Source organism: Gottfriedia endophytica (assembly GCF_017814275.1).
GTDB lineage: Bacteria > Bacillota > Bacilli > Bacillales > Bacillaceae_G > Gottfriedia > Gottfriedia endophytica.
Window position 1 is genome coordinate 1 of the sequence record NZ_JAGIYQ010000015.1, and the last position, 91,264, is coordinate 91,264.

74 protein-coding genes, 1 tRNA gene and 1 riboswitch are annotated in these 91,264 nt (G+C 33.6%); of the genes, 13 read left to right on the forward strand and 62 right to left on the reverse strand.

Annotation, left to right across the window (positions count from 1 at the left end; all coding sequences use genetic code 11):
* Positions 1-212 precede the first annotated feature (212 nt).
* The 13 genes from eno to J5Y03_RS16735 all read right to left on the reverse strand — a co-directional run bounded on the left by eno (position 213) and on the right by J5Y03_RS16735 (position 13,571).
* On the reverse strand, positions 213-1,508 hold the full coding sequence (gene eno / locus J5Y03_RS16675) for a phosphopyruvate hydratase (protein WP_209407138.1): 1,296 nt from the start codon (positions 1,506-1,508) through the stop codon (positions 213-215).
* A 48-nt stretch (positions 1,509-1,556) separates the two neighbouring features.
* Positions 1,557-3,089, reverse strand: a complete 1,533-nt coding sequence (gene gpmI, locus J5Y03_RS16680) for a 2,3-bisphosphoglycerate-independent phosphoglycerate mutase (RefSeq protein ID WP_209407139.1) — start codon at positions 3,087-3,089, stop codon at positions 1,557-1,559.
* Positions 3,089-3,844, reverse strand: coding sequence for a triose-phosphate isomerase (gene tpiA / locus J5Y03_RS16685; protein WP_209407140.1), 756 nt, complete (start codon positions 3,842-3,844; stop codon positions 3,089-3,091). The genes gpmI and tpiA overlap by 1 nt, the downstream gene beginning before the upstream one ends.
* A gap of 47 nt (positions 3,845-3,891) precedes the next feature.
* Positions 3,892-5,076 (reverse strand): phosphoglycerate kinase, encoded by a 1,185-nt coding sequence (locus J5Y03_RS16690; RefSeq protein ID WP_209407141.1) that lies wholly within the window; start codon positions 5,074-5,076, stop codon positions 3,892-3,894.
* Positions 5,077-5,192: 116 nt separating this feature from the next.
* On the reverse strand, positions 5,193-6,200 hold the full coding sequence (gap, locus tag J5Y03_RS16695) for a type I glyceraldehyde-3-phosphate dehydrogenase (RefSeq protein ID WP_209407142.1): 1,008 nt from the start codon (positions 6,198-6,200) through the stop codon (positions 5,193-5,195).
* 70 nt (positions 6,201-6,270) lie between these two features.
* Complete coding sequence (locus tag J5Y03_RS16700; protein ID WP_407648459.1) at positions 6,271-7,293, reverse strand: sugar-binding transcriptional regulator; 1,023 nt, start codon at positions 7,291-7,293, stop codon at positions 6,271-6,273.
* Positions 7,294-7,473: 180 nt separating this feature from the next.
* On the reverse strand, positions 7,474-7,725 hold the full coding sequence (locus J5Y03_RS16705; protein WP_209407144.1) for a glutaredoxin family protein: 252 nt from the start codon (positions 7,723-7,725) through the stop codon (positions 7,474-7,476).
* A gap of 282 nt (positions 7,726-8,007) precedes the next feature.
* Entirely contained in the window at positions 8,008-9,315 is a 1,308-nt protein-coding gene (rpoN, locus tag J5Y03_RS16710; RefSeq protein WP_209407145.1) for an RNA polymerase factor sigma-54, read from the reverse strand.
* Between the two features lie 472 nt (positions 9,316-9,787).
* Complete coding sequence (gene chbG / locus J5Y03_RS16715; RefSeq protein ID WP_209407146.1) at positions 9,788-10,507, reverse strand: chitin disaccharide deacetylase; 720 nt, start codon at positions 10,505-10,507, stop codon at positions 9,788-9,790.
* 47 nt (positions 10,508-10,554) lie between these two features.
* Positions 10,555-11,889 carry a 6-phospho-beta-glucosidase gene (locus tag J5Y03_RS16720; protein ID WP_209407147.1) on the reverse strand — a complete coding sequence of 445 codons (1,335 nt, stop codon included), beginning with the start codon at positions 11,887-11,889 and terminating at the stop codon, positions 10,555-10,557.
* Between the two features lie 207 nt (positions 11,890-12,096).
* Entirely contained in the window at positions 12,097-12,420 is a 324-nt protein-coding gene (locus J5Y03_RS16725; RefSeq protein WP_407648461.1) for a PTS lactose/cellobiose transporter subunit IIA, read from the reverse strand.
* A gap of 473 nt (positions 12,421-12,893) precedes the next feature.
* The gene (locus tag J5Y03_RS16730) at positions 12,894-13,190 is read right to left on the reverse strand and encodes a DUF6509 family protein (protein ID WP_209407149.1); all 297 of its coding nucleotides are present in this window, start codon (positions 13,188-13,190) and stop codon (positions 12,894-12,896) included.
* A 308-nt stretch (positions 13,191-13,498) separates the two neighbouring features.
* Positions 13,499-13,571: transfer RNA gene (locus J5Y03_RS16735), tRNA-Arg, on the reverse strand.
* Positions 13,572-14,161: 590 nt separating this feature from the next.
* Between J5Y03_RS16735 and clpP the strand changes: the two genes are divergently transcribed.
* A complete protein-coding gene (gene clpP / locus J5Y03_RS16740) occupies positions 14,162-14,773 on the forward strand; it encodes an ATP-dependent Clp endopeptidase proteolytic subunit ClpP (protein ID WP_322099598.1) in 612 nt (203 codons plus the stop codon).
* 51 nt (positions 14,774-14,824) lie between these two features.
* On the opposite strand, the gene J5Y03_RS16745 is transcribed toward clpP, so the two are convergent.
* The 12 genes from J5Y03_RS16745 to hprK form a co-directional block, all read right to left on the reverse strand.
* On the reverse strand, positions 14,825-15,082 hold the full coding sequence (locus tag J5Y03_RS16745) for an HPr family phosphocarrier protein (protein WP_209407151.1): 258 nt from the start codon (positions 15,080-15,082) through the stop codon (positions 14,825-14,827).
* A 24-nt stretch (positions 15,083-15,106) separates the two neighbouring features.
* On the reverse strand, positions 15,107-16,057 hold the full coding sequence (gene whiA / locus J5Y03_RS16750; protein WP_209407152.1) for a DNA-binding protein WhiA: 951 nt from the start codon (positions 16,055-16,057) through the stop codon (positions 15,107-15,109).
* Positions 16,058-16,099: 42 nt separating this feature from the next.
* On the reverse strand, positions 16,100-17,074 hold the full coding sequence (locus J5Y03_RS16755) for a gluconeogenesis factor YvcK family protein (RefSeq protein ID WP_209407153.1): 975 nt from the start codon (positions 17,072-17,074) through the stop codon (positions 16,100-16,102).
* Positions 17,074-17,958, reverse strand: coding sequence for an RNase adapter RapZ (gene rapZ, locus J5Y03_RS16760; RefSeq protein WP_209407154.1), 885 nt, complete (start codon positions 17,956-17,958; stop codon positions 17,074-17,076). The genes J5Y03_RS16755 and rapZ overlap by 1 nt, the downstream gene beginning before the upstream one ends.
* 26 nt (positions 17,959-17,984) lie before the next feature.
* Positions 17,985-18,443, reverse strand: a complete 459-nt coding sequence (locus tag J5Y03_RS16765) for an NUDIX hydrolase (protein ID WP_209407155.1) — start codon at positions 18,441-18,443, stop codon at positions 17,985-17,987.
* Between the two features lie 635 nt (positions 18,444-19,078).
* The gene (trxB, locus tag J5Y03_RS16770; protein WP_209407156.1) at positions 19,079-20,026 is read right to left on the reverse strand and encodes a thioredoxin-disulfide reductase; all 948 of its coding nucleotides are present in this window, start codon (positions 20,024-20,026) and stop codon (positions 19,079-19,081) included.
* 151 nt (positions 20,027-20,177) lie between these two features.
* Positions 20,178-21,674: a tetratricopeptide repeat protein gene (locus J5Y03_RS16775; protein WP_209407157.1), complete on the reverse strand. Its 1,497-nt coding sequence runs from the start codon at positions 21,672-21,674 to the stop codon at positions 20,178-20,180.
* Positions 21,675-22,162: 488 nt separating this feature from the next.
* Positions 22,163-22,672 (reverse strand): acyltransferase, encoded by a 510-nt coding sequence (locus J5Y03_RS16780; RefSeq protein WP_209407158.1) that lies wholly within the window; start codon positions 22,670-22,672, stop codon positions 22,163-22,165.
* Positions 22,669-23,316 (reverse strand): pyrophosphatase PpaX, encoded by a 648-nt coding sequence (ppaX, locus tag J5Y03_RS16785; RefSeq protein ID WP_209407159.1) that lies wholly within the window; start codon positions 23,314-23,316, stop codon positions 22,669-22,671. The genes J5Y03_RS16780 and ppaX overlap by 4 nt, the downstream gene beginning before the upstream one ends.
* A gap of 24 nt (positions 23,317-23,340) precedes the next feature.
* Entirely contained in the window at positions 23,341-24,285 is a 945-nt protein-coding gene (locus J5Y03_RS16790; protein ID WP_209407160.1) for a nucleoside recognition domain-containing protein, read from the reverse strand.
* Positions 24,286-24,346: 61 nt separating this feature from the next.
* Positions 24,347-25,159: a prolipoprotein diacylglyceryl transferase gene (gene lgt / locus J5Y03_RS16795; protein ID WP_245208937.1), complete on the reverse strand. Its 813-nt coding sequence runs from the start codon at positions 25,157-25,159 to the stop codon at positions 24,347-24,349.
* A 28-nt stretch (positions 25,160-25,187) separates the two neighbouring features.
* Positions 25,188-26,123: an HPr(Ser) kinase/phosphatase gene (hprK, locus tag J5Y03_RS16800; protein WP_209407161.1), complete on the reverse strand. Its 936-nt coding sequence runs from the start codon at positions 26,121-26,123 to the stop codon at positions 25,188-25,190.
* A gap of 284 nt (positions 26,124-26,407) precedes the next feature.
* Here hprK and J5Y03_RS16805 point away from each other — a divergent pair, with 284 nt between their 5' ends.
* A complete protein-coding gene (locus J5Y03_RS16805; protein WP_209407162.1) occupies positions 26,408-27,520 on the forward strand; it encodes an Ig-like domain-containing protein in 1,113 nt (370 codons plus the stop codon).
* A 50-nt stretch (positions 27,521-27,570) separates the two neighbouring features.
* Here J5Y03_RS16805 and J5Y03_RS16810 read toward each other — a convergent pair whose 3' ends face one another.
* The 13 genes from J5Y03_RS16810 to J5Y03_RS16870 all read right to left on the reverse strand — a co-directional run bounded on the left by J5Y03_RS16810 (position 27,571) and on the right by J5Y03_RS16870 (position 42,784).
* On the reverse strand, positions 27,571-27,942 hold the full coding sequence (locus J5Y03_RS16810) for a phage holin family protein (RefSeq protein ID WP_209407163.1): 372 nt from the start codon (positions 27,940-27,942) through the stop codon (positions 27,571-27,573).
* On the reverse strand, positions 27,939-28,139 hold the full coding sequence (locus J5Y03_RS16815; RefSeq protein ID WP_209407164.1) for a PspC domain-containing protein: 201 nt from the start codon (positions 28,137-28,139) through the stop codon (positions 27,939-27,941). The genes J5Y03_RS16810 and J5Y03_RS16815 overlap by 4 nt, the downstream gene beginning before the upstream one ends.
* A gap of 125 nt (positions 28,140-28,264) precedes the next feature.
* Positions 28,265-31,123, reverse strand: coding sequence for an excinuclease ABC subunit UvrA (gene uvrA, locus J5Y03_RS16820; RefSeq protein ID WP_209407206.1), 2,859 nt, complete (start codon positions 31,121-31,123; stop codon positions 28,265-28,267).
* A gap of 14 nt (positions 31,124-31,137) precedes the next feature.
* Positions 31,138-33,123, reverse strand: a complete 1,986-nt coding sequence (gene uvrB, locus J5Y03_RS16825) for an excinuclease ABC subunit UvrB (protein ID WP_209407207.1) — start codon at positions 33,121-33,123, stop codon at positions 31,138-31,140.
* Positions 33,124-33,462: 339 nt separating this feature from the next.
* Entirely contained in the window at positions 33,463-34,062 is a 600-nt protein-coding gene (locus tag J5Y03_RS16830; RefSeq protein WP_245208938.1) for a hypothetical protein, read from the reverse strand.
* A gap of 38 nt (positions 34,063-34,100) precedes the next feature.
* The gene (locus tag J5Y03_RS16835; RefSeq protein ID WP_209407165.1) at positions 34,101-35,333 is read right to left on the reverse strand and encodes a hypothetical protein; all 1,233 of its coding nucleotides are present in this window, start codon (positions 35,331-35,333) and stop codon (positions 34,101-34,103) included.
* Between the two features lie 11 nt (positions 35,334-35,344).
* A complete protein-coding gene (locus J5Y03_RS16840; RefSeq protein ID WP_209407166.1) occupies positions 35,345-36,190 on the reverse strand; it encodes a hypothetical protein in 846 nt (281 codons plus the stop codon).
* On the reverse strand, positions 36,187-36,876 hold the full coding sequence (locus J5Y03_RS16845) for an ATP-binding cassette domain-containing protein (protein WP_209407167.1): 690 nt from the start codon (positions 36,874-36,876) through the stop codon (positions 36,187-36,189). Before J5Y03_RS16845 ends, J5Y03_RS16840 begins: the two co-directional genes overlap by 4 nt.
* Positions 36,877-36,888: 12 nt before the next feature.
* Positions 36,889-37,266, reverse strand: a complete 378-nt coding sequence (locus J5Y03_RS16850; protein WP_209407168.1) for a GntR family transcriptional regulator — start codon at positions 37,264-37,266, stop codon at positions 36,889-36,891.
* A gap of 210 nt (positions 37,267-37,476) precedes the next feature.
* Positions 37,477-38,037 (reverse strand): nitroreductase family protein, encoded by a 561-nt coding sequence (locus tag J5Y03_RS16855; protein ID WP_209407169.1) that lies wholly within the window; start codon positions 38,035-38,037, stop codon positions 37,477-37,479.
* Between the two features lie 102 nt (positions 38,038-38,139).
* Positions 38,140-38,853, reverse strand: a complete 714-nt coding sequence (locus J5Y03_RS19895) for a hypothetical protein (protein ID WP_245208939.1) — start codon at positions 38,851-38,853, stop codon at positions 38,140-38,142.
* A complete protein-coding gene (locus J5Y03_RS16865) occupies positions 38,843-40,348 on the reverse strand; it encodes an FTR1 family iron permease (RefSeq protein ID WP_209407170.1) in 1,506 nt (501 codons plus the stop codon). The genes J5Y03_RS19895 and J5Y03_RS16865 overlap by 11 nt, the downstream gene beginning before the upstream one ends.
* A gap of 291 nt (positions 40,349-40,639) precedes the next feature.
* Positions 40,640-42,784, reverse strand: coding sequence for a HelD family protein (locus tag J5Y03_RS16870; RefSeq protein WP_209407171.1), 2,145 nt, complete (start codon positions 42,782-42,784; stop codon positions 40,640-40,642).
* Between the two features lie 432 nt (positions 42,785-43,216).
* Between J5Y03_RS16870 and J5Y03_RS16875 the strand changes: the two genes are divergently transcribed.
* From J5Y03_RS16875 to J5Y03_RS16890, 4 genes are all read left to right on the forward strand, one after another.
* Positions 43,217-44,137 (forward strand): metal ABC transporter substrate-binding protein, encoded by a 921-nt coding sequence (locus J5Y03_RS16875; RefSeq protein WP_209407172.1) that lies wholly within the window; start codon positions 43,217-43,219, stop codon positions 44,135-44,137.
* Between the two features lie 74 nt (positions 44,138-44,211).
* Positions 44,212-44,919, forward strand: a complete 708-nt coding sequence (locus J5Y03_RS16880) for a metal ABC transporter ATP-binding protein (RefSeq protein WP_209407173.1) — start codon at positions 44,212-44,214, stop codon at positions 44,917-44,919.
* A complete protein-coding gene (locus J5Y03_RS16885; RefSeq protein WP_209407174.1) occupies positions 44,865-45,689 on the forward strand; it encodes a metal ABC transporter permease in 825 nt (274 codons plus the stop codon). Before J5Y03_RS16880 ends, J5Y03_RS16885 begins: the two co-directional genes overlap by 55 nt.
* A 640-nt stretch (positions 45,690-46,329) precedes the next feature.
* Positions 46,330-47,436 carry a glycosyl hydrolase family 18 protein gene (locus J5Y03_RS16890; RefSeq protein ID WP_209407175.1) on the forward strand — a complete coding sequence of 369 codons (1,107 nt, stop codon included), beginning with the start codon at positions 46,330-46,332 and terminating at the stop codon, positions 47,434-47,436.
* 129 nt (positions 47,437-47,565) lie between these two features.
* On the opposite strand, the gene J5Y03_RS16895 is transcribed toward J5Y03_RS16890, so the two are convergent.
* The 8 genes from J5Y03_RS16895 to J5Y03_RS16930 all read right to left on the reverse strand — a co-directional run bounded on the left by J5Y03_RS16895 (position 47,566) and on the right by J5Y03_RS16930 (position 55,313).
* Complete coding sequence (locus tag J5Y03_RS16895; protein ID WP_209407176.1) at positions 47,566-48,090, reverse strand: hypothetical protein; 525 nt, start codon at positions 48,088-48,090, stop codon at positions 47,566-47,568.
* A gap of 365 nt (positions 48,091-48,455) precedes the next feature.
* Entirely contained in the window at positions 48,456-48,962 is a 507-nt protein-coding gene (locus J5Y03_RS16900) for a hypothetical protein (protein WP_209407177.1), read from the reverse strand.
* Between the two features lie 18 nt (positions 48,963-48,980).
* On the reverse strand, positions 48,981-49,238 hold the full coding sequence (locus J5Y03_RS16905; RefSeq protein ID WP_209407178.1) for a lipoprotein: 258 nt from the start codon (positions 49,236-49,238) through the stop codon (positions 48,981-48,983).
* Between the two features lie 89 nt (positions 49,239-49,327).
* Entirely contained in the window at positions 49,328-50,818 is a 1,491-nt protein-coding gene (locus J5Y03_RS16910) for a HAMP domain-containing sensor histidine kinase (RefSeq protein ID WP_209407179.1), read from the reverse strand.
* 1 nt (position 50,819) lies between these two features.
* Positions 50,820-51,503 carry a response regulator transcription factor gene (locus J5Y03_RS20140; RefSeq protein WP_407648462.1) on the reverse strand — a complete coding sequence of 228 codons (684 nt, stop codon included), beginning with the start codon at positions 51,501-51,503 and terminating at the stop codon, positions 50,820-50,822.
* Positions 51,504-51,691: 188 nt separating this feature from the next.
* Positions 51,692-52,807, reverse strand: a complete 1,116-nt coding sequence (locus tag J5Y03_RS16920) for a PepSY-associated TM helix domain-containing protein (protein WP_209407180.1) — start codon at positions 52,805-52,807, stop codon at positions 51,692-51,694.
* Positions 52,808-53,263: 456 nt separating this feature from the next.
* Entirely contained in the window at positions 53,264-54,616 is a 1,353-nt protein-coding gene (locus J5Y03_RS16925; protein WP_209407181.1) for a sensor histidine kinase, read from the reverse strand.
* A gap of 1 nt (position 54,617) precedes the next feature.
* Entirely contained in the window at positions 54,618-55,313 is a 696-nt protein-coding gene (locus tag J5Y03_RS16930; RefSeq protein WP_209407182.1) for a response regulator transcription factor, read from the reverse strand.
* 436 nt (positions 55,314-55,749) lie between these two features.
* On the opposite strand from J5Y03_RS16930, the gene J5Y03_RS16935 reads away from it, so the two are divergent.
* Complete coding sequence (locus tag J5Y03_RS16935; protein ID WP_209407183.1) at positions 55,750-58,866, forward strand: efflux RND transporter permease subunit; 3,117 nt, start codon at positions 55,750-55,752, stop codon at positions 58,864-58,866.
* A 68-nt stretch (positions 58,867-58,934) separates the two neighbouring features.
* On the opposite strand, the gene J5Y03_RS16940 is transcribed toward J5Y03_RS16935, so the two are convergent.
* The gene (locus J5Y03_RS16940) at positions 58,935-60,836 is read right to left on the reverse strand and encodes an APC family permease (RefSeq protein WP_245208940.1); all 1,902 of its coding nucleotides are present in this window, start codon (positions 60,834-60,836) and stop codon (positions 58,935-58,937) included.
* 76 nt (positions 60,837-60,912) lie between these two features.
* A riboswitch (cyclic di-AMP (ydaO/yuaA leader) is annotated at positions 60,913-61,043 on the reverse strand.
* 571 nt (positions 61,044-61,614) lie between these two features.
* Between J5Y03_RS16940 and J5Y03_RS16945 the strand changes: the two genes are divergently transcribed.
* Positions 61,615-62,583: a F510_1955 family glycosylhydrolase gene (locus J5Y03_RS16945; RefSeq protein ID WP_209407184.1), complete on the forward strand. Its 969-nt coding sequence runs from the start codon at positions 61,615-61,617 to the stop codon at positions 62,581-62,583.
* A 105-nt stretch (positions 62,584-62,688) separates the two neighbouring features.
* Here J5Y03_RS16945 and J5Y03_RS16950 read toward each other — a convergent pair whose 3' ends face one another.
* Entirely contained in the window at positions 62,689-62,994 is a 306-nt protein-coding gene (locus J5Y03_RS16950; RefSeq protein WP_209407185.1) for a (2Fe-2S) ferredoxin domain-containing protein, read from the reverse strand.
* A 65-nt stretch (positions 62,995-63,059) separates the two neighbouring features.
* Positions 63,060-64,667 (reverse strand): multicopper oxidase family protein, encoded by a 1,608-nt coding sequence (locus tag J5Y03_RS16955; RefSeq protein ID WP_209407186.1) that lies wholly within the window; start codon positions 64,665-64,667, stop codon positions 63,060-63,062.
* Positions 64,668-64,797: 130 nt separating this feature from the next.
* Between J5Y03_RS16955 and J5Y03_RS16960 the strand changes: the two genes are divergently transcribed.
* Positions 64,798-65,478 (forward strand): response regulator transcription factor, encoded by a 681-nt coding sequence (locus J5Y03_RS16960; protein WP_209407187.1) that lies wholly within the window; start codon positions 64,798-64,800, stop codon positions 65,476-65,478.
* Between the two features lie 7 nt (positions 65,479-65,485).
* Positions 65,486-66,862, forward strand: coding sequence for a sensor histidine kinase (locus J5Y03_RS16965; protein ID WP_209407188.1), 1,377 nt, complete (start codon positions 65,486-65,488; stop codon positions 66,860-66,862).
* Between the two features lie 45 nt (positions 66,863-66,907).
* On the opposite strand, the gene J5Y03_RS16970 is transcribed toward J5Y03_RS16965, so the two are convergent.
* From J5Y03_RS16970 to J5Y03_RS16980, 3 genes are read right to left on the reverse strand one after another with little or no spacing between them, the layout of a single operon-like run.
* Entirely contained in the window at positions 66,908-67,723 is an 816-nt protein-coding gene (locus J5Y03_RS16970) for an MBL fold metallo-hydrolase (protein ID WP_209407189.1), read from the reverse strand.
* Between the two features lie 43 nt (positions 67,724-67,766).
* A complete protein-coding gene (locus J5Y03_RS16975) occupies positions 67,767-68,117 on the reverse strand; it encodes a DUF3147 family protein (protein ID WP_209407190.1) in 351 nt (116 codons plus the stop codon).
* Positions 68,101-68,517 (reverse strand): MarR family winged helix-turn-helix transcriptional regulator, encoded by a 417-nt coding sequence (locus J5Y03_RS16980; RefSeq protein ID WP_209407191.1) that lies wholly within the window; start codon positions 68,515-68,517, stop codon positions 68,101-68,103. Before J5Y03_RS16980 ends, J5Y03_RS16975 begins: the two co-directional genes overlap by 17 nt.
* A gap of 236 nt (positions 68,518-68,753) precedes the next feature.
* Here J5Y03_RS16980 and J5Y03_RS16985 point away from each other — a divergent pair, with 236 nt between their 5' ends.
* Positions 68,754-69,242 carry a DinB family protein gene (locus tag J5Y03_RS16985; protein WP_209407192.1) on the forward strand — a complete coding sequence of 163 codons (489 nt, stop codon included), beginning with the start codon at positions 68,754-68,756 and terminating at the stop codon, positions 69,240-69,242.
* 216 nt (positions 69,243-69,458) lie between these two features.
* Entirely contained in the window at positions 69,459-70,748 is a 1,290-nt protein-coding gene (hcp, locus tag J5Y03_RS16990) for a hydroxylamine reductase (RefSeq protein ID WP_209407193.1), read from the forward strand.
* Positions 70,749-70,864: 116 nt separating this feature from the next.
* Here hcp and J5Y03_RS16995 read toward each other — a convergent pair whose 3' ends face one another.
* The 4 genes from J5Y03_RS16995 to J5Y03_RS17010 all read right to left on the reverse strand — a co-directional run bounded on the left by J5Y03_RS16995 (position 70,865) and on the right by J5Y03_RS17010 (position 81,018).
* Positions 70,865-71,428 carry a hypothetical protein gene (locus tag J5Y03_RS16995; protein ID WP_209407194.1) on the reverse strand — a complete coding sequence of 188 codons (564 nt, stop codon included), beginning with the start codon at positions 71,426-71,428 and terminating at the stop codon, positions 70,865-70,867.
* 1,048 nt (positions 71,429-72,476) lie between these two features.
* Positions 72,477-72,848, reverse strand: a complete 372-nt coding sequence (locus J5Y03_RS17000) for a hypothetical protein (protein ID WP_209407195.1) — start codon at positions 72,846-72,848, stop codon at positions 72,477-72,479.
* Positions 72,849-72,872: 24 nt separating this feature from the next.
* Positions 72,873-78,929, reverse strand: a complete 6,057-nt coding sequence (locus J5Y03_RS17005) for an RHS repeat-associated core domain-containing protein (protein WP_209407196.1) — start codon at positions 78,927-78,929, stop codon at positions 72,873-72,875.
* A gap of 274 nt (positions 78,930-79,203) precedes the next feature.
* Positions 79,204-81,018 (reverse strand): fibronectin type III domain-containing protein, encoded by a 1,815-nt coding sequence (locus tag J5Y03_RS17010; protein ID WP_209407197.1) that lies wholly within the window; start codon positions 81,016-81,018, stop codon positions 79,204-79,206.
* Positions 81,019-81,742: 724 nt separating this feature from the next.
* Between J5Y03_RS17010 and J5Y03_RS17015 the strand changes: the two genes are divergently transcribed.
* On the forward strand, positions 81,743-82,861 hold the full coding sequence (locus J5Y03_RS17015; protein WP_209407198.1) for a beta family protein: 1,119 nt from the start codon (positions 81,743-81,745) through the stop codon (positions 82,859-82,861).
* On the opposite strand, the gene J5Y03_RS17020 is transcribed toward J5Y03_RS17015, so the two are convergent.
* From J5Y03_RS17020 to J5Y03_RS17045, 6 genes are all read right to left on the reverse strand, one after another.
* The gene (locus J5Y03_RS17020; protein ID WP_209407199.1) at positions 82,776-83,387 is read right to left on the reverse strand and encodes a sce7726 family protein; all 612 of its coding nucleotides are present in this window, start codon (positions 83,385-83,387) and stop codon (positions 82,776-82,778) included. The two genes, J5Y03_RS17015 and J5Y03_RS17020, sit on opposite strands and share 86 nt — an antisense overlap.
* A 635-nt stretch (positions 83,388-84,022) precedes the next feature.
* Entirely contained in the window at positions 84,023-84,667 is a 645-nt protein-coding gene (locus J5Y03_RS17025; protein ID WP_209407200.1) for a double-CXXCG motif protein, read from the reverse strand.
* A 13-nt stretch (positions 84,668-84,680) separates the two neighbouring features.
* Entirely contained in the window at positions 84,681-88,307 is a 3,627-nt protein-coding gene (locus tag J5Y03_RS17030; protein ID WP_209407201.1) for a S8 family serine peptidase, read from the reverse strand.
* A 1,020-nt stretch (positions 88,308-89,327) separates the two neighbouring features.
* Positions 89,328-90,140 (reverse strand): hypothetical protein, encoded by an 813-nt coding sequence (locus J5Y03_RS17035; RefSeq protein WP_209407202.1) that lies wholly within the window; start codon positions 90,138-90,140, stop codon positions 89,328-89,330.
* A gap of 2 nt (positions 90,141-90,142) precedes the next feature.
* Positions 90,143-90,511 (reverse strand): hypothetical protein, encoded by a 369-nt coding sequence (locus J5Y03_RS17040; protein ID WP_209407203.1) that lies wholly within the window; start codon positions 90,509-90,511, stop codon positions 90,143-90,145.
* A 17-nt stretch (positions 90,512-90,528) separates the two neighbouring features.
* On the reverse strand, positions 90,529-91,264 hold a 736-nt coding region (locus J5Y03_RS17045), incomplete at its 5' end, for an RHS repeat domain-containing protein (protein ID WP_209407204.1).

Here is a 91,264-nt window from a genome sequence, read left to right on the forward strand (position 1 = left end):
CCGACTTCCTTCAGATTCTGCGTCACCACAGACACCCTTGTCTTAAGCTAACCACTACTACTGCCTTCATGGCTCGGGACTTACACCCTATAGATTATGCACATGCTGGGCGCACATAAAAAAGAGAAGGTTGATGGCCCTTCTCTTTTTCAGTGTCTATAATGTTTTATGTTTCATTGTCTATAATGTTTTATGGTTGATACACTTGTTTATTATTTCTTTAAGTTGTAGAAAGATTTTAATCCTTGGTATACTGCGCTTTCGCCTAACTCGTCTTCAATACGTAGTAATTGGTTGTATTTAGCGATACGGTCTGTACGAGAAGCAGAACCAGTTTTGATTTGACCAGCGTTTGTTGCTACTGCGATGTCAGCGATTGTGCTGTCTTCAGTTTCACCAGAACGGTGAGAAACTACTGCAGTGTAACCAGCGCGTTTAGCCATTTCGATTGCATCAAATGTTTCAGTTAATGTACCGATTTGGTTAACTTTGATAAGGATTGAGTTAGCGATACCTTTTTCGATACCTTCAGCTAACTTTTTAGTGTTTGTAACGAATAAGTCGTCACCTACTAATTGAACTTTTCCGCCTAAGCGTTCAGTTAATAATTTGTGACCATCCCAGTCATTTTCGTCTAAACCATCTTCAATTGAAAGAATTGGGAAATCGTTGCAAAGTTGCTCGTAGAAATCAACCATTTCTTGTGAAGATAAGCCAGTGCGTCCTTCACCTGCAAGATCGTATTTACCAGTTTCTTTGTTGTAGAATTCAGAAGAAGCTACGTCCATACCTAAGAAGATTTCTTCTCCAGCTTTGTAACCAGCTTTTTCAATTGCTTCTAAGATTACTTCTAATGCTTCACGGTTAGAACCAAGGTTTGGAGCGAATCCACCTTCGTCACCTACTGCAGTGTTTAAGCCTTTAGAGTGTAATACTGCTTTTAAGTTATGGAATACTTCAGTACCCATACGGATTGCTTCTTTAAAGTTTGGAGCACCTACTGGTAAGATCATAAACTCTTGGAAGTCTACGTTGTTATCAGCATGAGATCCACCATTGATTATGTTCATCATTGGAACTGGAAGTTGTTTAGAGTTAAATCCACCTAAGTATTGGTATAAAGGTAATCCTAATTCGTCAGCTGCTGCACGAGCTACTGCTAAAGAAACACCAAGGATTGCGTTAGCACCTAATTTACCTTTGTTTTCTGTACCATCTACTTCAATCATACGACGGTCAATTGCAACTTGATCAGTTACTTCATAACCGATGATTTCTTCAGCAAGAACATCGTTTACGTTAGCTACTGCTTTTTCAACACCTTTTCCAAGGTAACGTGATTTGTCACCATCACGTAATTCAACTGCTTCATATTCACCAGTTGAAGCACCAGATGGTACTAATGCGCGACCGAAACCGCCATCTTCTGTATAAACTTCTACTTCTACCGTTGGGTTACCACGAGAATCTAATACTTCGCGAGCATAAATATCAACGATCATTGACATAGGAAATCTCTCCTTTTAACAATAAATTTTAAGTTATAAGAAACCTTATTATTTAATAAGGGTTTTACCAGTCATTTCTTTTGGTTGTTGTACACCAAGAAGATTAAGAATAGTTGGAGAAAGGTCTCCTAGGATTCCATCTTGACGAAGCTGGGCTCCCTCTCTTGTTACAATAACAGGAACTGGGTTAGTCGTATGAGCTGTCATTGGTTGACCTTCTGGAGTAATTTCTTCATCAGCATTCCCATGATCAGCAGTAATAATAACTTCACCATTTTTTGCTAGAATTGCGTCTACTACTTCTCCAAGACACTCATCCACAGCTTCAATCGCTTTAATAGTTGGTTCTAGTTTACCAGAGTGTCCAACCATATCAGGGTTTGCAAAGTTTAAAATAATTACGTCGTGTTTATCAGCAGCAATCTCTTTTACAAGAGCATCTTTTACTTCATAAGCACTCATTTCAGGCTTTAAGTCATAAGTTGCTACTTTTGGTGAGTTAATTAAAATGCGTTCCTCACCAGGGAATTGCGCTTCACGTCCACCACTGAAGAAGAATGTTACGTGTGGATACTTCTCAGTTTCAGCGATACGTAATTGTTTTAAATTGTTTTGAGATAGAACTTCCCCAAGTGTATTATCTAGGTTTGTTGGTTTAAACGCAACATATCCTTTAACTGTTTCACTAAAGTGTGTTAAGCACACAAAGTGAAGATTTTTAGGGAACTCACTACCACGATCAAAATCACGGAAGTCTTCATTTGTGAAAACATTCGAGATTTGGATTGCACGGTCAGGACGGAAGTTGTAGAAAATAACTGTATCGTCTGATTGAACCGTAGCAACTGGTTTGCCATCTTCACCAGTAATTACTGAAGGTAGAACGAACTCATCATGGATTCCATTTGTATAAGAATCTTCTACTACTTCAGTGGCATTTTTATATGTAGGGCCCTCTCCATAAACCATCGCCCGGTAGCATTTTTCAACGCGATCCCAACGTTTGTCACGGTCCATTGAGTAGTAACGTCCAGAAATTGTTGCAAACTTTCCAACGCCATATTCTTTAAATTTCTCTTCCGTTTGATCAATGTATTGTTTAGCAGATGTTGGAGGAACGTCACGTCCATCAAGGAATGAATGAACATAAACTTTCTCAAGTCCCTCTTCTGCTGCTAATTTTAATAGAGCAAACATATGGTTGATGTGACTATGGATTCCACCATCAGATAATAATCCAAAGATGTGAAGTGCTTTTCCTTTTTCTTTTGCACTTCTTATTCCATCAACGATTGTTTCATTCTTTTCAAACTCGCCTTCACGAATTGCTTTGTTTACGCGAGTTAAGCTTTGGTACACAATACGCCCTGCACCAATATTTAAGTGTCCAACCTCTGAATTACCCATCTGACCTTCTGGAAGACCTACAGCCTCACCACTTGCAGTTAAATGAGCATGTGGATACTTGTTCCAATAACGGTCAAAGTTAGGCTTTTTCGCTTGTGCTACTGCATTACCAAACGTTTCTTCACGACAGCCAAAGCCATCAAGGATAATCAAAGCTACTGGTTTTTTACTCATTACTTTACAGCCTCCAATAACGCTAAGAATGAAGCTGGCTCTAAGCTTGCTCCACCAACTAAAGCGCCATCGATATCAGTTTGTGCCATGTATTCTTTAATATTTTCCGGTTTAACACTACCGCCATATTGAATACGAACAGCATTTGCAACATCTTCAGAGAATTGTTCTTTTACAACTGTACGAATGTGTGCACATACTTCGTTTGCATCTGCAGAAGATGATGATTTTCCTGTTCCGATTGCCCAAATTGGCTCATAAGCAATAACAGTTTGTTTTACTTGCTCGTCAGTTAATCCAGCTAATGCTTTTTTCACTTGATTTCCTACAAGCTCGTTTGTTTTTCCACTTTCACGCTCTTCTAATGTTTCACCACAACATACAATTGGAGTTAAACCATTTTCAAAAGCAGCTAACGTTTTTTTGTTAACTGTTTCATCAGTTTCAGCGAACATTTCTCTGCGTTCAGAGTGTCCTAACACTACGTATTTCACTTTTAAGTCAGCAAGTGCTACTGGAGAAATTTCACCAGTGAATGCTCCTTGTTTTTCAAAGTGCATGTTTTGTGCACCAACTTGAAGATCAGTACCTTCTGTAGCTGCAACAAGACGTTCTAAGAATAAAGCAGGAGAAACAACTACTGCATCTACTAAATTGTTTGCAGGAATTTTTCCTTTTACTTCTTCAACGAAAGAAACAGCTTCAGAAAGTGTTTTATGCATTTTCCAGTTACCAGCAATAATCGGCTTACGCATGTAAAGCACCATCCTTTAAAATAATGAAGTGGATATCAAAATCCAGCTTATTTATCGTTTAATACATCTACTCCAGGAAGTACTTTACCTTCCATAAACTCTAATGACGCACCGCCACCAGTAGAAATATGACTCATTTGATCAGCTAAACCAAATTTCTCAGCAGCTGCAGCAGAGTCTCCACCACCGATGATTGAATATGTATCTTTTGAATCAGCTAATGCTTGAGCAACAGCTTTTGTACCATTTGCAAACTTATCAATTTCGAATACACCCATTGGTCCGTTCCAAATAACAAGTTTAGAGTTTTTAATTACATCTGCATAAAGCTCTGCAGTTTTTGGTCCGATATCAAGACCTTCCCAATCAGCAGGAATTGCATCAATATCAACAACTTTACTATTTGCATTTTCACCAAACTCATCTGCAATTACTGCATCAATTGGCATGTAGAATTTAACGCCTTTTTCTTTTGCTTTATCCATGAATGATTTTGCTAAATCAATTTTATCTTCTTCAAGTAAAGATTTACCAATTTCGTGTCCTAATGCTTTAACAAACGTATAAGCAAGACCGCCACCGATAATTAAATTATCTACTTTTTCTAGTAGATTATCAATTACACCGATTTTATCTTTAACTTTCGCTCCACCGATAATAGCAGTGAATGGGCGTTCAGGATTTGATAAAGCTTTTCCTAAAACATCTAATTCTTTTTCCATTAATAATCCTGAAACTGCTGGGATGTATTTTGCAATACCAGCTGTTGAAGCATGTGCACGGTGTGCAGCACCAAAAGCATCATTTACAAAAACATCAGCTAAATCAGCAAATTCTTTCGCTAACTCAGGATCGTTCTTTTCTTCACCAGGATAGAAACGTACGTTTTCAAGAACTAAAACATCGCCTTCGTTCATTTTAGCAACTTCTGATTTTACAGCTTCACCATATGCTTCATCAGTTTTCTTTACGTCTTTACCTAGTAATTCACCAAGACGTGCTGCTACAGCTGTTAAACGCATATCTTCGTTTACTTGGCCTTTTGGACGACCTAAGTGAGAAGCTAAAATAACTTTTGCACCTTTTTCAATTAAATATTGAATTGTTGGTATTGCAGCACGAATTCTAGTTTCGTCAGTAATGCTTCCGTTTTTCATTGGTACGTTAAAGTCAACACGACAAAAAACGCGTTTTCCTTTTACTTCGATATCACGAATACTTTTCTTATTCATTTAAGAAGCCCTCCATTAGTAAAATACACTTGAAAAAGAAGCGGAAACTTTACTGTTTCCGCCATCTTTCATTCGATAGAGATTAATCTACCCAATTTATAATATATTATTTTTGATTACTTTACTAGTTGAGCAAAATGTTTTACTGTTCTGATTAATTGAGCAGTGTAACTCATTTCATTATCATACCAAGAAACAGTTTTCACTAATTGTTTGCCACCAACAGAGATAACTTTTGTTTGAGTAGCATCAAATAATGAACCGTAAGTGATACCAATGATATCAGAAGAAACAAGTTGATCTTCAGTGTATCCGAAAGATTCGTTTGCTGCTTCTTTCATAGCTGCATTGATTTCATCAACAGAAACTTCTTTTTCAAGAACTGTTACAAGTTCAGTTAAAGAACCAGTTGCAACTGGAACACGTTGAGCTGCACCGTCTAATTTACCTTGTAATTCAGGGATAACAAGACCGATTGCTTTAGCAGCACCAGTAGTGTTAGGAACGATGTTTTCAGCAGCTGCACGAGCACGACGGAAATCACCTTTCGCATGCGGAGCATCTAAAGTATTTTGGTCACCTGTGTAAGCGTGGATTGTTGTCATTAAACCTTCAACGATACCAAATTTATCATTTAATACTTTAGCCATTGGTGCTAAACAGTTTGTAGTACAAGAAGCACCAGAGATAACTGTTTCAGTACCATCTAAAATATCATGGTTAGTATTGAATACTACGGTTTTCATTTCGCCAGTAGCTGGTGCTGAAATTACAACTTTTTTAGCTCCTGCTTGTAAGTGTAATTCTGCTTTTTCTTTAGATGTAAAGAAACCAGTACATTCTAAAACGATATCGATACCTAAATCGCCCCATTTAAGATCCCCCGGGTTACGTTCAGCGAAAGTTTTAACTTCTTTACCGTTTACTAAGAAATAACCTTCATGAACTTCAACTTCACCGTTGAAACGTCCTTGAGTTGTATCATATTTTAATAAGTGAGCTAACATTTTAGTATCAGTAAGGTCATTGATTGCTACAACTTCCATACCTTCTACTTCTAACATTCTACGGAACGCTAAACGTCCAATACGACCAAATCCATTAATTGCTACTTTAACTGACATTGTTAATTTCCTCCTTATAAATCGGTAAAGATTTATCATTAAATTTCTATTTTCTATTATTTCTAAAGGTTTATATCCCTTTAATTAACTCTTTTGCTGCACCTTCATCAGTAATTAGAATCGTTGAATGTCCTTCTTTTAAGAAAGATCGAATTGCTTTTGCTTTAGAAGAGCCACCAGCTACGGAAAGAATATAAGGAATACCATTTAACTCTTCTAATTGAAGTCCAATTGTCCTAACACGATGGACAACTTCGCCTTCTTCATCGAAGTAATAACCAAATGCCTCACCTACTGCATTTCCTTCTTTAAGCTTTTCTAAATTACTTTCTGATGTCTTACGTCGCTTAGCCATCGTAAATGCTTCACCAATACCATGAACAACGATTGAAGACGAACGAATTAAGTTTAGAACTTCCTTTACATAAGGTTCTTCCATCATCGTACTGTATGCTTCTTTACTTAATTGATCTGGCATATGAAGTAAACGATAGTTCCCTTTTGCTCTTTCAGCCATTTTTGCACAAATTGTATTAGCTTGGTTCCCTACATCTTCTCCGAGCCCACCTCTTGCAGGAACAAATAATGGCATTAGTTCTTTAGAGTCGGCATTCATCATTTCAGCTACGGCAGCTAACGTCGAACCGCCAGTAACGGCAACAATATTATTTGCTTGCAGCAAGTCATTTATACACGACACTGTTGCACGACCTATTTCTTTCTTCACCCATGAAAACTCATCGGTATCGCCTGAAACAACCACAACCTCTTTCAAGTTGAATTGTTCCTTTAATTGTTCTTCCATCGTTTTGAGACCAAATAGTTCTCTCATTGGTTGCTCTAGTTTCTGAAGTAGGTCTAAGCCTTCATCTGTTAAACTCATCCCAGAAGCATTCACATTGATTAAATGTTGCTCTTTTAGCAAAGATACTTCTGATCGAAGTACTCTTTCAGTTATTCCAACGCTCGTTGACAGGTTTCTTCGTCCGATTGGTTGCATTATTCGTATGTATTGCAGGATACGAAAACGTTTTTGAATAACTGGGATTAAATCAGGTAACAATTTGTGTTGAAGCTTAATCAAGTCGTTCAAATTCAATTCCTCTTTCATGAAGAAATGTCCGGGACACAAAACGTCCCAGTGTGACATATTATGTCCCACTTGTCCTAAAAAAATATACAACTTCATTTAGTTGTGATTTTTTTAAGAATTTTTTACTAGAAAAAAAGAATCCCTAGTACGCAATCATTGTAACAGGGATTTTTAAATCTTTCAATAGTTTAGGTGCCCATTTATCACAGAAATTATGTCCAATTTGGAAATTTTACCAAATCCAACTCGTTCTCTTTCTACATCTATAACTGGAATCATTAATTGATATTCTTCAAGAAGTTCGTCATCTGAGTAGATATCAATTTCGTTTATTTGAATATTATATTCTTTGCTTATTTCTTCTAGCAGCTCTTTTGCTTCTGTACATAGACCACATTTTTCTTTTGTATAAAGTGTAATATTGACTGTCATTTTTCTTTGCCTTTCTAGATCTATATTTTTAAGAATAGTTCTTTTCAAATCCTTTGATGTTATTTAAAAATGCGATAAGTTGATCTCCACTCCAGGATGCTCGCTTTCCTAGGGGCGTGAGCTGAGCCTCCTCGTCGCATACGCTCCTGTGGGGTCTCAGCTTTCACGCATTTCCCACAGAAGCCCGGGCATCCTTCCGTTCCAATCAACTTCTTTCTTTAAAGTTACAAAAACTAATAGCAACAATCTTTAAGTAAGAGCTTTTAATATCTATTTAAAATATTATCCAAATCGTTTTCTTTTGGAAGAACTTGGTATTCTTAAAATATCTCTATATTTAGCAACTGTTCTTCTTGAAATTTCAATTCCGTGTTCTTCTCCAAGTAGTTCTACAATTTTTTGGTCTGAAAGTGGTTTTTCTTTATTTTCTTTATTCACTAATTCACGAATAAATACTTGAACACTTGTTGAGGAAATGTCTTCATCATTTCCAGTTACAACACCTTGACTAAAAAAGTTCTTCATTTCAAATAATCCAAAAGGAGTTTGAACAAATTTATTTTTACAAGTACGACTGACAGTTGATTCATGAATGTCTAATTCTTCAGCTGCCTCTCGAAGTGTTAATGTTCTTAGATGTGCTGACCCTTTTTCAAAAAATGTACGTTGTTTGTTAACAATGAAATTCATCACTTCGATCATTGTTGACTTTCTTTCTTCTAGACTTTTCATTAACCAACCAACTTGTTGATTTTTTTCTTTCAAATAAGAAGATACTTCACTTTTATTTCCTTTGGCCATATAGTCTTCGTAATCATTCAACAGCTTCAAACGAGGTAATATTTTATCATTTAGTGACACAACGAATTCATCACCAATTCGCTCAACATATAAGTCAGGCGCTACATAATTCACTTCGTCTTGCTCATAATTTAGCCCCGGACGAGGTTGTAATGTCAAAATCAAGTCAATTTCGCTTTGCAATTCTGGCAATGAAACCTTTAATTTCTTGGCCATTTCTTTCCAATTTTTATTAACAAATAAATCAAAATAATCTTCTATTATCATTTCGGCAACCTGAGTTGGTTTTGATAATCTTTTCAATTGAATAATTAAGCATTCTTGAACTGTTCTTGCCCCAATTCCATCAGGCTCAAACGATTGCAACAATTGTAATCCATTATTTAAATCCTCTTGAGTGACACTTAGCTCACTGGCTAATTCATCATCTGCTCCAATTAAAAAACCATTTTTATCTAGATTAAGGATTAAGTATTTAACAATACGATGCTCAGACTTATCTAGCTTCATTTCCTGTAATTGACTTAATAGATCATCCTGAAGTGAGATTGCCTTTCTAGAATAAAGATCAATTCCTTGTTTTGTATTTTCATTTTGTATTTTAGTTGTTTTTATTTGATTCCAATCTGTATGAGGAGTTTCGATTTCAACAAGTGGATTTTCTAGAGTTTGCTCGTATAAAAATTCTGTTAATTCTTGAGCGTTAAACTGGAGCATTGTAATCGCTTGTCGCAGCTCCTGTGTCATCGCCAACTTTAATGTTTGTTGTTGTGTCAGTTGTAAATCCATTTTTTTCACTCCCTCACATCTATTTTACTAGATAGTTAACATTAAACCTATTAAATCTATTTTACCAAATGAAAACGATTACAAATTTAGTTATCAAAACTTTTTAACTATATAATACAGGTAATCTAGTACATATAGAAAGAACCAATTTTTTGAAGTTTATTAAAAAAATTCTTATTGTTTTTGAGAAGGCTGTTTTCGTATACTTTGTTTTTACTTAAGAATACGTTAAGTTGATTTCCGCTCCAGGTTGCTCTCTTTCCGTGGGGCGTGCGGTGAGCCTCCTCGTCGCTATCGCTCCTGTGGGGTCTCACCTGTCCCGCTGTTCCCACAGGAGTCTCGCACCTTCCGCTCCAATCAACTTCTTATCAACCGTTTCCTTTATCCGAGCCAATATTTAAAATGGGTAACCCGTACATATCTTCAAGTATTTACTATTCTTTTAAAATAATAAAAAATTAATTACACATTTTTAGGAACCATATTCAACTAAAACAAATCCGTCTGGCAAATCTGAGTTGGTTAGTATATCTAATTCTTTTAATCTCTGTTCACAATATGAAGAACCATTCTTAAGTACCGTATCAACATATGCCGGGTGTACCATTACTTCAACTAAAACATCTCCACTTACTCGATCTGATAGTCTTGTAAAATAATCTATAGGTAAATGTTCACCATAGAAATCGTGTAATAGTATATCTGTAAAAGGAACTACACCTTCAAGCTTTTCGTTTTGAGAAATCCGTACTGGCAAATTGTACTTTTGTGATAGTTTACTAATAATCGGCTGTACGATCGGTAACATATGGATATGATGGTGACTGTCTAAGTGAGTAGGTTTCAGTCCAAAAGATAAAAATCGCTGAATTTGTCTATCCCACTCTCTTTCAACCTCCTCTATATTCACATTCGGTTGATTTAACCAAAATGGAGGTTTATGAAAATCCCCTTCCACATCTACTATTGTAGTTAAGTCACTGCAAAGTGGCCTTCCAGTTGTTAAAACAAGATGGATGCCAACTCCTAATGTAGGGGTATACTTCGCAATTTCTACTGCATGCTCGACACCGTTCATATTCATCATCATAGTTGTAGAATTAACAATACCATTTAAATGAGCCTCTAAAATACCATAATTCACACCTTTTGAATACCCGAAATCATCTGCGTTTACAATTAATTTTACCATTCAGATTCATCCTCCACATTCCACACTTTGCTTGCAATACAATCCTATTAATTTGTAACTGATTCTTTTTTAAAGAATTGTGGTAAATGCTCTCTATGTGCTTCTAGCATTTCATCTAATATTTCTTTCGCTAGTTTATCCGATCCTATTAATGGATTAATGCACATTGCCAACAAAGCAGTGTTGTAATCACCTGTTACACCCGCTTCTGCCGCTACTCTTTCAAATGATTTTATTTGTTGAACTAATCCGCGCACAGCTATTGGTAAATCTCCCATTGTAATTGGTTTCGGACCATCTTTTGTAATGACCGCACTAACTTCAACTGCACTGTCACTCGGAATTGATGCAATTGCACCGGTGTTCATAGTATTTACTGGCTGAATGTCTCCTTTATTGTTATAAAGTGAAGAAATTAAACGACATGCTGCTTCACTATAGTAAGCGCCTCCACGTTTTTCTAATTGTGGTGGTTTAATTGCAAGATTCGGATCTTTGTAAAGCTCGAATAATTCAGTCTCTAATTTTTTAACGACCTCTGCACGAGTTCCTTCTTTCTTAGCTGAAGCTAATTCTTCTTCAAACATTTCTTTTGTTTTGTAATAATATCTATGATAAGGGCACGGTATAATACCTAATGCTTCAATAAATTCTGGACTCCAATCCATTCCTTTAATATTTTTCATTGTCATAGACTTAGTTGGACGAGCAAATTCTTTCACTACTTGATCTGTTACATCAACACCATCAAGTAATACTTTTGTGCCATAAACCATATGATTTAAGCCCATAAAATCAACATGTACACGCTCTGGTTCAACACCTAAGCTTTTTGCAATAATCATATGAATGTGAATAGGGACATTACATAAACCAACTACTTTGCGGAAATTTGTATAGCGGAGAATTGCCTCTGTTAAGATACCTGTTGGGTTTGTGAAGTTTACTAACCAAGCATTTGGGCATAGTTCTTCAATATCTTTTACGATATCTAGAATTACGGGGATCGTACGCAATGCTTTAAATAATCCACCTGGACCATTTGTTTCTTGACCTATCACACCATATTTCAAAGGAATGCGCTCATCCTTCATACGTGCTTCTAATAGGCCAACGCGAAATTGAGTTGTAACGAAGTCTGCTTTTTTTAAAGCTTCACGACGGTCAAACGTTAGGTGAATTTTCATTGGTACACCAGCTTTTTCAACCATCCTCTTTGCCAAATCACCGACAATCTCGAGCTTTTCCCGCCCTTCTTCTATATCTACTAACCACAGCTCACGTACTGGTAACTCTTCGTAACGTTTTATAAAGCCTTCTACTAATTCTGGAGTATAACTGGAACCACCACCAATTGTTGCTATTTTGAGTCCTTTACTCAACTTCCCCAACTCCTTTTTCTTTATTTCTAAACTTTTAATTCATTTTACTTGTGAACTCTGCATTCTATACATGATATTTATAAAGAAAAGTGACTAGGCGCACTAGTCACTTCATTTATAAATGATTCAATTAACAAAAAGAAAAGTTTTGTATACCCACATCATTAATAATTTGTTAAAACGAGGGTATAGCGCCTCTTCAAAGAATTAAGTATTTTTTATTTTCTCATGTAAGAAAATAATCTCTTCAACTAAATCTCTCATTAGCATCGCATTCATTAAATGATCTTGGGAATGAACTAGTAGGATAGATAACGATGACTTTTCGCCTCGAGCTTCACTTTGAATCAGAGATGTTTGAGCAAGATGCGCTTTACTTAATTCACCTTTTGCTACAGCTATTTTTTCACGCGCTTCCTTAAAACTTCCTTCTCTTGCCAAGTACATTGCTTCCATTAACGAACTTTTCGCATTTCCTGCATATAAAATTAATTTAAAAGCAATTTGTTCAATTGATTGATCAGAAGCCATCATTTATTTCTCCCTTCAAATAATGTAGCTTGTACCATTTTTCAATTAGTAGACTTTTTTAGAGCTGAGTACACTACTAAACATATTCAATAAAGAGATTGTCTAGCACTATTTAATAAAATTGATAGATAAAGACTGTTTTCATAAACTTTGTTGTTATTTAAGATTGCGTTAAGTTGATTTTCGCTCCAGGTTGCTCGCTTTCCGCGGGGAGGGCTGTGAGCCTCCTCGTCGCTATCGCTCCTGCTAGGTCTCACCTACCCGCTATTCCTACAGGAGTCTTCGCACCTTCTGCTCCAATCAACTTCATAATCTACAATTTCCTATAATAAAATCTTTAAAAAAACAATCTTTTAGAAAATGGCCAAAATAAAAAAACCTTGCATTGACAAGGTTTTATCGATCGTCTTATTAATTTATAGTCTCAAATAAAAATAGATGAAAAATATTATTCAATACTCTTTAAGTTATAATTACTCTTCATCATTCACTAAATGACTACTACAAAAATCACTAACTAATTTCTCTTCTTCTTCTTCCAATTCAAAATCAAGATAATTATTCGTTTCACCTTCAAATAAGTCATACTTGATTAGAGAAGACTGATCACCTTTTACTACATATAACGCTTTTATGTATACACCATTTTCGTGGAAAAGCTCATCATCTTCCTCAACATCTAAAAATAGAATAAACTCGTAACGTTCACCTTCTAAAATACCAAATGGATCAATGATTTGTTCAACTGTAAATTCTTTTATCGAAAACATAGTATTACCTTCCTTTTTGTTAAATTTCCCCATTATTATACTGTTTTATTCGAAAAAAAGAAAAGACGCCTACCGCAGTAGACGTCTTGATGCGTTTTGAGGCGAGAGACCGGGCGACCACATTCGCGCGTTTAGCCTTTCCGCTTATCCCTCGACTTACACAAATTAGCTCATCGCAAAATTTATTATATCAATTACATTGTACATATACAATACCAATATTTATTTCGCCATTAATTACCTTTTAGCAGTAAACATAAAAAAATCTCTTTACTTGTACAAATACAAGTAAAGAGATTTTTAATTAGCGCGCTCGAGAGGACTTGAACCCCCGACCTGTGGTACCGGAAACCATCGCTCTATCCGCTGAGCTACGAGCGCATATTATTATTAAATAAAGTTTATTGAGTTTATCACCCTAGCCTCAGGTTGCTTTTTCAAGTAGCTGCTCGGCTAGTGTGCTGATGCTTTGCTTTGAAGCTTATTCGTTCGCGCTCTATCCACTGAGCTACGAGCGCATATTATTAAAAATATAGGATATTGAGTTATCACCCTAGCCTCAGATTGCTCTTTCAAGTAGCAGCTCGGCTAGTGTGCTGATGCTATTTCTTAGTAGCTTATTCGATCGCGCTCTATCCACTGAGCTACGAGCGCATATACTATAGTATTCTTAAACGTATGTAGTTATTATAGCCTTTGTCAGTCAGCACTGCAACGATTTCTAATTGTTCAAATAAAATTCCAACCTTACGCACCATTTTTCAATGAATAAACAAAAATATTTCAGTTTAAAAATAGGAAATTTCGTTAATGATATTGAAGTATTTATAGTATATAATATCGTTACTTTTATAGTCTTTATATAATAGAAGTAGCAACTTTTTAAATGTTTAAGAATACATTGATTTTAGCAATTCTTTTATTTGACCTTTATTGACCTTAAATGTATTATTAGGTTAATCAATCATTTTATTCCTAAGGAGGAGAAAAAAATGAATTTAATTCCTACAGTTATCGAACAAACAAATCGTGGGGAACGCGCTTATGACATCTACTCACGTCTATTAAAAGACCGCATTATCATGTTAGGTAGTGCAATTGATGATAATGTTGCTAACTCTATCGTTTCACAGCTTTTATTCCTAGCTGCTGAAGATCCTGAAAAAGACATTTCAATTTACATAAACAGCCCTGGTGGTAGCATTACTGCAGGTATGGCTATTTATGATACAATGCAATATATTAAGCCACAGGTTTCTACAATCTGTATTGGTATGGCTGCATCAATGGGAGCATTCTTATTAGCAGCTGGTGAAAAAGGAAAACGTTTTGCTCTTCCGAACGCTGAGGTAATGATTCACCAACCTCTTGGTGGAGCTCAAGGTCAAGCAACTGAAATTGAAATTGCTGCTAAACGTATTCTTTTCTTACGTGATAAATTAAATGGCATTCTTTCAGAACGTACTGGCCAACCTTTAGAAACAATCGAACGCGATACAGAGCGTGATAACTTCATGACTGCTGAAAAAGCTCTTGAGTATGGCTTAATCGACAAAGTTATTACTAGTTCAACAGCTAAATAATATAAAAACAAGGTGTTCCTAAGTGCTTAGCACTATTTGGAACACCTCTTTTTATTCTTCACTGCCAATAAATTGTAAAATTTGATCCATCGCTTCTTCTTCATCTGAACCACTTGTCGTAATAGTTACTTCTTCACCAGAAGGCACGGCAAGACTCATGATTCCCATAATGCTTTTCGCATTAACTTCTCTTCCTTTATATTCAAGCAAGACTTCAGATCCAAAACGAGTCGCAATTTGTACAAACTGCGCAGCAGGTCGTGCTTGTATACCTGTTGCTAATTTGACAATCTCTGTTACCTTTTTCATTTTCTTCTCTCCCACATCCATTTATTATTTTACTTTAAACGATTCCCCACCACGAAGCTTATCAGCAATTTCATCTATTTTACGTAAACGATGGTTAATTCCTGATTTACTAATGGCACCACTTGATACCATTTCTCCAAGCTCCTTTAATGTTACATCCTCATACTCTACTCTTAGTTCGGCGATTTCTCTTAATTTTGGAGGAAGAATTTCTAGACCAACTGTACTCTGAATGTAACGAATGTTTTCGATTTGGCGGAATGCAGCGCTTATTGTCTTATTTAAATTTGCCGTTTCACAGTTAACTAATCTGTTCACACTATTTCTCATGTCTCTGACAATTCGTACGTCCTCAAATCGTAGAAGCGCTGAATGAGCACCAATAATATTTAACAGCTCTGTAATCTTTTCGGCTTCCTTTAAATACGTAATATACCCTTTTCGTCTTTCAAGGGTTTTAGCGTTTAAATTAAACGTATTCATTAAGTTACAAATTGATTCTGTATGCTCTTTATAAAATGAAAAGATCTCTAAATGATAGGAAGAGGTTTCTGGGTTATTAACTGAACCACCTGCTAAAAAAGCTCCTCGTAAGTACGAACGTTTACAACATTTTTTTTCAATTAGCTGAGGTGCAATTTCATTTGTAAAAGTAAAGCCTTCACCTGTAATATAAAGGCTTTCTAGAATTTCTTTCGATTGTTCTTTTAATCGTACGATATACACATTATTTTTTTTCAGTCTCATTTTTTTACGGACTAGTAATTCGACATTTACATCAAATACACGTTTAATTAAAACATATATTCTTCTTGCTATTGCTGCATTCTCCGTTACAACATCAATGATTAATTGGCGATTTGAAAATGAAATCGAACCATTCATTCGAATTAGTGCGGATAACTCAGCTCTTGCACAGCAAGGTTTAATGTCAATTGTCGTTAACTCTTTTTTTGTCTCAGATGCAAAGGACATCAAATCCCCCCTTTCATATTCCAAACGGGGGGACCGTAAAATTTAGATCTTTTCCCTCGAATTATCTGGAATTAATTTATAAAGTATTTTTGCTAATTTTCTTGTGTCGTGCCTGATAACATCATTTTCATATAGTACAATTGGTTCACATACTACTTGTAATCCTTTATTTTCTAATTCTTGTTCATCATATTTTACTTGTTGTGCTAATTCTTCACTATATCGCTTTAATATATGATTAGGTATGTTACCTTCATTAATAATAATCGTATTAATAAATTGTGCATTCATATGGGAATATAATGCGTTTATGTGATCAGTTGCAGTATAATCTAACGTTTCACCGGCTTGCGTCATCACATTACAAATGTAAACTTTTTTTGCTCTTGATGATACAATCGCTTGCCCAATTTTTGGAACAAGTAAGTTTGGTAGGATACTTGTATATAAACTTCCCGGTCCAAGTACAATTAAATCAGCACGATCAATTTCTACAAGTGCATCGTTTAACGGTTCTACGTTTTCGGGAGATAAAAAGACTCTCTTAATCTTTTTACCCGAATAAGGTATTTTTGATTCACCTGCAACAATTGTCTCATCCTCTAATTCTGCTTTTAAAACTACACTCTGATTCGCAGCAGGAATTACACGTCCACGGACATTTAAAACTTTACTCATTTCAGTAATTGCATGAAAAAAATCACCAGTTATTGAAGTCATGGCACTTAACATTAAATTACCAAGCGCATGTCCTGATAAGTCTCCTTTTGTCGCAAAGCGATGTTGAAATAATTCTTCTAAGATTGGTTCAACATCCGACAACGCAGCCAATACGTTTCTTACATCACCAGGTGGTGGAATTTTCAACTCATCACGTAGTCTACCTGAGCTTCCCCCATCATCAGCAACTGTTACGATTGCTATTATATCAACAGGATATTTTTTCAATCCTCTAATTAACACCGAAAGGCCAGTTCCTCCTCCAACGATGACGATACGTGGTTTTCTTTTCGTCATTACTTATGGCTCCTCTTCTCAACGTCACGGTGATTTACAATGGTTTCATATTGGTCCTTAAAGTAATTTGCAATATATTCAGCTAAGGTGACAGATCGATGTTGTCCACCAGTACAGCCTATTGCAATGACCAATTGCCGCTTACCTTCTCGCTTATAGTGAGGAAGCATAAAAGCAATTAAATCAATTAACTTTGTTAAAAACTCTGTTGTCTCACTGAATTGGAGTACATATGAAGAAACTTCATTATCCAAGCCCGTTAATGGCCTCATTGTTTCGATATAAAAAGGATTTGGTAAAAAGCGTACATCAAATACTAAGTCAGCATCAATCGGCACTCCATATTTAAATCCAAATGATTCAACATTCACTGTAAACCCTTCATGCTCGTTTTGTCTAAATTGCTTTATTATTTTTTCACGTAAAACTTTAGGTTTTAAATCAGAAGTATCAAAGATTAATTGTGCACGTCCTTTAGCAACTGAAAGAAGTGCGCGTTCTAACTGAATTCCTTTTAAAGGTGAACCACCTGGAGAAAGTGGATGAGAACGACGAGTTTCTTTGTACCTTGTGACAAGTGTTGAATCTTTTGCATCTAAGAATAAAATTTGAGGAGTAATCGATGGCGTCGTCATCAATTGGTCGAGAGATTCACCTAATTGGTCAAAGAACTCTCTTCCCCGTAAATCCATTACTAGGGCAACCTTATCCATTGAATGATGACTTGAATCTTTTAATAGTTCTACAAATTTTGGTAATAATGCTGGTGGAAGATTATCAACACAAAAATAGCCAATATCTTCTAACGCTTGAACAACAACGGTTTTCCCCGCACCAGACATTCCAGTAATAATAACCATGTGTACATTAGTTTTATTTGCCATAGATTCTCAGCCCCTTCATCAAATTCTTAACTTGGAATTAAACGATAACGTATTAGCTTAAATTCAGGAGTATATACAAACGTACCATGGAGTATGTCTTTCCCTTTTAAAACGTAATCAATGATATGATAATCGCCTTCTGCCATTGGTAACGATGTTATCTCATCCTGATTATGCCAACGAATAATTCCTTCCTCACATACATCATTATTCACACCATCAAATTCAGTAGCTAAAAAAGAAAACATCATCCATTCATCTATGATTTTTTCATTTTCTTCTATCATAATCGTAAAAACGCCTTTTAACTTCGGGTTTTTTAAATACACACCTGTTTCTTCTCTATATTCTCTGACAACTGCTTCTCGTATATTTTCACCAGGCTCCATTTTTCCACCTGGGGCAACCCACCAGTTTCTTCGAGGTTTTTGCAAAAGGAGAATTTCGTGATTTCTCACCAATATACAGTTTGTTACTCTTTGCATAAATTTCCTCCTTTTCTTCGTCTAGTTGGAACTACCCATTCTACATTATACAGTTAAACCTATTCTATGGAAAGTGTAAGCGCCTTACCCCTTATCGACAATGGCTGGAAAATATTCTAAAAATAAAGCTGTTTTCTTAAACTTTGTTGCTTTTTAGCAAAGCGACAAGTTGATTTCCGCTCCAGGTTGCTCGCTTTCCGTGGGGCGTGCGGTGAGCCTCCTCGTCGCTATCGCTCCTGCGGGGTCTCGCCTGTCCCGCTGCTCCCACAGGAGTCTCGCACCTTCCGCTCTAATCAACTACTTAATCAACTGTTTGCTTTAATCTTTGTAATAACAACAATCTTTTAGAACAGGGCCAAGAAAAAAAAGGAACAAATTAAATTACCACTTAAAATATTGTCTTAATGTTAAACAATATTGTTGTATTCTCTTTCTACATAAGAATATTATTTGAGAGTCTCAATATAAAAAAAAAGAAGCATGGACAAGCGCATAGTCCATGCTTTCAAATCAATACATTAGGGGGCTCTCTTATTACTTATCATACTGTATGAATGTTTCAAGAGAGTTACGCCTAATTTACAGATAAATTTCTGAATATTACAATTTCATTTAAATTCTAACCAAACTTAGAATTATTTTACGTTTGCAAGCTCTTCTTTAAGTTCCTCAACAAAATGTTGAGCTGCTTGAGCTGCAATACTTCCATCACCTGTTGCTGTTACAACTTGACGTAATGTTTTTTCACGAACGTCACCTGCTGCAAAGATACCAGGCACTTTTGTAGCCATTAAATCATCCGTTTCAATGTATCCTGTAACATTTGTAATACCTAATCCAGCAAAAGGTTTTGTTAAAGGTAACATACCAACGTAAACAAACACGCCATCAGTTGGGTAATTTATTTCTTCTCCTGTTTCTACGTTTGTCAATGTTACACTACTAACTTTTCCGTCAGTACCCTTAATTTCTTTAATCGTTGTATTCCAAATGAATGAAATTTTTTCGTTCGCAAATGCGCGATCTTGTAATATCTTTTGAGCACGTAATTTATCACGACGATGAACGATTGTTACTTTAGAAGCAAAACGCGTTAAGTATACACCTTCTTCTACAGCAGAATCTCCTCCACCAATAACAACTAGTTCTTTATTTTTGAAGAACGCACCGTCACAAACAGCACAATAAGATACGCCTCTTCCACCTAGTTCTTGTTCACCAGGAACTCCAACTTTTTTATACTCAGCACCTGTTGCAATGATAATAGCACGTGCTTTATATTCTTTTTTACCTGCAACAACTGTTTTATACTCACGGCCATCAATGATTTCCTTAATGTCTCCGTATGCATATTCAGCTCCAAATTTCTTCGAGTGTTCGAACATTTTATTTGAAAGATCAGGCCCTAAAATACTTTCATATCCAGGATAGTTTTCAATATCCTCAGTGTTCGCCATCTGGCCACCCGGAACACCACGTTCAATCATAAGTGTTGAAAGATTTGCACGTGAAGTATAAACTGCAGCTGTCATACCAGCTGGTCCTGCACCAATAATAATCACATCATAAATTTTTTCTTCCATCCCTATTCCACTCCTTGCAATTAGGATCGTCATCCATTAGTTCATTTTGATACCCCTATGGTAATACTTTTTATTGTGGAACGTCCATTAGTTTGCTCATTGATTTTACATTTTCTAAACTGAATAGCATTTTTAAAGAATGCTACAACATCTAAAAAATATTTTTAATAAGGTCTATACCCTTTTTTAATAGGTAAGTTGATATTTTATAGTTTGCTGCAATTTCTTTTTGAGATACATTTTGATCTTTTTTTACTGTTAGATAATGAGTAGCAGCTAATAATACTTTTTCATCAATAGGAAGCTCATTGTACTTAACAGTTAACTCACATACAGAATAAAACCATAATTGTAAATGGTCACGTAAGTTAACGTACTCTTCATCCCACATTGCTTGAATCGTTTTTGCTCCATTCAATACAATTTGAATAGAAGGATGTGGCTCCATATAACATACATTTTGAAGAAGTACTTGCTCTAAGTCTGCATCAATACCTATTAGATCAAGTTCAGGTAAATCCTCTAAAACAGATATGAACTTTTGAAGATAGTAGTATTCTTTCATGAAATAAATAAGTCCCCAACGTTCACTATTTGTTTTTGCAAATTGTGATTGAAACTCAGTATCTGTCATCAAATTCTCTATTTCAGAAGTTGTGTGTTTTTTTTCACTCCAAGGATATTGCTCACCATCTTCTACCGAATTTCCTATTTCATAGTTCCAAACTTTTTCAGCATATTCTTGTCTTCCACAACGATAAGCAGCGTCACAATACATATAATAGAACTGCATCTCACGTTGAGGTCTTTCTAAATAAAGTAAATGGAACAAACGAAAGGCTTGTTCATGCTGCTGAAACTGATAGAATAAAACACCAAGTTTATGTCGATGTTCCTCTGAAATCGGAACAATATTCTCAAAAGAGACTAATTGTTCAAATGCTTCTTTCTCTTGACCAATTAATCTTTTAAGCATCGTCAAATGAATTAATGCAGATAAATTACCAGGATTATGCTCTAGAACGTAATATAGTACTCTGATTGCTTCTTCATGGTTATCTAAATGTAATTCAACAAGAGCTAAATTGTTGTATGCTGGCCAAAAATCCTGATAACGGTCTACAATCGTTAAAAGTGTACTTTTCGCAGACTTCCAATCATGATTGGCTAAACAGTTTGTTACTCGCTCTTGAAGGACAAGAAGTTCATCGTTAATACTTAAATCGTCATCCTCTTCACTTTGGATAACATCTAAATAATCCTCAAGTTCTTCTAACTGGTCTTCATCTGTACCAATATCCATATATTTTTGTGCATAGATATTTGCCTTTTGAAATAAACCTAATTCAAAAAATGCGTATGCAAGTAAATAATAAACATCTTCATTCGCAGGTTGCTTATCTAACGTATATTCTAATATTGTAATGCCCATTTGGTATTGATTTAATGCTAAAAGTTTTCTAGCAATCTCAACAAGGACAGTAGGATTTTCTTCATCTTCAGCTGCTTTTTTTAAATAATACACAGCCTGATCTGTTTCATTTTTCTGAAACGCCTTCATCCCTTTTTCAAAGAAATAATCTTTCGGCAACGAAAACGAGACAACATTTTTTAAAGGTTGTTTTTGATTACCCAAATTTTCAGACATTCGCCCCTCCAGTTTGTAGCATAATACAACAGTATAACACAAATAATGAGTAAATGATGTCGTTCAAATTTTAAGAATTTATTAAAACGAAAAGCGGAGTGAACTCGCTTAGCTCTGAAAGGCGTTGGAGCGAAAACCAAAGGAAGGGTGTTCTTTCCCTTCATTTGGTTTTTGCGAAACGACCGAAGAGCTAGTTCATGTAGCTAGACAACTCGAAAAGCGGAAGCAACCTGCTTATCTCCGAAAGGCGTTGGAGCAAATACAAAAGGAAGTGTGCACTTTCACTTCATTTTGTATTTGTGAAACGACCGAGGAGATGGTTGCTGGAGCTAGACATCACGAAAAGCGGAAGCGCCTTGGTTATCTCCGACAGACATTAGAGCATAACACTAACGAGTCCTTTTTCCACCAAAACAAAAGCTCACGAGTACTGTGAGCCTGACATAATTCTATTCTTCAAATGAACAACATTCATTCCTCTAAAATAATTACGAATCTCTCTTTGTAGTTTCTTGTTGTGGTAGGGAGATGACTGTCATCGGATTTCCACCGACAAATGCGCCAGCAGGAACATCCCGGTGAACCAAAGTTGCAGCTGAAACTTTTGCGCCGTCTCCAATGCTTACACCTGGTAGAATTGTCGTATTTGCGCCAATCAGCACATTGTTTCCTAATTTCACTTCTCCTAAACGGTACTCATCAATTAAATATTCATGAGTTAAAATGGTTGTATTATACCCTATAATCGTATTCTCTCCGATTGAGATTAATTCAGGAAACAGAAGATCTGGAGTCACTTTAAAAGCAAAAGCAGTGTAATCTCCTATCTTCATCCCCAAAATTTTCCGATATAACCATAGTTTCCACTGAAAAAAAGGGACATATCTAGCGAGCTCAATGACTACAACATTTCGTAACGCCTTCCAAAACGATATCGTATGGTAGAGCTGCCAAAGAGAATTTGATCCTTCTACATGAAACCGTTTTGTTTTTCTCACAATTCCTTCAATCCTACTATCGGTAATAAATCACTCATTGTTTCCAACATATAATCAGGATTAAACTTAGCGAGGAAATCTCTACCTTTTACTGTCCAAGCAACACCTGCCGTTTTTGTTCCAGCATTTTTACCACCTTCAATATCATGGTGATTATCACCAACCATCAAAGTTTCTTCGGGTGTTGAATGCAATTGTTTTAAAGCAAGTAGTAGAGGTTCTGGATGAGGTTTTGCATTTTGTACATCATCAATTGTAACGACTACATCAAAAAAGGAAGTTAATCTTCCAAATTCAATCCCCATATTTACTACATTCCTTGCTTTTGTTGTTACAATCCCAAGCTTGAATCCTGCTTTTTTCAAAGTTTCGACCGTTTCATAAACAGTTTCAAATTCTTCTACAAATTCATCATGATGAGCAATATTAAACTTTCGATATTCTTCAATTAATTCATTGATCCGCTCTATATCTACTGTTGAAAAAGATTCAGATAGAGGTGGACCCATAAACGGAAGAATATCCTCTCTTTTATATTTTTCAGGATAAAATTTATTTAAGGTGTGTAAAAAAGATTCAATAATTAATTCATTTGTATTAATTAATGTTCCATCTAAATCAAAAAGAACTGTTGTGATTTTCATATTCATTTTCCTTTCGATCTAATCTTACTTTACATCAAAACTAGACGTACTTTCTACCTTCTTACTGCCTATTTTACCCAAGACTCTAGATACAATAACCGTTACAATAAATGCTACGAAAAAACGTATTAAAAATAAATACAAGACAGGAATACCTAAAGGAATAAAAAGAAGTGTATCTTCAACTACTGCGTGACAAGCAACTAAAAACAAAAAGACTAAATACAAATCTTTTTTTGATACACCATCTTCCTTTACCGCTTGAATCATCACTCCAGCACCAAATGCTAATCCAAAAAACAAACCAGCAGCTAGAGTAACACCTGCCTTGGCTTCTACTCCAAGTAACTTTGTAAACGGCGAGAGAACCTTCGTTACATAGTCCATAAAGCCGTAATCTTTTGCATATTGAATAACAATCATTAAAGGGAAAACGATCTTCACTAGTTGTAAGATCCCTTTTAACGATGTCAAAATTGCACTACCAATTAAACCCCAAATGCTTTGATAAGAAGCTACTTCAACATGAATGCCATGATGAACAATCTCATTTCCACCTGTCCATAAATGAGAAATCAAAAAAGCAGATAAGATTGCAAAACCAATACGTACAAATAAAACGAATGACGCACGCACACCAACTGCAGTTGCAACACTTGTTTCGATAAATAGATTATGAGAAAAACTAAGCATTACAGCTAAAATCAAAGCTTCTTTTGTAGTTAAATCCATTGGCAGCATGGCACCTAAAGCGGCATATAAATTTAAAACGTTACCTAACACTAGAGGTAACGCCGCATCACCTTGTAAGCCAATGCCTTTCATGAGTGGTTCGAACAAATTGACAATCCACTGCATAACAACTGTATCTTTTAAAAGTGTTAAAACAAGCGAAATAGGAAAAATAATTTTCCCTAATCGCCATGATGTTTGTAAACCAACACGTAACCCACCTAATAAAGAGTTCAAAGTGATGCTCCCACCCTTTCAACCTGTATATCTAATCCCTTAAGCCTTATCCCTTATGCCTTTATGCATCTAAATACCTTTTATTTGATAAACCCGTTACTCTACGATAAATCAAAATGATAATTGAAGCCATAATGATAAGAATTGAAATAAACTGAGCCATTCGAATCGTAGAAGTTAGCATCAAACTATCTGTACGTAGACCTTCAATAAAGTATCTTCCAATCGAATACCAGATTAAATACGTCAAAAATAATTCCCCACGACGTATATTCACTTTGCGTAAACTTAATAACACAATGATCCCTAATAAACTCCACATCGATTCATATAAAAAAGTTGGGTGGTGATATGCACCATTTATATACATTTGATTAATAATCCAATTTGGTAAATGTAAACTTTCTAAAAAAGAACGGCTAACTACTCCACCATAAGCCTCTTGATTCATGAAATTACCCCAGCGACCAAGCATTTGCCCAACTAAAATACTTGGTGCTACAATATCTGCAAGTTTCCAGAATGATAATCCTTTTTTCCTAGCGTAGATAATTCCTGTAATTGTTCCTCCAATTAACCCACCATGAATGGCTAATCCACCATGCCAGATTTTAGGAATTTCACTCGGATACTTTGTATAGAAGTCTAAATTAAACAACACATAATAGATTCGTGCGCAAATAATCCCAATAGGCACTGCATAAAGAATTAAATCCATGAATATTTCTTCACGAATCCCAAGACGTTTTCCTTCACGTACTGCCATCCATAATCCAATTATAACGCCCATACCAATTAGTACCCCATACCATTTAATTGATATTGGACCTAATTGTAAAAAAACCTTACTCAAAGGATGAATTGTACTTTCCATAATCTGATCTCCTCGCTCATTTCAAAGATTAATCTAGCTGATTATTTCCACCTTGAATGACTTTTTCTAAGCGGTCTGCAAATTGTTGAGCAGCATTCATGCCCATTCGTTTTAATCGGAAATTCATTGCTGCTACTTCAATAATGACGGCTAAGTTTCTACCTGGACGAACAGGTAAAGTAATTTTTGTAATATGTGAATCGAGAATTTTTAATTTTTCTTCATCTAGACCCACGCGATCATATACCTTACCTGCTTCCCAAATTTCAAGGTCAATGTTCAACGTTATATGCTTATATGTTCTGACTGCGCCTGCGCCAAATAATGTCATTACATTTATTATTCCAAGCCCACGTATTTCAAGTAAATGCTCGATTAATTCTGGAGATGATCCAATTAATGTATCCTCATCTGTTTGTCTAATTTCGACAGAATCATCCGCTACTAAACGATGACCTCTTTTTACAAGTTCAAGTGCTGTCTCACTTTTCCCTACTCCACTTTTACCTGTAATTAATACTCCCACTCCATAAACATCTACAAGCACACCGTGAAGAGCAGTTGTAGGGGCTAGCTTTTCTTCTAAATAGTTCGTTAATCTACTATAAATTCTAGTCGTTTTATGAGATGAGTGCAAAATAGGTACATTGGCAGCTTCACCAGCCTCAATCAATTCTTTTGGCACTTCAAGCCCTCTTGTCACAATAATGCATGGCGTTTCTTCCATACATAGCTTTTGCATACGCTCTTTTTTCTCATCATCTTCTAGGCTTTCAAAAAACGATAATTCTGTTTTACCTAAAAGCTGTACTCGATCACTAGGATAATATGTAAAAAAGCCTGCAACTTCAATTCCTGGTCTAGATAAATCAGGTGTTTGAATTGCTCTTGTTAATCCCTCGGCTCCACTTATAACTTCAAAGTTAAAGTGTTTCACTAAATCTTTAGTCCTTACCTTTCCCATTACTGACCTCCTATTTATGTATGAAATCTTTCATCATTGTATCACTTTTTAACAGTGGATAAAAATACAGTATAACCTTAGAAATTATTAATAAAAAAACCATTATTAAACTTAAAAATTATTTATCTTTCCAATTGTCCATATGAAAATATGAACAGGTAGTTAACGAATGATAGTTCCATTTCACTGAGTTTTCTAATGTTTAAAAGAAGACAATATACCCTATGAAATAACAAGCTTCTACAATAAACTAAAGGTGAAAAAATGAATTTGAGGTGAGAAAGATGAAAAAATTGCTATCTGTTTTACTGATTACTTCTTTACTTTTTTCTGTAACACTTTCATTCACACGCACTAAAAATGCATCTGCTGCAGAAACTACCGTTCAACAAATCTCTCAAGGTGTAACGAACACAATTGTAGGAAATCAACTTCAAACAACAGTTGACACTACTCAATTAGTAGATGGCGTCAAAAACTTTAATACTGTTAGTGTAGCAGTATACAATGATGAGCCTCTCATAGCTACAAATGGTATCAGTGATTTTATCAAGGACGGCATAACATACGACAAACCAATTACTACTGACATAACACCTTCTGATGTAAAACATGACGTATACGCTCTAACAATTTTTTATTCAGTGGACAAAACTCCACTAGCCTATCATCTAGAAAAACTTCAATTTGACCCTTCAAGTGCAACACAACCAAGCAATCCAGTTACAACACCAGGTACTAACAATGATTACAAAGAAATTCGTTTTATGATGAAAGATGAAGATATAAAAGTTGGACAAACAAAAGAATTTAAGGTATACGGTATTAAAGATAATGATAAAAAAGAAGATATTACGAAACAAGCAACCGTAAAGTCTTCTAACGAAAATGTTTTAGCAATCGATGGTAATAAATTAATCGCAAAATCAGCAGACAAAGCTGTCATCACGGCGACGTTTGGCGATCTTGTTACGAGTTTAAGAATAAACGTTAAAAAGAATGAACAAGTACTTCATAAACTAATAATTACTCCAGAAAAAGTTAAATTAAATCAAGGCGATAGCGTAAAAATAAAGGTTATTGCAATTTACAAAGGTGATAAAAATCAAGATGTAACCAAAGATGTTAAATGGACTATTCTTGATGACCAGTTAGTTACAATTAAAGATGGAGTCATTACTGCAAATACTAAGAGTGGTTCTACAAAAGCTATAGCTACATTTAATGACAAACAGGTCAAAATAGAAATATCTGTTTCTACGAAAAAGAAACACGAAGAGAAAGACGATGAGAAACACGACGGAAATCATAACGATAAACATGACGGAAATCATGACGATAAACACTCAAAAGAAGATAGATCTGCAAAAGATAAAGATAAAAAGAAACACGAATAAAAATATTGAAAGAAAAAGCTACCGAACCTGGTAGCTTTTTAACTTACTTATTATTTTTCCTTTTTATTTTTAAAAAATGGGTCCACTAAAAAGTGGTGAAGTAACATACTAAATATACTAATTAAAAATGCTGCGATAATTGCAGTACCGAAACCATTAACTTCAAGTGAAGATCCTAGAAGATAATCTGTCATTTCTAATGTTATCGCATTAACGATAAACAGAAACAGTCCTAGGGATAGAATTGTAAATGGTAAAGTAATAAAAATTAAAAATGGGCGTACAATGGTATTTAAGATAGAAAGAACTAACGCCGCAATAATTGCTGTTTTTACATTTGCAACATAAAAATCTGGCTTTAGAAAACCAGCCACTACGATAAAAACTAAACTATTGATAGCTAAAGAAATAAGCCATCTCATAATATATCCACATCACTTTCCTTTGGAACAACGAAAATCCACACTAAATAGACAAGAAACAATGATCCAAAACCAATTATAAATAAAATAACAAATAATAATCGAATTAACGTACTATCCATATTAAAATATTTTCCTAAACCACCACAAACTCCTGCAATCATAGAGTCTTTGGATGAACGGTACAACTTTCTCATTTGGTTCTCCTTTCTACTCTTATTAAACAATAAATAATTTTCTTTTAATCTTTTTATTATAGTATATGTCAACATAAAGAAAAAGAATGTCCAAAAAGCGGAACAATTCTTTTTCAGATTTATTATTATTGCTCTAATAAAGCCATTCTTTTTTCCATTCTTGCTTTATCTCGGTCAAGCACTACTTTTAAATATTTACCTGTATGAGATTCACTTACCTCACACAGATTTTCTGGAGTTCCAGTTGCAAGGATTGTGCCACCTTTATCTCCACCTTCAGGACCAAGATCGATTAAATAATCAGCTGTTTTGATCACATCTAAATTATGCTCGATTACAAGAACAGTATCACCATTCTCAACTAAACGCTGTAGAACAATAAGTAATCTAGAAATATCATCAACGTGTAAGCCTGTTGTAGGTTCGTCTAAAATATATAAAGTTCTTCCACTTGAACGACGGTGCAACTCAGATGCAAGCTTTACACGCTGTGCCTCTCCACCAGAAAGTGTTGTAGCTGGTTGACCTAATGTAATATAACCTAATCCTACATCATAGATTGTTTGAAGCTTACGTTTGATCTTTGGAATATTTTCAAAAAAGACTACTGCATCTTCTACTGTCATATCTAATACTTCAGATATATTTTTATCTTTGTATCTTACTTCTAACGTTTCACGATTGTAACGTTTACCATGACATACTTCACAAGGCACATAGACATCTGGTAAAAAGTGCATTTCGATTTTGATAATGCCATCTCCACGACACGCTTCACATCTTCCGCCTTTTACATTAAAGCTAAAGCGACCTTTTTTGTAACCTCGAACCTTTGATTCATTCGTTGCAGCGAATACATCACGAATATCATCAAATACGCCCGTATAGGTTGCTGGATTCGAACGAGGTGTTCGCCCAATTGGAGATTGATCAATATCAATTACCTTTTCAAGATGTTCAATCCCTTTAATATCACGATGTTCACCTGGACGAACCTTAGATCTATTTAATTGTTGTGCAAGTGATTTGTATAAGATTTCATTAATTAATGTACTCTTTCCTGATCCCGATACACCTGTCACTGCAACAAATGTCCCTAACGGAAAAGAAACTGATACATTTTTGAGATTGTTTTCTTTTGCACCAACAATCTTAATTTCTCGTCCATCACCTTTTCGTCTTTCTAATGGAATTGGAATAAACTTTTCTCCTGATAAATACTTACCAGTTAATGACTTAGAATCATTCATTACTTCTTCCGGTGTACCTTGTGAAATAATCTGTCCTCCGTGAATTCCAGCACCAGGTCCAATATCAATTAAATAATCCGCAGCTAACATTGTATCTTCATCATGTTCAACAACAATTAACGTATTCCCTAAATTACGCATGTCTTGAAGCGTTGAAATCAGTCTGTCATTATCACGTTGATGAAGTCCAATGGACGGCTCATCTAATATATAAAGTACGCCCATTAATCGAGAACCGATTTGCGTTGCAAGACGAATTCGTTGTGCTTCTCCACCCGATAAAGTGCCCGCAGAACGATTTAGTGTTAAATAATCTAATCCTACATTAATTAAGAAACCGATTCTCTCCTTAATCTCACGAAGAATTAAATTCGCAATTTTTTGTTGTTTTGGAGTTAGTGTAAGTGTATCAAAGAAAGTAAATGCTTCTTCTACACTCATTTTTGTTACTTCACCAACATGAAGATCTCCGATAAATACTGCTAAAGCTTCTTTTTTAAGACGATGACCTTTACATGTTGGACAGTTTTGCTGTGCCATGTATTTTTCCATTTGTTCACGAATATAATCTGAGGCTGTTTCTTTGTATCGACGTTCTACATTGTGGACAACGCCTTCAAACTCAATCATTGCTTCACGAACCTGGCCTTGCTCATTTTCATATTTAAAATAAATTTGTTCTCCATCACTACCGTATAAAATCTTATCCATTTGATGTTTCGGGATATCCTTCACTGGTATATCCATATCGACACCATAATGTTTACATACACTTTCTAGTAACTGTGGGTAGTACATTGAACTAATTGATTCCCATGGTGCAATCGCATTTTCCTTTAACGTCAATTCATCATTCGGAATGACAAGGTTTAAATCGACCTCTAGTTTTGAACCTAATCCATCACAGGATGGGCAAGCTCCAAATGGACTATTGAATGAAAACATACGTGGCTCTAATTCACCGATTGAAAAACCACAATGTGGACAAGAATGATGTTCACTGAAGAGTAACTCTTCCTCTCCCATAACATCAATAATCACTCGACCTTCAGCAAGCTTTAATGCTGTTTCTAATGAATCGGCTAAACGAGATGCAATACCATCTTTAATAACAATTCGGTCAATAACGACTTCGATCGAATGTTTTTTATTTTTTTCAAGCTCAATTTCATCCGATATATCAAAAAGTTCTCCGTCAATTCGAACACGAACAAACCCTTGCTTCTTAACTTCTTCTAGTACTTTAACGTGAGTACCTTTTCGTCCAGATACAACTGGTGCAAGCACTTGAATTTTAGTTCTTTCTGGATACTCAAGGACACGGTCGACCATTTGTTCAACAGTCTGTGATGTAATTTCAATATGATGAATTGGACAAATTGGCGTTCCAATACGAGCGTATAATAGACGTAAGTAATCGTATACTTCAGTGACAGTCCCTACTGTCGAACGCGGGTTACGACTTGTTGTTTTTTGATCAATTGAAATAGCTGGAGAAAGCCCTTCAATTGAATCAACATCCGGTTTATCCATTTGTCCTAAAAATTGTCGTGCATATGCAGAAAGAGATTCAACGTAGCGACGTTGTCCTTCCGCATAAATTGTGTCAAAAGCTAATGATGATTTTCCAGATCCTGATAAGCCTGTTACAACAACTAGCTGGTTACGAGGGATAGTTACATCAATATTTTTTAAGTTATGTGCTCTAGCACCTTTAATGACGATTTCATTCATATTTTTCAATAGGTTCACCCCTCTACCTTCAATTCCAAAATCATGTCACGAAGTTCTGCTGCGCGTTCAAAGTCTAACGCTTTCGCAGCATCCTTCATTTCCATCTCTATCGATTGAATAAAATTGAAGCGTTCTTTTTTGTTCATCTTTTTGTATCTAGAATGAATACTAGATTCATACACTTCTTGTTCCTCTGCTGCAGATGTTGCACGAATGACATCACGTACAGCTTTAACAATCGTTTGAGGCGTAATGCCATGCTTCTTATTGTATGTCTCTTGAATTTCACGACGTCTTTTCGTTTCTCGGATAGCAAGTTCCATTGAGTTCGTTATTTTATCTGCATACATAATAACACGACCATTCGCATTACGTGCAGCACGACCAATTGTTTGGATAAGTGATCGTTCAGAGCGTAAAAATCCCTCTTTATCAGCATCTAAAATAGTAACTAGTGAAACTTCTGGAATATCTAATCCCTCACGTAGTAGGTTAATTCCGATTAGTACATCATATTTTCCAAGACGTAGGTCTCTTATGATTTCAATCCGCTCTAACGTTTTAATTTCTGAATGTAAATAATTCACTTTTATCCCAATTTCTTTTAGATAATCAGTTAGATCTTCAGACATTTTTTTCGTTAATGTTGTAATCAATATCCGTTCATTCTTAGCAATGTTTTTTTGAATCTCTTCAATTAAATCATCAATTTGACCTTCACTCGGTCTAACTTCAATCGTAGGATCTAACAGACCTGTTGGACGAATAATTTGTTCAACTGCTTTCGGACAAAGGTCAAGCTCATATGGTCCTGGCGTTGCCGAAACAAAGACCATTTGATGTACTTTGTCTTCAAATTCATTAAAGGTAAGAGGACGATTATCTAATGCAGATGGCAAACGAAAGCCATGGTCCACAAGCACTTGCTTTCTTGCTTGGTCACCATTATACATCGCTCTAATTTGTGGGATTGTTACATGTGATTCATCTATCACAATTAAAAAGTCATCTGGAAAATAATCTAACAATGTATATGGTGTTGATCCTGCAGGACGTAACGTCAAATGACGTGAATAGTTCTCAATTCCTGAGCAAAATCCCATTTCAGCCATCATTTCAAGATCGTACCTTGTGCGTTGCTCTAACCTTTGTGCTTCAAGAAGTTTTCCATTGTCACGCATAACTTTTAATCGTTCTTCAAGCTCTGCTTCAATATTTTTAATCGCAATCTTCATTTTTTCTTCACGCGTAACGAAGTGAGATCTTGGGAAAATAGCGACATGCTCACGTTCACCAATAATTTCTCCTGTTAATGCATCAACCTCACGTATTCGTTCAAGCTCATCCCCAAAGAATTCGACTCGAATACAATGTTCATCTCGTGAAGCTGGAAAAATTTCCACTACATCTCCACGAACTCGGAATGTACCACGCTGAAAATCTATATCGTTTCGTGCATATTGAATATCTACTAATTTATGCAATAATTCATCTCGACCAATTTCCATCCCAACACGTAATGAACAAACAAGCTCACGGTATTCTTCTGGCGAACCGAGACCATATATACACGACACACTCGCAACGATAATGACATCGTTTCGTTCAAATAAAGAAGATGTTGCTGAGTGTCGTAGTTTATCTATTTCATCATTAATCTGTGCATCTTTTTCAATAAAAGTATCCGTTTGGGGAACATACGCTTCTGGTTGGTAATAGTCATAGTAGCTTACAAAATATTCGACAGCGTTATTTGGAAAGAATTCCTTTAGCTCACTGTATAACTGTCCAGCAAGTGTTTTATTATGTGCAAAAACGAGCGTTGGTTTTGTAACCTCTTTAATCACATTCGAAATTGTAAATGTCTTACCAGTACCCGTTGCACCTAATAAAACCTGATGTTTCTTTCCATTATCAATACCTTCAACTAACTCTTTAATTGCACTTGGTTGGTCACCTTGTGGTGAGTATTTAGACACCACTTCAAACTTTTGCTCCAGCATCCCATGCCTCCATTTCCACTTCGTTCCTTTTTATCTATTTTACCACAAAATTTAAGAAAACAATCAAAAACAGAACAAATATTCGCAATTGATTCTTTCGACAATTAAAAAATAGCACAATTGATACGCTTTATTGCGTACAATTGTGCTATTTAACACCGAGAGTTGATTTCCACTCCAGGTTGCTCGCTTTCCGTGGGGCGGGCGTTGAGCCTCCTCGGCGAAATCGCCTGCGGGGTCTCACCTGTCCCGCTACTCCCACAGGAGTCTCGCACCTTCCTCTCCAATCAACTTATTTATCATCTATTTTATTTTGAGTCAAAAACTGTTTTGTTGCTATTCACCAGAAAGATCTACAATTTGAGGTTTCGATTTCACATTCAATAAATACGTAATAATACTCAAGATCATTAGGCAGAAGGTAACATTTTGTGAAATTCCAATCATGTCCTTCCAACTTCCTGTACCGTTTACGACCAACTGTAAGAATAATCCTAAAAGTAAAGATAATAGTGTATAAGGTGTTTTCTTTACGTAAAATCCTACCAATCCACCGAGAATACCACCGACGGCTGATGCTCCGTACCAAGTTGCATATGCGATTATCTGCTCTTTAAATGATATTGTGACTGGTACCTTCTCATAAAAATAGCCAATTAGGAAATAAAACGTAATCGCAATAAGGGTATAGATAGCACCTAATAATACTGCTTTTCTAGTATCGTCAGCAAATTTGTAACCAACAAACATGGCAAGTATAAACCATACTGGTAAGGAATTTATCATTACAGCTAAATATGAAGTAATAAATTTAAAAACTGTTACTCCATCGCTTAAATTCGGTAAGTTATCAGAAACAACTGAAAAGTATCCGACAATTAAACCCATGATTAATGTAAAAGCAATGAAACTACTTGCATTCCCTCTACTATTCAATGAAATCTCTCCCTTAATTACTTTTATTGTAATTGGGCCTAGTTTATATAAATATTATTACTAAATAGTTTAACCATATTATCTTTCATGTCTTTATTGTTGTTATTTTTAATAACAACTCTTCCTTTATAGATTGGTTTATTTGTTTGCAAATCTACAACCATAATACTCGGAAGACTATTATCAATGTTTTTTGTACTTACTACATACAGTTTATCATTTTTAATTTTAAAGTCATTAACGCTATTTGTCCCAAAGGAACTATTCAAAAACCGTTGTTCACTAACTATTTTTTGTAATTTTAAGTTGTATTTAAGTACATCCATTCCTTTATCATCTTGAGTAATAGAGTAAACAATATCGCCTTGTTGAAATAGTCTAGTAGAATGAGCCAATTTATTTATTTTTTCTTGAGACATTTTTGGGGTTTCTATTTGATTTGTTTTTAAATTATATACCATGACGTTACTACTAAGTTCCTTTGAAGATGGTTGGTTTCCATCAACACCTACTGTCTCTTTCGTAACAACTTTTGTGGCAACTTCGTAGTTTTTAGGTTCAGTAACATCAACTTCTTGTGGACCGCTAATATCATTTCTAATTCCATTCACTTCATTTTGACCTTGAACGATTGTAGAATGATTAACAACCTCTTTTTTCACTAAGTTAATACTATATTCTTGAATTGCTGTGAAGCTTTTGTTTGAATAACCACTTGTTATAATCTTTAATTCTTTCCCGATCACTTGTACATCTGTTATGTTAATGTAGGAATAACTTCCATTTAAGGGTGCCGGTATGTCAAAAGATTGTGTTTCATTATTTTTTTTGTCTAATGTGTAGATTTTAAAATGAATACCACTTACTTGATGATTAGAATCATATGAATAATCCATTCTTCCATAAACAATAAAGTTGTTTTCAATATAGAATCCATTTGAATCTTTTTTACCACGCATGAATTGGCGCTCTTCTTTTTGGAGCTTATTTAATTTTTCTAGATTAAAATCAACTGGTTCTAATTGATCAATAAAAGATTTTTGACTACTATAGCTACTACCTTTTTGTGTAATAGATACAGGTTCGCTTCTAGAACCCTTACTATAAATACTAGACAATAAGATAGGAGAAGCTTCATTTTTATCTCCATATTCATTTTTTATATAAATTTCTGGTAGATTACTTGCAGATAATCCTACTCTTACATAAAATGTTCCCAGCGTGATAACGGCAATCACTAGTAATATAATGCTATTCCTATATCGCTTCATAATATCCCCTCCTAAACTCCTACTTTTTTATTTAATAACCACTTACTAATCCAAATAGAAAGGGCACCTATTAATAAACAAATAATAATTTCAATAATCAGTAATTCGGATGGATAAAAATATCCAGATGGAACAACACTTCCGTTTATATAGATAGGGCATATAAAAAGTGTTATCGCAAATACAAAATAAATGATCCCTAATATGATTCCTTTCCATCGAAAGCTTCTTTCTAGTAAAATACCTGTAAAAATAACGAGAAGAGAGATAAAACCTAGACCATAACTTAACAAAAATTGTATGAAATCTTTAGGAATTAATAACGATAAAAATGCATTTCTACTATTAATACTATTAATGTCTAAAATTGAAACTGGAACTTGCAATTCATTGGGCAATATTGAATGGTAAATGAAACCCTCAAGAGGAAGTAACAGCATTTGCAAAGCTATCATACCAAATACCAATAGTAAAATTGTTGTAGCTTTCGCTAGATAAATTGAAATTCGGTTACTTGGTAACATAAACAGTCGATAAGAAAATAGATTTTTCCCGAACCAATCACGATACCAAATCAAGAAAACATAGATTAATAAAGTAGCTACTGCTAATAATATTGGGAATAAAAAGTACGTCGATAATGCTACTGTTTGAAAATCAATAGGGCCATTATTTTTTACATAATCCACTAATGACATTGAACCATTTTGGAGACTATTTTTTACTTTTCCTAAATCCTGATGAAACACATACCATACTCCACCTAGTTGAAGTAACGACACTAAAATAATTAATCCGATATATATTTTGCTAAAACGATTCAGCTCGAAATTGACTAATTTTAAAAATCGATTCACTGTTGATACACCTCTCTCATCACATCCGTTACAGATTTCCCTTCTTCAAGGCGAACGTCCTCTGTGATAAAGTCTCTTATTACTTTTCCGTTATCTAATAAAATGACTTTATCAATTAAATGTTCAATGTCATTAATTTCATGTGTAGTAATGATTACTCCACGGTCTTCAATTAAGTGACTAGTGAATACATTTGCGATTTGTTCTCTACTGAACATATCAATTCCCGAAAATGGTTCATCCATCAATATGTAATCAACATCTAACGCTAATCCAAACATCAAATTGGCTTTTGCAGCATTACCTTTTGACAGTTCACTAAGGCGACTAGATGGATCTAAACGGAAAAACTGACACAACTCATTTGCACGTACTTGATTCCAAGTTGTATAAAAATCACTCATAAACGTCATTCCATCTTGAACAGTCATTTGCGGAAGCATTGTAAGGGTATCCGGAATGAATGTAATTTTTTCGTACATGCTAGGTTGAATTTTCTGTTCATCAATCAGAATTTCACCACCTTGAATTGGTGTTAATCCCATAATGGCTTTTAAAGTTGTTGATTTTCCCACACCGTTAATACCGATTAAACAAGTGATTTCTCCTTTATTAGCCGTAAAGGAAATTTCATCTAATACTTTTTTCCGGCCAAATTTCTTTACGACTTTTTTTACCTCGATCATAATTTTCCCTCCTTACATATTGTCATTTTTCGTTTCGTATTTTTCTTTCACTTTTTTTAGTAATTCATCAACTGGAACATTAATTACCTTTACAGATGAAATAAATGTATCGATTGCTTCTGAAATTAACTCTTCACGTACTGACTGTAAAACAACTTCATCAGTTGTTATTCGACTAGGAAAATTTCGTTCAGTTGTAATCAATCCTTGTTCCTCCATTTCTTTGTACGCCTTTTGAGCAGTATTTGGATTTATTTTTAACAAGCCAGCAAGCTCTCTTCTTGATGGAATTTCTTCTCCAGCTTTTAATTTACCTGTAGCAATCTTCTCTTTAAAATAACGAACAACCTGTAAATACACTGGATCACGACTGTTAATATTCAATTCCATGTACCCACCTCCTAATACATCTCTAAGTACTGTTATGTAGACAATTTCTAGTGTGTGTACTAAGTAGTTCATACACTTTATATGTGTACTATACAGATAATACACCGATGCTGTCAAGTTTATTTTCTGAAATTTTATAAAACATATTTTCACCCAAAAAAGCAAAAAGCCAAGAATATTAATAACATTCTTGGCTTATCTTCTATTTTACTATTTATAAATCGTTAACTTTTCTCTAGCATCTGTACGAGGTTTAGCAGTAGGAGCTTCATCAAAATATCCGATTAATAATAACCCCACTACTCTTTCATCTTCTCTTACACCTGCTTTTTCCTTAAAGAGAGGATTATGCATGAATTTTCCTGTCTTCCAAAGGACACCTAACTCTTTTTCCCAAGCTAGTAGTTGGAAGTTTTGAATCAGTGCCGAAACAGCGCATATGTCTTCAGTAAATTGATGATTATCTTCAGAATCTGGCATCACAACTAATAATGCAGCTGGTACATTTCTAAAATAATTCGCCTTATTTTGAGCACCCGTTGGAATTTCTGCGTCACCGTAAGTACTTAAAAATGCATCCGCTACTTTATTTCTTCCTTCTTCTTGAAATAATAGAAAGCGCCACGGCTCATTCAAATGATGGTTTGGAGCCCAAACTGCATCATTTAAAATCTCTATGATGTCATTTTCATTTACAGTCTTATCATTATATTTTTTAACAGTTCTTCTACTTCTAACGATTTCGGCAACTGTCATTGTTTTTGATTTCATTATTTTCTCCCTTTTATTTTTAATTTACAACTTAAGTTAAATCTTAATTATTTATACGAAAAGGAGCTGATTTATATGTCCAGCTCCTTTTCATTCACATTTTTATTTTAATTTTGCTACGTCTGTTAATACTGCATCTAAATCATTTGATGCTTTTGTTAATGTTGCTTGATCAAGTGATGAAGCTTTTGCTCCAGCTTCAATAATTCCTAGTGGATCTTCTACTTTACCATAAAGCGCTTGGTCTTTTGCTTTTACATTGTCTTCAAATTGTGACCAAGATTTCTCAAGGTTTTCACTGTCTGTTTTTACTTTTTCAGCGTCTTTTGCATTTAAATCAGTATTTAATTGCTTTAGAGTTTCTTTCATTTGAGTTGCTCCATCAGCAATTGATACTACAGTTGACTTTTTAGCATCTAATTTCGCTACGTCTGTTAACACTGCATCTAAATCATTTGATGCTTTTGTTAATGTTGCTTGATCAAGTGATGAAGCTTTTGCTCCAGCTTCAATAATTCCTAGTGGACCTTCCACTTTTCCATATTGGGCTGCATCTTTTTCTTTTACATTGTCTTCAAATTTTGACCAAGATTTCTCAAGATTTTCACTGTCTGTTTTTACTTTAGCAGCGTCTTTTGCATTTAAATCAGTATTTAATTGCTTTAGAGTTTCTTTCATTTGAGTTGCTCCATCAGCAATTGATAACTTAGTTGTCGTAGTTGTTTTTTTAGGCGTATCACTCGTGTTTGTTCCACACGCTGCCAATGATAATGAAATGGCTGCAAATAATACGGCAATATTTTTTTTAGCTAGCATGTTTAGAATCTCCTTGTTTATCTTCTCTAATTTTTTTATCTTTTCGTTTATTTATGATTGCTACAACAATTGCTACTACTAGTAGAAATACTTGAGGAATAAAGCTTTCCCATGTTGGATAAACAGCAAAGAAGTCAATTGTTGGAATTGGTGCCTGTGTTGCTGGAAGTAATCCAGCTAACTGTAATCCGTGTATACCCATTCCAGTAAATTTAATGCATAAATACATCATTAAAATACTTGAAACTAAGAAAAATGGGCGCATAGGAATTTTTAGTCCAACTTTTAAAATTAAATAGCTAAGTATGATCAAAATAATAAACCCTAATGCAATTCCCATTAATAATACAGGAATTTTAATCGATGATGCCATACCAATAAAGAATAGAACAGTCTCAGTTCCTTCTCTAAATACAGCTAGGAATGATAAAATTGCTAATGACCATAGACTTCCAGCATTAATTGCTTTTGTACTTTGAGTTCGAATATATTTATTCCATTCTGAAAGGCTCGATTTACTGTGAAGCCAATAGCTCATGTAAAGCAACATAACTGCTGCAAAAACGCCAGTCCAACCAGATATTAAGAAGTTATTACTTCCAAAAGTCCCCGCTGAGAAAAGGAGATTAACGATAACTCCTAAAATAATACTTACTCCTAATCCAGATCCAACACCGACCCAGATCCATTTACTTTTATCTTCATGTCCAGCTTTCTTCAAAAATCCAAGAAGTGCAACGACAACTAATAACCCCTCTAACCCTTCACGTAATAGAATGGTTGTTGCATCCATCATGTTATAACTTGTTTTCTCAGCTAGTGGTGATAAATAATCACGCATACCTTGAATCGTCTTTTTCGCACCACTTACGTCAGGATTTTGGGATGATAGCATCGCATAAGACATTACCATATCTTTTTCCGCATCTGCGTATATTTTTGATGATTGTGTTATAACAACACCTTCAACATTTAGCCAAGACTCACGAAACTTTTCAATATCTGCCTTGGCACTATTAACATTACCTTCATCTAGTTTCTTTAATGAATCATTTAATAATAGAATTAAATCCGAAACATTACCTTGTTTATTACTTTTTTGACTGCTATTATTTGATGTTTTCGGAAATTTTCCTGAAATAACTTTTTCATTAGTTTGTTCTAGATTTAAGAATGCTTTTAGCACATTCTCTTTATTTACAGGTTGTTGAGCAAAAGCAAACTGTACCTGTCCCATATTATCTTCAATGCCTTTATATGCCTCTGTAGAACCTTGCTTAACACCATCCTCAATCTTAAGCCAAGTTGATTGGAAGGTTTTAAACTCATTAGCCGCTCCTTGAACGTCATTTTTTTGCACAAGTTCCACAGCTTTTTCAATTAATTTATTTGCATTTGTTAAATCATCTGCCGAAGTGGCAGCATAACTGTCTACAGGTATAATAAAAGCGCCAATAAACAGAGAAAGTAAAATTGCTTGTATTACTTTCTTCATCTTATCTCTCCCTAACTACCTTAAATTATAATTATTCTAATTAAAAATGAAAATCATTATCAATTAGTACATTTAAATTATATTTTTTGAGATACTAGATGTCAATACAAAATTTCTTCCAACTATGATAGAAATATATTTATATAATATGTTTATGAGAATTGTGTCCAAATGTTTCAGAGGAAATTTCATTTTTAGTACTATTGAGAATCAAGCTATCACTCAACAAAATAAAAAATCCAGACTAGTAAACTGTATCTTTTTACTTGTCTGGATCTTGAAAAATGATTATTATTCAACTCTCACAAATAATGAATCCTTTATTGATTTAATAAGTGGAGATGGAGCTTGTGAATGGAACACCCATAATTCATGTAGCGATCTGGTACATCCAACGTATAATAGCTTTGCATCTCTTTTTGTATTTACATATTTATCTTCATTTACATCAATTAACAGTACTGCATCAAATTCTAATCCTTTTGATAAGTAAACAGGCACAACTGAAACTCCGCCCTCGTATTTTTGTTGCTTCGCATCGATTAGTGATACAGTCATCCCTTTATCTAAAAGAGCAGAATGTAATGCCGTACATTCTTCCTCAGTACGACCAACAATTGCAATTGTATTCATTTGTTTCATTTGTAATTGTTTGACCGCTTCGATAATTGATTTAATTCGATTTTCATTTGTAACTTCCATCATTTTCACCTTTTCTCCACTACGGAAAACAGGTTCTGCTAAGCCAACTGTCAAATTGGCCTGTGAAATGACTTCATTCGCAAAATGAATAATCTCCATTGTTGAACGATAGCTTTGCTTTAATTCATAATATTTCAATTCGCTCTGATTAAAAATAGAAGCAAAGTCTTCCCACTCATCAATCCCTTGATAAGTATAAATCGATTGAGATAAGTCTCCTAAAATCGTAAAAGAGTTACCTGGATTCATTTCTTTTAATAATGCAATTTGAAAAGGTGAATAATCTTGTGCTTCGTCAATGACAATATGATGATATTTAATGCTGCTATCAATCCCAAATAAGTAATTGTGAATATACATGAGAGGTGCAAGGTCTTCTTGTTCAATTAGCTTTTTCTTTAAATTAGTAGTAGTGACTTGAAAAACAGATTCTGGAATCAATTGAAGTAAATCTTCTGGTAATTGTTTCGTTTTTATAAATAGTTCTTTATAGAAAGAAACAGCAGTATGCTTTGGCCAATTTTTTAAATAAGCATTTAACCGTTGTGTTGCTTTTTTCTTGAGATCTTTTTTTACACTCTGAGAAGCAATGTATTTTAACTCTCCATCAATCCATGACTTGATTCGATTGACAATCCGCTCTCTTCTTTTCGCAAGTGGATAATGTTGATATTCAACTTTAAACCATTGAGAAATTGTACTTTTGTCAATCTTTGCTCCTTCAAAAGCTTCAAAATCCTGTGTAGGGACTGCGTTCTTTTCATAACTTTTAATCGCCTTTTCAAGAAAATGCATAAATTGGAGAGAGCCTTTCCATCTTGTTGCTTCGCCTTTTTGAACCAATGATTCACTTATTTCAGTTCCAAACCACTGATCTAGACTTTCACGCATTTCTTTCACATTCACTTTTTCATCAAGAATTGCAAGTGCCCAATCTTGAAAAGTCATTTGCTGTATATCTCCTACCCCAAGCTCCGGAAGGACATCAGAAATGTAATCTAGGAACATTCGGTTTGGTGCGAAAATAATCATTTTATCAGCACGCAGTTGCTCACGATACTGATAGATAAGGAAGGCAAGTCTATGTAGAGCAACCGTCGTTTTTCCGCTACCTGCAACCCCTTGAATAATTAATGGCGTTGCTCTCGGTGCCCTGATGATATCATTCTGTTCAGATTGAATCGTCGAAACGATGTCTTTTAAACGATTATCCTTATTTTCTTCTAACTTATATAACAAAAATTCATCGGTTACCGAATCTGTTTGACTACCTTTTACATATGCATCTACAACTCTTTGCAGTGTTTCATTCCGTACGACAATGTTTCGTTTTAAAAAGACTGTTCCTTCAATTATACCTTCAGGTGAATCATAGAACGCATTTTCGTCCCCACCTATAAATGAGTAAAACATACTGGCTACTGGCGCTCTCCAGTCTACAACGAGCTGTTCATCTGCCTCTTTTGCAACGCCCGTTTTTCCAATATAGAGTGGAACAATTTTTCCTTCTCCCTCTTCTTGAAAGTCCAAACGTCCAAAATAAGGTTCCTTCATAGCCACTCTAAGACTTTTACGATTTCGATCACGAACTTCTTCTAGTAACTGTTCTGTAAAATCACTTCCAACGTACTCAGGTATTGATTCAAATTTGGCTAGCAGCTTTTTCATCTCTTTAAGCGTTTCACCAAGATATTCTCGTTCTTCCTCAAATAAATTTTGTGCTGGTTGATCCATGTCCAACTTCCCTCCTTATCTCGAAATACAACGAATTTTCAAACGGAAGAATAGTATATCAAAAATTAAAATACAAAGGAACAAGTCTTTTTATATGAAATCAAAAAAGTTTTTCAAGAATTTATATGATAAAGTGAAACTTCCATCAGTGGAGCTGCCCGTTAATGCAGGATAAATCAAATCGTTCCCTATTTAAGCCATTTTTACACTGATTTACTCTATTTCTAATCATTATGAAAAAATTTTTATCCATTTAAAATCGAAATCTATCAAACTTCCAGTATTTTTTTATTGATAAATTTATTTAGATGGATTATGATTATCCAGTATAAAACGGAATTATTACGATTTAATAAAATTAACTTACTTAAATAAAACAAGACTTTTAAATATCTTACAATTTATATAGAAAAAACAAAGGAGAAACTAACAATGCAAAGAAAAAAGGTCGGGATTGTTCTTTCTGCATTAATCCTTCTTGGAGCAATGAGTGGCTGCTCTCAGCAGAACACTAAAAAGAAGAATGATAAAATAAAAATTGTGACAACCTTTTATCCTATGTATGATTTTGCAAAAAACATTGTAGGATCTAACGGGGATGTAGAACTATTAATTCCAGCTGGAACGGAACCACATGATTATGAACCTTCTCCAAAAGATATGGCTAATATTGAAGAGGCAGATGTATTTGTTTATAACAGTGATGCTATGGAGACTTGGGTTCCTAAACTAAAACAAAGTGTAGATAGCCAAAACTTAAAAATTGTGAAAGCTAGTGATGGTATTCAACTCATTAAAGGAATTGCAGAAGAGAATGGTGGCAACGCTTCTCCTGTAGACCCACATGTTTGGTTAGATCCAGTTCTTGCTAAAAAAGAAGTAGAAAATATTAAAAATGGAATAATCGCAGCAGACCCAACTCATAAAAGTGAGTACGAAAAAAATGCTGCTCAATATGAAGCGAAATTAACTGACTTAGATCAGTTATATAAAAACACACTAAAAAATGCAAAATCACGTGTGTTTGTTACACAACATGCTGCCTTTGCTTACCTAGCAAATGAATATCATTTAACTCAAGTACCAATTGCAGGACTTTCACCGGACCAAGAGCCTAGTCCTTCAAAATTAGGTGAACTTCAAAAATACGTGAAAGACCATAACATTAAAACAATCTATTTTGAAGAAGTAGCTTCACCTAAAGTGGCAAAAACTCTTGCTGATGCAACTGGTGCACAAACAGTCCAATTAAGCCCTATTGAAGGGGTAACAAAAGAAGAACAATCTAAAGGTGTAGATTATATAGAGTATATGAAAAAGAACTTAGAAGCACTGCAGTTATCAGTGAAGTAAGTTGTTCTTGGTGCGTTTTACTTTTTTAGTAAAACGTACTTTTTCATTCTTAAAAATAAACTGAGAGGTATACCATGAAACTCATATCAATGGAAAATGTCCAATTTAATTATGGTAATGAAACGGTATTAGACAATATATCGCTAGACGTTTTTAGTGGTGAATTTATTACCTTAAGCGGCCCTAATGGAGCTGCAAAATCTACCTTACTAAAAATATTATTAAAACTATTAAAACCGAAAAAAGGAACAGTTCAGATTAGTAAACAAAATAAAGATGGTAAAAAATTAGTGATTGGTTACGTGCCACAACAAATTGCCTCTTTCAATGCTGGATTTCCAAGTACTGTCCTGGAGCTTGTTCAATCTGGTTGCTATCCACGAGGAAAATGGTTTCGCCCACTTACAAAAAGAGACCATGATATTGTAAAGCAATCTCTTCTTGGCGTCGGTATGTGGGATTTTCGCCATAAAAAAATTGGTGAATTATCAGGAGGACAAAAGCAACGTATTTGTATCGCTAGAGTACTAGCTTCTGAGCCTGATATACTCGTATTAGATGAGCCAACTACTGGAATGGACTTCGAAAATAGAAAAAGTTTTTATCAACTATTAAAGCACCACGTTACGGATCATGGCCGCACTGTAGTAATGGTCACTCATGATTTAGAAGATGCAAAACAATTTGCAGATCGGAATATTTATTTAGAACAAAAGGAGAATACACAATGGAGATGTTTCACTTTGGCTTCATGCAACGAGCATTATTGGGCGGCGGACTAATTGCGCTAGTTGCCCCTGTCTTGGGCATGTATTTAATTTTACGTCGTCAATCATTAATGGCAGATACTTTATCGCATATATCGTTAGCAGGTGTTGCCTTAGGCTTAACGCTCCACGCGAATGTTAATTTAGTGACAATCATCGTCATTGTTATTGGATCTATTGGCATCGAATATATGAGAAATTCTTATAAAACTTATTCTGAACTATCCGTTGCCATTCTAATGGCGGCTGGTTTGTCTCTTGCATTAGTATTAATGAGTTTAAATCAGGGTGGTAGTACGACAAACGTTCAACAGTATTTATTTGGTTCGATTATTACAATTAGTCAACAACAACTAAACTTTTTGATCGTTATTTGTATAATTGTTTTACTATTCTCAGTTATACTACACCGTCCAATGTATGTTTTAACATTTGACGAAGACACAGCCTTTACAAGTGGTCTTTCTACTAAATGGTTGTCATTAGCATTCAGTATTTTAACAGGACTAACAATCAGCATCATGATGCCAATCATTGGCGCATTACTAGTCTCTGCTCTAATGGTTTTACCTGCTGCAATTGCAATGAGGCTGGTAAAAGGATTTAAACTAGCGATCTTCGTTAGTATGATCATAGGGTTAGTAAGTATGTTTTTAGGACTAACTTCTTCCTATAGTTTAGGAACGCCACCAGGCGCAACGATTACGCTAGTACTTATTATCATTATGGCGATTAGTATGTTTTTCAAAACAATTGTTAATAAACTACGTGTTCCAAGAGCATAATGATATAAAAATAGTTAGAGACATTAGGTATTCTTCGCTTCCTATGTTTCTAACTTTTTTTTTGACTCTTTTCTTAAGCTTTGTTGATATTTTAGAATACGTTAGTTGATTACAACTCCAGGTTGCTCCCTTTCCGTGGGGCGTGAGCTGAGCCTCCTCGGCAAGCCTGCGGGGTCTCACCCTTCCCGCTATTCCCACAGGAGTCTCGCACCTTCCGTTGTAATCAACTTCTGTCTTTAAAGTTACACATCTCAAATGCAACAATCTATCTACAATTATGTTGGCTACACATTTAACTACATATACCCAACTATTATGAATTAAGTCTTATTAAACACTCTCTATTTCCTCTATTATTATTTAAACTATTTCCTCTCTTTAATTTAATGTATTATTTCTATTATTTTTTCATAGAATCTACCAATCAACTCTACTTTTATATTTTGGCTATTTTCTAAACTTTGTTGCTATTGATGATTTCCTCTCTAGGTTGACCGCTTTCCGCATGGCGGCCAGTGAGCCTATAACTTGTCCCTTGTTCCCTATTCCCTGCCTTTTATTAAGTAGATAAACTACTATTTTAAATTACGATTGAGGAGGTTCTTAAGTATGGAAAGTCAAAGTCTCCTGGTGAGAAAAAATGAATAAAATTAAACATTATATTTGGATTAACCTTACTGCCGTAACTTTATTTGTTATCCTTGTACCCACTATCATCGTAATGGGGTTTGGACATTCACTGCCTATTTCTTTAGCCAAAAGCAATGTAAAAAATCTAACGAACTCTTCATCTAATTTACAGAATTCCGTACACCGAGATTTAACCTCTAAACCAATCAATCTTGGATGGATAAGTGGTACGAACAATCATTTAAGCCAATACTCATCCTATAATGGGCTCAATGTTCTTTCCCCTGCTTTATTAACAATTAATGATGATTTTGATTTAAACGTAAATAGCGAGAATCTACCATCTACTAACAAACAGGATATTTGGCCAAGAGTCGTCATGAAAACAGATACTAAACTAGCTATTCATACATTTTTGACCAATCAAACTAAAGTTGACCAACTGATTAATGATCTAAGAAAGTCTGCTCTCCTCCACAAATGGAGTGGAATTAACTTAGATTTAGAGAATGTTAGTGCTGAGGATCGTGATAATTTTTCTAATTTTATTCAAAAACTTTCTCATGCTTTACATTATTCCAACATTTTACTTAGTATTGATATTTCACCTGATCATACAGGAACTGAGAACCTCAATACACCTTTTGATCATGAGATATTAGGAATTTTTTGTGATTATGTTATTTTTATGGGATACGATCAACATTGGTCTACCGATCCAATTCCAGGACCAATTACATCATTAGATTGGCTAACGTCTAATCTTCAAGAAATGATTCGAACCGGCATTCCTTCTCAAAAAATTATACTAGGTTTGCCTACATTCACTAGAATTTGGCAGCTTGATAGTAACGGTAAGATCGTAAATGCTCCGGCTTATTCAATTTCTCATGTAGAAAGTCAATTAAAACAAAAACATATACCGACAACTTGGGATTCAAATTTGGGAGAGTATACGTCATCTTTTGTAGAAAATAATAAACGGAATAAAGTTTGGTTAACTACAACAAAATCTCTCAAATTATATTTATCCCTTATTCCACAAATGCATTTAGGAGGTTCCGCTTTTTGGAATCTTAATCTCATATCAAAGAATGATTGGAATCAACTGTTCTAAAACTACCGTGAATTTACTGATTAATCAAACGATCAAATCAAAAAAAGCAGCCTTCTCTTTTGGGGAAGGCTGTTCAATATCCTCTATATTAAACGGGGGTAAGCGTTTTAACTGCTAAAAACTACTAAGCTAGTTTGAAAGCTTTGCTAAAAATTGTTGTTTTAGTGAAATGGCTTCAGTGAGATTGGATTGAATCGTTTGTAATTCTGTAATAGCTACGTCATATTGTCTATCTTTCATGTGGCCTCTAAATGATTCCCATTTGCTTTTACGATCTTCCCAAAGCTTTTTGACTGCACCAGAATAGGCCTTGTAGTCATTCCTAAGAGATGTTACTTTACCTTTTAATTCTGTTAAAGCTGCTTTCTTTTCTTGTTTCGTTTTACCTGTTGCACCTTTAATTTGTTGTTCTTGTTGTTTGAATGAGTCCATTTTAGCTTTGAAAGCACTTTTAATTTGACAATTTAGTTGTTCTTTTTGAACTCTTAGTGCTTTAATTTGAACTTGAAGATCCTTTAATTGTTGTGGTTTTTGAACTTTTACTTGTGTTTGAGTAGGTTGTTTAGTAGGAGTTGTGCTGTTTTCTGCTGCATGGACAGTTGATAAACCTAATGACATTGCGAAAACAAATGGAATAACGATTCTTTTTTTCACTTTAGAACCTCCAGATAGTTGAAATGATCTCTTTCAAATGGTAGCCAACTTATACGAGTAACTTTTTACAATTTGTCTTACAAGATGTGCTACTTAATCTGATTGGTCTGGAGCCTTTATTCGAAAAAGTTTGATGAGGTTCATAGTTGTGATTGTTAACAACATTTGAAAGAGACTAAGAATAAGAAATTCATAGCATGGTTTTTGTAGTAATGAAATGTGTGAGACGGTGACATTTACATTACTTTTTTAATCTTACGTTGTAGTTGTTTGGGAAATATTTCTTATTCTTATAGTCATCATACTTTGTTATTGTCACAATTAAGTAACATCAATCTGAAGTTATTCTTAACGATTCATTTTTACTAGGAAATGATGCCCAGCAAATTTTGCTTCAAGGAAATTGCTTCCACTAGGTTACTTTGAATAAGGAGCAATGTATTATAAACACCATTATTATTATTTTTAGACTGTTGCATTCTATATTTATCCCATAATTTTTTTCGATCATCATTTAACACTTTATCATTCGCAATAGCTGTTTTCATTTGATCAATTTGGCTCTTTATTTCTTCTAATTTTACGGTTCGATCTTTTGTTTGCTTGTTCGATTTCAACTTATTTAATTGGTTAATAAGCTGATTTTTTTTCTTCGGATATAATACGTTTATTTTCTCATCCAAACTATCTTTTTCATCGTTTAAAGATTTCACCTGTCCTTGCAAAATCTTTATTTTATCAGAGATAGTCACATTTTTATCTTTCCCGTTTATCACTTTACTTACATCACTAGCTGCTTTAGTTGGATGTGCATAAACAGTTAAACTACCAATCGCAAAGCAGAATAAAAGTGTCCCTAAAAATTTCTTCATCGTTCCACCCCATTTTATTTACTTTAATTCTTTTGGATAACCATCATCTTCTTTAGCAAGGTCTAAGTTATCAATTTCTTTCAGCATGTCATCAAGCTCTTGTTCAAAAGAGGTTTGATCAGTTGGTTTTTCATTTATAGTATTTTGTTTAACCTCTCTCTGCTCCGTAGATGTGTGTGATGAAGATTTATGAATTTTCTTTACTTCACTAGTTTTAGATAGTGAGCAACCTGACAGAATTAAGAGCAAACATAACAGAAACAGATATTTTTTCATTTTGTTCCTCCGAAGCTTCTTACTCGTATATTCAATTCAATAAATTTCTCATCAATTTACTGTCTCTAGGAAACTATCTAAACGTATGGTCATATTTTCGGTAATTCTACCCAAAATGCGACCCCGCTTTCTTCATTCTTTACACCGACGTTCCCGTTCAATAAATTTGACAGTTCTTTTACAATACTTAACCCTAATCCAACATTCCCTTTTTCCCTATTCCTTGCAAGATCACCTCTATAAAAACTCTCCCAGATCGCTTCCATTTCATTTTCAGGAATTTGTTTCCCACTGTTATAAATGGAGACAATAACGGAATTTTCTTTCTCAATTAGTTTGATTTTAATTATTTTCTGCTCGTTCACATGATAAAGCGCATTGTTCAAGTAATTGGCTAAAATTTGTTGAACCTTTCCTCTATCTGTCATAATTTGTAATTCATTTGAATTCTTTTCAAATTCAAATGAAATTTGGTGTTCAACAAATTGAGGTGAATAAAGTCTAATCATATCGTTTAATAAACAAATGAAATCAACCTGTTCAATAATCAATTCCACTTTACTGTTTTGCATTTTAGAAAGTTTCAATAAATCATGAACCATTCGCTCCATTTTATTTGCTTCATCCATGATGATTGCGAGGTATTCCTGCTTTTCTTCTTCAGTATTATTTACTCCTACTTGCAATCCTTCTGTGTAACTTTGAATAATTGTAATAGGCGTTTTCAATTCGTGTGAAACATTTGAAATAAACAAACGTCTTTTCTTTTCAAACTTTACTTTTTCCTCTAGCTGATTTGTTAGCGTCTCATTCTTACCATTCAGCTCTTTAATAAATCGAGATAAAATACCACTCAATTCATTCATAGAACGGCCTAATTGCCCTAGTTCATCCTGCCTTTTACTATTCCATTTTTTAGAAAATGATAGTTTTGTAATCTCTTTGGCCATTGTATTTAGCCGTAGAATAGGCTTTGTAAATGATCTTGCCATAATCAAAGCAATCACAGTGCCAACACAAAGAAGAGCTAAGCCAATATAAATTAGAAAATAATTATAGATACCTACACTTTCTCTAATAGCCGATATAGGTGTTCGAATAAGTAATAGATTTTGATCATCAAGTTTACTTGCTACTAATAAAAACTCTAAATCGATATTCTTTAGTGTTGTCTCAGTTACATAAAATTGTTCTTTATTCAACTTCTCATTTATATGATCAATCCCATTTGATGGCACCCTTGGTTTGATTGAATGACTTTTCTCACCAAATAAAGATATTATTTTTGCTTTATCATCTGCTTTGGCTTTTAGCGAGCTATACCGAGTTACTCCATCAGTAGAAATCACTTCAATATAAATACCATGCGACTTTTCCAAATTATCAACATAAGAAACTAGATTCTTGTTTTTGTTCTTATATAACAATTTGAATTCTAGGCTACTATTTTTTAAAATGAGTGTTTTTTGATGAACATAAAAAGGTTCTAAAAAGAAGTGATTAATTAATACTCCTATACCAACTAGGCTAATTATTAATGAAATAAATGTAAGTAGAAGTTTAGAACGAATTGATTTCATTCTAAACTTCCTCAAATCGGTAGCCCATTCCATGAATGGTATGAACATATGATGCACATGATCCTAATTTTTTACGTAAACGATTAATATGTGTATCTAATGTTCGATCTTCACCTTCATATTCATATCCCCAAACAGCAGATAGAATTTGTTCACGAGCTAATGCTATTTTAGGATTTTTAATAAAATACGATAACAATTCAAATTCTTTTTGAGTTAAATCCACTTGCTGATTATCTATAAATGCTTTTCTAGCATCAAAATCAACTTCAATATTTTTAGCTTTAAAACAGTTTCGTTCGCTTTGTCCATTGTCAATCGAAACTCGTTTTAATAAAGCTTTTATTCTCGCAATCAAAATTAGAGGCTTAACTGGTTTCGTAATATATTCATCCGCCCCAACTTGAAAACCATATAATTCATCGTATTCTTCGCCTTTTGCTGTAATCATCATGATTGGTACGTTTGAGTCTTTTCTAATCTCCTTACATACTTCCCAACCATCTTTTTTAGGCATCATTACGTCTAGTAGGATTAAGTTGATTTCATTTTTATGTAAATTATAGATTCTTAAAGCTTCTTCGCCATCTTCTGCTTCCAAAACTTCTATCGATTCCCGCTGTAAAAAATCTACCATAATTCTTCGTAAACGCTGCTCATCATCGCAAAGTAATATTTTTACCACAATCGATATCCTCCAAAAAGCTTTCTTTTAATTACTAATAATTATAAGTTGGTTGGGAACTAAAAGAAAGAAAATTCATTTATTTCATTTTACAAAACTCTGTTAAACTATATTGTTTATACTAACAAGAATCAAAACTACTAAAAAAAGGGCCAAGAGATTACCCAGGCCACTAATTATTCATCGCTTTAAGCTATTTGCTGTAATTTTTTCTGCTTTTTAATTTTATTTCTACGTTTTAAAGTCCACATCGTTATACCGGTAATACCTAATCCAAGGGGAGCAATTCCAACTAAAGAATAAATGATTTTTATAAAGACTCCTCCAAAGGTACCTCTATGTAAGCTTTGTCTCCATACTAAAAATTTATCGTAGGTTGTTTCGGTGCTTTTTGAGAATGTTCCTAAATGCTTGCCTGTAAACTGATCAAAAAATTCACTTGTGTTCCCTTTACCCTCTGGATCATAAGTACCATCGTTTAATTGAGCTTCTATAACCCCTTCTTTATCAGTAGGAAATCTTAATTTGTAAAGCTCTCCGTCTGGATGTAATCTTTTAATTTCTGAGTCAATTCGATCTAATCCAATTTGTTGCTTTCCATTAGCAATCGATTTGAGATCTTCAGGATAATTTGATTCAAATTTCAATTTTAAGGATTCCTCAATTTTATCTTGAAACGGAAATAACATTCCTGTAATAGCAACAACAAGTAAAAATGGTAAAGTAATAACTCCAATGAAATTATGTATTGAAAAATTACGTGCCATTTGGCCTTTATTCCATTTAATTTTTAAGCTTTTAAACATTCTTTTAATGCCTGGATACCATAAATAGATCCCAGTAATTAAGATTATAATAAATGCAATTGCCACAATACCAATAATTGTTTCACCAATATCGCCTAATAATAAATGTGTGTGTATTTTCCAAACAAAAGATAAAAATGATGCATCTCTATTGAAATTACCTAATAATTTACCATTGCTAGGATCTAAATAAGCATCAATTTGCTGATTTCCTTTTGACAGATTAGCATGGTATATATCTAATATTTTTGAAGGTACATCCAATCTCGAGATTTGATATCCTTCGTATTTATCAAGAAAAATCTTTTCTGCTTCTTTTAATCCAACATTTCTTTCACTACTTACAGGTTTAAAAGATTGTGGATTAAGTACATGCTCAATTTGATCCGCAAACACTAAAACACTACCCGTTGCACAAACAGTAATAATAAATAGTCCAAAAATTAAACTACATACAAGGTGTAATGTTAAAATAGTTCTCCTTATGCTACTTTTCATTCTCTTCTTCTCCCTTGAAACATTTTATTCCCTCTGTTAAGAGTTGATGATAACCTTTCTCAATTATAATGGTAATGATTATCATTATCAATAACTCGTTTACTTTTTTAGTAAATTTTTACTAAAAGCAGTTTTCGTAAAATTTGTTGTTAAAAAGGAGTTCGTGAGTTTCCGCTCCAGGATGCTCGCTTTCCGTGGGGCGGGCGGTGAGCCTCCTCGTCGCTATCGCTCCTGCGGGGTCTCACCTGTCCCGCTGCTCCCACAGGAGTCGAGCACCTTCCACTCCAACTAACTTCTTTAGTATAAGTTTGCCTTAACAAAACCTTTAAAAAAATTACTAAGTCTCTATTTAGGTAATCAAAATAGAAAAGAATATACAAAAAGGCGACTTCCCGTCTGAACGAAAAATCGCCTTTCACTTTTCTTATTTTACTTTACCTATACTGGATCTACTTTTTAAATTTTTGCTAGAGGAAACGAAATAATAATTTCCGTTCCAACATTTTCTTTACTTTGAATCTTAATTTCTCCGTTATGAAGTTTAACGATGTTTTTCGCAATTGAAAGACCAAGTCCAGTTCCACCTGTTTCACGACTACGCGCCTTATCAACTCGATAAAATCTTTCGAAAATATTCTCAAGTTCTTCTTCGCGTATACCAATTCCATAATCTTTTATTCTCAGAACGGCCATTCCTTGATTACTTTCAACGAAGACATCAATTTTATCAGTACTGTACTTTATTGCATTATCTAAAAAAATGATAATAACTTGTTTAATCTTTAATTCGTTTCCCTTAATGAATGGTGTAGAGCCGTCTTCAACTAAATTAATCTCTCGTTTATAAACCTTTTGAAGCTGATTCAAAATCGTTGTACATAAAGCTACTAAGTTAATAGGCTGCTTTTCAATTCCTTCTAAATGCTCTGATTCAGCTAAATTTAGCAAAGTTTTCGTTAAATCTTGCATCCTATTGGCTTCGGAATAAATTGACTCAATCGCTTCTTTGGCAATTTCTTCATCTTTGATACCACGTCTTCTAAGTAAATTAGCGAAACTGCTAATGACTGTTAAAGGAGTCTTTAATTCATGAGAGGCATCTGAAATAAACTGCCTTTGCTTATCAATATTCTCTTGTAGTTTTTCAATCATACGATTAAATGTGGTTGCCATTTTTTGTAATTCATCTTTTGTTTCATTCTGAATTAAGATTTTTTTAGGGACACCACTTTGTTCGATATCTTCCATTGTTGAAATCATCGATTTAATCGGATTCATAATAAAATTCGATAACCATCTTCCAGCTAAAAGAGAAAGAATAACGGATATTCCAGTAACGGTAGCCATTATCGCTAAAAGCAAATCCTTACGACCCTCTAACCCAGTAAGAAGTTCACCAATCTCAAGTGTTCCAATTACTTGGTGATTTAAATGAATTGGTACACGAACAACTAAATTTTGATGCTCACTAAATGGTAATAATTCCGACTCCTCATGTTTGGTAAACTTAGGCTGAATCCGATCAAGCAACTTATAATTGTTAACCTCAGTGATGATTTTTGAGTCAGGCCCTACAATTCTGATAAAGGAGTGACTAGACATATAAGATTGCAATGTTACTTGATTTAGCGTCAACGATTTAGGAATTTTATTTTTATCTAATAGTTCATGAGCTTTTTGAAAAAGGACATTTTCTTCCATATTAACTGTTGTTTTCATAAAAAAGAAAAATACAATTGCATTCACAAGCAGTAAGATCACTAATAGCCAGCTAGTTATTAAAAGATTAATCTTTGTTGTGATTTTCATCTTATTTAACCCTCATTGTGTAACCCACACCTCGAACTGTTTGAATAATTGATGTTTCAAATCCTTCTTCTATTTTTTTCCGTAAATGTCTGATATACACATCCACGACATTTGTTTCCCCTTCATATTCATAGCCCCAAACTGTCAAAATGATAGCTTCCCGAGTTACAACTTTATTTTGATTCTTTAATAAGTAAACGAGTAAATCAAATTCTTTTGGTGTTAATGTAATATCTATATCTTCCCGTTTCACTTCTCTTGTTTCTTGATTAACAACTAAATCACCGATGGATAATTGAAAATCGTCCATTTGCTTTGATTGTTGAAGGAGACTACTAAAACGTAAGCTAGAACGAACCCTAGCTAATACTTCTTCTATTTCAAACGGTTTTGTAATATAATCGTTTGCTCCGTAATCAAGCCCTGTGATTTTATCAAAAGTCGAACCACGCGCTGTTAAGAGAATGATTGGTAAATGACTATTAGCCTTTCTTATCCTTCTAAGTACTTCAAGTCCACTTAATCCAGGAAGCATAACATCTAAAAGAACTAAATCAATGTTATTGTTTAATGCTACTTCAAGGCCCTCTCTTCCATCATGTTCAACTAATACTTCATACCCTTCGTACTCAATTTCTAATTTCAGTACACGAGCAATTTTAATTTCGTCTTCTATAATAAGAATCCTTTTTTTCATCTATTTCACCTTTTTCATTTCCGAAAATACTTTTACCTTAGTTAAAGCTGTTTTCATAAACTTTGTTGCTAGTTAAGAAGGTGATAAGTTGATTTCCACTCCAGGATACTCGCTTTCCTTGGGGCGGGCGGTGAGCCTCCTCGTCGCTATCGCTCCTGCGGGGTCTCACCTGTCCCGCTGCTCCCACAGGAGTCTCGCACCTTCCGTTCCAATCAACTTCTTAATCAACAGATTGCTTTTAACAACATCTTTTAATAACAATAACTTAGTTAAAAGTATAGACCTTTTCTTCAGATATTTTAGATTTTAATCGTTTTTTAATTGATTGTTCATTGGAGATTCAGTTAGTTTTCCTACACTTATATTGTTCCAAATTTTGACTATCATCAGTAAGGATTTCTTTTTAATAAATAAAATGATAGTAGGAGGATTGTAAATGAAAAAATTGGTTGAAGGTACAATGCAAAGAGCAATCTTAATGATTGTCTGTGTTGTCATTATTTTAGCTTGGGGAGCTATGTCTGCTTTCCAAATGCAGCGAGATTACCTTCCTGGTATTAATAATACTACACTTACAGTTAGTATGCGTTTACCAATGTATCAAGCTAATCAAGTGAAACAAAACATTACGGACAGTCTTGTAAGTGCCGTTAGAACAACAGACGGGTTACAAGATATCGAAACAAGTTCGTATGATGGTGGCGTATTTATGAGTTTGTATTTTCCAATGAATACAGACATGAAGCAGGCAGAGGCAGATGTTAATAAAGCTTTAGACAATGCTGATCTTCCGTCTACAATTACGTCAAAACCTCTTGTAACGAGAATCACAACTAGCTCATTTCCTATTTTAACGTATACCTTAACAAGTGATAAATTAGATGACAACACTTTAAGATCAACAGCACAACAACAGATTGTGAAACAACTGAACTCTGTTCCTGGTGTTGCGAATGTTTCAGTATTTGGTGGAGCAAAAGATGGTTATGTTCTAACAGTTAGAATGAAGGATTTAGTAAAAAATAAACTTACTTTAGATGATCTAAATAAAGCATTAGCTAATTCTGTTCCTTCATTACCAGAAGGAAACATCCAACAAGGCCACCTTTCTATACCTGTTAGCTTTGATGGTTGGACATTAACTCCACAACAAATGAAAGATGTTAAAATTAAAAATGCAGATGGTAATCCTGTACCTCTTTCAGCATTTGCATCTATGACACATGCATTAAATGATGCATCAACAGTTTCAAGAACAGATGGTAAAACAAGTATTCAGTTAAATATCATTAAATCACCAAGTGCAAATATTACAGATGTAGCAAAAAATGTAAAAGATAGAATAAATGGACTTCAACTTGTAAAAAATGGTTCAGTTAAGTTGACACCACAATTAGATCGTGCAAAAGAATTAAACGATTCGTTAAACGGATTAATGCGTGAAGGCTTATTAGGCTGTTTATTCTCAATGGTTTGTGTATTCTTCTTTTTCAGAAACGTTCGCTCAACATTACTTATAGCGATCTCTTTACCGATTTCTTTATTAGCTACTACAGCTATTTTAAAACCAATGGGCATTACGCTTAATATCTTAACAGTCTCAGGACTCATCGTCGCAATGGGACGAATTGTTGATGATTCGATTGTAATCCTTGATAATATGTACCGAAGAAGAGAAGAGTCTAAAGACAAATCATTATTGTCAGTTTTAGGTGCTGCAGTTAATGAAATGATTCCAGCTATACTTGGTTCCACACTTACAACAATCGCTGTTTTCCTTCCAATTGCTTTTGTTGGAGGATATGTAAGTGCTTCTTATAGTGGGTTTGCATGGTCTGTCGTTATTGCGTTAATCATTTCATTTTTCGTTGCGATGCTTGTTATCCCTACTCTTGCATTTTTGGGATGGAAAGGCGCACCATCAAAACAAAAGGCACTTTCTCTTGAACCTGCAATGAAACCTGTACTAAAATCAGCGTTAAAACATAGAAAATTAGTTGTTATCATTTCTGTGTTACTATTTGCGGTTGCAGCTGGATTTGGATCATTGTTACCTGTATCATTATTGCCAAGTGCGAAATCAGGACAAATAGCCGTAAAATTAGAATTACCACAAGGAAGTACATTAGCTCAAGTAGATTCTGAAGTACAAAAAGTTGAAAATAATTTAAAAAACAATTCAAAAGTTAAATCTTATACTTCAACATTTGGTTCTAATAACACCCCTCAAAGTGATGATGTGTTTGACCAAGGTGGTGGTTATATCCAGAAGTCAAATGTAGCGAATCTTTCAGTTGTCTTGAAAAATGATAAAGACGCAGATTCAGTTATTACTGAATTAGGAAAACAACTTCCAAGCCTTTCAAAAAATGTAGCTTATACAGTAACTAGCCAAAACATTTCAGGAGATGACTCTCAAATGAAATTAATATTTGCTGGTTCTGACCAAGCAACATTAGACAAAACTGCTGCAGAAGTAAGAACAAAATTAGCAAAAATTGATGGATTAAGTGTAGATGGAAAAGTCGATTTAACAAATGGCCTTCCAAAATATAAAATAACATTTAATCAAAATGCCATCGCAGAAAAAGGTGTACAACTTTCTGATATCATGAAAGTAATCAATAGATACATGGGACAAACAAAAGATGCAACACTAGTGGTTGACCATAAAAACTTCCCTGTTGATGTATATCCTGATCAAATATCTTCAGGAAGCCCAATGCCGGTACAAATTAAAGTAACACCTAACGATGTTATCCAATCTTTAGAAAATGAGACATTCCAAGGTAAAGGTAATCAACCGGTTAAATTAAGTCAGCTTGTAACAATTACAAAAGACCAAGCTCCATCAACAATCAATGAAAGAAATGGTCTACCTTACTCTGTTGTTACAGCTCAAATTACATCAAATGATATTAGTAAAGTTTCAAATAAAGTTGACCAAGAGTTACAGAAACTAAATTTACCAAGTGGTGTTACTTACTCTATGGGTGGTATTTCTCAACAAGTTCAGGAAATGATCGTTGATATGTCAGTAGCTGTTGCTTTCTCTATCTTGCTAGTGTTATTAATCACATCAACTTTATTTAAAGGGTGGAAAGCTCCACTTTCAGTCTTACTAAGTATTCCTCTTGCTCTAAGTGGTGTGGTCATCGCTCTAGTTATTTTTGGAGGAGAATGGAACCTTGCAGCATTGATTGGTGTTCTGATGTTAACAGGTATTGTTGTAACGAATGGTATCGTGTTAATCGATAAGATTGAAAGAAACCGTCGTAATGGTATGGAATTGGAAGAAGCAGTTATTTCTGGAAGTCTTTCAAGGGTACGTCCAATATTAATTACAGCTGCAACAACAATCTTAACTCTATTACCATTGGCATTTTCTCACCAAGGCGATACTGTTATTTCTCAAACACTAGGAATTGTCGTAATCGGTGGTATGATTACTTCAACATGTAATAGCTTCTTAGTGATTCCAATTATTTATCAATGGTTAAATAAGAAAGATCGAAAAAAAGTAATCGTATCAAATAACGAAACAACTATTTAATCTCATTTATAAGCAAAAGCAGTGCAAACTCGTTAATGAATTTGCACTGCTTTTTCATTTGTTCATCATTATTTTCTTAAATGGTACGGTACTGTTGTAATCACAACATCTTTGTTTCTCAATAACCACATGCGAAGTAAAAGTGCTGTTTGATTGTGAAGCAAATTGTGCCACCATTTTTTAGGTATAAATTGAGGGATGATAACCTGAATATTTGACTTTGGCTGTTTTTCTTCTAGTAAATGAATAAACCTTGTTAGTGGTTCTAAAATAGAACGATATTTACTCTTTAATACAACTAGCCTGCAAGGATTACCCCATTCCTCCCATTTTTCTTCCATTCTATGAATCGATTGATCATCAAATCCTACATAAACGGCAATAAGATCTTCTGAAACCCCTTTTGCAAATGAAAGTGTATTATGTACAACTCGATGAGTTCCTGAAACTAGAACTACTGTTATTACTTTATTTGCTTTTGGACGGAATGTACTTAAGTCAATTCGTAATTCATCTGCTACAGCTCGATAGTGACGATTGATTGCTAATGAGAAAATAATCAAAATTGGAATGACAATTAGAACAACCCACGCACCGCTTGTAAATTTTGTAAACGCAAAGATAACTGCAACAATGGATGTAACAAAAGCACCCACTGTATTGATCGCTAGCTTTACTCTCCAATTTGGGCCTTTTACCCGTTTCCATCGTCTAATTAATCCAAATTGAGCAATTGAAAATGAAAGGAAAACGCCTATCGCATATAAAGGAATCAACGCGTTTGTATGTGCTTGGAACGCAATAATTAGGATACTCGCTGTTGCAGCAAGTGCAATAATCCCGTTTGAATAACCTAAACGATCTCCTCTCATTGTTAACCCTCTCGGTAGAAAACCGTCAGCCGCAACAATAGCTGCAAGCTGTGAAAATCCAGTAAAAGTAGAATTTGCTGCAAGGATTAAGACAACAAATGTAAACCATATAATAATTTGATACAGTATTCCGTGTCCAAAATATGACTCAGTTAATTGAGATAACATTGTATTATGTGGATTTGGAGCAATACCTTTCACATATAAATGATAAGCAAATCCTAATAAAGTAACAGAAGTAATAACACCAAGCGCAATATATGTTTTAATTGCATTTTTTTGTTGCGGTTCTCTAAAAATTGGAACAGCATTTGAAATTGTTTCAATCCCTGTTAAAGCTGAACACGCAGAACTAAATGCTTTTAAGATAAGCAGAACACTCAATCCTTGTGGAACAGTTCCAAACGAAGGTGTCGAATGCTGGACAAAACCATGCTGGAATTCATCAAAGAAACCTGTAAAGATTAAAAGTAACATACATCCCATAAATCCGATTGTTGGCCATGCGAAGATTTTTGCGGATTCAGCTACACCACGCAAATTGACAACAAGTAAGACAAAAACACAAAATATCGCTAATACTGTTTCATACGGAGCAACAGCTGGATAAGCAGATGAAACTGCCTCAAGTGCTGCTGAAACAGAAACGGCAACCGTTAATATATAATCTACAAGAAGGGAACTTGAAGCAACTAAAGAAACCCATCTTGGCTTAAAGTTGTCTTTTGCTATGGCATAAGCCCCTCCCCCATTAGGGTACGCCAAAACTCCCATTATATAGGACACGATTAAAATAAAAAGAAGAACAACAGTTGAAATCGTAATTGGTATGATATACCATTTCGCATCTGGTCCAAGTTTCATTAATTCTGTCATACCTGACTCCGGACCATACGAAACAGATGAATAAAGATCGGCAGACAGGATTGGTAAAGCAATGAACCAAATCAATTTATTGTGCTGAGCATTTAATTCCGCTGTTCTCATCGGTCTTCCAATCAGAACACGTTTAACGCTATTAAAGTTTGATATCGAAAACCAAATAGCAAGCAACGCAACAATAAATAAGATAATTTCTAAAATATCTGATGGATGCAATTTTTTATCCCCTTTCAAAAAACATAAAAAAAACACTAAGTCGTTTACTTAGTGTTTGCAAAACATACTAAAGTAAACCTACTCTCTATATGCTGACGAGGTTAGCTGTCGGATTCGGGATTAAAGAGTACCCCTACCTTCACTAAGAAGGATTCACCCCATAAAAAATGGTTCCCCCGCTCTTTTCAGATTAAGCAATTTAAGGTTTTAAAATGTTTAATATTTATTTTTATAAATGTAAATATATATCTGCTGGTTAAAATTGTAAAGTTAATTTTTCTATTGATTTGTAAATTTTAATGAAGTGAATTTTATTTAGAAAATATCAAAGTGCATTATTGAAAAATGGAAATAAAAAAGCAAAAAGTATAATTACTCTCTGCTCTGCATTTCTATAAATTATTGGATAGTAAAAACTTTCATTCCCTAATTTTTATAAGCTATTTTCTTATTCATTGTAGTTAATTTCAGTATGTGTAAATTGATTGGAACGTAGGAATGCTCGCTTTCCTTGGGACGTGAGCTGAGCCTCCTCGTCGCATACGCTCCTGTGGGGTCTCAGCCTTCCCACATTTCCCACAGGAGCCCTTCATCCTTCCGTTCCAATCAACCTCTGTCTTTAAAGTTATAAAACCTTATAGCAACAAGCTTTAATAAAAGAGACATCCATGCTAATAAAAATTCGCACCATGGTGATAACTAAATTCGAACTACTCTGCACAAAATCTTGATATTTTTTTAGTAAGATAATAAGCAAATAATTTTGGAGGTTATCTATTTGAAAAAGCTATTTTTGGTTTCATCTATTATTTCAATTTCTTTCCTTTTCAGTGCTTGTTCAGCAAATAATCCAAAAGATAGTTTAACAGAAAATAAACAAGTAACAAAAAAGGACAACAATAAAAAAACTATTGTTTCATTAAATAATTCATTTTACATAAAAAACAATCATCTAAAGATTGAGCATATTCATGGAACTGGCTATCCAGGTAACATGAATGGATTTGTCATAGCAACTCATAATGGAATAAAAATCTATAATGGACAAGATTGGTACGAAACAAAAGAAAATAATAATGACTATATGGGATTCCAAGCAACTACTAACGGATTTTTTGCTAGTGGGCATCCCGAATCCAATTCTAATTTAAAAAACCCATTAGGATTAGTTAAAAGTGTAGATGGAGGAAAAACAATTTCGCCAATTAAATTTTATGGTGTAACAGATTTTCATAACATGTCTGTTGGCTATTTTAGTCATGACATTTTTGTATTTAATCAAGAAAAGAACTCAGAATTAGATACTGGATTTTATATAAGTAAAAATGAAGGGGAATCATGGAAACAAATAATCCCTAAAGGATTACCTAATTCTTTAAATTCGTTTAGTTTACATCCTAGTAAGACTAGTCTTATCGCAATGAATTCTAATGAAGGATTATATTTATCAACAGATGAAGGGAAATCATTTTCTTTAATTAGTTCTCCTTCTGAAATAAATACATCAACTTTTTCAGATAAATATTTATACTACATCATATTTCAAAACGGGAAGAAAAATTTACAGCGATACGATTTAGTATCAAATCAAACGTCACCTTTATCGTTACCGGAGCTATCTAAAGATGATATGGTAATGTTTATTTCAATAAATCCTAAAGATGAAAGAAAAATGACCTTCACAACAATGAAAAATAAAATATTTCAATCACTAGATGAAGGGAAAACATGGAAAGAGATTCTATAATAAATATAAATACCTTGATACGTAAAAACCCACAAAGAATAGTAATTTCTTTGCGGGTTTTCTTCATCTATTAGGAACTTTATAGCCTCTATTTTATAGCTTATACTAGCTATTCTTAATAAAATAAAATTGGTTTTTACTCATTATTGTATCTTTAGATAGTTGTTTGATTAATAAATCTCCTATCTCAGCATCTACATTCTCATACCATATTCCATTTGGATACAATACAACTACAGGACCATGTAGGCATTCACCATTACATAATGTTTTTGTTGTATGAACAATATCTTCTAATCTACATTCTTTTATTGTTTCTCTTATGACTTCTGTTACTTTTTCTGCTCCTTTTAGCTTACAACTCTTTCCATTACACAGTAGTACATGATACTTTTTATTTGTAATCCCCATTAATATTCTCCTCTGTATAAACATTTTTAGACAATGTCATTAAGGAACTTATTCTAGAGAGATAGCTATTCTGGCATATTTCCAGCACTAGCATTTGGCTTATAGTCTGTTTTATATCCTTCATACTTGACCTCAGAAACCATACCAGCTGCTGCATGGTGTAAGTCATGACAATGGAACATCCAATTTCCTGGATTGTCTGCCTTAAATGCAACAACGTATTCTTCCCCAGGCTTTAAACTCAATGTATCTTTTATAATTGGTGAACCAGTAACCGGTATACCATTCTTACTTAATATTTGGAAGAAATGACCATGCAAGTGCATTGGATGATTATCCATCATAGAAGTATTTTTTAATGTTACTTTCACTAAATCACCTTTTTTTACAATTAAAGGTGGAATATTAGGGAACGATTTTTTATTAATAGTATATTGCATACTATTCCCCTTCATTGATGTTCCAAGATTCATAACATATTCAAGGTTATATTTAGTATTTAATGTAAATTCACCTAATTTGGGTTGACCATACTTCGTAAGATCTACGACTAGTAATGACTCTTTTTCATTTGGATGGTCAGTCCCTTTCTTTACATCATCATAAACAATCATTGTTTTCATGCCTTTGACTGCTTTTCCTTCCCCATGTTCTTCGATATACCATTTACCTGGATTTTTAACAGTAAACTCTACATCATATCGTTCACCTGGTGAAATAGAAAGTAGCTCATTTTTTATTAGTTGAGGTTTATTTAGTGACTGTCCATCCGTTGCAATGATTTTAAAAGCATGACCATGCAAATGAATGGCATGTGTTAAATATCCTGCATTTATGAAACGCAGACGCACTCTGTCACCCTTTTTCACATGCAATTCTTTTGTCAAACCATTACTTTTCCCATTGATTGTATACACGTCATACATGCTCATATTATGTCCCCTCATATTCATTGAAGAAGACATATGATCCATGTTCATGGAACTATGGTCCATTCCTGACATATTCATATCTTTGTCACTTTTAGCTCCACCACTTACCATTTGATCCAGTTGCTTTTTGATTTCGTCTTTATTGCTAACCCATTCATCCAGCATTAAAGTATAATCACGATCAAATTTTTCATTATCTTCTACAATTAATGCTCCGTATAATCCACGGTCTAATTGGTTAACAGAATCTTGATGAGAATGATACCAATATGTTCCTACTTTATTTGCTGTAAATTCATACGTGAATGATTTTCCAGGTGCAATTGCATCTTGGGTAACACCAGGAATACCATCCATCGAATTGGGAACTGGATAGCCATGCCAATGAATTGAAACTGGTGCTGGTAGTTCATTTTTCAACGTAATTTTGACATGTTCACCTTTTTTCACTCTGATTTCTGGACCCGGTGCCGCTCCATTAAAGGTCCATACTGGTACCACAACACCATTTTTTAAAGTTTGTTTTCCTTCTTTTGCTACTAGTGTCACCTCAGGACCATTCATTATTTGAAGTGGTGTTCCTTCTTTACCTTTTATCTTTAAATTTGATTTGTTTGTATCTTTTTTATTCATGTTCATTGAACCCATGTTAGACATATCGTGATTGCCCATACCATTTGAGCATGCTCCTAAAATAAAAACGCTCGATAAAAGGACGGTTCCGAATACTATCTTTTTCATCTAACTCCTCCTTTCATTGAATCAATTTTACAAAAGAAATTTGCAAAACTCGTGCAGAATGCACACTTATTTCTGCATGATTTCTGCATTTTTCTATGGTACACTTTTTAACAATTAGAGGAGGTATGTAATGATAAAACTATTGTTAGTTGATGACGAACAACGCATGCTTGATCTACTATCACTCTATTTACAACCATATGGGTATCACTGCGAAAAAGTACAATCTGGATTGGAAGCAATTGAAGCTCTTTCACATTCTACCTTTGATTTAGTTCTCTTAGATGTCATGATGCCAGTAATGGATGGCTGGGAAACTTGTCGACGTATAAGAGAGTTTAGTGATATACCCATTATGATGGTGACTGCAAGAGATCAAAGACACGATATGGTTAAAGGACTACATCTCGGTTCTGATGATTACATAACAAAGCCCTTCCATGAAGACTTACTCGTTGCACGAGTAAAAGCCATACTTAGAAGGGCAACAAAAAATACAAGTAAACAGTTTAAAGACCTTGAACTAGACAGAGAAAGACACAAAGTTGTTGTTAACAAAAAAATACTCACATTAACACCAATCGAATTTAAATTACTTGAAATTTTTATTGGAAACATTGACTATGTTTTTAGCCGTGAACACTTGATTGAAAAAGTTTGGGGTTATTCTTCAGGTACCGAAGACCGTACAGTAGACTCACATATTAGAAATCTTCGAGATAAATTAAGAAAAAGTGACTTTCCAGTAGATGACTATTTAAAAACTGTTTATGGGGTTGGATATAAATGGCAAACAAACGACAATGGTTAAATTATTTATGCTAAAAACGAAGCCTATTTCACTTAAACTAGGTATTTCATTCTTATTTTTAACACTTGTTATCGAAACATTATTATTCTTTATTTTATATGTCTCGCTAGTTAATTCACGTGTGAATGAGGAAATTGAATCTTTACTAGCCCGTGGAAATAGTCATAGAGATGTTTTAGAAAAGCACTTTAATGAAGAAGTTATTCATCACGTAGCATTAATGGAATCGGAAAGTAATACGAAGGTTGTTATCCAATCAATAAATGGAAATATATTAGGAAAATCTCACCAATTAGACCCTTTAATGAAAAAGCATCTTAAAATAAATAAGTCAAAGATAAAAGAGTCTGGTTCTGTTATTCACTCGGATTGGAAAGATGCAAACTATATTTCAACTGTCAGCCCGATTATCATTAACAATAAAGTTGAAGGCTATGTCTACATGTTTTTGCAAACTAGTAATATCCAGGATCTAGTCTCCAGATTAAAAATTATCTTTATCGTTACTGGACTATTAACCTTTATTACTACTATTATCACAATTATAATTCTCTCTAAAATACTTACTAGACCTCTTTTACGGATGAAAGAGGAAACTGAAAAAATGGCACAAGGGAATTTATCAGTTGAATTAGATCTTCATACAAATGATGAAATAAATGAATTAGCCACATCAATTCAACGACTTGCAAACGAACTAAATTTTATGAAAAAAGAACGCAATGAGTTCTTAGCCTCTGTAGCACATGAGCTTCGCACACCTTTAACATTTATTAGAGGATATGCTGATATAGCAACTCGAGCATCGATTAGTGAAGAAGAACGAACGAAGTATCTTCATATTATCACCGAAGAAGCTGACCATATAACAAAACTAGTAGAGGAACTAATGCTTCTTGCTCAGATGGAACAGCATAACTTCCATATCCAAAAACAAATAACTAGTATTGAGTCTCTATTATCAAATGTGTACGAAAAGACACTACCTACTTTACTGGAAAAAAATATTAAGTTAACAATAAACTGTGAAGAAGACCTTACTGCAAATATTGATAAGATTCGTATTGAGCAGGTACTATTCAATTTAATTATGAATTCATTCAAATATTCATCTTCGAATTCATTCATTCAGATTACCGTATCAAGCTCAGATCAGAATTTACAGTTAGTCATAAAGGATTATGGTGACGGTATACCACAAGAAGACTTACCTCATATTTTCAAAAGATTTTATCGCGTCGATAAATCTAGAACCAGATCAAAAGGTGGTACAGGATTAGGATTAGCAATCGCTTATGATATTATAAACCTTCATAACGGTACAATTAGCGTGGGGAGTGAAGTTGGGCAGGGAGCAATCTTTACTATAATTATTCCATTATAACAAGTTAAAAGGGAGCAATAATATTCTTTGCTCCCCTTTTTTACTTTAAGTATGAAAAAGTGTTCCCTCTAATGCTTTTATATAACGTTCAGCCGATTTTTGAACAGCCTGATTTGCATCTTCAACTACTACTCTATGAAATGCATTATATAAACGATTAAACTTTAACTCTTTAACCTTTTCTGCCATTTCTTTTACTTTATTAGCAGGTAATGGAATCAAATTTGGATAACTATACATAAAACTTACCCATTTTCGATCGGAAACAACTTGAATAATATCACCAGATAGAAGAATTCCTTTTCCATCATTACAATGTAATACTGCCCCACCTTTGAAATGGCCACCTAAACGATAAATTGTGATTTCATCAGTTAATTCCAAGGATTCTCCCGACCAGAAAATAATTTGTTTACTTGGGCGATTTACCCACTCTTTATCATCTTCGTGAATATAAATTGGAACATTAAATGCTTCTGCCCATTCCACTTGTGTTGAATAATAATGTGGATGCGAAAGCGCAATTGCGTGAATACCACCAAGTTTATGTATTTCTTCTTTCGTACTTTCATCTAAATAAGTGATGCAATCCCACAACATATTAAAATTTTTACTTTGTACTAAATAAGCTGTCTGACCGATTGCAAATTCAGGTTTTGTAGTAATACTGTATAATCCAGTCTCTTCCATTAAAATTTCATTTTTATATAGTCTACTTTTCTGCATTTCTTCAAGAGTTGTCCATGATTGTCCAGATGGATTAATATATTGTCTTTCCTCATTACAAATGACACATTCAGATGGAGCATCTTGAGTTTTTGAATATTGAACCCCACATGTAGTACAAATATGATTTAACATACGTATCCCCCTCATTATAATTTTCACATTACAAAATATTTAATTATTGAAAACGAGAAAATAGACCTGAAAGTAAAAATTTCTGTAAGAATAACAATAGTCCCCATCCACCAACTCCCATGATGATTGATAAAAAGAATGGAGTAGAATGCTTAAGAGCAACAGCTACAATTAAAATTAAAATGATTGTACCTGGTAAACCATATAAAACCCCAAATAAAAACTTACTTAAATTACCTGTTTGCTCCCCTTGTACCTTTAGCCAAAAAAGGCTTAATAGACTAACTAGAGGAAGAGCAGCCACAATTCCTCCGTATTTAGGAGAATGTTTCGCAAGAATAGTAACTAGACCAATAACTAGTGCTGAAACGGTCGTTTTAATTAGAAAAGACATGTTTAGCCTCCTTACTTAATAAAGCAAATGTATCAATAATCCTTTTTTGTTCTTCGGCACTAAAGCGCTCTAAAAGTTTTTGTAACTTCTCCTCATCTAGCTCTGTGTTTCGCTTAAGAACTTCTTCTCCAGGTTTCGTAAGCGTCACATAGACTACCCTTTTGTCTTGAAGCGACCGTTCTTTCTGTACGTAGCCTTTTTGAATCAGCCTCTTAATATGTTCGGATGCTGTATGATGCGTAACATCTAATACTTCAGAAAGGTGTTGTATCGTTACATCATTATTCTTTTTAATAGCTTGCATACATCTAACATTTTGATGGGTTAAAGATTCCTCATGCTTATAATGTAAAAGGTAATACAGATCCGTCCATGCTTCATTAATAAAATTAACGCTCATTTTTTACACCTCTAATATATCGTTCTATACGATATATTATCAAGAGAAAACGAAATTTACAATAGTTCATTAATAAGTTTTCTAAATATTATTAATCCCTTAACTTTTTCCACATTTTATCCACAACTTAAAAAGTGACAGGCATAGGCACTATATTTCCACACACAACTGAATAAAAGGTTTTTTCTCACATATATAGAATAAGTATTATTATTTTTTGAAAGTGGGTGTAATTGATGAATAGAAACGAATATGATTGGGTTCGGCAGACTCGAGGAGTATTGTTAGATTTTTGTAGCGAGCTAGAACCAAATGATTTTACTCGCCAAAATGGATTTGCTTGGCAGAGTGTGCGAGACTCATTAGTACATATAGCAGATTGTTATTATGCATGGCTCGGCTCATTTGTTTTATTAAAGACGACAAAACCCATAACCCCAAAAGAAGAACTAGATCATTTCAATTTGGAAAAAATAAAAATACGATTCGAACAAGTGGATTCCTTTGTAGCTGAAGTATTTGAACGATACGGAAATCAATTAAATGAACAGATTGAGAGAAATATCCCTTGGAGAGCAGCACCAGAAATGATGTCAATCACGCCTGGAAAATTACTAACGCATACTATTACTCATGAATTTCATCACAAGGGGCAAATTGTAGCTATGTTACGCCAGATGGGTTATGAACCACCTAATACAGATGTATTAGGGACAGATGATTAATTTCAGCAAAAGAGTCGAGTTTATCCCCGGCTTTTTCAACATTTTATCCACATTTTAAAAGTGACAGGCACACACAATAAAAGTGACATCACTTTGTTTCACTTAATTTGTCAAAATTTATTCACAATTCCAAAGTAATATGTGATTCAAATCACATTCAAACAAATACATCCAAAAGTATACTAAGGTTATTAAAAATAGCAAGGAGGATGTATGATGTTTTGTAACCAATGTGAACAAACCCCAGAAGGTGGCTGTAAGATTGTAGGTGTATGTGGAAAAGATGAAACAATTGCAAGTTTACAAGATACGATGATTTATGGGTTAAAGGGAATTGCGGCTTATCGTACACATGCAGCTCAATTAGGCTATACAGATCCATTTATTGACCAAGTAACACATGAAGCTTTATATATGACGTTAACAAATTCTAATTTTAACGTACAAGAGCACATTGATATGGCTATGAAAGTAGGAAAAGCAGCCATTCGAGTAATGGAGCTTTTAGATGAAGCTCATACGAAACATTTTGGAATTCCCGAACCTGTACAAGTTTCTTCTAATAAAATCGAAGGAAAATGCATTGTTGTAACTGGTCATAATTTATTTGCATTAGAAGAATTGTTAAAACAAACAGAGGGAAAAGGTATAAATATTTATACCCACTCTGAAATGCTACCAGCTCATGGTTATCCAGCATTGAAAAAATATACACATTTAAAAGGAAACATAGGGAAAGCTTGGTTTGATCAACGTCGTTTATTTGAAAAATTCCCTGGAGCTATTTTAGCAACCACAAACTGTGTGATGCCAATTAAAGGAAGTTATGCAGATCGTTTCTACTCTTATGAAGTAGCAGGATTAGAAGGAGTAACAAAAATTATTGGGGATGATTTTTCACCATTAATTCAACGAGCTTTAGAATTACCAGAAGCAAATATGGAATCAGAAGAAGTAATGACAACTGGTTTCCATCACGAAACAGTTTTGTCTATTGCACCTGAAATTGTAAATGCTGTAAAAGATGGGAAAATTCAACGCTTCTTTGTTGTAGCAGGTTGTGACGCGCCAGGAAAAGGTGGAGAATATTATCGTGAACTTGTAACTTCTTTACCTAATAATACAGTGGTTCTAACAACATCTTGCGGTAAATTCCGCTTTAATGATGTAGACTACGGCAATGTAAATGGAACAAATATTCCTAGATTTATTGATTTAGGGCAATGTAATAATTCTGTTTCAACAATTAAAATTGCGGCTGCATTAGCGGAAGCATTTAATTGTAGTGTCAATGAATTGCCAGTAAGTATTGTACTTTCTTGGTTTGAACAGAAAGCTGTGGCTATATTATTAGGGTTATTCAGTCTTGGAATCCAAGATATTCGTATCGGACCAAAAGCACCTGACTTTATTAATGAAGGAGTATTAAATGTATTAGTTGATACATTTGGCTTAAAATTAATCACAAATGCACAAGACGATATGAAAGCAATGCTACAAGGATAAAATCTAAAATAAATATAAAAATTAGCCAGTATCTTTGATCACAGAGTAATCATAGATACTGGCTTTATATTTTGGTAACCTGTAGAATCATATATATTTAAAATGAATGGTGTTTGTTAATTTGTACTTTCTAATGACCATTTGCCATCCTTATATAGATAATTATAATGTATTGTTAGTTTATCTTCTTTATTTTTTGGAATAACAACGATTTGAAGTTTCCTACCTTCTACAAGACCACTAACTTCAACATCATTCCAACCTTCCATTCTACTTATCTTGTTAATTTCTTTAACTTTTCCTTTAGTATTCATTCTTTCTTCAAAAAGAGTTAGCGAACGTTTTGTTAACATCGTTTTTACATCATTTGTAAAATAAATTTTATTTTCGATTGGTTTATACATTTTAGCTGAACCTATTAAAAACATCACTAACAAAAGTATTGTTCCAAAAGAAGCTAGAAAAGAGTACCAAAATGGTTTTTTAAAGTACTTTCCGAGGTATAAAAAATAAAGCCAGTAAGGTAAACAAAAAGCTAAAATTGGTGCGCCTAACATAAAAATTGAAACAAATAACCAACCTACAACGAATGCTAGTGTTTCAGGTATTCCACAACAGATTGTAATTAGTACACTTAAAAGAAACGGAACTGTGTAAAGTAATATTGTTTTTATTTTCATAACTACTCCTCTTATTTATAAAATATAAACAAAAAACTAAATCTTCAAGATTTTGTACTTTAGTTTCATCAAGGATTTTATCAAGTAATAAGTTTGTAGCATTAATTTGTTTTGATAGATTCTAACTCTTTTTATTTCACTAACCTACCCGGTAGTTTAATAAAAGAAAGGAACATATTCGAAAATTAACGAATATGCTCCTCTCTGATTTGTATGAGTTCATTCCGGATAATCATGAAATTTCACAATCAACTGTGATTTTTCATTATTAGCCGAAATGAGTTATTAATTTATCAACACTGTTATTTAAATTTTTTTCAAAAATAAACGAAATGGGTTCAAAAAATTATCGTCTTTACCTATTTTTGTCATAATTAACCGAAAAAAATTAAAATAAGGATACCATGCAAATACAAATTATGAAAGAAAAAAGAAATGTAACTATTAAAAAAACATTAGGTACATTTCTCACTATCTTACTTTTTCCTATTATTTTTTATTTGATAAGGAAAATAATACTCTAAATGTATCATCATAGTGGCAATCTACTCGGTATTTCGAGATAGTTTTAGTAATTACTTTTCCATATTTAATTGGAATTTGAAGTTTTTGTGTGCCGGATAAATAAAATTGAACATTTCATTACCACTAAGACCAAACACCGCAACTAAGATTCCTTAAGTTTTTGTTTATAAAGTGCGTTAGCTACCTCTCCTTGTATGACATATTGTGAATAGTCATAAAGATAAATTTTTACTTTCTACTTTATAATCAAATCCTTTTCCTTCGTAAAATACTTTCATCTTATCTGCCTTCCACTTTAACTCATGATCATAATGCATTCTCGTTCCTATAAAAAATACACCCCTTATGTAATATAGTTTAACTATACGAAATAAAAGGTGTTTTTTCCTGTTTCCCACTTTAAAGGTTCACTCTAGTTGGCTAATCAATGTTTCTATTTATTATATTGAGAATAGTTGCAATGATTATTAATCATAATTCGAGAAATGACTGAAAATGTCCAATTATGATAGACATCTAATTCTTATAAATCTTTTAATTCATCTACTTCTTTTTTAATTTTTTCAATCATTTTATTCATTTTATTATTGTCAAATACACCTTCCACTTTACCTGCTAAAAAATATAATTTTAACCAATACCCATTATCTTCTGCAAACGATTCAATTGCTTTCCAGATATTTTCTTTAGTTAATGTTCTTACTATAATGTCAGGTGGAGCTGCTGGAATATAATCTAAACCTTCCTTATCCATGTACCAATAGTAATTATTAGGTGTAGTTACTACCATTGTATATGTCATTCCATCAGTCATCTTTACAAATACATCTAGGTTACCATTATTTTTATCTAATGTCTCATAATATGCAGGAAACTCTATATCCTTAATCCTCATAAAGCCCTTTCCTCCTTTGTAAGACTATTTCCCATAAAGTTGTCTTAATACATTAATTACTTGTTTTTGATTATCTTTATTAGATTTTGCTAATATTTCAATTCCACCATTAATATTTCTAAAATAAACCCTAGCTCCATTATCTCCACGAAGTTCATGTATACCACCAAATCCTAGGGAATTATTACCCTTTCCTGGATTAAAATTACCCTGTTTTAGTTTTTCAATTAATTTATCAGCTTCCTTTTGAACTCTTTTATCTTTACCCATTTGTTCTGCAGCCTTAACTAACCTAGGATCATTCTTTATAGATGATATCACTTTAAAAGCAAATAACTGTAAATTCAATTTCAATCCATGTGAAGATTGTACAGCCTTTTCCCCAACTCTAATTCCATGGGCAGCTGAAGAACCAGCTCCTGTTGGATCTAAAAAGAACAAAACATCAGCTGCTATCCATGCAGCATTTCCTATTGTAGGATGTTTAATAAATTGATAAAAATCTACTGTTAGGAAAATGGCATCTATAAACCAATGTCCATTAGGATCATGGTAACGCATAGGATTGTTTGCAGCATAGGAATATAAATCAAGTGTCAAAGGATTTTTAATTTCTCCTTTGTAATTATCCTCAGAAATAAACTTCCCGATAGATGGATCATACCACCTTGCTCGTAAATACTGTAAAGAAGTTGTGTTATCCCAATATTCTCCGGAATATAAAAACGGATTTGATATTGTTTCTTTAGTTCCTTCAGATTGAATATTTCCCCATATATCGTAAGAATATGAGTTTAATAGATTTCCATTTTTATCTCTTAAAGCGATAATATCTCCATGTCCATTCTTTTGGTAGTATGCAATACCACCATAGTCAGCTTTTTCGGCAGGATCTTCACTTATTCGAGCAATTAGACCATCTGCACCTCTTAAATATCGAACGATTGATGTAACTTTTCCATCAGGCTGGACTTTTCCTTCAGCAACGATATCATCACCATCATAATAATAACGAGTGGTTACTCCATTTTCAGTTCTCTCCACCATTAATCCATCGCCGTTATATCGATAATCTACTGTTTTTCCATCTTCTGTAGTAACCTTTGATAAACGATCCCAAATATCATGCTCATATTGAGCCGTTTTAGAATCTGGTAATTTGTTACTTTGGAGTGTTTGTCGGTTCCCTCGATTATCATAGGTATAATCTTCTTGATTGATATCTGAATGAAGTATCCGATTTAGCTCATCGTACGAAAATTTTTGAAGGTTGTTGTCATTTTTGATACTTGTGATATTCTCATTCTTATCGTATCCATATGAAATTGATGAGAATAAATTTCCTCTTGTTGTGCTTTTATCACTTAATGTATCTAATAATAATCCATTATAGACTAGATTTTTTTCCGAATATCCTGAACGTGTGACCCTTTTCAGTAACCCATTATTCTGATAAGCATATGTCTCGTTAATATTTTCTTGCGGTAGACTTGGTATAGATGCATTGACGGATTGCATTCTATCCATCTTGTCATAACCATACTTCATCGACCATTTGGTATCCCCGATTTGAATGTCTACCTGGCTTTGACTTCCACCTTTGTTATATTTATAGGCAAAAGTACTACCATCTGGGATAGTTTTCTTTTTAAGAAGACCTACATATTTATCTATTTCAGGATTGTTTGCTGTATAGTACTCATAGTGGGTTGTTTTCGGACTTAAGCCTGAATATTCCGTCATATCCACGATTCTGCCTGTATTGTCATACTGGTATTCCACTTTGTCTTTTAGGATGGAATCAGTGGAAGCAAGTTTAACAGTTTGGAAATTCCGATAATCATATACATTTGTAAACTCGTTTTGATTTTTATCTTTTCTAGTTATAAGATTATCATTTCCATCGTAATAATACTTCTCGACTTTGCCTTCAGGATCCTTTTCAGAAAGTAATCTTCCCAACCCATCATATGTTTTTGTCAGATTTTTTTGATCTGGATAGGTAATCTGATCCAAGTTTCCCATTAGGTCATAATGATAAGTATACTTTTGATCTTTAGGTATATTCGGTAAACTAGCAGGATAGGTTACCGATGAAAGTTGACCAAGGGCATCATAATCATAGGATGTTTTATACCCTTTCGCATCTTCAATCTGATAATCATCTCCCGTATAAATATACGTTTCAAAGGTCCCACTTTGATTAATGTTATTTAAATCTGTCCATTTCTTTGATTTCCGTAAAATCCTATCATAATCATCATAGGTTTCTTCGAGTATATTCTGATTATTGTCTATGGTAGAAACAATATGACGAATGTCATCATAGGCATTGGTAGTTTTCCCTCCAGTTTCTACCTTTGTAATTGGATCATAAGAATAATCTGCTGCATAATTTATTATCGGTCGATTCCATTCATCAAATAAGGATCTTGTGACATTACCTTTTGCATCTGTCGTTTGATAGACTCTGCCGTAATCGTCGTACTCAATTTGTTCCTTGCTTTGATATTGATTGTCCTGATAAATATATTCCCCACTCTTCCAACCAAGAGGATTCCACGTTTGTTTGCTCTTTTCACCCATTTCATTCGTGGTTACTATTTCATTCAACGAATCATTGTAGTCATTCATTATTGTTGAAAATTTTTCGGGATGTGTCAGATCATTCGGATTCACATATGTTATTTTTTTCACTCGGTCTAATAAATCGTATTCCAAAAGAGTTCTGTTTCCATTTCCGTCCACATAACTTGTAAGATTCCCAGTAGATGGTTCATACACAAACGATTTCTTAATGGTCGTGTTATTTCCATCCGCATTTTTGACATTCATGTTAATTTCAGATACAAATGCATGATTGATAGAATCATAGTTCACATCTTCAATTAATTTTTCATTATCGCTTTCATTTTTATAATTTTTATACTTTACGATATTGGATACATTTCCATATTGGTCTACACTGGACTCATCTTTGCTAAGGAGTTGATTGTTACTTGTTATCGTAACCGAACGTTTTTGGATATTTCCATTTTGATTGAATCCATAACCATAAACCGTATCAATCGTTTGATCTTTTCCTTGATCACTTTGAAAATTAACGAGTGTTTCTTTTTTAGGAAGTAATAGTATAAACTTAGTGGAAGTTGTTGGCTTGTTTGGAATATCTAAGTTAACGTTATTTAATGTGTATTCAGTTGTAACTTGTTGTAATGGATTATTTTCAAAAGTGACTCTTCCGTATTGGTATTGACGAGAAACGATTATTTCTTTTGAAGAAACTTCTTTTCCTGTTCCATCAATTTGAACGTTTTTAGTTTTTATTGTAATTGGAAGAGGATTTTTCTTTTCTTTATCATACGTATAATTCGTTACTTTTGTAATAACGTTTCCTTTGTCCTTTTCCTCATTAATATAATAAGTAGATGGAGTGTTGGCATCTTTATATTCTTTCTCAATTGTATACGTAGTTGTCGTTAAACCTTTCTTGATGGTTTGGAACGTATAGCTTGCGAGTTTTCCTGTATCTCCTAGATAGCTGTAATCTACTTTATTAAATTTTTTAGATTGGTTGTTAGTATAATATACTTCGTCATATCGGCTTTGAACCTTATACATCTGATTAACAGAATCTCCGCCAGTAAAATATGTTACTGGGGTATCCTCATAGGTATAAACTGTCTTAGCTTGTGTTGGATGGGTTACACCTGTAAGTAAGATATATGGGTTGCTCACCTCTGGACTAGGCTGTAATAAATTAAACTTAGCTTGTTTTTCTGAGTAATCAAACGTTTTAGTTCCTGATGTGTTAACTACCTTAGCAAGAACTTCTAGATTATTTATTTTCCCTTTTCGATAAGTAACTTGTTTAGCACCGTTCTTGATAACAACTAAATCCGTGCCATCCTTTGGATCTTTTGTATAATCAATGCTAATCTCATTTCCTATTGAATCCTTAATAGAACGAATAACTGTTCCATATGGATTTTGTGCTTTATAGTAAAAGGTGATTTGGTTTCCATATGAATCAGAAATGACTATGAGATTCCCTTTTTCATTAAAATAATAATTTTTCCCATCAATAGTTGTTACGACATACTTAGATTGATTATCTGAAAGATCATTTGCTTGCGGATCTGTAATCGATATTGATGTATCTGATTGAAACGAATATTGATTCCAAATATCTCCTTTAAGTAAGCTTCCATCCACTTCATAGACAGTACCATCTCCAAGAGAAACAAATTTCTTAGAAGTACCATTAATTACCTTTGTATCTAAGTATGGAATGTTCCAGCTCCAACCAGTTCCGATTGGATTTTTCTTAGATGAAATGGTTGTATTATAATAATAAGGATTTTCTTGAATAGGCCCAACTTTTGATGATGCTCCATTCAATGTTTGGACTTCACGAATTTCTTTACCATCTACATTTCCCCACTCTGTACTATCTAATACATAATTATTTGGATATGTTTTTATTTCATTTAACAGTTGATCAGCTTCTTGCTGAGTATACGGTCCTGCTATGACTGTCTCAGGTTTAGAATCAACCACTTTAGTATCTTCGTATACTGTAACAGGGTCTGCATAATAAGATATTCTCGTTTTCTTTTTTGGATAAGAAACTGTGTTAATAGTTTGATTGGAAAAAGGACACATACCTGGGTTTTTGGAACAATCTACTATGGTAACATCACTTTTTGTTGCTCTTGAACCTTCACCTGCTGAGTTTACTCCGGCTACACCTATGGTATGGGTTTTATAGGAAAGATTATTAATTGAATAACTTGTAGATGAAGTATTTCCTATGCGATTGCCATCTAAATAAACATTATAGGACGAAGCACCTGATACAGAATCCCAATACATTGTAATACTAGTAGCACTAGTGTAATACCAACTAAAATTGGATGGAGCAGCAGGCGGAGATGGTGGTTTTTCTGGCTCTCCTGAGGTAGTTCCGGAAGTACTAGTTTTACCACTCTCACCATTGTCATTATATGCTGCTACACTTAATGCATAAGATGTATTTGCATTAAGTCCGCCTACTGTATAGCTAGTATTTGAAGTACTTTCTACGCGGTCTCCATTCTTATAAATATTATATCCAGTTGCTCCTGAAACAGAATTCCATCTTAGTCCGATACTGTTCTGAGTTCGATTAGTGACTGTTAATCCAGTTGGTGCTCCTAATATAGGAGGCTCAGCAGGATTCGGATCCACACATTGTACCTTGCTCCATGGCGTAATTACATTGTTGAAAGTTTGTTTAGAGGCATCCGTTCTGTTTAAAAATTCTTGTGGTGATATTTCTTCTTTATCAAGGCTACCACCTATGTAGGTACGAGTGTCAGGAGGGTCGCCATCTGCTTTTCTGCACCCAATATCTTCTTCTTGATAGGCTTTCATTATAGTTTTCGCTTTATATATTTTTTGTTCCTTTTTGGTCATAACTGGGATTTGCACATAATAATTAAAATCATAGCTAGCAGCTACATCCATATCGTATTCTTGAGCATTCTGGCTGTTATATGTCCTAGTTAATGAAAAAGAAAGTCCGTTTCTACCTGGCAAGGTAGCGTCAGTTTCTTGATAGGTTAGTCCCCCAGAAACTGTCGAGATTGATTCCTGATTGGAAGATACCCTATAGGGAGCCTCATTTGGTTTGGCTTTCAAAGTCGTTAATAGCTTTGAAGGATCAATTGTTGTAGATCTCGTACCAGGATTTTTGATTTGGAAAGGTAGTTTCGCTGAAATATCTTTAGTAACTTGACTGACTGCCTGATCCGATATATTCATCACATCTGGGTGTAGATTCTCTAATATCGATTGATAGTTTTTACCAGTATCCTTCTGGAGCTTTAATGCGTTTTGTATATCATTTATGCTATAACCTTCTTGTATTTGATGTTCCAATTCAGAAGCATCTATAGAATATGTTTCACTTAACGACTGCAATTGACTTGTAGTACTATCTATATTCAATGTTCCTTGGGCTGTAACAATATTCCCAAAAGGCAATAAGGATATAGATATCAATACTGATAATAATTTGTGCTTAATTTTTTTCCTCATAGATTTAATTCCTTTCATCGATATTCAAACTTTAAGAATTTCCTTTAGGGAACATACCTAAAAAAGAAGAGAAATTAAGTGAATACAATTTTTACAATAAATTCTATTGATTAATGAATAATATTCTATTAGTTTGATATTTTCTTTAAAAATTTCTCTATAAGGGTACTACCAACTATTGTTTCTATCTCTTTTATAAGGTTCATTCCTTATCAGGCATTTTTTTGACTTGAATATTACCTGAAATAATCGGGGAACACCCAAAGAAATTCTATTATTTTTTTGTTTTGTTCTCCTTTTCATGATGCTCTTTTATTATTTGATCTACTTTTTTAGAATCTCCTATTAACTCTATTAACCTTTCTCTTACCCAAGTTTGAATTTTTCCATCCTCACTATCTAAAAGGTCAACCACATAGGAAAAGGATTTATTAGGATTTTGTTTGGAATATTTATAGCCTAGTTTTGCAATTGTCCAATTAATGTATCCTAATTCTGTTTTATCCTTAATAGATTTACTTCTTTTAAGGAGCCATTTAATATCACCGTATTTTCCTACATCTGCAAGTAAATTATATGCTCTTATTTTTCTTTCAAATGAAACCCCGATTTTGGAAAGGTCTTCAAGAATAGCCACTTGTGATTTTGTTAATGCACTAGATTTTATGCTCATTGAAGGTATTTCATTTAAAGGAAGTAAACTGGTGACTGATTTTTCTCCATCATTAGGACAAATTCTCCCTGGATCACACCCTGGATCTGGTCCCGGAACTAAAATATCGTCATAAATATAAGTAAGCTTATACTTATTAATTTTTGAGAAACTACCATTTAAACCAGCAACTTTTATATAAAGATCACTAGCTTTTGCATTATTATACGAAATGGATTTTACATTTCCCAATTGAGTACTTGATTGTTTTAGCAATTTACCATCTTTCGAATAGAGGTAGATATCGTAATCTAGATTACCTTCAACTTCTAAAGTAAATGTTAGGACTCCTGTATCAGGAGACACATGATAGAAATCCACATCAGTTGAACTCCAAATATACGATTCAATCGTACCGGGTTCGATATGATAAGCCGTCGCAATAGAATCATTCGGTTCAAATGTATCTAAATTTTCACTATCTGGCATTGTAATTGTTACTTCGTTACTATTTTGACTGAAATTTCCATTAAAGGCTTTTACGAAGAAAGTATTCGTCGATGAAGGTTCTAAATCTTTTACATCCACGGCTGTGGCTGATGTAGTAGCTATTTGATAAGGCAATGTTGTGCTGGAATCCTTACGATATACATAATAACTATTTGCACCTGTTACAGAATTCCATCTTAAAGTGAGAGAATTAGAGGTTACGTTATTTACTGTTAGTCCAGTTGGAGCTGAAGGTGGGATTGGTAGTGTTTTTATAATTAGCTTGTTACTTTTATCACTTTCATTATTTCCATTTAATGCAGTAACTTCAAATGTATAGTCAGTATTTGGAGAAAGGTTTAATTTTACATTATTTGTTTTGATGAGATTTGATAGCTTCGTTCCATTTTGATAAATGTAGTATCCACTTACCCCTGACACAGGATCCCATGTTAAATCCACACTTTTATCTGTTATAGAAGTATATTTTAAATTCGTTGGTATTTGAACTTTCGATTGAAGAGTAATTTTATTGCTTTTTTCGCTTTCTCCAAACTTGTCATATGCTACTACTTCAAAAGTGTAATTGGTGTTTGACGTGACAGGCAATTTTACTGTGTTTGTCTCTATAGAATTTACTAACTTTTCACCATTCTGATAGATAAAATATCCACTAGCTTCTGAAACCATGTCCCATCTCAATTCAACTGTAGTACTTGAATTAGATGAAATCGTTAAATTTTGAGGAATAAAATTAATTTTTTTAATAAGATTTCCATTTTTGTCATAGATAAACTTTGTAATTACTTTATCATCTTTAACTAAATGAGTTAGTCTATTATTATCGTCGTATATGTACCGATAGGTATTTTGTGCATAGGAGATGCTCATAAATGAAAACACTAGTTGAATACATAATAGAAAAATAAATAAACTTGATTTTTTCACTGAGAATATTCACCCCATTATATAAATTTTTATTATAAAATTCGCGATTCTATCTTCCTCCTTTTTAGTCGTTAATTTCGTGATTTTTAGATTTTTATTTTCAATAATCCCTCCTTTAACAAGAAAAACGACATAACCTTTTGTGTGGTTATGTCGTTTGTTATCATAATTATAACAAATTATTCTGAATTATCAATAAATTTAATTTATTTTCTTAAATACTTTGTTTTGTAAAGCAAACTCATCCAATGTTACCTAGCCATATATGAAGTTTGTGTTCCTTAGGTCGGAAATATGCCGCCGACTTCCTTCAGAATCTGCGTCACCACAAACACCCTCGTATTAAGCTAACCACTACCACTACCACTACTACTTTCCGGCTCAGGACTTACACCCTATTGATTATGCACATTCTGGGCGCACTTTAAAGACTGAATTAAATTTTATAATTTTCAATCAGTCTTATCGCTTCTAAAGATTTATAAAAATAATGTAATAACTTCTGTATTTTTCATATTTTCCCGAAAAAGTCTTTAGGACCAGATTTTTCCTAAAGTCGATTAAGAATGCTAGTTTATATTTAAAACTTTAAGAAATGTTATAGCAGGTAAATTGCACTATTTATGACACTATAATTGAAATATAGTTGAAAAATTCCGGTAAATTTGTCATATTTTTAAGTAACATCAGGATTAAGCAGAAATTTATATAAGGAGGTATTAAAATGTTTGACCACAATCACTATGTTCCTATTTTAAAATGGAAAAGAGGAGAACGTACTGCTTTAGAACACCTTAATCAAACTTATAAAGATAACATGACTCCTCTTATTGAGATCCAACCAGTACCATTTGATCATGAAAACGGGGATTTCAGAAAGTCAATTGATGATCACTTGAAAGATGTTGGGACTCAGGTAAAAACTGTATGGAATCATGCAAAACCAATATTTGTAGATTTAGAAACACTGTATGATAATGAAGATTTTGAGGATGATATTTTACAATCTGGACAACACCCTGTTGAATATGTCATCGATGAAATTGAATCAAATGGTGTACCAGCTATTCCCGTAACGGGACTAATTCGTTCTCAACCATTTCATACCGCTATAAAATCAATTTGTAGTAAATACAATAGAGGTATTTGTTTACGATTAGAAATAGCTGATTTATCAGATATCTTCAACCTGAAAAAGAATATTGATAATTTAAGTAATTTTCTGCATTTGGATAAAAGTATGGTTGACGTAATACTTGATTATAAACAAATTATCCCCGAACAAGAAAAGCAACAGTTATCCAATGTAACGTTGACATTAGTTCAATTACCTTATTTAATGGAATGGCGAACAATTACATTAGCAAGCACTGCCTTTCCAAAGAATTTAAATAAAATTCCTACAGGTACTAGTGGAACATTGCCACGGTCAGAATGGATTATTTATCAATCATTAAGAAATTATGGTTTAGCAAGAATACCTACTTTTGGTGATTATACTATTACACACCCTGATTTTGTAAATATCGATCCTCGTCTTATTAACGTAGCTGCTGGCATAAAATATACTTCGGGGAATAATTTTCACATTTTCCGTGGTACCGGCACCAGAAATAAGGGATTTGGGCAAATGATCCAAATATGTATCAATGTTATAAATCATGTATCATATTGTGGCAATACATTTTCTTATGGTGATCAAAATATTTGGAACTGTGCTCATCAAACAACTACAACGGGAACCATAGAAAAATGGGTTACTGCGGGAGTAAATCACCATTTAACCTTAGTAAGTCATGATCTTTCCAACCTTCACGGTGCTTCAATAGTTGGTTCACTTTGAACTTAAGTTCATCTGTAGTAAACACTTCACAAATTCTTTTGTAAATAATATTACGAGGCTTGCTTAAATAACCTTTATGCAAGTCTTTTTCTTTTAGTATATTTAAAGCCTCTTCTCTCCATAACAAATGTGTCAATGCATACGGATCAATATTCGGATTCAATCTTCCTTTTCTTAATTGTCGTAAATTAAGCTTTCCACCGTTCTTAGTTACAAGTATCACACCCCACCATTTCGGAATAATCTCTTTAGTTTTGTCTAAATAATTCCTTTGCACAACTATTGTCATTCTATCGAATACTTTACAATAATCATTAATTTGGCTAGGTAACCTATTTAATGTGTCGCTTTCACTTTTAATTTCATAACCATGTAAAATACCATTTATTACTGCAACATCAACTCTAGAATGACCATGTAAAACACCCATCTCATTAACTATTTTTGTATTAGTATCGTTTATATATTTACTATATAATTCAGAAATTAAAATTTCTCGAATATCATTGTCCTTTAATTTTGTCATTTAGTTTCATCCTTTTTAATATTTCCGAAAAAAGTAGTATCACAAAAACACTTTTCAAATAAGTTTTCACCAAAAATCAGTTTAATCCTTTATTTGTTTTGATACAAATTTAATAAACTTTGGGTTAAGCCCTGCCTTTTTAGAAGGTGTTTCATAATACTCTTTTTTCTAATTCACAAATTATAACTTCAATGGTACTTATAATTTTTCAAGTTTATTTAATCGACCACTTATAACAAAGTGTTCGAATTATTATTAAATAGTTTATTAAAATCTTTCAAGAAAAATAATAATAAAAATAATATCTTCCCTTCAGTATTTTATGATTAAAATAATAAATCTATTTTCAAGTATTAAGCAATTAATTTATAAAAAAACAAGTTTGATTTAACAAAATTGTTTTCATGACTATATATTCTGTTCTACCCTATTAAATGTTTCAGATCCAATAAGAAGACCCATGTAAACTTGACCATAAAAATACCCCGTAAATGTTAGTTGGTGTCTAACATTTACGGGGCAGTTCAGTCCAAGTAAGCTATTTTAATCCCAAGGGATACTATTGGAATCTTTTAGCACTTTTCTATATTACTTATATTCTTAGAAATAGTATTACCGAAAAATTTTCCAAATAGCTATCGGACTTCAATTTCTTTAAAAATCATGCCTGTAATATTTTCATTTTTACATACTTCAATAAATCTCTCTGTACATATAAAAACTTGAGGAAATCCCTTAACTGTAAAGAAGTCAATTCCATTCCAAGTAGAACGATCTAATATAAAATTTAACAACATAGATTTTTCTTCTTTTAACTCAGTATAACTAAGTCGTCCACAATTTTCACATTTATGAAGTACTATACTCATATCGGAGTGAACAGAAATACCTTCTGGTAAATCAATAGCATAGTATCTAGATGGAATAGAACAAAAATTCTTAACCCTTAAACCATCTAATTTAAACATTTTAATTTGATCTTCATTTAATTCTTCTAAAGTCTTTGTATATATTTCTTCAAAAGCTATCTCTGATAACGAGTAATTTAAAATTACTTCTTTCAATTTTTCCGATACAAAATGCACAGGAAAAATATAAGTATAGTCAGGTAAATTATTGTTAGTTAAAATAATTTCTATTGGCCTATCAAAAGTTCCGTTTACCCAATTTGTGTTACATATTGGACAATTTATATCTTCAATTGTTTTATTAGAAAGTCTACATGCTTCAGCGTATTTTTTTCTTCTTCCTTCATCTAAGTTTACTTCGAAAAATTTCATTTTCCAACCTCACCTAAAAGCGAATTTTCAAATCATACTTATTTGCTAAATACCTACCAAACTCAAAAATATCTGACACAGTAGCAGTTGGTTTACTTTTAAAAAAATCTGTCCATTCTTGATTATAAGCTCTTGCTGCACTTCGGTGTGGACTCTTTTTCCACCAAGAAAGGAATTTAGGATTATGAATCGTGCCAGGGTAATCTTTAAGAATCTCATCAAACTTATCTTTCAAAGATTTTTTTTGTGGAAACATATGGTGAGCATCATAATCTCTTGGACTCTCAGGTGAAGGGTTTGAAACTTCTTCTGAGAATTTTTTTCTATAATTACTACCATTATAGGATGGTTGTTTAACTTTAGTCAATTTAGCATCGTTAGCTTTAATAAGATTTACTGATCTAGTTGCCATATTCCCTGTTACATAAGAAATACCAGCAGATATAGATCCTTTTATCACATTTGATAAAGCCCCAACCTCTACTATACCACCAACTACTACACCACCCGAAGCTGAAATAATTAATCCACTAGTTGCAATAGTACTAGCAGTTAAAAAAGATTTTGCTGATTGAGCAGCCGAGCTATATGAAGTTTTGATATAAAAAGCTAGAATAGCTTCAGAGGTAATTTGATATCCTTCTAAATAATAAAAATCATCTGGATATTTACTCAATCCTTTAAATCTATCAATTAAGCCAAAGAAAACATTGTCATCTATTGCTACGGATATACCTTTTTGAAAATATTCAATTTCAGTTGGATCATTAAAGGCATCACTTGGTAATCCCAAGTAATTCATTAATTTATTGAAAATTGCATCTTTTACCTGTGTCGTAATTTTCTTAATATATTTAAAGTTAAATGACTGGACACTTACTGACGATTGATTTACACTGCCATATTGATTTAATGAGGAATCTTTAATAATTCCCACATATTTCCAGTCACCTTCTTGTAAGACATAACTTGTTTGTAACCCACTTTCTACTGCATACGCTTCTTGTGTTGTACTTGTAGAATAAGTGTTATCCTTAATATAATATTCACTTAATGATGAGTTATCGTCAGTATAATCGGTGTATTCCCAATCAAATGTTTGATTAACTTCAAGTCTACCTAGTGATGCATTATTGTTATAACCTCTAAACTTAATATAATATGTTGTTCCGGCTGTTAATTCATAAAAAATTTCGGAAAAGCTTTGACCATTTGAATCATCATCAAAAGCTAATATATTTGTTAAATTTGAATTGCTATAAAGCTCAAGAAATGTGTCAGAAGATGTATCTCCATCACCGTAAGGAGTTGTATAGAAACGATATTTTCCTGTCTCAGTAGGGGTAAAGCTAAATGTCCGGTACTCATTTGCATTAACATTTACATCAATAGGAGAATCACTATAAATCGGTTGTGTAGGTGGTACGTCAACTTGAACTGTTAATCTTGTATATAAAGAACCCGTACTACTATAGTGTCTTACCTTTAAAAAGTATGTTGTTCCGGCAGTTAAGTAAGTTTTAATCTTTGAAAAAGTATTTCCATTTGAATCGTCATCACTAGCAATCATATTAGTTAAAGATGAATTACTGTATAACTCTAAATAAGTATCATTTGGACCTCCAAATCCACCATATGGTCCAGTGAATAATTGATAATTACCTGAACTTGAAGGAGTAAAAGAATATACTCGATATTCACCTGAACTTAAACTTATATCTACTGGACTATTAAGGTATATTGAAGCAATAGATGGTGTAATATTACTTAATGAAACAGTATATGAACCAGTTGCACCACTATAATAGTACACTTTAACCTTATAACTACTTCCTGCAGTAACGGAAAAACTAACACTCTCACTTTGCCCAGTTCCAGCAGCACTAGTACCTAACACTACATCATTAGAAGTAAGAACTTGTAAATCATAATCTGCATTCGAAGGAACCGAAAGTGAAGCAGTCATAGTTCCCGATGAACTTGCAGTAAAATTATAATAATCAGTGTCGCCTACATTCATATTCATAGATTGTGATCCACCAGGTGAAATAGTAAAGTTATATACACCGGCAACCCCGTTTTCATATGAAGACAACTCTAAAGGTTTGGAATGGTTAAATTCCTCTATCGCTTGGTTATACTCATTAATTAAGCTTAAAAACAGATTATTTTTATCCCGATAATATTCGTTTATTGCTGTATCAAGTGTACTATTTTCTTTCTTATTTAAGAGAGAGTCGGGTAATTGATGAAGTTTACTATTTTTAATAATTAGGTTATTATACTTAGCCTCAATATCTTTTGCTAAGGCTAAGTTACCTAATGATAGAGCATTCTCTTTAAGATTTGCTAATTTCTGACTTAACGAATCTAGCTTACTATCAACAGTTCTTATATCAAAATTATTATCTACTACCTTATTATTTTCGTATGGATTTTGTATAGTATGATCTATAACTCCTAATGCTTTAGCAACATTAATTAAACCTTTGCCATATTCATTAGAATTTCCTAGTGGAGTTGATGTGGAGTATAACTTTTCAACGACTTCTTTATTTGTTAACTTTTTATCACTGGATAATAACAACGCGGCTGATCCCGTTACAAACGGAACTGCCATTGACGTTCCTGATTTAGAAACATAACCCCCATCATTTGTTAAACTATATATATCTGTACCAGGGGCCATAATATCTAATGAACTTCCAGTACTTGAGAAATTAGCTCTTGAAAAATACTTTGAAACTGCACCAACTGAAACAACTTCTGGATATCGAGCAGGATAAAGCTCAGTCTCTTCCCCATAGCCAGAATTCCCTGCTGCAGCAACTATTATTATCCCATGATCATAAGCCTTTTTAATCTCATCGTATAATGATTGGCTAAAAATAGTGCCTCCAAAACTCATTGAAATAATATCAACATTCTTTTCAATTGCCCATTCAATACCATCGATTACTTGACTGTATGACCCTGTTCCTTCTTTATCTAGAACTTTTACAGGATAAATTTCTGCATCTGGTGCGACCCCTACAATTCCTGATTTATCTTTTTGGGCTGAAATTATTCCTGCTACATGTGTACCATGTCCATTATCATCTGAGAATGAATTAACTCCATCCACAAAAGATACGCCTTCTTTTACTTTCAATTCTGGATGTTCAGAAACTCCCGTATCTAATAAAGCTATTTTTACCTTTTTTCCAGAATATTTATTTATATGTGCTAAATCAGCACCTATTGCAGTATTGCCCCACGTTTCTATATCTTCATTCTTATCTTTTTGTTTCACTTTTATATTCGGTTTGTTACTTTCTTCAATACTTACATTTGCATCAACTTCTATATAATTAATATCATCATCTTTTTTAAGAGAATCTATTTCTCCTTGAGACAAATCAGTTACAATTGCATTTTTTCCCTTTATTTTTTTATTGTTCTTTCCTTTTAAATGTTTATTTGCAAATGAATCAGAATCTACATTCGCTTCTAGTCCAATAATATACCTATCCTTTTCATCCTTATGCTTTTCACTCTTAATCTCTGGATTTACTTTCGCTGAAGCATTAATTAGAGTACTTGTTCCAAACATACTTAGAGTGAGTACTAAAACAATAATAATATTTAATAATTTTTTCACTAATTACTACTCCTTTCTCAATTCAAAATAAGGTTAAATTGAACAATATTCTTCAAAAGACACTCCCTTTCCGAAAATTAAAATTTTTTAATAACATTTTAATTTTAAACTATTTTAAAAATTTCAAATAGTAAGTGTTTTCGACAAATATTTCTATTTAGTTTAATCAATTACTTATTTACAATTACAAAAAACTATATCTCGAGTAAAAGTTGAGTAGATATTTGTTGAATTTTTAAAAAGTATTCTGATTAACTTATTAATAGTTTTGATATTTTTTTAATACTTCCCTCCATATATATTTCTATCATCTTATTAATTTTGTTAAAATTAATATAAGAGAATTAACAAAGGAGGAATTTTGTTGAAAGATGTAAAAAAATTATTATTTAGTCCCCTTTATTCAAAGGAAAAACTTAATCCTAATTGTCTAAACATTTTAAAAGAAGAATAACCATACGCTAGAAATTTAATTAAACAATAAACACATGGATATATTGATGAGATAACAAGTTCGTCAAAGAATTTCAAACAAAATTCAACTCATCCTTTTAGTAACTCTATCTTTTTGCTGTATTAAAAAAGTTAAATTTTACTGTTAATATGAGAGTTGAACTACCTATCTTTGTGGTTGAATGGGAAAAGGATTTGTTGTACTGAACTATGGGGATCAGTAATGGGTTTAAAGGGAGAATATATTTAAATGTTTCTAACTCTTTTAATTTATCTTTTAACACCCATCCTACCGGAAATATATTAAATATACCCTCATATAAATTCCCTTCATCAATAAAATCCTGACCATTTTTCCGGTAAAGTGTAAGAAAAATAATACAGCAAAAAATCCAAGGATCTCTCCTTGGATTTTCCACATTTTATCCACAACTCAAAAGTGATAGACACTCTATCATGTTCAACTTGCAGAGGCTCATTAACTTGATCATCAATTAAAAAATGGACTTTATTTATTTTATCAAATGGACCCCAACCATCAGAATAAATACCTAAGGTTTAAGTTAGTCACACATGAAATATAGGTTCAAATACAGCGTTCTTAATTTTAGCATTTATAAATAGATCTCTTACATGTTTTTTTACAATTATGTATTGCCTTGGAAAAAAACCAGACCCAAAATACTCTTTAGTACAATTAAAGTCTAAAACATTTTCTAATAAATTTCTTGGTATATACATTGGATATTCTGGAGTCAAAATATAACTTTCAAAGTCACAATTTAATCGAACATTTGTCTTTTTTAATATAGTTTTATCGTCTACATTTCCAGACAAAATATTTTTAACAACTATTTGATATCCAATAATCGTTTGATTTTTTACTCCATGATATACTGGACGAAAATCGATGCCCGTTAGCTTATTAGTAACTATTAAATTTTTTATATCCTCTGAAACAATCATTTCTCCTTCCCAAGCATTATATGCCATATTTTTGTTTATTTTTTTATTTTTTATGATCAAATCTTTGTACTGATCAATATAGTTTTCACAATTTGAGCAATGAGTATAATAAAATTTTTCTGGATTATTTTCGTATTGACTACCAAGTAATTTATCAGAATATATTACAAAATAATCCGCATTTTCTATTTCTTCTTCTGAATATATTACTGTAAAATCTTTACTTACTCTTAATAAATTCTTTCTGATTTCTTCTAGCAGCTCATTATATTGTGGAATATCCACAAAAATATCCATTCTTAAAAGTTCTTCATTTATTTCTTCAGCATACTCTTTATACTTAGATAGTATATCTTTAGGAGTTACTAACGATTTAGGACCACTTTTAATAGAAACATTGGCTAATTTTCTCAATATTATCCTCTCCATCCAGTAGAACGTAAATATTTCATTGTTGCGTACCTTAATTTTCTGTCATCATGATATACATCTTCAATAGCTCTCATTAATTGTTTTCTTGTTAATTTTGTCGTACGATACGGGACAGCTTGTCTCCACCTATTAGTAAAAACTCGATGATTTGCCTTACTTAGAGGAATTGAAAGCATATCTCTTTCGTGTACTCCTATGATTGGGGCTAATCTTTTCTCAATTAAATGATGTACCTCTAATCCTGTTCCTTTTGTTAAGGTTCTTAATTTTTTATATGAACCTAATAACTTCCCAGCATGTGCAGCACTTGAAGCAATACCAGTTGGATCAAGAAATGAAGCTCCATCTACCATTAACCACGCAGCACCGCCTAATGAAGGATGTGCAAGGAATTCAGAGCTCCATCAGTTAACATAAATGCAACATCTAATATCCAATTGCCATTAGGATCTTCATACTTAACTGGATTATTACTTCCATAACCATATCCATTTTGAGTAAGTAAATCATCCTTATCACCTGAATGTGGATCAAGTGATAAAAACACCCCTTGTTCTGGTTGGTAATATCTAGCTATCAAGTAGTACATCTTAATTTCTTTATCATACATATAGCCTGCATATCCGAATGGATTATCGGCAGCTAATCCTTGAGCATTTGATTTTATTACGTTCCCCCATGCATCATAGGAATAACTTGCAACAACTTGATTATTGTCATCTGTTAATGCAATTACATCACCATGTGCATTGTAATGATAATTGAATGTCTGACCTTGTGTTTTCATTGCTAGGCGTTTTCCGCCCATAGAGTAAACATACGATCGTAGTACAATATCTTGATCATCTGTTTCATATAAAACGTTTATACTGTCACCATCATAAAAATAATTTGTAACAGTTCCATTGAGAATCTTTTGAATACGTCTTCCTTGGTCATCATATTGATAAGTTACATATGGAGAACTTTCTCCTTTTTTTGTGACAGCAGTTAATTGACCTGCTGGATTCCAAGTATAAGTATATTGCCCATCCTCAATACGATTTCCATTACTATCGTACTTAATGTCATCATTTCCGAATTTCGTTAATTCATTTGCTTCATTG

Excerpts from the sequence above, each read along its gene's own strand:
- ppaX (WP_209407159.1), bottom strand. The coding sequence starts at position 23,316 with ATGAAAATCACAACAGTTCTTTTTGATTTAGATGGAACATTAATTAAT.
- hcp (WP_209407193.1), top strand. The coding sequence starts at position 69,459 with ATGTTTTGTAACCAATGTGAACAAACCCCAGAAGGTGGCTGTAAGATT.
- J5Y03_RS16890 (WP_209407175.1), top strand. The coding sequence starts at position 46,330 with ATGAATAAAATTAAACATTATATTTGGATTAACCTTACTGCCGTAACT.
- J5Y03_RS16935 (WP_209407183.1), top strand. The coding sequence starts at position 55,750 with ATGAAAAAATTGGTTGAAGGTACAATGCAAAGAGCAATCTTAATGATT.
- J5Y03_RS16705 (WP_209407144.1), bottom strand. The coding sequence starts at position 7,725 with ATGACAGTCAATATTACACTTTATACAAAAGAAAAATGTGGTCTATGT.
- J5Y03_RS16880 (WP_209407173.1), top strand. The coding sequence starts at position 44,212 with ATGAAACTCATATCAATGGAAAATGTCCAATTTAATTATGGTAATGAA.
- whiA (WP_209407152.1), bottom strand. The coding sequence starts at position 16,057 with ATGTCCTTTGCATCTGAGACAAAAAAAGAGTTAACGACAATTGACATT.
- J5Y03_RS16950 (WP_209407185.1), bottom strand. The coding sequence starts at position 62,994 with ATGGGGATTACAAATAAAAAGTATCATGTACTACTGTGTAATGGAAAG.
- J5Y03_RS16755 (WP_209407153.1), bottom strand. The coding sequence starts at position 17,074 with ATGACGAAAAGAAAACCACGTATCGTCATCGTTGGAGGAGGAACTGGC.
- J5Y03_RS16745 (WP_209407151.1), bottom strand. The coding sequence starts at position 15,082 with ATGAAAAAGGTAACAGAGATTGTCAAATTAGCAACAGGTATACAAGCA.
- J5Y03_RS16835 (WP_209407165.1), bottom strand. The coding sequence starts at position 35,333 with ATGAAGCGATATAGGAATAGCATTATATTACTAGTGATTGCCGTTATC.
- lgt (WP_245208937.1), bottom strand. The coding sequence starts at position 25,159 with ATGGAAAGTACAATTCATCCTTTGAGTAAGGTTTTTTTACAATTAGGT.
- J5Y03_RS16870 (WP_209407171.1), bottom strand. The coding sequence starts at position 42,784 with ATGGATCAACCAGCACAAAATTTATTTGAGGAAGAACGAGAATATCTT.
- gap (WP_209407142.1), bottom strand. The coding sequence starts at position 6,200 with ATGTCAGTTAAAGTAGCAATTAATGGATTTGGTCGTATTGGACGTTTA.
- J5Y03_RS16775 (WP_209407157.1), bottom strand. The coding sequence starts at position 21,674 with ATGTCTGAAAATTTGGGTAATCAAAAACAACCTTTAAAAAATGTTGTC.
- J5Y03_RS16965 (WP_209407188.1), top strand. The coding sequence starts at position 65,486 with ATGCTAAAAACGAAGCCTATTTCACTTAAACTAGGTATTTCATTCTTA.
- J5Y03_RS16995 (WP_209407194.1), bottom strand. The coding sequence starts at position 71,428 with ATGAAAATAAAAACAATATTACTTTACACAGTTCCGTTTCTTTTAAGT.
- J5Y03_RS16985 (WP_209407192.1), top strand. The coding sequence starts at position 68,754 with ATGAATAGAAACGAATATGATTGGGTTCGGCAGACTCGAGGAGTATTG.
- J5Y03_RS17015 (WP_209407198.1), top strand. The coding sequence starts at position 81,743 with ATGTTTGACCACAATCACTATGTTCCTATTTTAAAATGGAAAAGAGGA.
- trxB (WP_209407156.1), bottom strand. The coding sequence starts at position 20,026 with ATGGAAGAAAAAATTTATGATGTGATTATTATTGGTGCAGGACCAGCT.
- uvrA (WP_209407206.1), bottom strand. The coding sequence starts at position 31,123 with ATGAATGAAATCGTCATTAAAGGTGCTAGAGCACATAACTTAAAAAAT.
- tpiA (WP_209407140.1), bottom strand. The coding sequence starts at position 3,844 with ATGCGTAAGCCGATTATTGCTGGTAACTGGAAAATGCATAAAACACTT.
- J5Y03_RS16900 (WP_209407177.1), bottom strand. The coding sequence starts at position 48,962 with ATGAAGAAATTTTTAGGGACACTTTTATTCTGCTTTGCGATTGGTAGT.
- J5Y03_RS16980 (WP_209407191.1), bottom strand. The coding sequence starts at position 68,517 with ATGAGCGTTAATTTTATTAATGAAGCATGGACGGATCTGTATTACCTT.
- J5Y03_RS16905 (WP_209407178.1), bottom strand. The coding sequence starts at position 49,238 with ATGAAAAAATATCTGTTTCTGTTATGTTTGCTCTTAATTCTGTCAGGT.
- J5Y03_RS16865 (WP_209407170.1), bottom strand. The coding sequence starts at position 40,348 with ATGAAGAAAGTAATACAAGCAATTTTACTTTCTCTGTTTATTGGCGCT.
- eno (WP_209407138.1), bottom strand. The coding sequence starts at position 1,508 with ATGTCAATGATCGTTGATATTTATGCTCGCGAAGTATTAGATTCTCGT.
- J5Y03_RS16810 (WP_209407163.1), bottom strand. The coding sequence starts at position 27,942 with ATGAGATGGCTTATTTCTTTAGCTATCAATAGTTTAGTTTTTATCGTA.
- chbG (WP_209407146.1), bottom strand. The coding sequence starts at position 10,507 with ATGGTAAAATTAATTGTAAACGCAGATGATTTCGGGTATTCAAAAGGT.
- J5Y03_RS16925 (WP_209407181.1), bottom strand. The coding sequence starts at position 54,616 with ATGAAAATCACAACAAAGATTAATCTTTTAATAACTAGCTGGCTATTA.
- J5Y03_RS17005 (WP_209407196.1), bottom strand. The coding sequence starts at position 78,929 with ATGAGGAAAAAAATTAAGCACAAATTATTATCAGTATTGATATCTATA.
- rpoN (WP_209407145.1), bottom strand. The coding sequence starts at position 9,315 with ATGGATTTACAACTGACACAACAACAAACATTAAAGTTGGCGATGACA.
- J5Y03_RS16955 (WP_209407186.1), bottom strand. The coding sequence starts at position 64,667 with ATGAAAAAGATAGTATTCGGAACCGTCCTTTTATCGAGCGTTTTTATT.
- J5Y03_RS16855 (WP_209407169.1), bottom strand. The coding sequence starts at position 38,037 with ATGAAATCAAAAACAATGACAGTTGCCGAAATCGTTAGAAGTAGAAGA.
- hprK (WP_209407161.1), bottom strand. The coding sequence starts at position 26,123 with ATGGGAAAGGTAAGGACTAAAGATTTAGTGAAACACTTTAACTTTGAA.
- J5Y03_RS17040 (WP_209407203.1), bottom strand. The coding sequence starts at position 90,511 with ATGGTAGATGGAGCTTCATTTCTTGATCCAACTGGTATTGCTTCAAGT.
- J5Y03_RS17025 (WP_209407200.1), bottom strand. The coding sequence starts at position 84,667 with ATGAAATTTTTCGAAGTAAACTTAGATGAAGGAAGAAGAAAAAAATAC.
- J5Y03_RS17020 (WP_209407199.1), bottom strand. The coding sequence starts at position 83,387 with ATGACAAAATTAAAGGACAATGATATTCGAGAAATTTTAATTTCTGAA.
- J5Y03_RS16725 (WP_407648461.1), bottom strand. The coding sequence starts at position 12,420 with ATGGCTTCTGATCAATCAATTGAACAAATTGCTTTTAAATTAATTTTA.
- J5Y03_RS16805 (WP_209407162.1), top strand. The coding sequence starts at position 26,408 with ATGAAAAAATTGCTATCTGTTTTACTGATTACTTCTTTACTTTTTTCT.
- J5Y03_RS16815 (WP_209407164.1), bottom strand. The coding sequence starts at position 28,139 with ATGAGAAAGTTGTACCGTTCATCCAAAGACTCTATGATTGCAGGAGTT.
- J5Y03_RS16765 (WP_209407155.1), bottom strand. The coding sequence starts at position 18,443 with ATGCAAAGAGTAACAAACTGTATATTGGTGAGAAATCACGAAATTCTC.
- J5Y03_RS19895 (WP_245208939.1), bottom strand. The coding sequence starts at position 38,853 with ATGCTAGCTAAAAAAAATATTGCCGTATTATTTGCAGCCATTTCATTA.
- rapZ (WP_209407154.1), bottom strand. The coding sequence starts at position 17,958 with ATGGCAAATAAAACTAATGTACACATGGTTATTATTACTGGAATGTCT.
- J5Y03_RS16975 (WP_209407190.1), bottom strand. The coding sequence starts at position 68,117 with ATGTCTTTTCTAATTAAAACGACCGTTTCAGCACTAGTTATTGGTCTA.
- J5Y03_RS17000 (WP_209407195.1), bottom strand. The coding sequence starts at position 72,848 with ATGAGGATTAAGGATATAGAGTTTCCTGCATATTATGAGACATTAGAT.
- J5Y03_RS16690 (WP_209407141.1), bottom strand. The coding sequence starts at position 5,076 with ATGAATAAGAAAAGTATTCGTGATATCGAAGTAAAAGGAAAACGCGTT.
- J5Y03_RS16845 (WP_209407167.1), bottom strand. The coding sequence starts at position 36,876 with ATGATCGAGGTAAAAAAAGTCGTAAAGAAATTTGGCCGGAAAAAAGTA.
- J5Y03_RS16960 (WP_209407187.1), top strand. The coding sequence starts at position 64,798 with ATGATAAAACTATTGTTAGTTGATGACGAACAACGCATGCTTGATCTA.
- J5Y03_RS16875 (WP_209407172.1), top strand. The coding sequence starts at position 43,217 with ATGCAAAGAAAAAAGGTCGGGATTGTTCTTTCTGCATTAATCCTTCTT.
- J5Y03_RS16910 (WP_209407179.1), bottom strand. The coding sequence starts at position 50,818 with ATGAAATCAATTCGTTCTAAACTTCTACTTACATTTATTTCATTAATA.
- J5Y03_RS16730 (WP_209407149.1), bottom strand. The coding sequence starts at position 13,190 with ATGTTTTCGATAAAAGAATTTACAGTTGAACAAATCATTGATCCATTT.
- J5Y03_RS16920 (WP_209407180.1), bottom strand. The coding sequence starts at position 52,807 with ATGAAAAGTAGCATAAGGAGAACTATTTTAACATTACACCTTGTATGT.
- J5Y03_RS16970 (WP_209407189.1), bottom strand. The coding sequence starts at position 67,723 with ATGTTAAATCATATTTGTACTACATGTGGGGTTCAATATTCAAAAACT.
- gpmI (WP_209407139.1), bottom strand. The coding sequence starts at position 3,089 with ATGAGTAAAAAACCAGTAGCTTTGATTATCCTTGATGGCTTTGGCTGT.
- J5Y03_RS16930 (WP_209407182.1), bottom strand. The coding sequence starts at position 55,313 with ATGAAAAAAAGGATTCTTATTATAGAAGACGAAATTAAAATTGCTCGT.
- J5Y03_RS16885 (WP_209407174.1), top strand. The coding sequence starts at position 44,865 with ATGGAGATGTTTCACTTTGGCTTCATGCAACGAGCATTATTGGGCGGC.
- J5Y03_RS16850 (WP_209407168.1), bottom strand. The coding sequence starts at position 37,266 with ATGGAATTGAATATTAACAGTCGTGATCCAGTGTATTTACAGGTTGTT.